This is a genomic window from Acinetobacter lactucae, from assembly GCF_013122135.1.
Taxonomy (GTDB): Bacteria; Pseudomonadota; Gammaproteobacteria; order Pseudomonadales; family Moraxellaceae; genus Acinetobacter; species Acinetobacter lactucae.
Genome location: NZ_CP053391.1, coordinates 1,210,757 through 1,326,099, shown reverse-complemented (window position 1 = coordinate 1,326,099; position 115,343 = coordinate 1,210,757). Strand labels below are relative to the sequence as shown.

Annotated in this window: 110 protein-coding genes and 1 tRNA gene (2 of these 111 running past the window's edge); 44 read left to right on the top strand and 67 right to left on the bottom strand. The window is 38.5% G+C overall.

The annotated features are described in order from the left end of the window. From HLV59_RS06140 to HLV59_RS06090, 11 genes are all read right to left on the bottom strand, one after another. Positions 1–871, bottom strand: partial view of a 2-hydroxyacid dehydrogenase gene (locus tag HLV59_RS06140; protein ID WP_151747631.1) — the 5' portion only. It extends 95 nt beyond the left edge of the window; the window shows 871 of its 966 coding nt (coding positions 1–871); its start codon is at positions 869–871; its stop codon lies beyond the left edge, outside the window. Positions 872–882: 11 nt separating this feature from the next. Then, positions 883–1,530 carry a hypothetical protein gene (locus tag HLV59_RS06135; RefSeq protein WP_016145873.1) on the bottom strand — a complete coding sequence of 216 codons (648 nt, stop codon included), beginning with the start codon at positions 1,528–1,530 and terminating at the stop codon, positions 883–885. Positions 1,531–1,630: 100 nt separating this feature from the next. Further along, positions 1,631–3,520, bottom strand: coding sequence for a M48 family metalloprotease (locus HLV59_RS06130; RefSeq protein WP_031946523.1), 1,890 nt, complete (start codon positions 3,518–3,520; stop codon positions 1,631–1,633). Between the two features lie 78 nt (positions 3,521–3,598). After that, entirely contained in the window at positions 3,599–5,140 is a 1,542-nt protein-coding gene (gene purF / locus HLV59_RS06125) for an amidophosphoribosyltransferase (protein ID WP_016145875.1), read from the bottom strand. Positions 5,141–5,165: 25 nt separating this feature from the next. Then, entirely contained in the window at positions 5,166–5,753 is a 588-nt protein-coding gene (locus tag HLV59_RS06120; RefSeq protein ID WP_016145876.1) for a CvpA family protein, read from the bottom strand. Positions 5,754–5,759: 6 nt separating this feature from the next. Beyond that, positions 5,760–6,764 carry a quinone-dependent dihydroorotate dehydrogenase gene (locus HLV59_RS06115; RefSeq protein ID WP_031948889.1) on the bottom strand — a complete coding sequence of 335 codons (1,005 nt, stop codon included), beginning with the start codon at positions 6,762–6,764 and terminating at the stop codon, positions 5,760–5,762. Between the two features lie 89 nt (positions 6,765–6,853). Next, a complete protein-coding gene (gene gspM, locus HLV59_RS06110; RefSeq protein WP_031948890.1) occupies positions 6,854–7,333 on the bottom strand; it encodes a type II secretion system protein GspM in 480 nt (159 codons plus the stop codon). Next, positions 7,333–8,472 (bottom strand): type II secretion system protein GspL, encoded by a 1,140-nt coding sequence (gene gspL, locus HLV59_RS06105; RefSeq protein WP_031948891.1) that lies wholly within the window; start codon positions 8,470–8,472, stop codon positions 7,333–7,335. Before gspL ends, gspM begins: the two co-directional genes overlap by 1 nt. 23 nt (positions 8,473–8,495) lie before the next feature. Then, on the bottom strand, positions 8,496–8,951 hold the full coding sequence (locus HLV59_RS06100) for a SixA phosphatase family protein (RefSeq protein ID WP_003650745.1): 456 nt from the start codon (positions 8,949–8,951) through the stop codon (positions 8,496–8,498). Between the two features lie 56 nt (positions 8,952–9,007). Next, positions 9,008–10,081 (bottom strand): NAD(P)H-dependent glycerol-3-phosphate dehydrogenase, encoded by a 1,074-nt coding sequence (locus HLV59_RS06095; RefSeq protein WP_002115297.1) that lies wholly within the window; start codon positions 10,079–10,081, stop codon positions 9,008–9,010. Between the two features lie 34 nt (positions 10,082–10,115). Beyond that, positions 10,116–10,691 carry a nitroreductase family protein gene (locus HLV59_RS06090; protein WP_031948892.1) on the bottom strand — a complete coding sequence of 192 codons (576 nt, stop codon included), beginning with the start codon at positions 10,689–10,691 and terminating at the stop codon, positions 10,116–10,118. A gap of 204 nt (positions 10,692–10,895) precedes the next feature. Between HLV59_RS06090 and HLV59_RS06085 the strand changes: the two genes are divergently transcribed. Next, positions 10,896–11,276, top strand: a complete 381-nt coding sequence (locus tag HLV59_RS06085) for a putative periplasmic lipoprotein (RefSeq protein WP_005073503.1) — start codon at positions 10,896–10,898, stop codon at positions 11,274–11,276. Positions 11,277–11,313: 37 nt separating this feature from the next. Here HLV59_RS06085 and rhlB read toward each other — a convergent pair whose 3' ends face one another. Next, positions 11,314–12,465 (bottom strand): ATP-dependent RNA helicase RhlB, encoded by a 1,152-nt coding sequence (rhlB, locus tag HLV59_RS06080; RefSeq protein WP_016140502.1) that lies wholly within the window; start codon positions 12,463–12,465, stop codon positions 11,314–11,316. A 109-nt stretch (positions 12,466–12,574) separates the two neighbouring features. Then, a complete protein-coding gene (locus tag HLV59_RS06075; protein WP_000126912.1) occupies positions 12,575–12,787 on the bottom strand; it encodes a cold-shock protein in 213 nt (70 codons plus the stop codon). A 373-nt stretch (positions 12,788–13,160) separates the two neighbouring features. On the opposite strand from HLV59_RS06075, the gene HLV59_RS06070 reads away from it, so the two are divergent. From HLV59_RS06070 to HLV59_RS06050, 5 genes are all read left to right on the top strand, one after another. Next, a complete protein-coding gene (locus HLV59_RS06070) occupies positions 13,161–13,406 on the top strand; it encodes a sulfurtransferase TusA family protein (RefSeq protein WP_031948893.1) in 246 nt (81 codons plus the stop codon). Positions 13,407–13,539: 133 nt separating this feature from the next. Further along, complete coding sequence (rpoH, locus tag HLV59_RS06065) at positions 13,540–14,406, top strand: RNA polymerase sigma factor RpoH (RefSeq protein WP_002115267.1); 867 nt, start codon at positions 13,540–13,542, stop codon at positions 14,404–14,406. A 109-nt stretch (positions 14,407–14,515) separates the two neighbouring features. Beyond that, a complete protein-coding gene (locus tag HLV59_RS06060) occupies positions 14,516–14,881 on the top strand; it encodes a DUF423 domain-containing protein (protein ID WP_171429545.1) in 366 nt (121 codons plus the stop codon). Positions 14,882–14,894: 13 nt separating this feature from the next. Then, positions 14,895–15,092, top strand: coding sequence for a sulfur carrier protein ThiS (gene thiS / locus HLV59_RS06055; RefSeq protein ID WP_171429544.1), 198 nt, complete (start codon positions 14,895–14,897; stop codon positions 15,090–15,092). A gap of 13 nt (positions 15,093–15,105) precedes the next feature. Continuing rightward, on the top strand, positions 15,106–15,891 hold the full coding sequence (locus HLV59_RS06050; RefSeq protein ID WP_001154366.1) for a thiazole synthase: 786 nt from the start codon (positions 15,106–15,108) through the stop codon (positions 15,889–15,891). 198 nt (positions 15,892–16,089) lie between these two features. Here the strand turns inward: HLV59_RS06050 and yaaA are convergent, their stop codons facing one another. Continuing rightward, positions 16,090–16,869: a peroxide stress protein YaaA gene (gene yaaA / locus HLV59_RS06045; RefSeq protein ID WP_171429543.1), complete on the bottom strand. Its 780-nt coding sequence runs from the start codon at positions 16,867–16,869 to the stop codon at positions 16,090–16,092. A 125-nt stretch (positions 16,870–16,994) separates the two neighbouring features. On the opposite strand from yaaA, the gene HLV59_RS06040 reads away from it, so the two are divergent. Then, complete coding sequence (locus tag HLV59_RS06040) at positions 16,995–17,627, top strand: alpha/beta hydrolase (RefSeq protein WP_171429542.1); 633 nt, start codon at positions 16,995–16,997, stop codon at positions 17,625–17,627. Positions 17,628–17,686: 59 nt separating this feature from the next. On the opposite strand, the gene rtcR is transcribed toward HLV59_RS06040, so the two are convergent. Then, on the bottom strand, positions 17,687–19,285 hold the full coding sequence (gene rtcR, locus HLV59_RS06035) for an RNA repair transcriptional activator RtcR (protein ID WP_171429541.1): 1,599 nt from the start codon (positions 19,283–19,285) through the stop codon (positions 17,687–17,689). A gap of 67 nt (positions 19,286–19,352) precedes the next feature. Here rtcR and HLV59_RS06030 point away from each other — a divergent pair, with 67 nt between their 5' ends. From HLV59_RS06030 to rtcA, 5 genes are all read left to right on the top strand, one after another. Beyond that, positions 19,353–20,327 carry a ribonuclease Z gene (locus tag HLV59_RS06030; protein WP_171429540.1) on the top strand — a complete coding sequence of 325 codons (975 nt, stop codon included), beginning with the start codon at positions 19,353–19,355 and terminating at the stop codon, positions 20,325–20,327. A 252-nt stretch (positions 20,328–20,579) separates the two neighbouring features. Then, on the top strand, positions 20,580–21,848 hold the full coding sequence (locus HLV59_RS06025; RefSeq protein ID WP_171429539.1) for an RtcB family protein: 1,269 nt from the start codon (positions 20,580–20,582) through the stop codon (positions 21,846–21,848). Between the two features lie 7 nt (positions 21,849–21,855). Continuing rightward, positions 21,856–22,506: a metal-sensitive transcriptional regulator gene (locus HLV59_RS06020; RefSeq protein WP_000468787.1), complete on the top strand. Its 651-nt coding sequence runs from the start codon at positions 21,856–21,858 to the stop codon at positions 22,504–22,506. Positions 22,507–22,516: 10 nt separating this feature from the next. Beyond that, entirely contained in the window at positions 22,517–22,975 is a 459-nt protein-coding gene (locus HLV59_RS06015; RefSeq protein WP_005073494.1) for a DIP1984 family protein, read from the top strand. Between the two features lie 259 nt (positions 22,976–23,234). Next, the gene (rtcA, locus tag HLV59_RS06010; RefSeq protein WP_171429538.1) at positions 23,235–24,281 is read left to right on the top strand and encodes an RNA 3'-terminal phosphate cyclase; all 1,047 of its coding nucleotides are present in this window, start codon (positions 23,235–23,237) and stop codon (positions 24,279–24,281) included. Between the two features lie 35 nt (positions 24,282–24,316). Here rtcA and HLV59_RS06005 read toward each other — a convergent pair whose 3' ends face one another. The 4 genes from HLV59_RS06005 to pheA form a co-directional block, all read right to left on the bottom strand. Next, positions 24,317–25,777 carry an aminoacyl-histidine dipeptidase gene (locus tag HLV59_RS06005; protein ID WP_171429537.1) on the bottom strand — a complete coding sequence of 487 codons (1,461 nt, stop codon included), beginning with the start codon at positions 25,775–25,777 and terminating at the stop codon, positions 24,317–24,319. 170 nt (positions 25,778–25,947) lie between these two features. Next, the gene (locus HLV59_RS06000) at positions 25,948–26,331 is read right to left on the bottom strand and encodes a hypothetical protein (protein ID WP_005068294.1); all 384 of its coding nucleotides are present in this window, start codon (positions 26,329–26,331) and stop codon (positions 25,948–25,950) included. Between the two features lie 127 nt (positions 26,332–26,458). After that, positions 26,459–28,705: a bifunctional prephenate dehydrogenase/3-phosphoshikimate 1-carboxyvinyltransferase gene (locus tag HLV59_RS05995; RefSeq protein ID WP_171429536.1), complete on the bottom strand. Its 2,247-nt coding sequence runs from the start codon at positions 28,703–28,705 to the stop codon at positions 26,459–26,461. A 107-nt stretch (positions 28,706–28,812) separates the two neighbouring features. Continuing rightward, entirely contained in the window at positions 28,813–29,922 is a 1,110-nt protein-coding gene (gene pheA, locus HLV59_RS05990) for a prephenate dehydratase (protein ID WP_002049199.1), read from the bottom strand. Positions 29,923–30,106: 184 nt separating this feature from the next. Here pheA and HLV59_RS05985 point away from each other — a divergent pair, with 184 nt between their 5' ends. Then, complete coding sequence (locus HLV59_RS05985) at positions 30,107–31,051, top strand: alpha/beta hydrolase (RefSeq protein ID WP_151747644.1); 945 nt, start codon at positions 30,107–30,109, stop codon at positions 31,049–31,051. Positions 31,052–31,139: 88 nt separating this feature from the next. Beyond that, entirely contained in the window at positions 31,140–31,766 is a 627-nt protein-coding gene (locus HLV59_RS05980; protein WP_151747645.1) for a hypothetical protein, read from the top strand. Positions 31,767–31,811: 45 nt separating this feature from the next. On the opposite strand, the gene HLV59_RS05975 is transcribed toward HLV59_RS05980, so the two are convergent. After that, positions 31,812–32,957: an acyl-CoA dehydrogenase family protein gene (locus tag HLV59_RS05975; RefSeq protein ID WP_057105903.1), complete on the bottom strand. Its 1,146-nt coding sequence runs from the start codon at positions 32,955–32,957 to the stop codon at positions 31,812–31,814. A 164-nt stretch (positions 32,958–33,121) separates the two neighbouring features. Next, complete coding sequence (locus HLV59_RS05970) at positions 33,122–34,480, bottom strand: dicarboxylate/amino acid:cation symporter (protein ID WP_016145891.1); 1,359 nt, start codon at positions 34,478–34,480, stop codon at positions 33,122–33,124. A gap of 504 nt (positions 34,481–34,984) precedes the next feature. Between HLV59_RS05970 and HLV59_RS05965 the strand changes: the two genes are divergently transcribed. Then, positions 34,985–35,998: a glycosyl transferase family protein gene (locus HLV59_RS05965; protein WP_081173207.1), complete on the top strand. Its 1,014-nt coding sequence runs from the start codon at positions 34,985–34,987 to the stop codon at positions 35,996–35,998. A gap of 200 nt (positions 35,999–36,198) precedes the next feature. Here HLV59_RS05965 and HLV59_RS05960 read toward each other — a convergent pair whose 3' ends face one another. Continuing rightward, complete coding sequence (locus HLV59_RS05960; protein ID WP_002118245.1) at positions 36,199–36,471, bottom strand: YeaC family protein; 273 nt, start codon at positions 36,469–36,471, stop codon at positions 36,199–36,201. Continuing rightward, positions 36,468–37,376 carry an NAD(+) kinase gene (locus tag HLV59_RS05955; protein ID WP_016145893.1) on the bottom strand — a complete coding sequence of 303 codons (909 nt, stop codon included), beginning with the start codon at positions 37,374–37,376 and terminating at the stop codon, positions 36,468–36,470. Before HLV59_RS05955 ends, HLV59_RS05960 begins: the two co-directional genes overlap by 4 nt. 185 nt (positions 37,377–37,561) lie before the next feature. Between HLV59_RS05955 and mrcB the strand changes: the two genes are divergently transcribed. Both mrcB and HLV59_RS05945 read left to right on the top strand, forming a co-directional pair. Continuing rightward, positions 37,562–39,958, top strand: a complete 2,397-nt coding sequence (gene mrcB / locus HLV59_RS05950; protein WP_016145894.1) for a penicillin-binding protein 1B — start codon at positions 37,562–37,564, stop codon at positions 39,956–39,958. A gap of 21 nt (positions 39,959–39,979) precedes the next feature. After that, positions 39,980–40,528 (top strand): tetratricopeptide repeat protein, encoded by a 549-nt coding sequence (locus HLV59_RS05945; protein WP_151747647.1) that lies wholly within the window; start codon positions 39,980–39,982, stop codon positions 40,526–40,528. Positions 40,529–40,553: 25 nt separating this feature from the next. Here HLV59_RS05945 and HLV59_RS05940 read toward each other — a convergent pair whose 3' ends face one another. Beyond that, a complete protein-coding gene (locus HLV59_RS05940; RefSeq protein WP_151747648.1) occupies positions 40,554–41,450 on the bottom strand; it encodes an NUDIX domain-containing protein in 897 nt (298 codons plus the stop codon). Between the two features lie 136 nt (positions 41,451–41,586). On the opposite strand from HLV59_RS05940, the gene hemP reads away from it, so the two are divergent. Then, entirely contained in the window at positions 41,587–41,757 is a 171-nt protein-coding gene (gene hemP, locus HLV59_RS05935) for a hemin uptake protein HemP (protein ID WP_002118129.1), read from the top strand. A 72-nt stretch (positions 41,758–41,829) separates the two neighbouring features. Here hemP and HLV59_RS05930 read toward each other — a convergent pair whose 3' ends face one another. The 4 genes from HLV59_RS05930 to HLV59_RS05915 form a co-directional block, all read right to left on the bottom strand. Continuing rightward, the gene (locus HLV59_RS05930) at positions 41,830–43,170 is read right to left on the bottom strand and encodes a sensor histidine kinase (protein WP_171429535.1); all 1,341 of its coding nucleotides are present in this window, start codon (positions 43,168–43,170) and stop codon (positions 41,830–41,832) included. Continuing rightward, positions 43,167–43,829, bottom strand: coding sequence for a response regulator transcription factor (locus HLV59_RS05925; protein WP_016145898.1), 663 nt, complete (start codon positions 43,827–43,829; stop codon positions 43,167–43,169). The genes HLV59_RS05930 and HLV59_RS05925 overlap by 4 nt, the downstream gene beginning before the upstream one ends. Positions 43,830–43,932: 103 nt before the next feature. Next, positions 43,933–44,292, bottom strand: a complete 360-nt coding sequence (locus HLV59_RS05920; RefSeq protein ID WP_016145899.1) for a NirD/YgiW/YdeI family stress tolerance protein — start codon at positions 44,290–44,292, stop codon at positions 43,933–43,935. A gap of 80 nt (positions 44,293–44,372) precedes the next feature. Beyond that, a complete protein-coding gene (locus tag HLV59_RS05915; RefSeq protein WP_171429534.1) occupies positions 44,373–46,130 on the bottom strand; it encodes a GspE/PulE family protein in 1,758 nt (585 codons plus the stop codon). A gap of 255 nt (positions 46,131–46,385) precedes the next feature. Between HLV59_RS05915 and HLV59_RS05910 the strand changes: the two genes are divergently transcribed. After that, entirely contained in the window at positions 46,386–47,657 is a 1,272-nt protein-coding gene (locus tag HLV59_RS05910) for an MgtC/SapB family protein (RefSeq protein WP_031948912.1), read from the top strand. A 5-nt stretch (positions 47,658–47,662) separates the two neighbouring features. On the opposite strand, the gene tsaA is transcribed toward HLV59_RS05910, so the two are convergent. Beyond that, on the bottom strand, positions 47,663–48,397 hold the full coding sequence (gene tsaA / locus HLV59_RS05905) for a tRNA (N6-threonylcarbamoyladenosine(37)-N6)-methyltransferase TrmO (protein ID WP_171429533.1): 735 nt from the start codon (positions 48,395–48,397) through the stop codon (positions 47,663–47,665). Between the two features lie 101 nt (positions 48,398–48,498). Between tsaA and HLV59_RS05900 the strand changes: the two genes are divergently transcribed. After that, on the top strand, positions 48,499–49,278 hold the full coding sequence (locus HLV59_RS05900) for a ferredoxin--NADP reductase (protein WP_016140480.1): 780 nt from the start codon (positions 48,499–48,501) through the stop codon (positions 49,276–49,278). Between the two features lie 55 nt (positions 49,279–49,333). Here HLV59_RS05900 and HLV59_RS05895 read toward each other — a convergent pair whose 3' ends face one another. Then, on the bottom strand, positions 49,334–50,203 hold the full coding sequence (locus HLV59_RS05895; protein WP_031948914.1) for a PhzF family phenazine biosynthesis protein: 870 nt from the start codon (positions 50,201–50,203) through the stop codon (positions 49,334–49,336). Between the two features lie 229 nt (positions 50,204–50,432). Here HLV59_RS05895 and HLV59_RS05890 point away from each other — a divergent pair, with 229 nt between their 5' ends. From HLV59_RS05890 to abeS, 4 genes are all read left to right on the top strand, one after another. Beyond that, positions 50,433–51,899, top strand: a complete 1,467-nt coding sequence (locus HLV59_RS05890; protein ID WP_171430584.1) for an aminotransferase-like domain-containing protein — start codon at positions 50,433–50,435, stop codon at positions 51,897–51,899. Between the two features lie 56 nt (positions 51,900–51,955). Next, positions 51,956–53,326, top strand: coding sequence for a prephenate-dependent tRNA uridine(34) hydroxylase TrhP (gene trhP, locus HLV59_RS05885; RefSeq protein WP_171429532.1), 1,371 nt, complete (start codon positions 51,956–51,958; stop codon positions 53,324–53,326). A gap of 2 nt (positions 53,327–53,328) precedes the next feature. Next, the gene (locus HLV59_RS05880; RefSeq protein WP_031948917.1) at positions 53,329–53,580 is read left to right on the top strand and encodes a YfhL family 4Fe-4S dicluster ferredoxin; all 252 of its coding nucleotides are present in this window, start codon (positions 53,329–53,331) and stop codon (positions 53,578–53,580) included. A gap of 245 nt (positions 53,581–53,825) precedes the next feature. Next, positions 53,826–54,155 (top strand): multidrug efflux SMR transporter AbeS, encoded by a 330-nt coding sequence (abeS, locus tag HLV59_RS05875; protein ID WP_004791191.1) that lies wholly within the window; start codon positions 53,826–53,828, stop codon positions 54,153–54,155. A 74-nt stretch (positions 54,156–54,229) separates the two neighbouring features. On the opposite strand, the gene HLV59_RS05870 is transcribed toward abeS, so the two are convergent. From HLV59_RS05870 to HLV59_RS05850, 5 genes are all read right to left on the bottom strand, one after another. Next, positions 54,230–55,006 (bottom strand): ABC transporter ATP-binding protein, encoded by a 777-nt coding sequence (locus HLV59_RS05870; RefSeq protein WP_081173190.1) that lies wholly within the window; start codon positions 55,004–55,006, stop codon positions 54,230–54,232. A 9-nt stretch (positions 55,007–55,015) separates the two neighbouring features. Then, entirely contained in the window at positions 55,016–55,729 is a 714-nt protein-coding gene (locus tag HLV59_RS05865) for an ABC transporter permease (RefSeq protein ID WP_016145906.1), read from the bottom strand. Continuing rightward, positions 55,726–56,415: an ABC transporter permease gene (locus HLV59_RS05860; protein WP_062849895.1), complete on the bottom strand. Its 690-nt coding sequence runs from the start codon at positions 56,413–56,415 to the stop codon at positions 55,726–55,728. Before HLV59_RS05860 ends, HLV59_RS05865 begins: the two co-directional genes overlap by 4 nt. 91 nt (positions 56,416–56,506) lie before the next feature. Beyond that, positions 56,507–57,292 (bottom strand): ABC transporter substrate-binding protein, encoded by a 786-nt coding sequence (locus HLV59_RS05855; RefSeq protein WP_031948919.1) that lies wholly within the window; start codon positions 57,290–57,292, stop codon positions 56,507–56,509. A 174-nt stretch (positions 57,293–57,466) separates the two neighbouring features. Further along, on the bottom strand, positions 57,467–58,495 hold the full coding sequence (locus HLV59_RS05850) for a LysR family transcriptional regulator (protein WP_031948920.1): 1,029 nt from the start codon (positions 58,493–58,495) through the stop codon (positions 57,467–57,469). A 199-nt stretch (positions 58,496–58,694) separates the two neighbouring features. Between HLV59_RS05850 and adeF the strand changes: the two genes are divergently transcribed. From adeF to HLV59_RS05835, 3 genes are read left to right on the top strand one after another with little or no spacing between them, the layout of a single operon-like run. Further along, a complete protein-coding gene (gene adeF, locus HLV59_RS05845; RefSeq protein ID WP_016145910.1) occupies positions 58,695–59,915 on the top strand; it encodes a multidrug efflux RND transporter periplasmic adaptor subunit AdeF in 1,221 nt (406 codons plus the stop codon). Between the two features lie 6 nt (positions 59,916–59,921). Continuing rightward, entirely contained in the window at positions 59,922–63,101 is a 3,180-nt protein-coding gene (gene adeG / locus HLV59_RS05840) for a multidrug efflux RND transporter permease subunit AdeG (RefSeq protein WP_171429531.1), read from the top strand. Between the two features lie 12 nt (positions 63,102–63,113). Then, positions 63,114–64,589, top strand: coding sequence for an efflux transporter outer membrane subunit (locus HLV59_RS05835; RefSeq protein ID WP_171429530.1), 1,476 nt, complete (start codon positions 63,114–63,116; stop codon positions 64,587–64,589). A 62-nt stretch (positions 64,590–64,651) separates the two neighbouring features. On the opposite strand, the gene glyA is transcribed toward HLV59_RS05835, so the two are convergent. Beyond that, entirely contained in the window at positions 64,652–65,905 is a 1,254-nt protein-coding gene (gene glyA / locus HLV59_RS05830) for a serine hydroxymethyltransferase (protein ID WP_061875729.1), read from the bottom strand. Between the two features lie 60 nt (positions 65,906–65,965). Here glyA and HLV59_RS05825 point away from each other — a divergent pair, with 60 nt between their 5' ends. Next, positions 65,966–66,121 (top strand): hypothetical protein, encoded by a 156-nt coding sequence (locus HLV59_RS05825; protein WP_171429529.1) that lies wholly within the window; start codon positions 65,966–65,968, stop codon positions 66,119–66,121. Between the two features lie 29 nt (positions 66,122–66,150). On the opposite strand, the gene HLV59_RS05820 is transcribed toward HLV59_RS05825, so the two are convergent. Beyond that, positions 66,151–67,380: an alpha/beta hydrolase gene (locus HLV59_RS05820; protein ID WP_171429528.1), complete on the bottom strand. Its 1,230-nt coding sequence runs from the start codon at positions 67,378–67,380 to the stop codon at positions 66,151–66,153. 249 nt (positions 67,381–67,629) lie between these two features. Between HLV59_RS05820 and HLV59_RS05815 the strand changes: the two genes are divergently transcribed. The 3 genes from HLV59_RS05815 (at position 67,630) to HLV59_RS05805 (ending at position 69,264) form a co-directional block, all read left to right on the top strand. After that, entirely contained in the window at positions 67,630–68,316 is a 687-nt protein-coding gene (locus HLV59_RS05815; protein WP_031948925.1) for a putative quorum-sensing-regulated virulence factor, read from the top strand. A gap of 144 nt (positions 68,317–68,460) precedes the next feature. After that, on the top strand, positions 68,461–69,084 hold the full coding sequence (locus HLV59_RS05810; RefSeq protein WP_171429527.1) for a hypothetical protein: 624 nt from the start codon (positions 68,461–68,463) through the stop codon (positions 69,082–69,084). Positions 69,085–69,187: 103 nt separating this feature from the next. Further along, positions 69,188–69,264 (top strand) — tRNA-Arg (locus HLV59_RS05805). A 91-nt stretch (positions 69,265–69,355) separates the two neighbouring features. On the opposite strand, the gene HLV59_RS05800 is transcribed toward HLV59_RS05805, so the two are convergent. The 12 genes from HLV59_RS05800 to HLV59_RS05745 all read right to left on the bottom strand — a co-directional run bounded on the left by HLV59_RS05800 (position 69,356) and on the right by HLV59_RS05745 (position 91,071). Beyond that, positions 69,356–69,904, bottom strand: coding sequence for a glycoside hydrolase family 108 protein (locus tag HLV59_RS05800; protein WP_171429526.1), 549 nt, complete (start codon positions 69,902–69,904; stop codon positions 69,356–69,358). Positions 69,905–69,959: 55 nt separating this feature from the next. After that, positions 69,960–70,133, bottom strand: coding sequence for a hypothetical protein (locus tag HLV59_RS05795; protein WP_228721992.1), 174 nt, complete (start codon positions 70,131–70,133; stop codon positions 69,960–69,962). Between the two features lie 37 nt (positions 70,134–70,170). Further along, positions 70,171–70,455, bottom strand: coding sequence for a phage holin (locus HLV59_RS05790; RefSeq protein ID WP_171429525.1), 285 nt, complete (start codon positions 70,453–70,455; stop codon positions 70,171–70,173). A 122-nt stretch (positions 70,456–70,577) separates the two neighbouring features. Next, positions 70,578–71,306, bottom strand: coding sequence for a hypothetical protein (locus HLV59_RS05785; RefSeq protein WP_171429524.1), 729 nt, complete (start codon positions 71,304–71,306; stop codon positions 70,578–70,580). A gap of 2 nt (positions 71,307–71,308) precedes the next feature. Continuing rightward, positions 71,309–71,773: a hypothetical protein gene (locus HLV59_RS05780; protein ID WP_171429523.1), complete on the bottom strand. Its 465-nt coding sequence runs from the start codon at positions 71,771–71,773 to the stop codon at positions 71,309–71,311. Continuing rightward, a complete protein-coding gene (gene gpJ / locus HLV59_RS05775) occupies positions 71,764–84,141 on the bottom strand; it encodes a TipJ family phage tail tip protein (protein ID WP_171429522.1) in 12,378 nt (4,125 codons plus the stop codon). Before gpJ ends, HLV59_RS05780 begins: the two co-directional genes overlap by 10 nt. Before the next feature lie 60 nt (positions 84,142–84,201). After that, positions 84,202–84,846, bottom strand: a complete 645-nt coding sequence (locus HLV59_RS05770) for a tail assembly protein (protein ID WP_171429521.1) — start codon at positions 84,844–84,846, stop codon at positions 84,202–84,204. A 59-nt stretch (positions 84,847–84,905) separates the two neighbouring features. Then, a complete protein-coding gene (locus HLV59_RS05765) occupies positions 84,906–85,094 on the bottom strand; it encodes a hypothetical protein (protein WP_133747016.1) in 189 nt (62 codons plus the stop codon). A gap of 68 nt (positions 85,095–85,162) precedes the next feature. Beyond that, positions 85,163–85,912 (bottom strand): C40 family peptidase, encoded by a 750-nt coding sequence (locus HLV59_RS05760; protein WP_171429520.1) that lies wholly within the window; start codon positions 85,910–85,912, stop codon positions 85,163–85,165. A 12-nt stretch (positions 85,913–85,924) separates the two neighbouring features. After that, positions 85,925–86,644, bottom strand: a complete 720-nt coding sequence (locus HLV59_RS05755; protein WP_171429519.1) for a phage minor tail protein L — start codon at positions 86,642–86,644, stop codon at positions 85,925–85,927. A 52-nt stretch (positions 86,645–86,696) separates the two neighbouring features. Next, entirely contained in the window at positions 86,697–87,038 is a 342-nt protein-coding gene (locus tag HLV59_RS05750; RefSeq protein ID WP_171429518.1) for a phage tail protein, read from the bottom strand. 403 nt (positions 87,039–87,441) lie between these two features. Continuing rightward, positions 87,442–91,071 carry a coiled-coil domain-containing protein gene (locus HLV59_RS05745; RefSeq protein WP_171429517.1) on the bottom strand — a complete coding sequence of 1,210 codons (3,630 nt, stop codon included), beginning with the start codon at positions 91,069–91,071 and terminating at the stop codon, positions 87,442–87,444. Positions 91,072–91,318: 247 nt separating this feature from the next. On the opposite strand from HLV59_RS05745, the gene HLV59_RS05740 reads away from it, so the two are divergent. Further along, the gene (locus HLV59_RS05740) at positions 91,319–91,948 is read left to right on the top strand and encodes a hypothetical protein (RefSeq protein ID WP_171429516.1); all 630 of its coding nucleotides are present in this window, start codon (positions 91,319–91,321) and stop codon (positions 91,946–91,948) included. A 175-nt stretch (positions 91,949–92,123) separates the two neighbouring features. Here the strand turns inward: HLV59_RS05740 and HLV59_RS05735 are convergent, their stop codons facing one another. From HLV59_RS05735 to HLV59_RS05680, 12 genes are all read right to left on the bottom strand, one after another. Further along, positions 92,124–92,264 carry a hypothetical protein gene (locus tag HLV59_RS05735; protein WP_171429515.1) on the bottom strand — a complete coding sequence of 47 codons (141 nt, stop codon included), beginning with the start codon at positions 92,262–92,264 and terminating at the stop codon, positions 92,124–92,126. A gap of 20 nt (positions 92,265–92,284) precedes the next feature. Then, positions 92,285–92,752, bottom strand: coding sequence for a phage tail assembly chaperone family protein, TAC (locus HLV59_RS05730; protein ID WP_171429514.1), 468 nt, complete (start codon positions 92,750–92,752; stop codon positions 92,285–92,287). Between the two features lie 62 nt (positions 92,753–92,814). Next, complete coding sequence (locus HLV59_RS05725) at positions 92,815–93,282, bottom strand: phage tail tube protein (RefSeq protein ID WP_133747023.1); 468 nt, start codon at positions 93,280–93,282, stop codon at positions 92,815–92,817. A 134-nt stretch (positions 93,283–93,416) separates the two neighbouring features. Continuing rightward, on the bottom strand, positions 93,417–93,590 hold the full coding sequence (locus tag HLV59_RS05720) for a hypothetical protein (RefSeq protein WP_171429513.1): 174 nt from the start codon (positions 93,588–93,590) through the stop codon (positions 93,417–93,419). A 69-nt stretch (positions 93,591–93,659) separates the two neighbouring features. Further along, positions 93,660–93,887: a hypothetical protein gene (locus HLV59_RS05715; protein WP_171429512.1), complete on the bottom strand. Its 228-nt coding sequence runs from the start codon at positions 93,885–93,887 to the stop codon at positions 93,660–93,662. Between the two features lie 90 nt (positions 93,888–93,977). Continuing rightward, positions 93,978–94,202 (bottom strand): hypothetical protein, encoded by a 225-nt coding sequence (locus tag HLV59_RS05710; RefSeq protein ID WP_171429511.1) that lies wholly within the window; start codon positions 94,200–94,202, stop codon positions 93,978–93,980. A 397-nt stretch (positions 94,203–94,599) separates the two neighbouring features. After that, positions 94,600–95,160 (bottom strand): hypothetical protein, encoded by a 561-nt coding sequence (locus tag HLV59_RS05705; protein ID WP_171429510.1) that lies wholly within the window; start codon positions 95,158–95,160, stop codon positions 94,600–94,602. Further along, the gene (locus HLV59_RS05700; RefSeq protein WP_171429509.1) at positions 95,150–95,365 is read right to left on the bottom strand and encodes a hypothetical protein; all 216 of its coding nucleotides are present in this window, start codon (positions 95,363–95,365) and stop codon (positions 95,150–95,152) included. The genes HLV59_RS05705 and HLV59_RS05700 overlap by 11 nt, the downstream gene beginning before the upstream one ends. A gap of 210 nt (positions 95,366–95,575) precedes the next feature. After that, the gene (locus HLV59_RS05695) at positions 95,576–96,067 is read right to left on the bottom strand and encodes a hypothetical protein (RefSeq protein WP_171429508.1); all 492 of its coding nucleotides are present in this window, start codon (positions 96,065–96,067) and stop codon (positions 95,576–95,578) included. Then, on the bottom strand, positions 96,064–96,840 hold the full coding sequence (locus tag HLV59_RS05690; RefSeq protein WP_057070206.1) for an ATP-binding protein: 777 nt from the start codon (positions 96,838–96,840) through the stop codon (positions 96,064–96,066). The genes HLV59_RS05695 and HLV59_RS05690 overlap by 4 nt, the downstream gene beginning before the upstream one ends. Next, positions 96,837–97,730: a hypothetical protein gene (locus HLV59_RS05685; protein WP_171429507.1), complete on the bottom strand. Its 894-nt coding sequence runs from the start codon at positions 97,728–97,730 to the stop codon at positions 96,837–96,839. The genes HLV59_RS05690 and HLV59_RS05685 overlap by 4 nt, the downstream gene beginning before the upstream one ends. A gap of 323 nt (positions 97,731–98,053) precedes the next feature. Beyond that, a complete protein-coding gene (locus HLV59_RS05680) occupies positions 98,054–98,287 on the bottom strand; it encodes a YdaS family helix-turn-helix protein (RefSeq protein ID WP_171429506.1) in 234 nt (77 codons plus the stop codon). Between the two features lie 125 nt (positions 98,288–98,412). Here HLV59_RS05680 and HLV59_RS05675 point away from each other — a divergent pair, with 125 nt between their 5' ends. The 9 genes from HLV59_RS05675 to HLV59_RS05635 all read left to right on the top strand — a co-directional run bounded on the left by HLV59_RS05675 (position 98,413) and on the right by HLV59_RS05635 (position 107,268). Continuing rightward, complete coding sequence (locus HLV59_RS05675) at positions 98,413–99,084, top strand: XRE family transcriptional regulator (protein WP_171429505.1); 672 nt, start codon at positions 98,413–98,415, stop codon at positions 99,082–99,084. 782 nt (positions 99,085–99,866) lie between these two features. Then, entirely contained in the window at positions 99,867–100,802 is a 936-nt protein-coding gene (locus HLV59_RS05670; protein ID WP_171429504.1) for an ABC transporter ATP-binding protein, read from the top strand. Further along, entirely contained in the window at positions 100,799–101,572 is a 774-nt protein-coding gene (locus tag HLV59_RS05665; RefSeq protein ID WP_016145917.1) for an ABC transporter permease, read from the top strand. The genes HLV59_RS05670 and HLV59_RS05665 overlap by 4 nt, the downstream gene beginning before the upstream one ends. Further along, positions 101,569–102,381: an NADPH-dependent 7-cyano-7-deazaguanine reductase QueF gene (queF, locus tag HLV59_RS05660; RefSeq protein WP_016145918.1), complete on the top strand. Its 813-nt coding sequence runs from the start codon at positions 101,569–101,571 to the stop codon at positions 102,379–102,381. Before HLV59_RS05665 ends, queF begins: the two co-directional genes overlap by 4 nt. A 23-nt stretch (positions 102,382–102,404) precedes the next feature. Then, positions 102,405–103,055, top strand: a complete 651-nt coding sequence (locus tag HLV59_RS05655) for a hypothetical protein (protein ID WP_171429503.1) — start codon at positions 102,405–102,407, stop codon at positions 103,053–103,055. Positions 103,056–103,181: 126 nt separating this feature from the next. Next, a complete protein-coding gene (rodA, locus tag HLV59_RS05650) occupies positions 103,182–104,324 on the top strand; it encodes a rod shape-determining protein RodA (protein ID WP_016145920.1) in 1,143 nt (380 codons plus the stop codon). Between the two features lie 19 nt (positions 104,325–104,343). Beyond that, entirely contained in the window at positions 104,344–105,345 is a 1,002-nt protein-coding gene (gene mltB, locus HLV59_RS05645; RefSeq protein WP_016145921.1) for a lytic murein transglycosylase B, read from the top strand. A gap of 289 nt (positions 105,346–105,634) precedes the next feature. After that, positions 105,635–106,246 (top strand): septal ring lytic transglycosylase RlpA family protein, encoded by a 612-nt coding sequence (locus HLV59_RS05640; RefSeq protein ID WP_002118141.1) that lies wholly within the window; start codon positions 105,635–105,637, stop codon positions 106,244–106,246. Between the two features lie 572 nt (positions 106,247–106,818). After that, positions 106,819–107,268, top strand: a complete 450-nt coding sequence (locus HLV59_RS05635) for an Mpo1 family 2-hydroxy fatty acid dioxygenase (protein WP_061875726.1) — start codon at positions 106,819–106,821, stop codon at positions 107,266–107,268. 43 nt (positions 107,269–107,311) lie between these two features. On the opposite strand, the gene HLV59_RS05630 is transcribed toward HLV59_RS05635, so the two are convergent. The 6 genes from HLV59_RS05630 to rpsB all read right to left on the bottom strand — a co-directional run bounded on the left by HLV59_RS05630 (position 107,312) and on the right by rpsB (position 111,684). Continuing rightward, positions 107,312–107,629, bottom strand: coding sequence for an AzlD domain-containing protein (locus tag HLV59_RS05630; RefSeq protein WP_171429502.1), 318 nt, complete (start codon positions 107,627–107,629; stop codon positions 107,312–107,314). Between the two features lies 1 nt (position 107,630). Continuing rightward, positions 107,631–108,347 carry an AzlC family ABC transporter permease gene (locus tag HLV59_RS05625; RefSeq protein WP_081173173.1) on the bottom strand — a complete coding sequence of 239 codons (717 nt, stop codon included), beginning with the start codon at positions 108,345–108,347 and terminating at the stop codon, positions 107,631–107,633. Positions 108,348–108,435: 88 nt separating this feature from the next. Continuing rightward, on the bottom strand, positions 108,436–109,260 hold the full coding sequence (locus tag HLV59_RS05620) for a helix-turn-helix transcriptional regulator (protein ID WP_057105879.1): 825 nt from the start codon (positions 109,258–109,260) through the stop codon (positions 108,436–108,438). 106 nt (positions 109,261–109,366) lie between these two features. Beyond that, positions 109,367–109,852: a DUF3465 domain-containing protein gene (locus HLV59_RS05615; protein ID WP_081173171.1), complete on the bottom strand. Its 486-nt coding sequence runs from the start codon at positions 109,850–109,852 to the stop codon at positions 109,367–109,369. Between the two features lie 66 nt (positions 109,853–109,918). Then, positions 109,919–110,794 carry a translation elongation factor Ts gene (gene tsf / locus HLV59_RS05610; protein WP_002118238.1) on the bottom strand — a complete coding sequence of 292 codons (876 nt, stop codon included), beginning with the start codon at positions 110,792–110,794 and terminating at the stop codon, positions 109,919–109,921. A gap of 137 nt (positions 110,795–110,931) precedes the next feature. Then, a complete protein-coding gene (gene rpsB / locus HLV59_RS05605; protein ID WP_002118204.1) occupies positions 110,932–111,684 on the bottom strand; it encodes a 30S ribosomal protein S2 in 753 nt (250 codons plus the stop codon). Between the two features lie 210 nt (positions 111,685–111,894). On the opposite strand from rpsB, the gene map reads away from it, so the two are divergent. From map to HLV59_RS05590, 3 genes are all read left to right on the top strand, one after another. Continuing rightward, a complete protein-coding gene (gene map / locus HLV59_RS05600; RefSeq protein ID WP_016145926.1) occupies positions 111,895–112,719 on the top strand; it encodes a type I methionyl aminopeptidase in 825 nt (274 codons plus the stop codon). A gap of 206 nt (positions 112,720–112,925) precedes the next feature. After that, complete coding sequence (locus tag HLV59_RS05595; RefSeq protein ID WP_031948937.1) at positions 112,926–114,044, top strand: OmpW/AlkL family protein; 1,119 nt, start codon at positions 112,926–112,928, stop codon at positions 114,042–114,044. A gap of 405 nt (positions 114,045–114,449) precedes the next feature. Next, positions 114,450–115,343 carry the 5' portion of an MFS transporter gene (locus tag HLV59_RS05590; RefSeq protein WP_171429501.1) on the top strand. It continues 453 nt past the right edge of the window, so the window shows 894 of its 1,347 coding nt (coding positions 1–894); its start codon is at positions 114,450–114,452; its stop codon lies beyond the right edge, outside the window.

The window sequence follows — 115,343 nt, the reverse complement described above, 5'->3', positions numbered from 1 at the left end:
TCTCTGCAGTAGCCGACCCTACGTGAGGCAAAGTAACAGCATTAGGCAATTTAAAAAGCTCTGAATCTTGTAAAGGTTCTTTTTCGTATACATCTAAACCGGCTGCAAAGATTTCCCCGCTTTGTAAGGCCTCAATCAATGCTTGCTCGTCAACTACTGAACCACGCGCAATATTTATAAAAATAGCGTGCTTTTGCATAAGCTCAAATTGAGCTTTCCCCATCAAAGCTTTCGATTCATTATTTAAATCAACTGCGGTTACTACAAAATCAGACTGTTGCAGCAATTCATCCAAACCAAGATATTGTGCTTTTAAAGGCTCTGCCAATTCGGGCTTTTCACGGCGATTATGGTAAACAATATTCATATTAAATCCATAAAAACCACGGCGAGCAATTGCAGCACCGATGTTACCAAGCCCAATAATTCCTAAGGTTTTTCCAAAAACATCTAAACCAAACTGCTGAGGCCCAACAGTTCTTTTCCATTCACCTTGTTTAGTCCACTGGTCAAGAAAAGGAACTTTTCTAGCGGCGCTTAGTAATAATGTAAAAGCAAGATCAGCAGTTGTTTCAGTTAAAACGTGAGGTGTGTTTGATAACCAGATTTTTCTTTGATTTAAATAAGCCACATCATAATTGTCATAGCCTACCGTTACAGATGAAATAATTTTTAGTTTTTGAGCAGGCGCAAGATTACTTTCATTAAGAAGTCGCCCAGCGCCAATCATTCCATCAGCATCTACAACGTGTTGGCGTATTTGCTCATTAATATCACCCAATTTTGGGTTAAGAAGCACAACCTGATAATCCTGGTGTAATCGAGACAAAATTTCTTCATCAATTTGACTAAAAACTACAACTTTTTTCATGTAAATCCCTACTACTCGTTGTTATCTTGCATCAATTGCCATAATCTTTTTTTAAGGAGCGGTTTCTCCAACATCTCTTTTAAACTTGCCAAGTGAATAATATTGGCATGTTGAATATAAGAACATTCACCCAAACACAAAATTTTCTTATCTGCTGCAACAGCATCTAAAAATCCTTGAATATATGAACCTGCACCACGTTGGTCTTGATAGCTAGCCAAAGGGAACGGCCATTTTAGTTCAGCATATTGCCCTATTTTTGCTTTTTGAATGTTACTCCAGAGCTGCTTTTCTTCATCAGCTAAATTGGTAACATCTAAAAAAATGACACATTTTTCAAGTGCAAATGCTTGCAACTCAAATGAAGCAATCGTAACCGCTGAAGCTTGTACCTCAATGCGAGGTGGTACAACAGGCGTAACTTCAACTGAAAGTTGGGCCACAATTTCAGGTTCAACTTTTGGAATTTCGTTGACTTGTGGTTTTGTTGGCTGTTCAAGAACCAGATCATTCTTAGAAGGCAATATAATTGGCTCGCCTTCTTCCGCAGCATGATCTCGCCAGAGGCTTTGAGCATTATTTTTTTGGCACACCTGTGTCTTAGGAATCCATACATCAATTCCCAAAGTTGCCAATATATTTCTTTGCTGCCCAATCATCTGTAAATCAATACCTCTATTCTGTCTACATTCTAACGGGCTTGAGTTTTTTTTTCAGTGTTTTATTTCATTCAGATGTTTTTATAATCGCATATGTCTTTTAAATAATCATTACGCTATTTCTCTTCTGCATTTGATCGACAATTTCTTCTGTCTCAAAGCCAAAACGCCAATAAAGCAATTCAAGCACATCTAGTTCATCTTGCGTGATAATACGGTCGCTCCACAAGCACATTTCTGCAATTGCCAGAATACTTAGACGGTCGCGCAATAGTAAACCAGCAATATCATTTAAAATTTCAGCCAGATCTAATGGCTCATCTGAAATTTCATCATAGATATACATTTCATCAGGGTTGAGCAGTGAACGTAAAATACGCTCACGTACTTCTAACTGATTTGGGCTATTAATTTGCTGAACATGAAGCAATGCATCAATCAAACGAACAATTTGAGGTTTTACTTCTTCAAATGCAGTCGGCAAATGTAGCGGCATCAAATTCAATTCATATTTAACCCGCTCTAATAAAAGTGCATCTAACAACCCAATCTCACCATCTTCTTGAATAATGAGTGCTAACTTAGTTAGAAATTGACGCGCAATACTTGCAGGTATATGTCCAATATTTTTACAAGCATCATGAAATATCTGAATATGAATACGTCCATCCAGATTCAATAATGCATCGATAATGGCATGACTAACAGGCGCATCTTTAGGAATAAATTCTCGATATTGGCGGATCATCAAAATAGCGACCATCACCTCACGTGAACCCGTAGCAGTTTGTAATGCACGTTGAATTAATTCAGGACGCTTTTTATTTCTACGTACATCACTACTCAACGGTTTAATAGCATCATTTAATGCAAAACTAATCGGTGATAGCCTTAATAACGGTAGAGGCTGCGGAGATGACCACGGTATATAAATTTCTTTCTCAGATTCTTCTAAGAAGTGAAATAAACTAAATAACGGACGATTGCGAAGTTTCTTTAAATTTTCTAATTGTAAATCTTGTAGCAAAGTCGGATTTAACTCATAAATACGCTCACGAATACTCGGGTGAATATTCATCCAGCTTTGCGGACTAAGTGAGTTAGCAAAACACATATGTGCGATTGATTCAGAATAAGCGCTATGAATTTGCGAGCCGGAATGGTGAACATAAATACGTAACAAGGTTTGGGTGTTCGCATTATTTTTTAATAGCCGTACTGTTTTTTGGTCATTACGGAATGTACGCCCACTCAAAGTCAAATATTTAATAAAACGAGTAATCAATACACCTAGGCTTCCAGCCAACCAAATGACCCCACCCACTGCAACAAAAACTGTTTCAAATTTATGTTTATAGCCTGGGCTATAACGCTTAAAACCTTGTTTGGCTAATTTACTACCCCATTGACTAAAAGTTGTTAAGCCACTATATAAAATCTTTAATTTAGTATTCTCAACAGCCTCACCCGATAAAATCTGATTAAACTCATGGCCCAATAAACCATATAACTCAAGTTTATCCAGATTTTGCAAAGCACCCCATGTCAGGATAATAACGATATCCTTAGGATGAAAACCTGCCGTAAGTGCATTCACACCGACTTCATCAGGTAAAACATATACAGTCGGTACTTTTAGAGAGAAAGTTTGTGCTAATTGTTCTGTAATTTTTAATGCCGCCAGTTCTTCAGGAGTACTTTCTTCTTTCACCAAACGACGTGCTTTAAGTTGTTTTGCTAAAGAATGCCCACCTTTACGCAAGATATAAAGTTCAGTAACAACCGACCAAACCATAATAAAAAGTAATAGCGCAACGAAGTAAGGACTTAAAGTATGCCACCAAATTGGCTGACTATAATCAAAAAAATGGACGAGTAAACCTAAAATTAAGTTTAAGATAAAAATAGTAAGCAACACGGCAACCAAACACATAGTGATGGACCATGCCATATTTTTATTTTCGATTAGATAGTGGCTTACTTCTTTCAATGTAAATATTCCCAATTACATTGTTAGGTTTCATCATAAAAGAAAAAAGCGGGAAACACCCGCTTTTTTCGGCTATTTCTATTCTTCTTTAATGCCTGTTAAATCTACAGAAGCAGCATCGACATTCACATCAATATAACCATCTTTTTTCTTTTTCGCAGAATCATTACGCTTCTGCTCCAAGTTGTTTAGATAGTTACCGTCAATATCACCTGTTACATAAATTCCATCAAATACTGAGCAATCAAACTCAGTTAAGTCAGGTACTTTGCTAGTACGTACAGCATTTTTCAAGTCTTCCAATTCTTGGAAAACTAAACGATCAGCACCAATAATTTCTTGGATCTCTTCTACACTGCGCTCTGAAGCAATAAGCTCAGCTTTAGCAGGCATATCGATACCGTAAACGTTTGGATACATTACTTTTGGTGCTGCTGACGCAAAGTATACTTTTTTTGCACCAGAATCACGTGCCATTTGAATAATCTCATTACACGTTGTACCACGTACAATAGAGTCATCAACCAATAGAACGTTCTTGCCTTTAAATTCTAGCTCAACAGGGTTTAATTTCTGACGTACAGATTTTTTACGTTGCTGTTGACCCGGCATAATAAAGGTACGGCCGATATAACGGTTTTTCATAAAACCTTCACGGAACTTCACACCTAGAATATTTGCAAGCTCTAAAGCTGAAGTACGGCTCGTATCTGGAATTGGAATAACCACATCAATATCATGGTCCTCACCCCAGTCACGTAAAATTTTATGAGCAAGCTTTTCACCCATTTTTAAACGTGCTTTATAAACTGAAATTCCGTCAATAATTGCATCAGGACGAGCAAAATAAACATATTCAAAAATACACGGGCGGTATTTTGGATTAGCCGCACACTGTTTAGAGAATAATTGACCATTTGCATCAATGAAAATTGCTTCACCTGGCTCAATATCACGCTCAATTTTAAAACCAAGCGCAGTAATAGCAACCGATTCAGAAGCAATGATATATTCCATCTCACCTTGTTCAGTTACACGTGAACCATAAATAAGTGGACGAATACCATTTGGATCACGGAAACCTACTAAACCATGACCAGTAATCATGGCCACGACACCGTATGCACCTTGGCAACGCTCATGCACACGAGAAACGGTGTGAAAAATATCATCAGCTGTAGGGTTTAAAGTGCCTTTTTTCTGCAATTCATGTGCGAATACGTTTAAAAGAACTTCTGAGTCAGAATCTGTATTCATATGACGTAAATCTGTTTTAAACAGGTCATCATGAATTTCTTCTGCATTGGTCAAGTTACCATTATGTGCAAGCGTAATACCGTAAGGTGAGTTCACATAAAATGGTTGTGCTTCAGCACTGCTCGCAGAACCAGCAGTTGGGTAACGTACATGGCCAATACCATAATTACCAAGTAGTGCTCTCATATGACGAGTATGAAAGACATCACGCACCATGCCGTTATCCTTACGCAGGAAAAGACGGCCTTCATGGCAGGTTACTATTCCAGCTGCATCTTGCCCACGATGTTGCAACATCGTTAAAGCATCAAACAACATTTGGTTCACTGGCGATTTACCGGCTATACCAACAACTCCACACATAGCAACCTCGCAGACAAGCTAGGAATTAATAAAAAGGATTCTTTGTCGAATGGTCGGATCGGTTCTCTATATCTTCCGATTCGTCCATTGTTTTTGAAGGAGCACCTGATGCACTGCCTCCAGATGTTATTTGATGAAGTGCCTCACTTGCTGCATCTTTAGATAACTCTGTAGCTAAAGGTGCATAAGGCAATAAATACTGTATAAACTTGGATTGCTTCCAGTGTGGTGAACTTTCAACCCAAGGCCCTACGCCCTGCATTGTAATCAGCACAACCAACAAGCCCTTTAAAGAACCAAAAGCACCACCTGCTAAACGATTTAATGGCCCCAATTTCAGACTTTTCAAGAGACCATTTAAAAATGCAGAGACGATCCATGTTAAAACAATGATCAAAAGTGCTATAAATGCAAAAGCTGCAATTTTTTGAACAACTGGATCATGGCTTAAACCTGACATAGACGGAGCAAGAAGGACAGCATATTTTGCACCCATAATTAATGCAATGATCCATCCTACCAAGTTCGCAAAGGCTTTAATAAATCCTTGTCGCAAACCGTTTAGCCCCCCAATGAGCAAAAGTATCAGAATAATGATATCAATTGTGTTCATATTCACTTAAGACATAGCTGCAACACATTGTTTCACTAAAATAGGACCGGTATAAATCAGCCCACTATAGATCTGTACTAATGTTGCTCCAGCTTGCTGTTTGACTGCTGCTTGTTCACCCGACAAAATTCCACCCACACCAATTAACGGGATTTGACCTTTTAATGTTTGGGCAAACAAACGTAAGCATTCGGTACTTTTTTCAAAAACAGGTGCGCCTGATAAGCCACCAGACTCGTTACCATGAGGAAGATTTTCTACACCTTCTCTTGATAGAGTCGTATTGGTAACAATTAAGCCATCAATTTTAAAATGCAATAATTGTGCTGCAATAAACTCAACATCTTCAGGTGTTAAATCAGGTGCAACTTTTAAAACCAAAGGAACATAATGGTTGTATTGTTCAGCAAGCTCAAGTTGTCTTTCTTTTAAGGTTTGCAATAATTCAGTTAATGCATCTCCACTTTGTAAACTTCTTAGGTTCTTGGTGTTGGGAGATGAAATATTAACAGTAATATAAGAAGCGTAGTTATACACTTTCTCAAGACAAATTAGGTAATCTTCGACAGCCTTTTCTACAGGCGTATCAGCATTCTTACCAATATTGATGCCTAAAATTCCTTTAAATTTTGAAGCTTTGACATTTTCAATTAGCTTATCAACGCCATCATTATTAAACCCCATACGGTTAATAATAGCTTGAGCTTCAGGAATACGAAATAAGCGGGGCTGTGGATTACCAGACTGAGGGCGAGGTGTAATGGTTCCAATTTCAATAAAACCAAAGCCTAGTCCTGCCAGTGCATCAATGTGTGCACCATTTTTATCAAGTCCAGCTGCTAAACCTACCGGATTTGGAAATTCAATTCCCATACAAGTCGTTGGTTTCGCTTCTACGCTCTGACGTAATAGGCCGAACTTATGTGCTTTATCAAGCATAGATAATGTTAATTCATGGGCACGCTCTGGTGCTAAACTAAACAACATCGGGCGAGCAAGTGAATATAACATACCAATCACAATCTACTGATTTTAGGTAGGCATATTATAGGCACAGGGAGCACAAAACACCATGCTTAAGACCAGCATATTTTAATATGTTATTGAACCGTCGCTGTTAATTTAATCTGCCCTTCAGTTGAAACCATTTCCATTTTTTCAATACTTAAGCCCATTTGTGCCAGTTGGGTTAAAAAGTTAGCTAAAATTGCGTAATTCTGATGCGTAACAATAATTTGTAACTGCTCACCATTTTGCTGAGAAGTAACAGTTAAGCCTTGTTGTTGAGCTACACGTTGTATTTTTTCTGCTTGACCCAACTCAAGCTCACTCGCAGGTTTCATAGTGACTGCATTACTTTGCATCCACACCATCAAATCTTTTAAATCATTTAAGCGTTGTTGCTGTTGTTCTGCTAAGGAATGCATTTTCCAAAGTGAAGCTCCAATAATAGCCAAGACTACAAAAATTGTAGTAAAGACCACCATGATACGTTCACGGACAGTTAAACGGTCTAAATATTGATTAACTTGTTCAACCCACTGATCAAAGCGGTTTTGCAATTGAGCTAACATTTTCATTATTGTATTTTCACCACCCCAATTGCCCCAGCACCATCGGCTTGAACATTACCTAACTCCGCCTTAAATCCTTGCTGATTAAGCTGCTGTGTTAAAGCTTGCAAATCATCTCCAGATTTCGCTTTTAAAGCCATAGTTAGTGTAGAAGCATCATAATTTAATTGCTGAGCTAAAATTTGTCTTTGCATTAAAATAGGTCCAACACGACTCAACAGAGAAATTGCTTGTGTATCGCCCTGCTTACTCATTCTTAAATGACTTTCAAATTGGCTTTTTATATTTTGTTCATTTACACGACTAGATGGACCAAACCAGTATTTATATTGCTCAATCGTTTGCTCAGCTGTTTGATTTGCTACATTTCTTAATTTCACCCAACGTAACAAATCATAGCTAAACTGAACCACAATTATTGCTAAAAGAAGAACAGCACATGCTTTCCAGTAACCAGAAACAGCTTGTTCTTGACCTTTGGCTTTTGGTAAAACATTAAAAGGATGCTGTTTAGGTTTATCTAAGCCCTGAAACTGATAAAAAAATTCTGAACGCTGCTCTACACTAGAAGCCGCTTCTAAGCTTTCTAACTGCTCTACAGTCAGCCCACTATATTGATAATGTGTTTCAACTGTCTGGAACTCCAAAAATAATCCCAAATCATCTAGTGAATTACCCACCCATTTACTTTCACGTGCTAGTAATTTTTGATCAATATTACACAAAATCACTTGTTGATCTTGGGGTTCCGGCAAAATCAAAAAGTCTGGTAACAAAGCAACCAGCTTGATTGGCAACAAATTCATCGCATGTTGCCATGTTTCCACAGTAGTTTTCGCAACGCCCAATACTGTTAATTGATCAGCATGAAAATGATGGACTACTTTCATGTGATCAATAGGCAAAGTTACAAACTCTTCAAGCAGATATTTAACACCTTCTGCCCCTAGTTGCTTGTAATGAGACTTTGCTATTTGTTGCTGGAGTACCTGAGCATGACGACTAGGAAAAAAGACAACAGCCTCTTTTCCTTGATGCAATTGTAGGTCTTGTATTAATTGATCGAGGCTTTCAGCCTGCAACCAGTTTTCTCCGTTAGACCAATGCCATATTCCATTGGTTTCAGGCATCCATAAATACAGCATAATGGGCTAAATAACCTTTTTAATTATATTGTGGGTATAAAACTATTTTTTTGTGTTGATAAACCAGTTGCAATCACAGCCTGATCATAAATTCGAGCTTCAGCCAACGCAAATGGATTAAAGTTTTCATGAGTCAGTAGCTCAGCAATATGCCCTACTACATTCATATGACAAACTACTACAATTGACTCATAAGGAACCTGAGACAACCACTCAACTGCTTCTTTAGCATTATCATCTGGCTTAATTTTATCGCATAACAACACAGGCACATCTTTAAAATACGCTTGAATATGAGCTAATGTCTCTTGAGCACGTAGCAAAGGACTGACCACAAAAATATCAGGCTTAACAATATCTTTTAAAAATGTTGCTGTCTGTTCAGCTTGAGCATGTCCACGAGCAGTAAGAGGACGTTTAGTATCATTACCATTTACTGGTGGAGCAGCTTCCCCGTGGCGAACCAATGTTAGTTGCATAAATTTTCCTTGTTAATAATTCTTGCATTATAACCACAATTTATGACATTTCTTCTTCAGACTTCATGATGAGGTAAAACAAATTCTACATCACTACGGTGTCCGTTTTTCATAAGAGATAATGCAATATTTAAAGGAGGTGCCCCTTCAAAAATAACTTCATATAAAGCATTAGTAATTGGCATATAAACATCTAGTTCTTCTGCTTTACCACGCACCTGAACAATGGTATTGATGCCTTCTGCTGTTTGCCCCAACTCTTTACTTGCCTGATCTAGCGTTTTACCCGAACCTAAAGCATAACCAATCTGATAATTACGACTTAAAGGACTATTACAGGTCGCGAATAAATCACCCACACCTGACAACCCCAAGAATGTAAGCGGATTTGCACCTTGTTTTACTGCAAAACGGCTCATCTCAGCCAAAGCACGGGTTAAAATCATACTCTTGGTATTTTCACCAATCTTGTAAGCTGCCCCAATTCCCATTGCAACCGCATAAATATTTTTAAGCGCACCACCCAACTCCACACCGTGCACATCATCACTACCGAAAACACGGAATAAAGCACTATGCAGAGCATGTTGCACAGCATAACGAACTAATTCCGAATCACTAGCAATAACGGTACCCGACGGCATACCCGCCATAATTTCTTTTGCAAGATTTGGACCTGATAGTACGCCATAGGGAACTTCAGGCAATTCTTCACGAATAATATCGCTCATAAAGCTAAAAGTCTTAGCTTCAACGCCTTTAGTTAAAGAGACAACCGCTTGTGCAGTAATATATGGAGCAATTTGTTTTAAGACATCACGGAATGAGTGACTTGGAATTGCGACTAAAATAATATCTCGATCACATACGGCTTGCTCAAGATCAGATACGGCACGTAATGATGACTCTAAAATAAAGTCCGGCAAATAACGTTTATTAATGTGAGTTTTATTAATTTCCTCAGCTGTTTCGGCATCACGAATCCAGATCATGGTATCGCAACCATTACGTGCAGCTAAATTTGCCATAGCCGTTCCAAAGCTTCCTCCCCCTAGAACGGTAATACGTAAAGCGGTTTTTTTATCAACCGCAACAGGTTCTACCAAATCTGTAAACTTAAATTCAGCCATCTTTTATTATCCTATTTCTTACTTTTACAGACTTTTAAGCCTGCCAAACTTTTACGAATTCTTTACTTTCAATATCAGCACGCGGTGCAATTACTTTAGCTGCCGTGCCGACGTAAATAATACCTGAAATTAAATCACGGGCTTGCAGGCCTAAATGCTGTTTTAACCAATTTGATTCGACAACTGCACCACTACGCCACATGGTCGAAAAACCTTGAGCTTGCAAAGATAACAAAAGATTTTGTACTGCGGCCCCTGTACTTAAGATTTGTTCAAAATGCGGTACTTTTGGATGATCTTGTAATTGTGTAAGCGCCAAAATGAGTAGCGGGGCGCGAAAAGGATGTTGTTTAACTCGTTCAAGTTGAGCGGGATCAGTTTCACCCAAATCTGCCAAAGCCTTTGCTAGCACTTCTCCAAAAGCAGCACGTTGTTCGCCTGAAACAACGACAAAACGTGTTGGCTTAAGTCTATGATGATCTGGAGCTGTCAAAGCTGCTTGGAAAGCTAACTCTAATTGCTCTGTATTTGGAGCTGGCTCAACTAATTGGCCAATAGACTGACGCTGATGAATATTTTGGTGAATTATTTGTATTGCTGAATCCGTCATTAATATTGATCTAACTCAAAAATTCAAAATAGATTAGCATAATCTACCGTTAATCCACCATTGAATCTAGCTTATAAAATTAACGAACTCTCACTTTGACATTTTTTAATACAAAACATCAAAACTCATACAACGTATTCAAAATCAATTAGAAAACCTGTGTTCAAATGGCAATATCTTTTAGCGATTAACTTTAGGTGAATTATGAAAAAAATAATTTTAGCGAGCGCAATGAGCGGTGTTGTTTTATTACTTGGTGCTTGTGCAACTACTCCTAAAAACACTCTAGCAGTTCAGAAAGAAAATAATCAGTTTGAAGTTACGGGTATTGGCAAAACCAATTTAATTGCGAAAAACAATGCGATTACAGCAGCTCAAAAAACTTGTTCAAAAAACACCACACCAGTCGTTGTAGATGAAAAAACAACATATAACGGTGTATTAAAAGATGTTGTAAGTGAAAAAACTGGTCAAATGGTTGAAGCTGCTGCAGGTGTCATTGGCACATTAACTGGTAAAAATGCGTCTTTAGCAAAAGATGATGACTATCAAACAACGCTTACTTTCTATTGTAAAATTAATTAATCAAAAAAATCCCAATCATTTGATTGGGATTTTTTTATTAGCAGTAACCATCTAATCTGGTCAGTGGTAATTTCTTACCAATTGCTTTTTCAATTTCGGGTAAATAAAAGGCATCGTCTTCCGAAAGAAAACTAATACTTACCCCTTGTGACCCAGCGCGACCTGTACGTCCAATACGGTGCACATAATCATCAGACTGTTCAGGCAAGGTAAAGTTAATGACATGCGATACGCCATCTACATGAATACCGCGGCCAGCAACATCCGTCGCAATCATAATATTATGTTTACCTTGCTTAAATTGCTCTAACATTTTTAAACGTTTATCTTGAGCAATCTCACCCGAAAGCATACCGACTCTGTATCCATCTTTCTTTAAATGATCATAGAGACGGCGTACCTGATCACGTCGATTAGCAAAAATCATGACCTTATCAATCGGCTCTTCACGCAAGATATCTTGTAGTAAACGATATTTATCTTGTTTAGCCACAACATATACTCGTTGCTCTACATCGTTATTGGTTTTTTGCTCAGGCTCAATTTCAACAGTGATGGGTTCGAACAACCATTGTCTTGCCAAATTCAAAACGTCATAACTAAACGTCGCAGAGAACATCAGCGTTTGACGTTGTTCCTTACGCGGAGAGTAACGGACAATACGTTTTACAGAAGGAATAAAACCCATGTCCAGTAAACGGTCAGCTTCATCAATCACTAAAAATTCAATTTGATCGAGCCAAACTTCTTTTTGTTCTACAAAATCAATTAAACGCCCAGGGGTAGCGACCATGATATCGACAAAATTAGCATCTAACTGTTTCTTTTGCTTATCAAAATCTACACCACCTAATAATGTTACAAGGTGCAAATCTGAAAATTTCGTGAGTAGCTTTGCATCACTTTCAATTTGCAACGCCAATTCACGAGTGGGTGCCAAAATTAAGGCACGAGGCTCGCCACGGAAACGCTGCTCTTGAACCGGATTATTGAGCAAATCATTAATTACACTAATCAGAAAGGCAGCTGTTTTACCAGTTCCTGTCTGTGCTCGCCCAATTGCATCATGCCCGGCTAATGTATATTTTAAAACCTTTTGCTGAATTGGGGTCATTTGAGTAAACCCTAAAGCATCAATCGCCTTTTTAAGTTGCGGATGTAAATTCAAGGTTTCAAAACCAGATGTCATAAATACGTGCTCTAACAAACAATCTCTCGAATGAGAAGATCATTATAAACAAAAACGCCCCAATTCAAAAATTGGAGCGTCCATCATTCATCAAAAAGATGAATTAGTCTTAGTCTAAAGGCTGAACGTTTTCAGCTTGAAAACCTTTTTGACCTTGTACAACGCTAAACTCTACACGTTGACCATCACGTAGAGAACGGTGACCGTCACCTACGATTGCACGGAAGTGAACGAATACATCGTCGCCGCCGTTACGTTGAATAAAACCAAAGCCTTTAGTGTCATTAAACCACTTTACTACGCCTTGTTCACGAGCTGTCATAAGTCAATCCTCAGATGTTGAAAAAAGGACCTTCCGGTGTTGCAAACAGCAGAGCAAACAAGGTTTTAAAATATTTATAATCTTAAAGCTTGTAATCATTCTGTAAAACTATCAACAATTTCCGGTTACATCCATTTGTTATAGGGTTGTTAAATCAATTTGATTGTGTGGTAAATCCTAAAACGGTTCGAGCTTAACACGGGTTTATGACAATTAATAGAATTTTTTTCAATTATTTCCCCTATTTTTAGTTCTTTTTTTAAACAGCTTATTACAATATTTTTTATAGAAATTATCCGTATCCAGTTCTATAAAATATGCTGTATTTACTAAAAATTTGTTAGAATATTTTTTTTAGTTGTTTTGATGATGAATGAGCAATACTTCTTCTAATACAGCACCCATTGAAATTAATGCTCTTGGGCAGCCCTGCCCAATGCCGCTGTTAATGCTAAAGCGTGAACTTAAAAAAGCGTCAGGCAAACAACAATTTTTATTAAAATCGTCAGATCCACATAGCGAAATTGATGTAACTCGTTACTGTGGTTTACATCATTTTATGTGTCAAACTACATACGTATCAGAGAGAGAATTTCACTATTTAATTGAAACTCAATAATTCTTTGCTAAACTAAAAGATTAGAAATTGCATAAAATTTTACATTTCTATACCCAATTTTCCTTAATTATGAAGCTGATTCAAATTAAGATGAATTTATTGGTTATTCCATTCGATCCTATAAGGAGAACTCATGAGTGACAGCAGCAATCAATTGATGCCCCTGTCATTGTCTGCGCCCGGTGTAAACCTTGGTGCATATATCAGTACTGTCAATCAGATTCCTATTTTAACGGCCGAGCAAGAAAAAGAACTTGCTGAGCGTTATTATTATGACCAAGATCTTGATGCCGCAAAAATGCTGGTAATGTCGCATTTACGCTTTGTCGTTCATATTGCGCGCAGCTATGCAGGTTATGGCCTACCACAAGGCGACCTTATTCAAGAAGGTAATTTAGGCTTAATGAAAGCCGTGAAACGTTTCGACCCAAATATGGGCGTACGTTTAGTATCTTTTGCCGTCCATTGGATTAAGGCAGAAATTCATGAATATGTTATTCGCAACTGGCGTATTGTCAAAATTGCAACGACGAAAGCTCAGCGTAAATTATTTTTCAATTTACGTAGTCTAAAAAAATCGAGTAAAAAACTTACCCTCGAAGAAGCTCAATCGATTGCTAATGACTTAAATGTAACGCCAGAACAAGTCTTGGAAATGGAAGGTCGTTTAACTGCCTATGATGCTGCTTTTGAAGCGCAAGGCGATGACGACGACGACACACCACATACTGCCCCTGCATTGTATCTTGAAGATAACCGCTACGACCCTGCTCGTTTAGTCGAAAATGAAGACTGGGAAGAGCAAAGTACTTCTGCCTTGCATGATGCAATGGACCAGTTAGATGACCGTTCACGTAATATTTTACAACGCCGCTGGTTAGATGATGATAAATCTACTCTTCACGAGTTAGCGGCTGAATACAATGTTTCGGCAGAGCGTATTCGTCAGCTTGAAAAAAATGCGATGGAAAAGATTAAAACCGCGATGTCAGCAAGCTAGAAAAATTAAAAAATAAAAGGGCGATTCGCCCTTTTGTTTTATCTGGCTATGTTTAGCCAACCCAATCTATGTTAACGTTGCCTTTCATTATTCAGTTGCGTTTTTTGTTATGTGGATCGCCATTTCAGCCCTTAATCTTGCCTTTGCAGTCATGTTGGGTGCTTTTGGAGCACATGGTCTTAAAGCTCACGCAGGTCCCGAGCAACTTGCTTGGTGGCAGACTGCAACCGACTACTTTTTTTATCATGCATTAGGTCTATTAGCGCTTGGTATTTTAAGTAAGGTTCTTCCTCATTTCCCAATCAAGTTATCTTTTCTACTTCTCCAGATTGGTATTCTATTTTTTTGTGGTTCGCTTTACATCATGGCGCTAGGTTTACCACGAATATTAGGTGCTATTACGCCAATCGGTGGAGCTTTAATGATTGTGGGATGGCTAGTCTTGGCTTGGAATGCTTTCAAATACGCAAAATAATCGGAATGTGATCATGCAAATTTATTTAAATGGCGAATTAACGGACACGCCTAGCCAAAACCTGTTGCAACTCATTCAGGAGTTGGCACTTGAAGGAAAACGTTTTGCTGTTGAGTACAATCAGCAAATCGTTTCTAAAAGCAAATTAGAGCAAATTTCTATTGCTCAACATGACCGTATCGAAATTATTCACGCTGTTGGCGGCGGCTAAGTCGGAGTTATCCATGCAAGACACCCCTCTCATTATTGGTTCACGTTCTTTCCAATCTCGTTTATTGGTTGGAACTGGCAAATATAAAGACTTAAATGAAACGGATTTAGCTATTCAAGCCAGTGGTGCAGAAATCGTAACCGTCGCAATCCGCCGTGTGAATATTGGACAAAATCCGGATCAACCAAACTTACTCTCAGTTATTCCGCCAGAAAAATATACAATCTTGCCAAATACCGCAGGGTGTTTTGATGCTGACAGCGCAGTACGTACTTGTATGTTAGCGCGTGAGCTACTTGATGGTCATAACCTAGTAAAACTTGAAGTTTTGGGCGATGAGAAAACCTTATATCCAAATGTGACCGAAACTTTAAAAGCAGCACGTACTTTAATTGATGACGGTTTTGAAATCATGGTCTACACCTCTGATGATCCGATCATCGCTCAAGAACTTGAAAGTATGGGCTGTGTTGCGATTATGCCATTAGGCAGTCTGATTGGTTCAGGTTTAGGCATTTTGAACCCACATACTATTTCAATTATTAAAGAAAATGCGAAAGTTCCGGTGTTAGTAGATGCAGGTGTTGGTACAGCAAGTGATGCCGCTATTGCAATGGAACTTGGATGTGACGGCGTACTCATGAATACTGCTATTGCAGCTGCTCAAAATCCTATTTTGATGGCTTCTGCAATGAAAAAAGCTGTTGAAGCTGGACGTGAAGCATTTTTAGCTGGTCGTATGCCACGTAAGCGCATGGCAAATGCAAGCTCACCTGAAACAGGTTATTTTTTTAAGTAATTTATTTCTTGTGATAACACAACCTTTAATTGCCGTTATAACGCTCATGCGACTTGTATAGGCATTTTACTTTTCAAAGATGAAAAGTAACAAAAATCTTCTGTTTCGCTGATATTACACCCATGTAATACAGCGAAACGGTGGCATCCCTGCCACCTCACGATAGTCATCGTTTACGAGAATTTACGTTGAGTAAGACTAAGCCACTTGCTCATCACGCTTAAACACTAACTCTTTTGCTGATGAATTCTCAGCATCAAAGTAGTAACCTTCGGTATTAAATGCTTTGATGTCTTCAGCTTTATTTAGTTGGTTTTCAACAATAAAACGAGCCATTAAACCGCGTGCTTTTTTCGCATAGAAACTAATGACTTTATATTTGCCATTTTTCTGGTCAAGAAAAACTGGCTTCACAATTTCAGCCTTAATTTTCTTTTCATTGACAGATTTGTAATATTCATCTGAAGCTAGATTTACCAGCAATTCAGATTTAATTTCTGCTAAGTCTTCATTAATTTGGTTAGTGATGATGTCACCCCAAAACTCATACAAACTATGACCGCGTGTATTCTTTAATTTAGTACCCATCTCTAAACGATATGGCATCATTAAATCTAAAGGACGTAATAAGCCGTATAGCCCAGACAACATACGTAAATGCTGTTGTGCAAAATCAATATCTTTGTCTTTTAAGTGATAAGCATCTAATCCAGTATAAACATCACCCTTAAATGCATAAATCGCCTGACGAGCATTTGAAAAATCAAACTCGGCCTTCCAATCTCTAAATCGGTCTGCATTTAGTGTGGCAATTTTTTCACTTACACTCATTAAATTGGCAATTTCCGAAGCAGAAAGCTTACGGCAAACATCAATTAATTGTGCTGAATGTTCTAACAAGCGAGGCTGAGTAAACTCATCTGTAGGTAACGCTGTTTCATAATCTAAAGTTTTTGCAGGAGAAATTAAAGCAAGCATAGACAACCTGAAAAAATTATTATTAATGCCAACTATAACAGTAGATATTTTTTAATGCTAACTCGTGTTTTCAATGACGACTATCGGTAAAATAGCATCACGTATTGTTATTTAGCGGTTCTTATATGTCTGAGCAAACTTTCATCCAGGGTCCAGTAGGTAAAATTGAACTTTTCGTTGACCGCCCTGAAGGTGAAATCAAAGGCTTTGCGGTGGTTTGTCATCCGCACCCATTGCAAGGTGGAACCCCTCAACATAAAGTCCCTGCCCTTTTAACCCAAATCTTTAATGAATATGGTTGCATTGTTTACCGCCCGAGCTTCCGTGGCCTAGGTGGCAGTGAAGGTATTCATGATGAAGGTCATGGTGAAACTGAAGATATTTTAGCTGTAATTAAACATGTCCGTAAGCTTCATGAAGGCTTGCCGTTTTATGCAGGTGGTTTTAGTTTCGGTTCACATGTTTTGGCAAAATGCTTTGCACAGCTTACCCCTGAATTAAGACCTGTACAGTTAATTCTATGTGGTTTACCAACGGCCACTGTAGTAGGTTTACGTCACTATAAAACTCCTGAAATTCAAGGTGATATTCTACTCATTCATGGTGAGCAAGATGACATTACCTTGCTTTCAGATGCGATTGAATGGGCAAAACCGCAGAAGCATCCAATTACAATATTACCGGGCGCCAACCACTTTTTTACAGGTTATTTAAAACAGCTTCGCCAAATCATTACACGTTTTATTATCATGAAATGAAATGTATTTGATGGGCATAGATTGTGTCTATGTCCATCATCTTATGAGCACTGTAACTACTAAAAATTATTCCAACTTAACCCAAAACGGGCTAAATATTTTTTCACTCGGTCGCTATCATTTGTTGTATTACGTTGTTGGCGAGATATCGAAAAGAGTTGTCTTCCAGCCTCTGCCATTGATTTTGAATTTTCACAAACCTTCAGCACACCTCGCAATTGAATCTGATCAAATTCATCTATTTGTTCTAGCTGCTCAGGCCTTAAATAGCTCAACAGAATATCTGCATCTTTATCTTTGTGAGATTCATCCTGAATAAGCCAAATTTGCTTTAGGCGTTGAATTTCTTTTTCTACAGCATCACGACGAATTAACTCACCTTGCGATAAAGTTGCCAAACGAGTTACGCTAGCTGCTAAATCTCTAAAATTCCCTTGCCACGATGCTTCTGCCGATTTAGCAAACTTTAAATATATTTCTAAGGCATCACGTTGAAAACGTAATTGTCTTTGATGAATTGCAGCAAAACGTTGTAGCTCAAAATCAATATTGGGTGCAATATCTTCTACACGGTCTTTTAAATTTGGTAAGAAGAATGTCCACGTATTCAAACGAGCCCACAAATCTTCACGAAAACGCCCAGCTTGAACTTCATTACGCAAATCACGGTTAGTACCCGCTATTAGCTGAAAATCGGCCTGAATTTCCTTATCACTTCCAACAGGAAAAAAGCTTTTATCTTCGAGCGCTTTTAGCAGCATAGCTTGTTCATCAAGTCCCAATTCACCAATTTCATCTAAAAATAAAATGCCTTGGTCAGCACTTTTTAATAAACCAGCACGAGAAGCTGCTGCTCCTGTGAATGCACCTTTTATATGACCAAATAAGGTCGACATCGCGCTATCACCACGTAAGGTTGCACAATTAACATCAATAAAACGGCCGCTTAATTGAAATTTATCTTTCTTTAATTGAAAAATTTGTTTAGCCAAATGAGACTTACCAACACCTGTTGCCCCCATAATTAAAATAGGTGCACTAGAGCGGGTTGCAACTAATTCAACTTCCTCAATAAGTTGATTAAACGCTTTATTATGAGTAGAAATATTGGCTTTAAGTTGTTGCCAATTTTGCTTTTGCTCATCATCGAAGCGCTGTTTTAAAACATCGTATCGAGATAAGTCCAAATCAATAATTCTGTATTCACCTTCTGATGTCTTGTGTTGGTTAGGTGAACTTTGAATGAGTTGAGCTGGCAAATAATGCGCATCTACCAATAAGTACCAACAAATTTGAGCAACATGCGTTCCTGTCGTGATATGCAGTAAATAGTTATTTTTTTCGACATCAAACGGATAGGTTTTTACAAAGTCATAGAGTGCACCATAAACTTCAGCAAAATCCCAAGGATCTTTAATACTGACCCTATGTCCAGAAACCTCAGTTTGTGGAGAAATCTCTTTAGCATCTGCTGCTATAGATTTAACTAAATTATGATGCTGCCTGTCATGTAAAAGTACCAATTTATCTACAAGCAAATCTTCATGCATTAACAGGCTAATTGTAGGACGCCAACGCTGCCAGCGATCTGGCTTTCCCCCCTGATCAAGTGTAGAACCGACAAAGCCAATAACGACTGTTTTCTTTGCATCTGCCATAATTTCTATAAAATTTTATAAGTGTCTATAATATACAATACGCATTTGACCAAAAAATTCAAAGAATATGCTTCATTTTACTTTTTTAGGTACATCTTCGGGTGTACCTACCCTGACACGTAATGTTTCAGGATTAGCAGTTCGTAACAGCAAAAATAAGGACTGGATTTTAATTGATGCCGGCGAAGGGACACAGCACCGCATTCAACAAGCTAAACTTTCACTACAAAACCTAGTTGCCATTTGTATTACACATGTTCACGGTGACCATTGTTATGGTTTAATTGGTTTATTGGCAAGTGCAGGTATGAATTCCCGTAGCAAACCCTTAATCGTGATTGCACCGAAAGAAATTCAGCAATGGTTTGAAATCACTACCCAACTTACAGATTTATATTTGCCCTATTCCCTTCAATTTATTGATGTGAATGAAGCAATGCAGCCACAACAGATCACTAATGAATTCATTGTTCAGGCACACCCTCTAAGCCATCGTGTTCCAAGTTTTGCTTTTAGCATTTATATCAAATCTATTCAGAAGAAGTTAGATACCCAAGCTCTAACTCAGCTTGGCGTACCTCAAGGTGATATATGGGGCCATTTGAAACGAGGCTACAATATTGAATTTGAGGGACAAACTTTAAAAGCTCAAGACTTTATCAAAATTCAAAATCAACAGGTTCATGCAATTATAGGTGGTGATAATGATCAACCTGAACTATTAGCAGATGCTTGCAAAGATGCTCAATTACTTATTCATGAATCGACTTATTTACAAACGGTTTTGGATAAAGTTGGTAAAGGACCAATGCATAGCTCAGCAAAAATGGTCGCTGAGTTTGCGGAACAGCAATCTTTAAGTAATTTAATTCTGACACATTTTAGTCCTAGGCATCAGGATAAAATTGGGCAGCAAGCTATTACCGAAGAAGTTCGCCAATTTTATAAAGGTCATTTTTATTTAGCGAATGATTTTGATGAATTTACTTTAAGTGAAGCTGGACAGCTTTTAAAAGTCGATAAAAACGGTAAGGCCTATTAAATATATATCCAAAAAGATATTTAAATATATTTTTAGATATCTTGTAAATATTAAAATTTTCAATAGAAATTATTCAAGCTGAAAAGATAATTATTTTTATACATTATTTTCAATAACTTATATTTTAATTATATTCTTTTTAAAAAGTTGGCACACTCAGTGCAATAGTACAAAGCACACAACATCATTCGGATATTGTGACTAACACCTGCCTGCAAACGCTTGGCAGGCAGGCTTTGAAAGGAAAAGAAAATGTCTGTCATTGAAGAAATTAATCAACAAGCTCAGTTTGAACAAAAGCAGCAACAACGTACTTATGAAGTTCTGCAAAATGAAAAAAGTATGCCAGTCAAAATGTGGACTAAAGGCGTGCTTGTTGATGACAACTCAAAACAACAATTATTACAAACAGCTCAAATGCCTTTTATTTATAAATGGATGGCTGTTATGCCAGATGTACACTTCGGTTTAGGAGCAACTATTGGTAGCGTAATTCCAACTAAAGGGGCAATTATTCCTGCAGCTGTGGGTGTAGATATTGGTTGTGGAATGATGGCAACCCGTACAAGCTTAACTGCTTCAGATTTACCAGATCACTTACATGCACTACGTACTGAACTTGAACGATTAATTCCCCATGGAATGACTAAGCGCGGACGTGATCGTGGGTCATGGGAAACTCCACCAGAAATGGTAGATCAAGCTTGGACCGATCTGGTTGCAGATTTTGAATACATTTGCGCAAAACACCCACGTTTGAAAAATACTAACAACCGTAAGCATTTGGGAACTTTAGGTACTGGAAACCATTTTGTCGAAATCTGTTTAGATGAGCATGATCATGTTTGGATTATGTTGCACTCAGGTTCTCGTGGTGTAGGAAATGCTATCGGTAATCATTTTATTGAACTTGCACGTAAAGACATGCAGAAACATTTCATTAATTTGCCAAATAAAGATTTAGCATACCTAGTAGAAGGAACTGAACACTTTGATGATTACTGGTTTGCGGTAGGTTGGGCTCAACGCTTTGCGATGAAGAACCGAGAAATCATGATGCAATCTGCGATTAAAGCCTTGGCTACTATTGTACCAAAGCCTTTTCAAGCACGTTTGGAAGCAGTGAACTGTCACCATAACTATGTGGAAAAGGAAGAACACTACGGTGAAGAAGTGATGGTCACCCGTAAAGGTGCAGTCCGTGCGCGCTTAGGTGAATATGGAATTATTCCAGGCTCAATGGGTGCGAAATCGTTTATTGTCCGCGGGCTTGGAAATCAGGAGGCTTTTTGTTCATGTTCGCATGGTGCAGGCCGTGTTATGAGCCGTACTGAAGCAAAACGACGCTTTACTGTTGAAGATCAAATTGCCCAAACTGAAGGTGTGGAATGCCGTAAAGATGCAGCAGTTATTGATGAAATTCCATCGGCATATAAACCGATTGAAGATGTAATGAAAGCACAAGGTGATTTGGTTGAAGTGGTTTATACATTAAGACAAGTGGTGTGTGTTAAAGGGTAAGAAAAAAATGTTTCACAAAATACTTAAACCTGAATATTTAAAATATTATGAAGGAGTTACTACTTGTACGACTCATAAACTTGAAGATACTCCGCATTGCGCAACTTTTATAGAGTTTGCAAGAAATGACTTAAGCACCTCACAGAACTTACATGCTATTTATAATGCTGTATCAAATGCTAAACGTGCCCTTCATAGAAGAGTAGATATTTTATGTTCATTAGCAGGATATGAAACTTATATTGCTAAAAGAAATAATTTTCCTAGTAAGTTAGATTTCTTAGAGAAATGTGGATTCTTCACCCCTCAAATAATTAGGCGTTTAAATTACATCAGAAATAAACTAGAACATGATTATGAAGCACCCAACTATACTGAAGCAGAAAATTATGTAGATATAATTGAACTTTTTCTAGTTGCGACTAGTGTTTTTATCAAAAACTATCCGACCATTTATGAGTTTTTTATAGTTGAAAGTGTTGATAATACTGAACTTTATAAAACTCTTCCAAGATGGATTTCTATAGAGGTAGAACTTGAAAAGGGGAACTTGGATATGCGTTTTCCCGGCCAAGATGAACATTTAATTAAATCAATAAAAGATACAGATTACTTTGATTGGCTTAAACCTATTATGCATGGGTATTTCTGGTACTAAAGGAATAAAAATGAAACTCGCAGAAGCACTTTTACTTCGAAGCGATCAACAAAAAAAGCTCGCTTCGTTAAAACAACGAATTAATGCCAATGTATTGGTACAAGAAGGTGATGAACCTAGTGAAGATCCAAATGAGCTCATCAAACAAGTATTCGCTTTAACTCAGGAAAGCAATCAATTGATTTGTCGTATTCATTTGACCAATGCACAAGCAAAACTGGAAGATGGCAAAGTATTGTTGTCCCTATTAAGCTTGCGCGATAGTTATGCTGAACAGCATAAAATTTTAATAGATGCGATTGCCAATACACATCGAGAACCTGATCGTTATAGCTCACGTGAAATTAAGTGGAAGAAAGTCATTCCGGTTTCTAGCTTACAAAAGCAGGCGGACGATATCAGTGCGAAACTCCGTGACTTAAACGTTAAAATTCAGGCTGCTAATTGGCAAATTGATCTAATCGATTAAACAATAGATTTTGTGAAATCATTTTCACAATCAAAGTTTGGACATACCGGGCGAGTACAAGATCCTGCATTACTCCGATCTGAGGGATTGAAAATAATTCAGGCGACTATGGCAGCATGTGAGCCGTGCATCGATATTCACTTATCAGGCTCAGCAATATGCACCTAGCAAACCTTTGTCGAAAACAAAGTCACACGTTACTTCGCATTACCATGTACTGACAGTATGTTCATTAAATTAGAAAATAAGGAAAACAGAAGTGAATAAAGTTTTGGCAAATATGCCAAAAGCCATTCAAATTGATGGCTCACAAGGTGAAGGTGGTGGACAGATTTTAAGAACCGCCCTTGCCCTTTCAATGATTACAGGCCAGCCGTTTGAATTAATTAATATACGTGCAGGACGTAAAAAACCAGGGTTAATGCGTCAACATTTAGTTTGTGTACAAGCATCTCAACAAATTAGCCAAGCTTATGTAGAGGGTGCTGAATTACATAGCCAACGTCTATATTTCGTACCTCAGCATGTTCAAAGTGGTAAATATCAATTTCAAATCGGTTCTGCGGGTAGTACCACACTGGTTTTACAAACGCTTCTACCTGTTTTGTTATTACAAAATGAAGCCACCGAACTCACCATTTCGGGGGGTACACACAACCCATTTGCACCAACAGCAGATTTTATTGAACACTGTTTTTTACCTGTTTTAGCGAAGATTGGGATTAACGTCGATTTTAGACTAAATAAAGCTGGCTTCTTTCCAATTGGTGCAGGTGAAATTCAGTTTACCGTTCAGCCATGGCAAGATCGAAACAGCTTAAATTTATTAGATCGTGGTGCTTTGCAAGGCAATGAAGCTTTTGCAGCTGTATTAAATCTTTCAGAAGAAGCACAGATAGTACAACGTGAATTAACCACATTAAGTAAAAAACTAAACTTAAGCTCTCAGCAGCAATTTCATTTAAATGGAATTAGCCAAGGCAATACAATGTATGTGAAAGTTGCTCATCAATATCACACTCAACTGTTTACAGCTTTAGGTGAGATGCGCAAAAGTGCAGAGCAAATAGCTGATCATTTAGCAAAAGATGTAAATCTATATTTATCTTCGCAGGCTGTTGTAGATGAGTATTTGGCAGATCAATTGCTTCTACCTTTAGCTTTAGGTCAAGGTGGTGAATTCACCGCACAATGTATTAGCGAACACACTCGTACTCAAGCAGCCATGATTGAAAAATTTATTAATTGTGAAATCGAGTTTGCCGAGTTAAGTCCAAATCATTTTCATGTAAAGGTCGAAGTTTAAGAAGCTCATGACTGAGCTTCTTATTTATAAAAAAATTACTCTACAGATGCTAAAGCTGTTACCAACAACTTCCAGCATTTCTCTACAGTATCAACTTTGACTCGTTCACCTGGTGCATGTGCACCTTGAATATCTGGTCCAAAAGAAACCATCTGTAAATGTGGATAATGCTCAGCAATAATCCCACATTCCAAGCCTGCATGAATCACTTTGAGATTTGGTTCAATATTAAAAGCATGTTGATATGCTTGCTGTAAGCACTTTAGAGCAGCCGAATCTGGATTTGGTGTCCAACCCGATACTAACGGAGTAAGTGTAGAGCCGATATTAAATTGACTAAAATGGGTCTGAATTTTTTCTGCAAAATCTTGAGCTTCATGATTCACCATTGAGCGGACCATTAAGACAGCTTTTCCACCCTCTCGATTTAGTTTTACGACCCCAATATTGTTTGAGGTTTCAACTACGTCCGGTAAAGCTTGACTCATACTTGCAACGCCGTATGGGCTTGTTGCCAAAGCTTGCAACCATTCGTTTTGCTGTTGTTGAGTAATCACTTCAGTTACTTCAGCACTATTAGGCTGAATAGTTAATTGAAGGTTGTCATCAATACCCTGTAATTGGTTGTTCCATGTCGTTTGATATTCAGAGAGTAATTGTTCTAATTCAGGTAATTGGTTAGACGAAATTGCAATAGTTGCTAGTGCTTCTCGCGGTAAAGCATTACGAGCGGTACCACCTGTAAATTCAACAAGGTGTCCACCAAGCTTTGCTAAATGCTGATTTAAAAAACGAGCCAAAATAACGTTGGCATTACCACGTCCTAAATGAATATCTACACCAGAATGGCCCCCTTTAAGACCAGCAACCTGAATATTCACTACCGTCAAATTTTCAGGAATTAGTTCATAAGTAAGTGCTTGTTCGACTTCAACATCAATACTGCCAGCACAACCCAGATATAATTCACCCCACTCTTCCGTATCAATATTAAATAACCATTTTCCTTTTAGCACACCTGCCTGTAAAAGCCGCGCCCCACTCATCCCTGCTTCTTCGTCAACTGTTAATAGAACTTCAATTGGCCCATGAGAAATATCATTTGAGTCTAAAACTGCCAAAGCTAAAGCGACCCCAATGCCATTATCAGCACCTAATGTAGTGTCTTTGGCAACTAACCAGCCATCTTCAAGAACTGGACGAATCGGGTCTTCAAAGAAGTCATGTACCGTGCTAGTGTTAGCTTGCGTGACCATATCTAAATGGCCTTGGAGAATGACCCCAACTACATGTTCTTTACCAGCAGTCGCATCCTTACGGATAATTAAATTACCGACCTCATCTACATAGGTTTCTAAATTCCGACTTTGTGCCCAGTTCTGTAAAAATTGGCGAAGTTGCTGCTCATGCTTTGAAGGACGCGGAATAGTGCAAAGTGTTTGAAAATGCTGCCAAACCACTTGAGGAGATAACGCTGCAATATCAACTTGTGTCATGAAAACCACACTCTAATTATGTAAATATCGTAATAATTTCAATATACACAATGCATTAAAGATAGGTAGCGATTTCGGGAAAGATTTTGTATTTTTATCTTTAATCTAAAGAGATAGTACGACTTTTCTAAAAAGCCGTACTTCATGAATAAGTCTTAACAATCGTGTGCTTAGTTTTTCCATTCAAATGCTGAAAAGCTGTGATCGGCCTTTAAACTATTTTCAACGGCCTGTGCAAGCTGACGAATAATGCTTTGTGTTTCGATTTTCTCAAACCAGTCTTGTTCTTCATCAGGATTGGCAGAGATTTCACACATCAAATGCCCTTCATGATCTGTTTTTTGGCAAGTAATAGATAAGGGTAAAAGATGATTATCAATACTGACTTCTACTTTTTCATGTTCATGCACAATATGTTGTGCATCAAAGCCATAATGTCCCAATTGTTTAAACAATAAAGCCGCTACATATTCTTGTGTGATATGGCATTCATTTGGTGGATGATCAAGCACCCCATGTTGTGGGCAACTGGCAATAAATTGTAATTTTTTCATCCTTTGTCCTAACACTTTTATCATTATCTGCGCTTAGCATAAGCAATAAACAAACAGCAGCCAAGCCTTTAGCCCGCTGCTGCCGTTGCTATTGTGTTAGCAATTATAAAATGTGTTAGGTAAAAAGTTATTGGCTAACTTCGATTGTTAAGCCTGCACGATTCGCCAACTCAGTGAAAGTTGGGAAGCTTGTAGCAACAGTTTCAGTACCGTGAATTGTAATCGGACCAGAAGTACGAAGCCCCGCCATACTAAAACTCATAGCAATACGGTGGTCATGATGTGATTCGATTTCACCGCCAGCAAAGATTGGTGACCAATCGCCAGATTTGCCTTTACCTTCGATAATGATGCCGTCATCAGTTGGCGTACAGTCAATACCCATGATTTTTAAGCCGTCTGCCATAACTTGAATACGGTCAGATTCTTTCACCCGAAGCTCTGCTGCACCAGTGAGTACAGTTTGACCTTCGGCACAAGCTGCTGCAATAAATAGAGCGGGGAATTCATCGATTGCTAAAGGTACTTGGTCTTCAGGCATATGAATGCCTTTAAGTGTGCGTGAACCTTTAATATGGATATCAGCAATAGGTTCACCACCAGCAATACGTTCATTTTCAACAGTGAGGTCGGCACCCATCTGTTTTAAAATTTCAATTACACCAGTACGTGTAGGGTTAATACCTACAGCTTCCAAAACAACATCGGAGCCTTCGGTAATTGCAGCACCCACCATAAAGAAAGCAGCAGATGAAATATCAGATGGAACCTGAATATCAGTACCTACTAGTTTGCCTCCACCAACAAGAGAAATCTTGTTGCCTTCGGTTTTAACATCATAACCAAATGCACGAAGCATGCGCTCTGTGTGGTCACGTGTTGGTTCTGGCTCAGTTACCGAAGTTTCACCTTCAGCCCATAAACCAGCAAGTAAAATACCCGACTTCACTTGAGCAGACGCCATCGGCAAGTCGTATTGAATGCCTTTTAATTGCTGGCTACCCGTAATGCTGACAGGTGGTGTACCTTTCTCACCTGTCGTTTGAATTTGCGCACCCATTAAACGTAATGGTTTAGCAATACGCTCCATTGGGCGTTTAGAAAGTGAAGCATCACCTGTCATCACTGAATCAAATTTTTGTGCTGACAACATGCCTGAAAGCAAACGCATGCTCGTTCCAGAGTTCCCCATATACAAGGCACTTGCTGGCGCTTTTAAACCATGCATGCCCACGCCATGAATGGTCACTTCCCCATTTTTAGGGCCTTCAATGCTTACACCCATATCACGGAAAGCTTGCAAAGTTGCCAAAGCATCTTCACCTTCAAGGAAGCCAGTGACATGAGTCGTGCCTTCGGCAATAGCACCAAACATAATGGAGCGATGTGACACAGATTTGTCACCCGGTACGGTAAATTTACCTTTAAAGGTCTTATTTCCCGGTAAGATACTGAATTGCTGTGTCACCTTATTTTTCTCCATTAAAGGTTTTTTGGCTAACATATGATTGAAATGCTGACGTGCTGCCTGAGCATGACCGAGTAAACCCATTAATGCATGAGAATCTTCGTTTTCAATCAATTTTCTAAGTACGGTAAGTTGTTTTTCGAAGCCATCTACAGCATTTAATATCGCTGTTTTATTGGCAAAGAAAATGTCATGCCACATTTGAGGATCACTGGCAGCAATACGCGAAAAATCACGAAAACCACCGGCTGCATAACGGAAAATATCAAGATTATCTTCACGGTTTGCAAGTTGCTCGACCAAATTAAATGCCATTAAGTGCGGTAAATGACTGGTATGCGCCAAAACCTCATCGTGCTTGGCAACATCCATACAAATAACTTCAGCTTTCGCTGCTGACCAAAGTTGAATGAGTTTCTCAACTGCCCATTCTGCACTTGTTGGTAACGGCGTTAAAATCACTTTGTGATTTGCAAATAGATCAACTTTACCTGCATGAACACCAGTATGTTCACTACCTGCAATAGGATGTCCCGGTACAAAACCTGCTGGTAAGTCCTCACCAAATACAGCTTTCGCTGCATCAACCACATTGCCTTTTGTACTTCCCACATCGGTTAAGATCGTGGTTTCTGACAAATAAGGTTTAATTTGCTCAAGTACTTTTTGTGTCGCACGCACTGGCAAGGCTAAAACAACTAAATCTGCCCCTTTCACGGCTTCAATAGGATCGGAAAGTCCTTCTTGTATTAAGCCAAGTGATTTTGCATCTTCTAAAGTTTTCTGTGAGCGTGTAGATGCAACAACAGTTGTTGCCAACTTTTCTGCAACAATAACGCGAGCTAAACTCGACCCGATGAGTCCTAAACCAATAAATGCAACTTTTTTAAATAGGGGTTGTGACATAACTTCAACTTTGCTTTTGCTCAAAGTTATTTAGACCTTTGAGCAATTTGTTTTTAAGCATAATGACATGTTTTATTTGATACATGTCATTATTCCAACATGAGTAATTAGAGAACAGCAGCAGGATAAGAACCTAAAATACGCAGCTCTTTTACCATTGGACGAATATCATTGATTGCCGCAGCAACATTCTCTTGATCGATATGGCCTTCTAAATCGATAAAGAATACATAGGCCCATTTTTCAGGTAATGCTGGACGCGTCTCAATACTTGTTAAGCTAATATTATGTTTTGCAAAAGGCGCTAAAATTTCTAATAAAGCACCTGCGCGGTCATGCGCTGAAATTAATAATGAAGTTTTATCATTACCACTTTGTGGAATCTTTTCACGACCAATCACTAAGAAACGAGTGGTATTTTCGGGATTATCTTCAATATTGCTATGTAAGATTTCAAGGTTATACATGCCTGCTGCAATATCAGATGCAATCGCTGCTGAGTGCCATTCGTTGCGAATACGACGTGCAGCTTCTGCATTTGAATTTAAAGCAACACGTTCAACACCCGGATAATGCGCGTCTAACCATTGACGACATTGAGCCAAAGTTTGCTGGTGTGCATAAATCTGTTTAATACTATCTTTACGTGTATTTTCAGAGACTAGGAATTGATGATGAATACGTAATTCAACTTCACCAATCACATTTAAATTCGATGTTTTAAAACAATCTAAAGTATGGTTCACAATACCTTCAGATGAGTTTTCGACTGGAACCACGCCGTAATGTGCACTTCCCGCTTCTACTTCACGAAACACTTCATCAATTGTGGGTAATGGACGAACAACTGCATCTTTACCAAAGTGTTTAAGTACAGCAGATTGAGTAAAAGTACCTTCTGGCCCTAAAAACGCAATGCTTTGCGGCGCTTCTAAAGCGAGACAAGCAGACATAATTTCACGGAATAAACGCGCCATGGTTACATCAGACAAAGGACCTTGATTGCGTTCCATAACTTTACGTAAGACTTGTGCTTCACGTTCAGGACGATAAAACAAAGGATTCTCTTCGGAAGCAAATTTAGCTTTTGCAACAGCTTCAGCAAGGCTTGCGCGGCGATTTAATAATTCTTGAATCTGTTGATCTACACTATCAATATCTTCGCGAATTTGTTCCAAACTAAGAGAAGTCGTTTTGTTTTGATCATCGTTGATCATTAGAATGCAGCCTCAGTAAAATCATCTTTTGAACGAGAGTATAACAATAGTCTGCTTTGATTTGTTAGGCAATATAGCTGTAAGAGCTTTTTTCATTAACCTTTTTTACTCCCATTTCTTGATTACTTTATTTGATAATGATTTTCATTTATCATTTGTATAATAAATTTTATTATCGCCCATTATGCAAAGATCATTTTTCCTTTTATCTACTAGTTTTTTATTGAGTACTTTAATAAGCTGTTCTGTTTTGGCTCAAACGTCTGTACAAAATCAATCAAAAATCGTTTTTCAAAATAATCAGGCACAATTTCAAATTAAATCTAAAAATACAGGCCATGATTATCTTATTCAAATTTATAAACCACCTGTCACCCCGCCCCAACATGGTTATCCAGTACTTTATATTTTAGATGGCAATGCCACATTTCCAAATGCTGCCAATATTGCTCAATCGATTGGCGCTGGTTCTGCAAAATTAGGCCTAGACCCACTCATGATCGTCGCGGTTGGTTACCCTCAGCAAAAAACTTTTGATGTGCAAAAACGTGCTTATGATTACACTCCAAAATCTTCTGCTGAATTTCAAGCACAAGGTAAATATAAATATGGTGGTGCTGATCAGTTTATTGCTTTTTTAAATAGCGAACTCAAACCTGCTATTGCAAAACAATTTCCAATTAATAGCCAGCAACAAAGCCTCTATGGGCACTCTTTTGGTGGCTTGTTTGTGCTTTATCATTTTTTTCAAAAGCCAGATGCATTTCAGCGTTACTTTGCTGCAAGCCCTTCTCTCTGGTTTGACCAAGGCATGTTATTTCAGCAGTTAAATCATTGGCAAAGTCAGAAGCCAAATCATTTCCCTTTGCTCATGACTACAGTCGGTACACATGAGCAAGGCGGCCCTCGCACTCAACTCAACAATAAATTTAATGAAACAGATTTCTTTAAAGCTTTAGAAGAAAAGCGTTCAGATCAATTTAGTTATTGGCATTTTTATAACCCGGCTGAACAACACATTACAAATTTGTATGCGAGTTTACCCAAAGCGCTTATGTTTGCTTCATGTCAAAATTTAGAAAGCTGTAAATCTTTATTTGATGAGCAGAAGCAGAAGACAGCCCAATAAAAACTTACTCGATTCTTAAAAGCTCAGTTCGTCTCAATGTCTAGATTAGCTATACTACCTAAAGACGTCATAACAATAGTAAAATAGAATGAATAAAATTATTGTTTTAGGCCTACTGGGTCTTACAAGTTTTAGTTTAACGGGTTGTGGCGGTTGTCCCTTAATCGCAGGATGCAATGGTACTGATAATTCTCCGTACTATAGGACGACTGTCAGTAATCAAGTTCGTGGTATTCCAGTCCCACCCCAAACCAAGCTGACTTATCAGTCCCAAAATTTCAGACAGAAATTTGAGCAAACACATGCTTTAAAAGAGAAAAATTTATCAGGCATTACTTTACCAGAAGATACAGCAATCATTTGGGGCGGTATGCCAGTAGACATGTTTATACAGTTTTCTAATCCCGAAATGAAAGGCTTCTCAGTCTATCCAGCACGAGGATTTAAAGCAGAATTATCAAATGAGTTTTTACGTTTATGGAAAAGCTGTGAAAGTGATTTAAACATTAACTTAAAGAATCCAAATGACTGGTCATTTAATCCTGAAAATATGAAAATAACTGGTTGTGGTGTCGTCTTTCAAGAACGTAGTGCATACACTGAAGATTCATTTCATCAAGATGAAGCAGATGAGTTTTTAAGAAAGATAAATCATGCATTACAGCAATTACCAAAACAACAAGACTATCCTATCATTCAACAGAAGACTAAATAGTTAAAAACAACCTGTTCTAAGACAGGCTGTTTTTAATCTGCTTAATTAGGCTTTGCCAATTAATCCACGTGCTACGATTTCTTTCATAATTTCATTTGTACCACCGTAAATACGTTGGATACGGGCATCTACAAAGAAACGTGAAATTGGATATTCAGTCATATAACCATAACCACCAAAGAGTTGCAGCAAGTTATCGGCGACTTTCATTTGCATGTCAGTGCTGAAACTTTTAAGTGCTGCAGCTGTCTCAACATCTAGCTTACCTTCTTGATATAGAGCAACATTTCTCTCATAAAAAGCCGCTGTAGCAAGCTCATCAATTTTTGCTTGTGCTAAAACAAAACGAGTATTTTGGAACTGTGAAATGGGTTGGCCAAATGCATGACGTTCTTTTACATAAGCAGTTGCCAAATCAATTGCACCACGAATAGCACCAATTGCAGTAGATGCAATGGCTGTACGTTCACGAGGTAACTCTTGCATTAAGTAAGCAAAACCTTGCCCAGCTTGACCGAGTAACTGGTCTTTAGGCACTTTTACATTGTCAAAAAATAGTTCAGAAGTATCTTGAGAATGCAGACCGATTTTGTCGAGATTTGTGCCTTTTTTAAAGCCTTCCAGATGAGTATCTGCCAATAATAATGACACGCCTTTTGCACGCGCTTGAGGATCAGTTTTCACTGCAAGCACAACAAGATCAGCATGCTGTCCATTTGAAATAAAGGTTTTTGAACCATTTAATAAATAATGGTCGTCTTGCAAAATGGCGCTAGTACGCATTGATTGTAAATCCGAACCCGCTCCTGGTTCCGTCATACCTATTGCACCAACCACCTCACCTGTTACCATTTTTGGTAACCAATATTGTTTTTGCTCTTCTGTACCGATGTGCAAAATATACGGTGCTGCAATTTCAGAGTGACAAGAAATCGCTGTTGATAATGCACAGAATCCAGCACGTGCCGATTCTTCAACTAACATCAATGAATAATAGGTTGGCACACCATAACCACCGTATTCTTCTGGAACATCCACACATAAAAAGCCATTTTCGCCCAGTTGATTCCAGACAGAGCGAGGCATAATTCCTTCGCGTTCCCATTGGTCGTATTGCGGTGCAATATGCTCATTCATAAAACGTTTAAAATTATCCCGGAATAATTCTAAATCTGCATCGTATGCCAACATAATATTTTCCTTCAGCTTTATTGTTTTATCGAATCTCAGTGCTGTGCATGCTAATCATTTTTTAAGCTACTGTCATGACATAGCCGCTCATTAAAACTGTACTTTTCAGTCAGCCAATAAAAAAAGGAAGCCAAAGCTTCCTTTTTTATATAGGTTTATTTGAATTAATCTAAACCTTCAGCGACTTGAGGAGTTTTTTGTTCCATCATTTTTCTGTCGACTTCATCTGGATTATTTAAAGCCTCATTTAGCTTATCTTTATCTAAAGCCCCGACCCATTTTGCAACAACAATCGTTGCTAATGAGTTACCAACAAGATTGGTTAATGCACGTGCTTCTGACATGAAACGGTCAATACCTAAAATTAATGCCAAGCCTGCAACAGGAATATGTCCTACAGCAGATAAAGTTGCTGCCATAACAATAAAACCAGAACCAGTTACACCCGCAGCACCCTTAGATGAAATTAAGAGTACCAACAATAAAGTAATCTGATGCTGAACATCAAGCTGCGTATTTGTTGCTTGAGCAATAAAGATTGCGGCCATAGTCAAATAAATTGATGTACCATCAAGGTTAAACGAATAACCTGTTGGAATAACCAAACCAACTACAGACTTTTCACAACCTGCAATTTCAAGTTTACGTAACATGCGAGGCAAAACAGATTCAGAAGAAGATGTACCAAGTACAATTAACAACTCTTCACGAATCAGGCGAATCATCTTAAGGATACTGAATCCACTAATACGGCTGATTGTACCCAAAATTAAGAAGATAAAGAGTAAGCACGTGATATAGAAGCAGATAATGAGCTGCCCTAATTGTACAAGTGAACCAACGCCATATTTACCGATAGTGAATGCCATCGCACCGAATGCACCAATCGGAGCCAATTTCATGACCATATTCACAATGTTAAAGAAAACATGTGCAACTTGATCAATAAATTTTAAAACTGGGCGTCCTGCATCACCTAACTTATGTAAAGCAAAACCAAACAGAATTGCAAAAAGAAGGACTTGTAAGATTTCACCATTTGCAAATGCACCAACCACCGTATCAGGGATAATGTGCATTAAGAAATCAATGGTAGATTGTGACTCACCAGAACTGACGTATTTTTGAATGCCCGAAGTATCAAGAGTAGTAGGGTCAACATTCATCCCTACACCCGGTTTAGCAATGTTAATTACAACAAGGCCAATTAGAAGTGCAATTGTTGAAACGATTTCAAAGTATAACAATGCAACGCCACCAGTTTTTCCGACTGACTTCATGCTTTCCATGCCAGCAATACCGCTTACAACGGTACAGAAAATAACTGGAGCGATGATCATCTTGATCAAACGGATAAAGGCATCACCTAATGGCTTGAGTTTCTCACCTAAACCTGGGATATGTTGTTCAACACCATTGACAATTTGCGTGGAGCTTGGAGAAAAATGTCCTACCAAGATACCCGCAATAATCGCAATAATCACCTGAAAATAAAGTGATTTATAAATCGGTTTTTTAGCCATAACTTTACTTCAATCTATATTTCCAAGTCCGTTGGAAATACCAAAATGAAACGTCTATTCTTTACGAATACACAGCCCTAACCTTTCACATTAACACCGCAAAAGGGAAATGGTTTTTTGTGAACAAAAAACCTTCCTACTACCTCAATGAAAACAAAATAGATGCTTTCTAAAACAGGAGAATACCTGAAGTTTCTAACCACTTTGAGTAGCTAGAAATAACCTCTTACTTTTTCAATAAAAAGCTGAAGATATAGGAGAATCACATAAAATTATGATATGAATGCTCAAAAAAGCACGGGAAAGTTTACTCGAATTAAATAACGATTCGGTTAATTTTTTGGCTAATATGCATAAAAAACACTCAGGCAGCCCTAAGACTTTAGTATAAGAAACACTTTTGATATTTTTTCAGCAGCTTTTTATGTCATATTGATTAAATACTTGTGGACATTTCATTTTGAGCTGCCTACATCCCATCATTTTTATTGTTTTTGAACTACGATGAATACTAAACGTAATATCTATAAAGATGCTGAACACCCCTTTGCTCAATATGTCCGCATTTTAGGTAAGGGGAAAACCGGATCGCGCTCTTTAAGTTATGAAGAAGCCTATCAAGCATTCACTATGATTTTAAAAGGTGAAGTATTAGACGTTCAACTGGGCGCATTTTTAATGCTACTTCGGGTTAAAGAGGAATCTATCGAAGAACTCGCAGGTTTCGTTCAAGCGACTAAAGACCAGCTTCATTTTGGACCTTTAGACGTTGACTTAGATTGGTCATCTTATGCAGGTAAACGAAAACACTATCCATGGTTTTTGTTAGCCGCTCTTACACTTGCCCAGCATGGTCATAAGATTGTTATGCATGGCGCGTCAGGTCATACGCTTAACCGTGTTTATACCGAGCAAGTTTTAGAATATCTTGATTATCAAATTTGCCATTCTGAACAAGAAGTTCGTACACAGTTAGCAGAGCAAAATTTTGCTTACTTACCGCTAGACGTGATTTCACCAGTTTTAAGCGAATTGATATCTCTAAGAAATGTCATGGGATTGCGTTCGCCTATTCATACTTTGGCCCGTTTAATTAATCCTTTTAATGCTAAAGCCACTTTACAGGCGATATTCCATCCAGCTTATAGAACCTCTCATCAACATAGTGCATTGCGCTTAGGCTATCAAAATAGTGCCGTCATTAAAGGTGAAGGTGGTGAATTTGAGCGAAACCCAGATGCCAAAACACTCATTTGTGGTATTAAAAATGGTGAGCTCTATGAACATGAGTTGCCAAAGCTCACACCTGAGCGAAGCCCAATTGAAGAAGAGCTAGATTTAGCTACTTTTAAGGCAGTATGGCTTGGTCAACAGCACCATGAATATGGAGAAATGGCCGTAACAGAAACCATCGGAATCGCGCTATATACCATGGGAGTTGTTGCTAATTTTGAAGAAGCGATGCAAAAAGCAAAAGTGTTATGGGATACACGAAATTTAAGCAATCTTAATTCGTAGTTAACAAATGCTATCGTGAAGGTCGACATGGATGTCGACCGTATCACTGCGATACAGGAAGTATCGTCAGTGATACAGAGGATTTTTGGTTACTTTTGATCCTTCAAAAGTAATAAAAGCCTATATGCTATAACTTATGAAAAACATCCTATATAAGGCTGTATGGAATAACCAAAAATAATTTTTCTGTCTTATAAGTTTTAAACAAAACGAATCGGTTTAAACTCTGGTTCATGCTTGTGATGATCATCATCACATTCTTCACCTTCTTCTTTTGTTCCACGGTCAATATAACCGCTACGCTGATCTTCTGGTAAGTTCTTTAACTCCCAAGCAATCACAGCTTGCATACAAGTCTCACGCTGCTCTTTTGTTAAAACAACGCCATTTGGCCATTTACCAATTTCTACTGCTGTTTTTAAACGCTCTACAATTTCAGGGTTTAAAACAGATAGCATTTGTTCAATATTCATGATTCATCTCTTTGAAAAGATTCAAAATCTTGGTTCCAACCAAGTTTGGTACGGCAGGCCATATAGAAATCATAACCTGGTGGATGCAATAAACTTAGTTTAAATGGGTGTTTACGAATGTGTAAACTGTCTCCAACATTGAGCGAGACACTATGTTGACCATCTGCACTCACCATTGGTAACACCCTATTTTCGCGAATAACGATTTTAATTTCGCTTTGACCACCGACTACGATAGGACGTGATGACAATGTATGGGGATGCATTGGAACTAATGCAATCGCATCCATACTTGGATGTAAAATTGGTCCACCACCTGACAATGCATAAGCCGTTGATCCAGTTGGAGTAGAAACAATTAAACCGTCACTATGTTGGCGATAAACATATTGACCATCAATGTTAAGCTCGAAATCAATCATGTGTACCGATTTGCCCGAGTGTAAAACGACATCGTTTAATGCAATCGCATCATAAATGACTTCACCATTTGTTCTTACTTCCATTTCCAGTAAGAAACGACGATCAAGTTGAAAATGCCCTTGAAGTACTTGGTCAAGTTTGAAAATAGCTTCTGAAGGTTTGATATCAGTTAAAAAACCTAATCGCCCACGGTTAATGCCAATAACAGGCGTATTATAGCGAACTAAAGCTCTAGCAGCATGGAGTAAAGAACCATCCCCCCCTACAACTATTACTAAATCCGCAACTTCCCCCAGTAAATGACGGCTTACTACCTGTGCATGATCATAAGGCACTAATTCAGCAGTTTCCTGATCAAAAATGGGGTTTAAGCCTAGGTTCAACAAATGATCATGAATTAAACATAGTGTTTCTACTACTGATGATTTATCTGGTCGACCGATTAACCCGACGTTTCTGAAGGACTTATGTGAAATTTGCACGAATGAGTAAGCTCCGCTGCGATACTGGGCTATAATAACATTAACCTGATTAATTTAAAAAAACATAACAACAAGATGCTGTAAAATTCAATCTAAGTTTTCCAATTATTCACAGTTTTATCATTGCAAATTGATGACAAGCTATCGCATCATTACAGGCATTGTTAGGGTTTTATCTCATCTTTATGAAGTTTGAACGTGGTATCGGTTTCTTTGCACTAATCTTTTCCATTTTGGTCATTGGTGCTTTTATTGCTCTTAGTATCTATCTGATTCGTTTAGATAATATTATCCGTGAAAAATTTGAAGGACAACGGTGGGATATCCCCGCCAAAGTGTTTGCACGTCCTTTAGAAATTTATAATAACGCGCCTATTACCCAAGCAAATTTCACTCAAGAATTAAAACTCTTGGGTTACAAAACTTCAAGTAATTATGACAAGTCTGGAACTTATGTTGCTCAGGGTAGCAATATGTATATCCATACGCGTGGTTTTGATTACGGCGACAGTGTTGAGCCCGAACAAGTACTAGAGTTAAGTTTTGCGAACGATCAGGTGGTTGAAGTTCGAAGTACAAAGCCATCCTCAACAGGTGTTGCACGATTAGAGCCCCTTCTCATTGGAGGAATCTATCCTCAACACAATGAAGACCGTGTGCTTATTAAATTAAATAACGTTCCTAAACCACTTATTGAAGCCTTAATTTCAACAGAAGATCGTAATTTCTATCATCATCATGGGGTTTCGATTCGTGGTACTGCCCGCGCATTAGTGAGTAATGTTACAGGCGGAAAGCGCCAAGGTGGCTCAACCCTGACTCAACAATTAGTTAAAAACTTCTACCTCACACCTGAACGCACGTTAAAACGTAAAGTTAATGAAGCATTAATGGCTTTACTCATCGAGCTGCATTACAGCAAAGATGAAATTTTAGAAGCCTATTTAAATGAAGTGAATCTAGGCCAAAATGGTAGCTACTCAATTAATGGCTATGGTTTGGCTTCTCAATTTTATTTTGGCTTACCACTACGTGAGCTTAGCGTTGCACAACAAGCTTATTTAGTCGGTTTAGTACAAGGTCCTTCTTTGTATAATCCTTGGAAAAATCCAGAAGGTGCAAAAAAACGCCGCGATACCGTGTTAAATAATATGCGTGTTATGGGTTATTTAACTCAGGCTGAATATGAAGATGAAATTGCGCGTCCTTTAAATGTGTTAAGTAAGCCAAGTTTAGGTCCTGCAAAATTCCCTGACTTTTTAGATATTGTGCGTCGTCAATTACGTACAGAATATCAAGAAAGTGATTTAACCAATCAGGGCTTACGTATTTTTACGACTTTAGATCCGATTACTCAAACACAAGTTCAAAATGCTTTTAAAGCTTCAGTAGACCGCCTAGCAAACAGCAACCCAGCACGTTTGAAAAATTTACAAGGTGCTGTACTGATTGCCCATCCAGAAAACGGCGAGCTAGTTGCTGCAGTTGGTTCTACTCAAGACTTTACTGGTTTTAACCGTGCTGTGGATGCAAAACGCCAAGTCGGTTCTTTACTGAAACCTGTGATTTATTTAAGCGCTATTGAATCTGGACGCTACAACTGGGCAAGTCAAATTGAAGACGCACCAATTAGTATTCCTGTAGATGGTGGCAAAAGTTGGACACCTAAAAACTATAGTGGTGGTGGACATGGTGTAGTCAGCTTGAGTGAAGCATTAGCAAACTCATATAACCTATCTGCTGTACGCATGGGTCAAGAATTTGGTTTATCAACTTTTACTAATAATTTAAGAAAGTTTGGTGTTGAATCAACGATTCCTGCCTACCCTTCTATTTTCCTTGGGGCAGTCAATATGTCACCAATGGAAGTATTAGGAATTTATGAGAACTTTGCTACGGGTGGTTTTAAATATCCAACACGTGCGATCCGATCTGTCGTAGATGCCAATGGTCGCCTCCTTGACCGTTATGGCCTGAATGTTCAACAAACGATTGATCCGTCTGTCGGCTACATCATGAATTATGGTCTACAACAGGTCATGTCTTCAGGTACTGGTCGTGCAGCTTACAACAGCTTATCTCCAGCTTTAAAGTTGGCAGGTAAATCAGGTACAACTAACGATACACGTGACTCATGGTTTGCGGGTTACTCTGGTAATCACGTTGCTGTAGTGTGGTTAGGTTTAGATGATAACAAAGTGACTGGCTTAACGGGTTCATCTGGTGCATTGCCAGTATGGATTAATGTGATGAAACAATTACGTCAAACGCCTGTAAATCTACGTCAACCAGACACTGTACAGTGGCAATGGATTGACCGTGCAACGGGTGATTTATCTGCACAAGCTTGTGATGGTGCAATGTATATCCCGATGCTAACACATACGGTTCCGCATCGTGCTACGCCATGTGGAGCGCCTTATTATCAAGTTGATCCAACATATACGCCACAAAGTGATAACACAATTCCTGACTCTCAGGATGATAATACCGACAGCTATATTCGTGAAAGTGAAAACCAGATGGAACAAGATCTGGCAAATAACTCACGTGTAATTTCAAGTGGTAGTTATAACAACTAAGCGTTAACAGGAAATTAGGATATGTTGAAGAAAGGTGTTTTTTATATTGGTGCTATTCTTATGGTCGGCTGTACAACTTTGCCAGATCGTTCTGACTCCAAAGAGAAAACACCTACTCCTCCAGCCAAAAAGACAGAAAATTCATCAGGCGTAAAAATTACGCCTTATGACCATCCGGAAATTCAACGCAAAAATTTACAGGTCATTGTTCCTCAGCAAAAAAAGCCTCAACATTTTAGTGATGATGGCAGTCAGTTACCTGCATTTAAAATTTTAATGCAGAAAACACAGCAGGCTTATAAAAATCAACAATGGTCAGAGGCTGAGCGCTATGCACTTCAAGCCCAGCGTTTAGCACCACAAGCGGCGGAGACCTATTTGTTTCTTGCACTTACGGCAAATCATAAACAGCAATATTCTAATGCTGAGTCTTTAGCACGACGTGGTTTAAGTTTTGCTCAAAGTCAGGCTATGAAAAAACAGCTTTGGTTGGTCATCTTAAAAGCTGGGCAACAACGCAATAATCAAAAAACTGTTCAAGAAGCCCAGCAAGCATTAAAAGCTCTCTAGCTTTTAATGCTTATTTATTTTCTTATTAGAAATTACGAATACCGGCTAAACCATATGCACCATGCTGCTGTGCAATAGTTAAATCGTCAGGATGTACTCCACCCAAAGCAAAAACCGGAATCTGGCTATTTTGAGCAAGATCACTAAAACGTTCCCAACCCAATGCTATAGCCTCTGAATGAGTTGTAGTTGGCTTTACAGGGCTAATAAAAACAGCATCACAACCAATCTGCTGAGCCTGTTTTAAAGAAACAGCATCATGACAAGCGGCAATAAAACGTACTCCCACTTCCAAGTCACCTTTATGCAAATTCATGAGCTGAGATTGTTTTAAATGAACAGTCTTAATCTGTTTTTGTAATTCAGAGCTTAATTGCTGCCACATATCTACATTAATAATTAAATTTGATCGTTGCTCTTCATCTAAAGCAGTTAATTGCTCTATATATTGCTGCTCAAATTCTTCGATACGCCAGTACAATAAAGCATCACTGCTTTCTACCGTTGAAAGCGTATTGCTAATTTTGATGAGATGAGGCCAATAGAGTCGTTTTATAATGTCTTTATTCGCTTTTGGAAAGTTTAAGTGAAGTAATTGTTCACGTGTGTACCATGCCCATGGTTGATGAATAAGATTTAATAGTTCATCAGGCACATAACTATGGAATAAATGTAAATTGACGATAATATCGTCATACTCATGATGAATATAATCAAACTGATACCAATCTTTTAAACCAATGCCCACTTCTTCATAGATTTCACGGCGGCAGGCATCTTCTGGTGTTTCACCCTGCTCAACTTTCCCCCCTGGAAACTCATGCTTTCCACCTTGATGCTGCTCTTCTTGGCGCCATCCTACTAATATTTTTCCACGATGAATTAAGATGGCTATTGCGACATCAACAATCGGTTTGGGCATTTTTTTACTCTCTAAAACTTTTCTCAAGTGTAAGCAAATTTTATCAATTTATAAAATCTTAAAAATTCCATTGACAGATCTATTCGATAATGATTATCATTTAAATCGTTCAAGAACATACCACGGAGCACAACAAATGAACGCACCTTTTAGCTTATTTACTCGTAACAATGACACAGCTCACGCCTTACCAATGTTACATTCTAACAACCTCTTTGCATTAGGCCGTGAAATCCGCATTATGCATGCTGGCGAGGAATATCGTTTACGCCTCACTCGCAACAATCGTCTAATTTTAACTAAATAAAAAATATACTCGCGTTTCAATAATATTCGTGGGAAAACAAAAAATGGATAGCATGGGTAACCATGCTATTTTTTATGAAGGAAGAATAATCTCTACTCTCAAACCACCTTGTTCAGCATGCATAAAACGTAACTTGCCATTATGTAATTCAATAATTTTTCGCGTAATTGAAATGCCTAATCCAGAACCTTGCTGCTGAGTACCGAGTACCCGAAAAAAACGCTGCCCTAAACGTTGCAATACCTCATCATCTACCCCATTCCCCGTATCTTCAATAGAGACCTTAATTTGCTGTTCATGACGACTAATCTCAACATGAATAGAGCCTAAAGTCGGGCTATAACGAATGGCGTTATCAAATAAATTTCTAAAAGCAATAAACAGTAATTCTTCATTCGCATATGTTTTTGTTTCTGTCGATAAGGTATTTACCTCTATCAACATCTGTTTAGCTTTCGCATCTAAATCTATAGTTTCAATGACTCTTGCCAGTAAGTAATTTAAATCGATAACCGTCTTAGGAAGTTCTGGCTGCTCAGCTTCATTAGGTTCCAAGCGTGCAAGAAGTAATAAATTTTCAAGTATTTTTGTACTTCTAGAAACGTCTTCTTGTATACGTTCAAAATCTTGATGAAGTTCTGGAAGATGTTGATATTTACGCTGCAAAACCTGAAGACGCATTTGTATGGCAGATAATGGAGAACGTAACTCATGCGAAGCATCTGCAGTAAAACGCTGTTCAGCTACAAGAGCCCTTTGCAACCTTGCAAGTAATTGATTTAAAGCATCTATAACAGGCTGAATTTCTGTAATGACATCCGGTTCTTGAATTGGTTCTAAATTTGATGCAGTTTTTTGAGCAATCCGTCTAGAAAGCAAATTTAGCGCAGCCAATTGATGCTCGGTACGCCAACTTACAATGACCCATTGCAATAGCCAGAACAACACCATAAGACCGCTATATCCAGCAAGTGCTTTGAGTACTTCTTCAACACGTGTACTCATTGGCTGAAAAACTTCAACTTGTAGTTGAGAGTCTTCTTGTTGTGCAGCCAGACTACGCCACAATTGACCATCAAACCAAAAATACGAAAAACCTTCTGACAAGTTACCTTGTTCAAAAAGTTCATGCTGATAACTATGAGAATGAGTTAGCACTTGGCCTGTATCTAATAACTCATACTGAATATCAAATTCATCGCTCAGCTCATCAAACTGTTTCATAGAGTGTCCAGAAAGATCGGAAACCAGCAAAGTATCTGAAATTTCATCCATGATTTCGTCTTGCACTGACATGTTGTGATAGATCGAAAATATGGTGAGTAAACTTAATGCCAACAGCCCCACCACAACGCTGCTCCACATCGTGGTTTTAACCAATTGCGACTGCAAGGATGAGGGGTTCGATTTCATTTTAAATCTCCCATACGGTAGCCTAGCCCCCGTATGGTTTTAATACTGCTACTTCCGATTTTTTTTCGAAGCTGATAAATAAATACTTCGATCGCGTTACTTTCAATTTCCTCACCCCATGAATAAAGTGCTTCTTCTAATTGATCACGAGTAATAATGTGCTCAGGATGCACCATCAGCTTACGCAATATTTGGAATTCTTTTGCCGTTAAATCGATAGATTTTCCCGCGCTTAATACGACTTTCGCTTGTGTGTCGAGTTGTAGGTCACCCCACGTTAAGATGGATTGCTGACTCAAAGTTTGTTTGCGTAATTGAGCACGGATGCGGGCCGATAACTCTTCTAAACTAAAAGGCTTAACCAAATAATCATTTGCGCCTAAATCTAGCCCCTCTACCCGATCATGAATGCTGTCACGTGCAGTAATAAAAATAACAGGAACATTTTTTTGTTTATGGCGGATCGTTGTTAGAACCTTTTCACCAGCCAGTTGCGGTAAGCCCCGATCAAGTAAAATACAGTCATAGTCGTGCTGTTCGATTGCCGTAAGTGCATAATCACCTCTTTCGACCCAATCGACCTGATAACCATCTAACTCTAACCATGATTGAATGCTTTCAGCTTGAGAGCGATCATCTTCTGCAAGCAAAATTCTCATCTCTTTTTCCTGTTATATCCTGATTTGATCTTGCCAAGCCTTTATAAAAAAAGCAAAGCCGCATTATTTAAATGCGGCTAAAAGTAGTAAATCTAGAGATTCATTAGAACTGAACTTGATCTACATCAATTTCTACGCGTTTTAAAGGTTTATAATCAATATCTACTTCACCAATTAAAGTTACATTTGTATTGGCTGAAATAGGACGACCTTGCCAAAGTTCATCATCTACATCAACTGTAATACTACCTGTCTTGTCACGAAATTGATATTTTTCATCGCCTAAAGACTTTACAACCTGACCATGTAATTTGATCGGTGTATTGTCTTTTGAGGTTAATGCCTGTTTTACTGTGGTGACAGTTGCCGGAGCAATTGCAGCTTGATTCACTGGTGTATTTGCCACAACTACGCCAGCAGCAGTCATACCAGCAGTCATCAACATTACTTTAAGCATATTCATATTCTTACCCTCTGTTTATGGTTCCCTCTTGGGATAAAGCAATTAAATCAAGCATAAATGAGGTGAATCTTAAGAAAAACTTAATTTAATGGCACAACCCGCAATACCTCTTCTAATGTCGTAAGCCCCTCAATCACTTTACGAGCACCAGCAATTCTTAAAGGTTCTATACCTTCTTTTTTAGTTTGAGTTCTCAAATCATTTAACATCCCATGACTACTAATAAGATGCTTAAGCTCAAGACTGACTGGCATAAATTCATAAATACCAATTCGCCCTTTATAGCCTGTATGACGACATTCTTCGCAGCCTACTGCCTGAAAAACTGTTTCAGGCATTTCCATAATATAGTCAAATGTGAGGTGCTCCCATTCATCCTCATTAATGTGAGTTTGTTGTTTACAATGTGGACAAAGCTGGCGGACTAAGCGCTGCGCGAGAACACCCAAAATTGTTGCAGCTGTCAGAAATGGCTGCACACCTAAATCATGCAATCGAGTCAAACTAGACGGTGCATCATTGGTATGTAAAGTTGATAATACTAAATGCCCTGTTAATGCTGCCTGAATCGCCATATTCGCCGTGTCTTGGTCACGGATTTCCCCAATCATAATAATGTCAGGGTCTTGTCTCATCAGCGCACGCACACCGTCTGCAAAGCCTAATTCAATTGCATTATTCACCTGCATTTGGTTAAAACTAGGCTCTAGCATTTCAATTGGATCTTCAATGGTGCATACATTGACTTGCTCGGTTGCAAGCTGCTTTAAAGAAGAATATAGCGTGGTTGTTTTACCGGAACCTGTAGGGCCAGTGACTAAAATAATGCCGTGGCTATTTTTTGTTAATTGCTGCCACTGTTGTAATAAACGCTCCTCAAAACCTAATTGCTGAAAAGAACGCACCAGCACATCAGGATCGAAAATACGCATAACTAGTTTTTCACCAAATGCTGTTGGTAAGGTCGATAAACGTAATTCGGTTTCTTGACCTTTCGGTGTACGAGTTTTTAATCGCCCATCTTGCGGTTTACGCTTTTCCGCTACATTCAAACGGCCTAAAATTTTAATTCGAGAAATCACTGCGGTCAGCGTATTTGAAGGCATGTTATAAATGGTGTGCAGCACGCCATCTATGCGGAATCTAACTTTACCGTTATCTTTGCGCGGTTCCATGTGAATATCACTGGCACTCTGCTCAAATGCAAACTGCAAAATCCAGTCGACCAATTTCACGATATGCTGATCATTGGCATCTGGGTTTTGACTATCACCAAGCTGCAAAAGCGCTTCAACATTTTTAGTGTCGCGGTCATGCGCTGCATCTTTTTGAGCTGAGTTTACCGCACGACTCACCTGATAATATTCTCGCAAATAACGCTGTAACTGTTCAGGATTGAGTATTACCCGCTCAATTTTCTTAGGTGCCAGACTCCGCTCCAGATTGTTTAACCAATCTGTTTGAAATGGCTGATCTGTTCCAATCACAATTCGGTCAGCATGAATTTCAACAGCTAAAATATGGTTGCGAATGGCAAACTCTTGTGACATGACCTGTGTTAAGGCGCTGACATCTGCCTTTAAAGGATCTATCACAAATAGAGGGAGCTGCACTCGATCTGCAAACCATAAACATAAGCGGTTTAAACTCAAATGGGCATGTGTGTGTTGCTGATCTTTTAAATTAAAATGGGCAATCCACTGTAATGGATGCCACTTTAACTGGTCTTTTTGGCGGTGGCTTGACTGTACCAGTAATTTATCTCTTTCTGTTATACGGCCTTCTTGTAATAGTTGTTCTAGACACCAATAGGTATCTATTTCGACATGTGCATTCATGCGTTATCCCCAATATATTTTTATAATATAACAGAGATGGTTTAGATTTAAATATCCTTCAACTTCAATTAATTAAACCAATTCTCAACTTAATATTTTTTTGTGTCACAGATCATATTTATAAAGATATTTTGCATATTTTTTGTCTAAAAAAGACACTATTCTCACTGTAATAAAAAGCATAAACTGAACATGAACACATGCTTTTAGAATGATTCAAATCTACATATAACAATAAGCCAAAGAGGAAGTAATATGGAACTTCCAATGACAATGTCATTACAAACAGCATCCTTTGAAGAATTCATTACAGTGATTGCTGCGGCGCTCGGTTGTGGCTTATTAATTGGTTTAGAACGTGAACGAAGCAAGCTTAAGCATGAATATAAAACTTTTGCCGGTTTTCGATCTTTTGCGATTAGTGCGTTATTAGGAGCAATCTGTTTTTTATTCGGTATTGAAATTGGAATTGTCGGTGCTTTAATTATTGGCGCTATTAGTATTGTTTCCCTCAAAAATCAGCCCAATGACCCAGGTGTGACCACCGAACTTGCCTTTATTATGACTTATTTCATTGGGGCACTTTGTATCTGGAATATTTCGCTCGCTGCTGGCCTAGCCGTGATCATGACCATTATTTTATTTGCAAAACAGTCTATGCATGGCATTGCCAGTCAATGGATTACCGAATCGGAATTGCGTGATGGCATTTTTCTACTTGCCTTACTTTTAATTGCTCTGCCTTTAGTGCCTAACAAACCCTTTTGGGGCCCTGTTTTAAATCCGCATGTGATTTTAAAACTACTGACTTTAATCTTATTTGTACAAGCCCTCGCCCATATAGCAAAGCGACTTTTGTCCTCTAAAAATGCCCTATTACTTTCTTCTCTAGCTTCAGGATTTGTTTCTAGTACAGCGACGATTGCCAGTTTAGGTTTAGAAGTACGCTCTGGCAAAGCCAATGCAACGACAAATGCAGGTGCTGCGTTAATGTCATGCGTCTCCACACTGATTCAAACCTTAATTATTGTGATTGGTATTAGCTTTGCTTGGTTTAAGCTAATTATCTTTCCGACACTTATTGCATTAGCAGTTTTATCAGTATGGGCCTTTATTTTATTGCGTAAAGCAGAACCTAGTACGGCTTCGCCCGAGCTTGACTCAAGAATGTTCAGCTTAAAAGAAGCCATTATTATTGCAGGTACACTTACGCTTATTCAGGCAGGTGTTTATGGTTTAAGTCTATCTTTAGGCGATGCTGGATTAATCGCGGGGACCTTACTCGCCTCTTTGTTTGAAATACATGCAGCAATTGCGGCAGTTATTGTGCAAGGTGAACCTGATAGCGCACATATGACACCTTTACTCATTGCCTTTTTAGGAGGTTTTGCAGTTCACGCTCTTGCTAAAAGTGTGAACTCTGCAATTTCGGGCGGGCTACGCTATGCTGTTGCTTTTGTTCCCGCCCAACTCATTCATATGGCTATATTTATTAGTTTACTTTGGCTCAACATCCACTGGTTTTAAAATACCTATTCGGCAACCAAAGAAGTCTTCACCACATCAATGATGGTAACTACAAACTGATCAACCCTAAAATGAATATCAAAGTTTGAAAATTTCATTTTATAGATTCTTTCAGGGTCTTCTTGATAGGCAGGTCGAGGGTCTAAAGCTAATACTTGCTCAAGCTCATCAATGTACTGTGAATCTATTTCTTTATTTTGCAGAAAATATTTTTGCGCTGTTAAAGCAGTTTCATTCCAAATGACTGCCTTTCGTTCAGGTTCAGCATGTGCATAACCACTTTGAGCCTCCGCAATTGCATCAGAATATTGAATATAGGGTTTGATGTCTAAAATTGGAGTGCCATTTAATAAATCACTTCCTGTGACATAGACACGGACGGACTTCCCCACCTTTTCCACTTTATGAAGTTTTACAACTGAAAGACCTATTGGAGAAGGTCGATACATGCTACGTGTAGCAAATACGCCAATTTTTTCATTACCACCTAAACGTGGCGGACGAACTTGTGGACGGAACTTATCTGCACTGCCTTGATTTTTATTGTCATGAAACTGCCAAACTAACCAGAGATGACTGAACTGCTCAATTCCCTCAAATGCTAACAAGTCATTATATGGTTCTACCATATCAATATAAGACTCGATATTGACCAAATTAGGCTGGCGTGGAATACCAAATTTTTCACGATAGGGAGAACACATATGGCCAATGATGGGGAAGGTGATAGAATTGATCATCACTTTTTCTTATAAACACAATTAAATATATTCAGTTTATCGGGAATGAAATTAGATTAGAATAGCAATCTGTTTTCTTTTAATCGTGATCGAGACCTTTAATGGCTGCTTTTAACGTTGAACGCATTACTCATGTTCACCACTGGAATGACACTCTTTTCAGTTTTAAAACTACACGCGACACTAGCTTACGTTTTAAAAATGGTCAGTTCGTAATGATCGGACTTGAAGTGAATGGCAAACCGTTAATGCGTGCGTATTCGATTGCAAGTGCAAACTACGAAGAAGAATTAGAGTTCTTCTCAATTAAAGTACAAGACGGTCCTTTAACTTCGATTTTGCAAAAAGTACAAGTTGGCGATGAAATTTTAGTTTCTAGAAAACCAACAGGTACTTTGGTTCATGATGATCTTTTACCAGGTAAAAACTTATACCTTTTATCTTCTGGTACTGGTCTTGCACCATTCTTATCAATTATTCGTGACCCAGAAACTTACGAACGCTTTGAAAAAGTCATCGTTGTTCATGGTACACGCTATATTTCTGAATTAGCTTATCAAGACCTTATCTTAAACGAATTACCAAACCACGAATTCTTTGAAGAGTTAGGTATTAAAGACAAGCTTGTTTACTACCCTACTGTTACTCGTGAACCTTTCCACACTCAAGGCCGTGTAACAACTGCAATTGAAACTGGCGCTTTATTCGAAAAAATCGGTTTACCACGCTTCAACCGTGAAACTGACCGTGCAATGCTTTGCGGCAGCCCTGCATTCCTAAAAGACGTGGCTGCATTACTTGACCAACACGGTTTAGTTGAATCACCTCGTATGGGTGAAATGGGCGACTACGTCATTGAACGTGCGTTCGTAGAAAAATAATTTTTTCTAGACATAAAAAAACCGAGGCAAAGTCCTCGGTTTTTTTATGTCTGTTTTACAACTTAATTGTGCCATCGATACAGGTGACAGCGGTTCCACCCACTAAAATTTTATCTTGATATAATTCAAGTTGAAGTTGTCCATCTCGACCTACCGCCCCACCTTGTGAAGAAACTACGACATCATTTTGTGCAGGAAGAATCCCATAATAACGAATAAATGAAGCTACGCTACCATTACCACTACCACAAACCGGATCTTCATTTATTCCACATGAAGGGGCAAATGAACGAACTTCTATGTGTTTTTGTTCATCATTATTTTCATGAAAACCAAAAACTGTCGCACCCGTAACTTTCATTTCTAAATCATGTTCTTTTAAAGCGGCAAAGTCTGGTTGGCTATCTAGAACAGCCTCAGCATTAACAGCTTGCAATACAATCCAGCGCGCCCCTACATCAACCAATGCAGCGTTCCATTGAGTATTAATTTCACATTTTAAAATTTCTGCTAATTTCTCAGTATGCATAGCATCTAGTGGAGTAATTTTAGGCTTAGGTAGTTCAAATGAAATATGACTTGATTCACTCACGGTCAGAGTCACCAAACCAGCACCGCACTGCTGTACCAGCTTACCTTCTTTCGCTTTAATTAGACCCGCCTCAAGTAAAGCATAGGCAGTACCAATTGTAGGATGGCCTGCAAATGGCAATTCATTTTGCGGAGTAAAGATTCGAACCTGATAGTCAGCTTGTGAATCATTCGCAGGGAGTACAAATGTGGTTTCAGAAAGATTGGTCCAGTTCGCAATGGCTTGCATCTGCTCAGACGTTAAGGTGCTGGCGTCCATAATGACCGCAACAGGATTTCCTTTAAATGCTTGTGAAGTAAAAACATCAACTTGTTTAAATGCAACAACAGACATAGACCTCTCCTACTGATTTTAATATTAAAAAATATGGCTTTAAATCCTCACCATTTCTTGATCTTACTGATTTATTTTTAATGGTCACAGTATCAGTTAATATTAAAAATAATAGACACAGTTATTAAAAATAGATTCAGATTAAATGGATAAATCTATAAAACTAACAATATTTGAGATAATTAAGAGATCACTATAAAGTGTATCCATTGCTTTGGCTTTTTAATGAATTGATATGTACAAATATAAAAAAGTAAGTGATGACCTCACCCTGCAAATTCAAAATGGCAGGCAACCTATTGGTTCTCGCTTACCCTCAATTCGAGATTGTGCCCAACATTATCAAGTCAGCATTAACACCGTAAAAGAAGCTTATCGCCAGCTTGAAGATCAAGGTTTAATTTCAGTTCGCCCACAGTCTGGCTATTATGTTTGTCATGCACCTTCGAACTTATTAGAACTCGAAGAGCGTTATGTCAGTGAAGAAAAAGTATCCCTTTCAGGAATTAGTTGTTTTCTCGCACAAATTGTAAAAAAGCAGATGGATCCCGACTATGTCAATTTAGCTTTAGCTTGCCCTTCTGGTGAAAATTTCTATCCAGTTGAACGCTTAAAACGCTTAACTGCTCAGGTACTGCGCTCTCAATCAGGTATTTTTAAAAGCTATACTTTACCGCCCGGCTCTATACGTTTACGTACTCAAATTGCTAGGCGAAGCTTACAGCTTGGTATGTTTCTTTCAGCAGATGATATTGTGCTCACTCATGGCACCATGGAGGCTTTAAGTCTCGCGATCATGGCAACCACTCAAGCAGGTGATAGCATTGCGCTTGAAATTCCTACCTTTCACAACCTGTACCCGCTTCTTCATAATTTAGGTCGAAAAATTTTAGAAGTGCCTACTTCGCCGCATACAGGGATGTGTCTAGATGCACTTGAAGAACTCTTAAAATCTAAAAGTGTACAAGCCATATTAACCATTCCAACAGGACATAATCCACTTGGTTTTAGCATGCCTGAAAGTAACCGTCGTCGCTTGGCAGAGTTAGCTAATCAGTTCCAAGTTCCTGTCATTGAAGATGCGATGTATGCCGAATTGCAACTGACTGAACCGCTCTTACCCAACATTAAAGCGTTTGATCAAAATGGATGGGTACTCGTATGTGGTAGCTATACTAAAACTGTAGCACCCGACTATCGAATTGGTTGGTTAGAAGCTGGGCGCTTCCGTAATATTGTGCAGCAGCTTAAATTTACAACCACTGTTGCGGAACCAGCTTTACTCACAGAAACTTTAGGTCTTTTCTTAGAGAATGGCGGTTATGACCTGCATTTACGTCAACTCAAAAAACGCTATCAACAACAAATTGACACCATTAAGTCTTATATTTGTCGTTATTTTCCACTCGGTACCCGAGTGAGTCGTCCGCAAGCGGGATTTATTTTATGGTTAGAGCTGCCCGAATCTATCGATACGCTAGAACTGTTTCATCAGGCAATGGATGAAAAAATCTTATGTATGCCGGGAATTTTGTGTTCAGCTGATAAACGTTTTAGTCATTGTTTACGTATAGCAGCTTGTTTTGAGTTAAATCCCAAAATGTTAAATGCTTTGATGCGCTTAGGAGAGTTGGCAAAAAATATACTGCCTGTACAAAAGGATAATGATCAAATCCCTACTAATTCAGTAGGTTGAATCCCAAATACGGAGTTAATAAAATAAAACCATATATTTTTTATGCCTTTTATTTTATGAAAACTGAGCTTCTCTCTCCCGCAGGTTCACTTAAAAACATGCGCTATGCTTTTGCCTATGGTGCAGATGCTGTATATGCCGGCCAACCACGTTATAGCTTACGTGTACGTAATAATGCTTTTGATCATGACAACTTAAAAATTGGGATTGATGAAGCTCATGCTTTGGGTAAAAAGTTTTATGTTGTAGTGAATATTCAGCCACATAACAGCAAATTAAAAAACTTTATTCGTGATCTTGAACCGATTGTAGCGATGAAACCGGACGCTCTGATTATGTCTGATCCGGGCTTAATTATGATGGTGAGAGAGCATTTTCCTGATGTACAAATTCATTTATCGGTTCAAGCCAACGCAATTAACTGGGCAACTGTTAAATTTTGGAAAGATTACGGTCTAAGCCGTGTGATTTTATCGCGTGAGTTGTCTTTAGAAGAGATAGAAGAAATCCAACAATACGTACCAGATATTGAACTCGAAGTTTTTGTACATGGCGCTCTATGCATGGCCTACTCAGGCCGCTGTTTACTTTCTGGATATATGAACAAGCGAGATGCCAATCAAGGTGCTTGTACCAATGCTTGCCGTTGGGACTATAAGTTGCATGAAGCCCAAGAAGATGCAAACGGCGATGTGATTCCAGTTACTCAGCTGAATACACCAGAAAAGTCTTGCTGTTCATCTACACAATCAGAACCAACTTCAGCTCAAACTTTGCTCGTACAACGCAATGATGAAGAAATGTTTGCTGCCGAAGAAGATGAACACGGCACCTATTTTATGAACTCCAAAGATTTACGTGCTGTCCAACATGTAGATCGTTTAATAAAAATGGGCATCGCCTCTCTGAAAATTGAAGGGCGTACTAAATCGTATTTTTATTGTGCCCGTACCGCCCAAATTTATCGAAAAGCTATTGATGATGCTTTAGCAGGTAAACCATTTGACTCAAGTTTATTGACCCAACTTGAAGGTTTAGCAAACCGTGGTTATACCGAAGGCTTTTTAAGACGTCATGTGCATAGTGAATATCAAAACTATGCTGATGGTTCATCGCATTTCGACTATCAACAATTTTGTGGAGAGATTTTAGAACGCCACGGCAATTATATTCGCATTGAGGTTAAAAACCGTTTTGTAGTTGGCGACTCACTTGAGCTGATGACGCCTCAAGGCAATATCACTTTTACTTTAACCGAAATGCGCGATTTAAAAGGTAACCCGATTACAGATGCTAAAGGTTCGGGGCATTTTGTTGAAATACTACTCTCACAAGATATTGATATCAGTTATGCCCTACTCGTACGCAATTTACCGCATGCGAAAGAAAGTATTACTGCTTCAACACTAGCTTATTCAGCGAGTTGAAAATGGCCCTTTTGATTACAAATGACTGTATCAATTGTGATATGTGCTTACCAGAATGCCCCAATATTGCTATTTTTGAAGGAAGCAAAGTTTATAAGATTGATCCACTTCGTTGTACCGAGTGTGTCGGCTTTTATGATGTGCCAACTTGTAAAGCTGTTTGCCCTATCGATTGCATTAAACCAGACCCTGCGCATATTGAAGACAAAGAACAACTATTAGAGAAATTTAAGGGATTAAATTTGCTCAGCTAATATAATTCTTAAAAGGTCTATAGAGGATCAAGCTAAAGTCACTGATCCTCTTTATAACAATATTGATCAGTAATAAAATAAACGAATAAATAGCTGAAACTACCTAGCTAATGATAAAATCAAATGATCAATTTAGTTTGATTTACTGGTAATTTTGTACCCAAAAAATTGCACAATCGTTAAAACTGCTAAACCATTTCAACATTTCATATAGATTGATTAAAACCCTTTCTGGCGTAACTTCCATGTCTTATCTTTATTTAGCAATTGCGATTGCTTGTGAAGTCATTGCAACTTCAGCTTTAAAAGCATCTCAAGGTTTCACTGTTCCTATTCCGTCCATCATTACAGTTGTGGGCTATGCAATTGCTTTTTATTTATTGTCCCTGACGCTAAAAACAATTCCAATCGGGATTGCATACGCCATTTGGTCGGGCGCGGGTATTATTTTAATTTCTGCAATTGGCTGGATATTTTACAAACAGCATTTAGACTTAGCAGCGTGCATTGGTCTTACTTTAATGATCGCTGGTATTGTGATTATTAATGTGTTTTCTAAAAATACCCATCTATAAAATATAACCAAAAAGAAACCGAGTACGATGAAAATCTTTTTATAAAAAATTTCATCTTACTCGGTATCAATGGCTTATTTTAAACTGCCTATTAAAAATTGCTTTAAACGCTCACTTTTCGGGTTATTGAGTACTTCATCAGGATGACCTTGCTCTTCAATTTTCCCTTGATGCAAAAAAATCACTTGATTAGACACATGACGTGCAAAGCCCATCTCATGTGTCACCACAATCATGGTACGCCCTTCTTCAGCCAAGCCTTGCATTACCTTTAGTACTTCACCCACCAACTCAGGGTCAAGCGCGCTAGTGGGTTCGTCAAACAACATCACTTCCGGCTCCATAGCCAAAGCACGGGCAATTGCTACGCGTTGCTGCTGACCACCCGATAAAAATGCCGGATATTTACTTTCAACACTTTCAGGTAATCCAACTTTGCGTAGATATTTCCGCGCGCGCTCTTCAGCTTCAGCACGTTTTACCCCGAGTACGTGAATCGGCCCTTCAATGACATTTTCAAGTACTGTCATGTGAGACCACAAATTAAAATGCTGAAACACCATCATGAGCTGGGTACGCATTTTTTGTAGTTGCTTTGGTTCAACGACTTTTAAATTGCCTTTTTTATCAAAGACAGTGCGCAGTTTTTCACCATTGAGTTTAATGGTGCCATTACTTGGTTGTTCCAAAAAGTTAATACAACGCAGCAAGGTACTTTTACCTGAACCAGATGAACCGATGATACTAATGACATCACCGGCATTTGCATCAAGTGATATTCCTTTAAGTACTTCATGATCGCCAAATGTTTTATGTAAATCGCGAATCACTAGTTTTGCAACGTGTTCCATTTATGTCTCCTAATGATTCGATGGTTTTAAAAATGCCAACCAACGTTTTTCAAGCTGGCGAAATATCCAAATTAAAATAAATGCTAATACTGCATATAACACCGCGGCAATTCCAAAAGCATTGAAGGTTTCATAGGTTGCTGCATTCACATCACGCGCAATTTTTAAAATGTCAGGAACAGTGGCTGTAAATGCAATGGTTGTCGCATGCAACATTAAAATGACTTCATTGCCGTAAAATGGTAAAGCACGGCGCAACATCGACGGAATGATAATACGAGTATAGCGTTTCCACTTCGACATACCGAAAGCTTGTGCAGCCTCTATCTCGCCATGTGGAATAGAACGGATCGCCCCAGCGAAGATTTCAGTGGTATATGCACTAGTATTGAGCGCGAATGCCAAAATGGTGCAATTTAAGCCCTCTCGAAAAAATGCATCAAGCGTCTGATGTTCATGAACATAATCAAAGCTATAAATACCTGAGTAAATAATCAGCAATTGAATGTAAAGTGGAGTACCACGAAAAACATAGGTAAATAACCAGACTGGACCACGTAACCAAAGATTCTCTGATACTCGTGCAAGTGATAAAGGCACAGCAAGCACAAAACCAATAGCAATAGAAAGTACCAATAACCACGTCGTCATCGCTACGCCAGTCATTTGAAAACCATCTGTCCAAAGGTATGCCTGCCAATATTGTTGAAGGATTTCAATCATAATTGTCCCTTCCTCACACCAGCAGAATAACGACGTTCAAGCCACATTAAAATCAGGTTCGACACGGTGGTAATTGCCAAATAGATCGCAGCAGCCACGATGCTGAAAAAGAACAGTTGCATGGTACTTCTACCCGCATCTTGCGTAATTTTTACAATATCAGTCAGGCCAATAATTGAAACCAGTGCAGTTGCCTTAATCAAAACTTGCCAGTTATTACCAATGCCAGGTAAAGCAAAACGCATCATTTGAGGGAATAATACACGGTGAAAAACCTGCCAAGGGGTCATACCATAAGCCATTGCTGCTTCAATTTGGCCTTTTGGAACCGATTGAAATGCACCACGAAAGGTCTCGGTAAAATATGCACCATAAATGAACGCTAAAGTAATCACACCCGCCACAAATGGGTTGATATCAATTTGGTCCATTTGCAGTGCTTCAGTAATCTGGTTGAGACCCAACTGCAAGCTATAAAATAACAACAGCATAATGACCAAGTCAGGCACACTACGAATGAGCGTGGTGTAAGCCGTCGCTATATAACGTAAAATTTTAATATTAGAGAGTTTTGAGCTCGCACCAATTAAGCCGATAATCACAGAAAGGAAAAGTGACAACAGCGCGAGCTGTAGGGTCATCCATGTCCCGCTGAGAAGGAGTGGCCCATAGCCAGATAAAAACATGACTCATCTTCTCCTTAAAAACAATATCTAATATTGATGAGATGAGAATAGATCTAAAAATGTCGGCTTAAAGCCGACATTTTTCACATCATTAGTAAATGCTAAAGGAGAAATATTTTTTCTCGAGTTTCTTGTATGTACCATCTGCAATGATTGCAGCGAGTGCTTTATTAATATTGGCTTTCAAATCTGCATCTTCTTTGCGTAAACCAATCGCTGCGCCTACACCCAGCGTTTTTGCATCAACCACATTGCCACCAGCAAAAGCGAAGTTTTTGCCTTTTGGTTGTTTTAAGAAAGCACCATCAACCATAATTGCATCTTGTAAAGTTGCATCCAAACGTCCTGACATCATGTCTTGATAAATCAAATCTTGGACTGGATAAGGTACAACCGTTACACCTTTTGGTGCCCAATAGGTTTTAGCATAAGTTTCTTGAATTGTGCCCTGTTGTACACCCACACGTTTACCTTTCAATGAGGCAGCGGTAGGCAATAACGGCGAACCTTTTTTTGCAACCATACGCGTTGGCGTATTGTAGATTTTGCTAGTAAAAGCAATTTGTTTTGCACGTTCATCAGTGACTGTCATTGATGAAAGAATGCCATCAAACTTTTTCGCTTTAAGTGCCGGAATCATCCCGTCAAAAGAGTTCTCAACCCAAACACATTTAGCTTTGAGTTTTGCGCAAATTGCATTACCTAAATCAACATCAAAACCAGTTAACTTACCATCCGGTGTTTTATATTCAAACGGCGCATAAGAGGACTCAGTCCCAAAACGAATCACCTTCCAATCCTTTGCTTGTACATTCGTTGCAACAGCAGCCAAAACTAAGGTTGTTGAAACGAACATTTTTTTCATAAAGCTTGCCATCTTGAAGCTTCTCCTTAAAATCCAAATAAGGTGATAAAAATTTGAGTATTTCTAAATTACTCTTCTGCCGAAATAATTGCAATTTCTATACCATAAATTAAGGATTTATGAAGATGACTAAACAGTGGATTGTATTAACTGATTAATTATTGAAAAATCACTCAAAATATGAAGCTAATTTTTGAGTGCATAGGCTTCTGCCATATTCTCATTTTCGACCAATGTCCGAATGGTATATTCGTGGTTATGCTCTTTTGCACTGGCAAATTCACATTTTTGATCCAATGACATTGAACAACCACTTAATAGATGGCAACCCGCAAATAATTCAGCTACCCAATCTACAAACACACGAACTTTGGGTGACAAATGTCGATTCTGTAAATAAACAACAGAAATTGGCATTGGTGCTGGACGCCACTCTGTAAGAACCTCTTTCAAAGCTCCCGACTCCAGATGGTCGGCAACCATGAAACGTGGACACTGAATTAAACCAAAACCTTGAACTGCAAGACCCACATATGAATCACCATCATTGACAGAAACACGTCCTTTCACGCCGACGCTATGAATCTCACCATCCACCATAAAATCCCAGTCGATATTACGTCCGGTACGACTGTTAAAGTAATGCACAACCTGATGTTTTTTTAGGTCATCAATAATTTTGGGTTCGCCATGCTCTGCTAAATAACGTGGTGCGGCAACCGTCACACACTGAATTGTTCCAATACGACGTGCAACCAAACTTGAATCTTTCAACTGGCCAATACGGATGACACAGTCCACCGCATCTTGTACCAAATCGACTGGGCGATCACTCATTCCAATCACCAAATCAATATCTGGATAACGTGTATGGAAATCACAGAGCATTGGAATTAAGATCATGCGCCCAATCGAAGCTTTAACATCAATACGCAGTCGGCCTCTTGGCCCACGCTCCGAATCATGAAAAGTAGACTCTACATCTTCAACATCAGCTAAAATTCGCGAAGAACGTTCATAATAAACAGCGCCATCTGGTGTCAAACTAAGTTTACGAGTCGTTCGGTTAAGCAACCTAACTTGTAAATGTTTCTCTAAACCCTGAATGGTTGTGGTCACAGAAGCCCGCGGTAAACCTAAACTATCAGCTGCTAAACTGAAACTATTTGTTTCGACAACTTTATTAAAGACTCTCATGGCATGAAATAGATCCACACGCACACTCCTATCAATCAATGCATTTTTTAATCAAACACATCAATTGTTATAAAAATACGAATAGTGTTATCAAATTTAATATATTTATTCGTGATTGACAAACTTTTATGCTCCGTCCATCCCATAAACCCTGTTCTCCCATACGGACCAAAACTAAAAGTCTGAAAACAGGTATCCAAATAACTAGGAGCACCTCATGTCATTTTCTCGCAAACAGTTCACACTGTCTGCCATCTTTGTCGCCATTTTGGCAACAGGAGGCAGCTTTATGTTTTTACACGAAAATGCCGATGCAAAAGCTGCACCGACCACTGCCCAACAAGCTGCAACTGTTGATATCTCGAATGTCATTAGCAAAACCATTACCGATTGGCAAGAATACTCCGGTCGTTTAGAAGCAATTGATCAAGTCGATATTCGTCCTCAAGTTTCCGGTAAACTCATTGCCGTTCACTTCAAAGATGGAAGTCTGGTTAGAAAAGGCGACTTACTTTTTACTATTGACCCGCGCCCTTTCGAAGCAGAACTCAATCGTGCCCAAGCACAACTCGCTTCGGCTGAGGCACAAGTGACTTATACGAGTTCTAATCTTTCTCGTATTCAACGTTTAATTCAAAGTAATGCTGTATCACGTCAAGAGCTAGATTTAGCTGAAAATGATGCGCGTTCAGCCAGTGCTAACCTGCAAGCCGCTAGAGCAGCCGTTCAATCTGCCCGCTTAAATCTTGAATACACTCGTATTACTGCACCAGTCAGCGGCAGAATTTCACGAGCTGAAGTCACCGTCGGCAATGTAGTTTCTGCAGGTAACGGCGCACAGGTCTTAACAAGTCTAGTATCTGTCTCTCGTCTCTATGCATCTTTCGATGTTGATGAGCAAACTTACCTGAAATACATCAGTAACCAGCGTAATTCAGCACAAGTTCCTGTCTATATGGGACTTGCCAATGAAACAGGCTTTACTCGTGAAGGTACTATTAATTCAATCGACAATAACCTAGATGCAACCTCAGGTACGATTCGTGTCCGCGCGACGTTTGATAATCCAAACGGAGTTTTATTACCGGGTTTATATGCACGAATTCGTTTAGGCGGTGGTCAACCTCGCTCAGCAATTCTGATTAGCCCAACCGCGATTGGGGTCGATCAAGATAAACGCTTTGTTGTGGTCGTCGATGCTAAAAACCAAACGGCTTACCGTGAAGTAAAAATCGGAGCACAACAAGATGGCTTGCAAATCGTAAATAGTGGATTACAAGCGGGTGATCGTATTGTGGTGAATGGTTTACAACGGATTCGTCCAGGTGACCCTGTTACACCACACCTCGTTCCTATGCCGAATGCACAAATCACAGCTAACAGCACTACTCCTCAACCTCAGCCAACAGATAAAACATCAACTCCGGCAAAAGGTTAATCACATATGAATATCTCTAAATTTTTTATTGATCGGCCGATCTTTGCTGGTGTGTTATCAGTATTGATTTTACTCGCCGGTCTGCTTTCGGTATTCCAGTTACCGATTTCTGAATATCCGGAAGTTGTTCCTCCGTCTGTGGTGGTTCGTGCTCAATATCCGGGTGCAAACCCGAAAGTGATTGCTGAAACCGTTGCCTCTCCGCTTGAAGAATCAATCAACGGCGTCGAAGACATGCTGTATATGCAATCTCAAGCAAACAGCGACGGTAACCTCACCATTACGGTGAACTTTAAGCTCGGCATTGACCCAGACAAAGCGCAACAATTGGTTCAAAACCGTGTGTCTCAGGCCTTACCTCGTTTGCCTGAAGATGTGCAACGTTTAGGTGTCACCACATTAAAAAGCTCACCGACTTTAACCATGGTTGTGCATCTGACCTCACCAGATAGTCGCTATGACATGACCTACTTACGTAACTATGCAGTATTGAACGTGAAAGACCGTTTAGCACGTTTACAAGGGGTTGGTGAAGTTGGTTTATTTGGTTCTGGTGACTACGCGATGCGTGTGTGGCTCGACCCACAAAAAGTGGCACAGCGTAACCTTACAGCAACTGAAATTGTGACAGCAATCCGTGAACAAAACATTCAAGTAGCAGCGGGTACCATTGGTGCATCACCAAGTAATTCACCTTTACAGCTTTCGGTCAATGCTCAAGGTCGTTTAACCACCGAGCAAGAATTTGCCGATATTATTTTAAAAACTGCACCAGATGGCGCGGTCACACGATTGGGTGATGTGGCTCGTGTTGAACTTGCAGCCTCACAATATGGTTTGCGTTCATTGCTTGATAATAAACAAGCAGTCGCGATTCCAATTTTCCAAGCACCGGGTGCTAATGCTTTGCAAGTTTCCGATCAAGTGCGTAGCACGATGAAGGAGCTTTCAAAAGATTTTCCATCTTCAATTAAATACGACATTGTGTATGACCCGACTCAGTTCGTACGTGCCAGTATTAAAGCGGTCGTTCATACCTTACTTGAAGCAATTGCACTGGTTGTTGTGGTTGTTATTTTATTCTTACAAACATGGCGTGCCTCAATCATTCCATTGCTTGCCGTACCGGTTTCAATTATTGGTACATTTGCACTCATGCTTGCTTTTGGTTATTCCATCAATGCACTGTCACTGTTCGGGATGGTACTTGCCATCGGAATTGTGGTCGATGACGCCATTGTCGTCGTCGAAAATGTCGAGAGGAATATTGAAGCTGGCTTAAGCCCAAGAGATGCAACTTATCGTGCCATGCGAGAAGTGAGTGGGCCGATTATTGCGATTGCTTTAACGCTCGTTGCCGTGTTCGTTCCACTTGCTTTTATGACAGGCTTAACAGGGCAATTTTATAAACAATTTGCCATGACCATTGCCATTTCAACAGTCATTTCGGCATTTAACTCGCTTACTCTATCTCCTGCTCTAGCAGCCATGTTACTTAAAGGACATGACGCTAAACCTGATGCATTAACACGCATTATGAACCGTGTATTCGGACGTTTCTTTGCTCTGTTTAACCGTGTATTTACCCGTGCGTCAGATAACTATGGTAAAGGTGTGAGTCGTGTTATTTCCCATAAAGCATCAGCAATGGGTGTCTATGCAGCACTTTTAGGCTTAACCGTTGGTATTTCTTATATTGTTCCGGGTGGTTTCGTTCCTGCACAGGACAAGCAATATTTGATTAGCTTTGCTCAACTACCAAACGGCGCTTCATTAGATCGTACCGAAGCTGTCATTCGTAAAATGAGTGATACAGCTCTTAAACAACCTGGTGTAGAAAGTGCTGTTGCCTTCCCTGGCCTCTCAATTAACGGTTTTACCAACAGCTCAAGCGCCGGTATTGTCTTTGTAACCTTAAAGCCATTCGATGAACGCAAGGCGAAAGACCTATCTGCCAATGTAATTGCAGGTGCACTCAATCAGAAATATTCAGCCATTCAAGATGCCTATATTGCAGTTTTCCCACCGCCACCCGTGATGGGCTTAGGTACGATGGGCGGCTTTAAACTCCAACTTGAAGACCGAGGTGCCTTAGGCTATTCAGCGTTGAATGATGCTGCACAAAACTTTATGAAAGCAGCTCAATCAGCTCCTGAGCTTGGTCCAATGTTCTCAAGTTATCAAATTAACGTACCTCAACTGAACGTGGATCTGGACCGTGTAAAAGCTAAACAGCAAGGTGTTGCTGTGACAGATGTTTTCAACACTATGCAGATTTATTTAGGTTCTCAGTACGTCAACGACTTTAACCGCTTTGGTCGTGTTTATCAGGTTCGTGCTCAAGCCGATGCTCCTTTCCGTGCAAACCCTGAAGATATTTTGCAACTAAAAACCCGCAACAGTGCCGGACAAATGGTGCCGTTATCTTCACTGGTAAATGTAACTCAAACTTATGGTCCAGAAATGGTCGTGCGTTATAACGGCTATACCTCAGCAGATATTAACGGCGGCCCTGCACCGGGTTATTCATCTAGCCAAGCAGAAGCTGCGGTTGAACGTATTGCCACACAGACTTTACCGCGTGGCATCAAGTTTGAATGGACAGATTTAACTTACCAAAAAATCTTGGCCGGTAATGCAGGGCTCTGGGTATTTCCAATTAGTGTATTGCTCGTGTTCTTAGTTTTAGCCGCTCAATATGAAAGTCTAACTTTGCCTTTAGCTGTAATTTTAATTGTACCAATGGGAATCTTGGCGGCTCTGACGGGTGTTTGGCTGACAGGTGGAGATAACAACATCTTTACTCAAATTGGTCTGATGGTACTGGTCGGACTGGCCTGTAAAAATGCCATTTTGATTGTTGAATTTGCGCGGGAACTTGAAATGCAAGGTGCAACTGCCTTTAAAGCAGCTGTTGAAGCAAGTCGACTACGTTTACGTCCAATTCTAATGACTTCTATTGCATTCATTATGGGGGTCGTACCACTGGTTACCTCAACAGGTGCAGGTTCTGAAATGCGTCATGCCATGGGTATTGCCGTGTTCTTCGGCATGATTGGTGTAACACTGTTTGGTTTATTCCTGACTCCTGCCTTTTATGTGCTGATTCGTACCCTGAACAGTAAACATAAATTGCATTCGGCAGCCGTTCATGAAGCACCTTTATCTACCCCACATGATCATTAAGGAGGATATTTGATGGCTACAGCAAAACAAAGCTTATTATTGTCCTCACTCATGGGAAGCCTGCTCCTTGCAGGCTGCTCTTTGGCTCCGGAATATCAACCTGCAAAGGTGATTGTTCCAGTCAAATTTAAAGAGTCCGATCCTCAACTTGAGGACAATAACTGGAAAATTGCCCAACCTGCTGATCAGCAGGTTCGAGGTGAATGGTGGCGTGTTTTTAATGATGCTCAATTGAATGAGCTTGAACAACAAGCCATTTCCGGAAACCAGTCCCTTAAAGCGGCGGCAGCTAATATTCAGGCTTCACGTGCAATACGTTCAGCAGCACAAGCTGAACGCTTGCCTAGTATTGGTGCTGGCTTTGGCCCAACTCGTCAAAAGCCATCCCCAGCTTCACTCGGTTTAGATGAAAATGCTCATACATCTGCACAAACCTTATGGCGTGCTCAAGCGAATGTTTCATATGAGCTCGATTTATTTGGCCGTATCGCCAGTAGTGTCAATGCAGCAACAGCTAATGTACAACAACAAGAAGCCCTATATCAGTCAGCACTTTTAGCCTTACAAGCAGATGTTGCGCAAGGTTACTTTCTCATTCGTCAGCTTGATGCTGAACAAGCAATTTATAATCGCACCATTAAGCTACTTGGTGAAACACGAGATCTCGTTCAAACACGGTTTAGAAATGGTTTAGTCAGTGAATTAGATGTTTCTCGTGCCCAGACCGAACTTGCTACAGCACAAACGAGCGCATTGAATATTGCTCGTAACAGAGCCAATGCTGAACACGCACTTGCAGTATTATTGGGCAAAACACCTGCTGATTTTAGCTTGGCAGTTCAGCCTTTAACTGCAAACAGCCTCCGTCTCCCAGCGGGTTTACCGTCGGCTTTACTTGAAAGACGACCGGACATTGCTGCGGCTGAACGTGCTATGGCAGCAGATAATGCGCGTATTGGAATTGCGCGTGCTGCCTTCTTCCCTAAACTGGACCTAACAGGTGCACTCGGTTATGAATCATCAACTTTAGGTGATTTAGGTAAATGGTCGAGCCGTACATTTTTACTTGGTCCGGTCGCAGGCACTATTTTATCTTTGCCATTATTTGATGGCGGACAACGGAAGGCTGGCGTTGCGCAAGCACGAGCTGCCTATGAAGAAAGCGTCGCAAACTATCGCCAAACTGTACTGAATGCATTTCGCGAAGTTGAAAATGGTTTATCTGATCAAAGAATTCTCGATCAGCAAATTCAGGCTCAAAATCAAGCGCTCTCCTCTTCTCGTCATGCAAACCAGCTTTCTCATCTACGCTATAAAGAAGGTGCGATTAGCTATCTTGATGTGATTGACTCTGACCGGACAATTTTGCAACAAGAGCAACTTTCCGCACAGCTTAACGGCAGTAGAATGATGGCGAGTGTAGATTTAATCCGCGCATTAGGTGGTGGATGGCATGGTGCCGAGTCATCGGTAAAATCTAAAAGTTAATTGTCATATAATTAACCTAATATAAAAAAAGCGCCATACGGCGCTTTTTTTATATCTACAACTTATTGTGCATATACAGGGAATTTTGCACAAACAGCTTCAACTTTTGCTTTTACGTCAGCAATAACTTTTTCGTCACCTTTGCTGTCAATCACGTCAGCGATCCAACCAGCAAGTTCACGAACTTCAGCTTCACCAAAACCACGAGTTGTTACTGCTGGAGTACCGATACGGATACCAGAAGTCACGAATGGAGAACGCGGGTCATTTGGAACTGAGTTTTTGTTCACAGTAATGTGAGCAGCACCTAACCAAGCATCTGCATCTTTACCAGTTACATCTTGCTTGATTAAAGATAATAAGAATAAGTGGTTTTCTGTACCACCAGAAACAACATCATAACCACGAGCGATGAATACTTCAGCCATTGCTTGAGCATTTTTCACAACTTGTTGTTGGTAAGCTTTGAACTCATCAGACATTGCTTCTTTGAAGCAGATTGCTTTAGCAGCAATCGCATGCATTAATGGACCGCCTTGGTTACCAGGGAATACAGCTGATTGAAGTTTTTTCTCGATTTCTTCATTCGCTTTCGCAAGGATTAAACCAGAACGTGGACCACGAAGTGTTTTATGAGTCGTAGTTGTCGTTACGTCAGCAATTTGAACTGGGTTTGGATATACGCCAGCAGCAACAAGACCTGCAACGTGAGCCATATCAACAAAAAGGTAAGCGCCAACTTTGTCCGCGATGTCACGGAAACGTTGCCAATCTACAACACGGCTGTAAGCAGAGAAACCAGCAACGATCATACGTGGCTTGTGCTCTAACGCTAAACGTTCAACTTCTTCGTAATCGATCTCGCCAGTTTCAGCGTTTAGACCGTATTGAACCGCATTATAAGTTTTACCAGAGAAGCTTACTTTTGCACCGTGAGTCAAGTGACCACCGTGAGCCAAGCTCATACCTAAAACGGTATCGCCTGGGTTAAGAAGTGCTAAATAAACAGCAGAGTTAGCTTGTGAACCAGCGTGTGGTTGAACGTTTGCGTAATCTGCACCAAAAAGTTCTTTAGCACGATCAATCGCCATTTGCTCGATGATATCCACATACTCGCAACCGCCATAATAGCGTTTGCCTGGATAACCTTCTGCATATTTGTTCGTAAGTTTTGATCCTTGCGCTTCCATCACAGCAGGAGAGCAATAGTTTTCAGATGCAATTAACTCGATATGTGCTTCTTGACGCTCACCTTCAGAAGCAATTGCTTGAGCTAATTCTGGATCAAATTCAGAAATGGAAATATTGGCAAACATTAGCGGGGGTCCTATAAATTAGGGCTTTTAAGCCGTGCTAAGATTGCGGCATATTGTAGCATGAACTTTATAATTAAACAGAATGAAGTTAGCTCAGTTTTAAATAAAAATGGCTCAAGTTTTATAAAAAATGAGCCATTGTTTATAAATCAAATAAAAAGCTTGTTTAAAGCTTATATTTTAAATTTCTCTACCATTAATTTTAGCTCTCTCTAATATTAAAAAAGTATTAGATATCAATAACTCTATTGAGCTGACAGCAAAGTCTGAACATTTCCAACGATGTTATCCACATTACTGCTCATCACCGTGCCATGATCCCAGTTACCCGTCACATAGCTATTAATTTTAGTGCCTACGACAGTGGCATTAGATATCAATAGATCAGTTGCCAATTTAGGTACTGTCGAATCTGCTATCCCTTGATAAATAATGATTGGTGTAGTGACTTTGGTCTGTAAAGGTTGAGAATCTTTTTCCAAAAACGTCTTAACTAGCGGCACAGCCATAAAATTAGGTTGTGTACGCATATAACCATCTAATGTTTCCCCATGAGTTGCAATATAAACTTGCATAGTAGAGCTAAAATCCGCGAGTAAAGGTTCATAACAAAAACCTTCAGCATCTTGTGCAATCCTTGCAGTAGATTCAGTAAATACTTGAAGATAATTAAAGTCTGGATGGGTATTACGAATTCCTGCTACAACAAGGGCTGTAAATGCATCAAGCTGCGCATAGATTGCCTTTTTTTCATATACTGATGCACTTGCAGCTTTTAATTCTCCATTTAAAAGAATACTTCCTAAATTAGAAGCAGGTGCTACCGCTACTGTACCTTTATAGTCTAGTTGTGCACGGCTCGCATATTGTGCAGCACCTAATGCAGCATGCCCACCTTGCGAATGCCCTACAGTGACCCATTTTTTCGAAGTTAATAAGTTACGCTGTAATAAATAATTGCGTGTTGCAACGACCGCATCTGTAATTGAAAAAGCCTCACTTTTAACATTTAAAAAAGGATGTATACCTGATGTACCTAAACCCTCATAGTCAGGTGCTACAACTACATAACCTGCTGCTAGTAATTTACTCATTAAATCTTTTGTACTATCTGCTAAAGCTGCTTTACTTGGTGCACAAGCATCTGCCACACCAGTAGTGCCATGCGCCCAGACTACAATTGGCCAACCGCCTGCTGGTGGCGGTGTATTTGGCGTAAATACCAAACTGGTTGCCTGTACTTCTTGGCCACTTTGACCCAACATTTTATAAGTCAAAATACTACTTTCTGCTGCCACACTTCCCAAGTTGGTACTTGTGTAAGCCTCAACTTTAACAACCGGGTTTTGAATATTATTGGTTGGAGTACCTGATGGGTCGACAATGGCTGAACTGTCATCACTACTCCCTCCTCCACAAGCGACTAAAAATAAACTCGTACTGAGAACGCTCGTCATTAATAGGTTCATTTTCATTGGTATATCTTCCCTTAAATTCCATTTTTGTTTTGCTTTAGTTTTTTAATCAACATTTCCTAATGTCTTAAAAAGATTTACGCCTAATCTTTATTTTCCGCAAGTTCTATTGGATGAAATTAATCTCTGAAAACTCTATTTTTAATATAAATTGACGTTATCGCTACTTTATAGCTTCACTTCATGTTTTAAAGTAGGTAGTCAACTGTTAACATTCACAATTACTCGTGATTGTTTAAAGGGCCAGTTATGCAAACCATTATTTTAGATACAGAAACACATACACTAAATGGTTTGCCAATTGAAATTGCGTATGCCCCGATTGAGATTAATGCAGGTAAACTCACCTTAGATAAAAGCAAATTGTTTGATCAATTGTATCAAGTCGGAACCCCTATCTCTTACGCTGCTATGGCAGTACACCATATATTAGAGTCAGATTTAGAAAACCAGCCCCACTATAAAACCTTTAAATTACCAGAAACTACAACTTATATTATTGGTCACAATATTGATTATGATATTGCCGCGATTGCGCGTTGTGGTGTGGATGTATCGAATATCAAACCGATTTGTACTCTAGCTTTAGCGCGTAAAACTTGGCCTGATGCAGAAGCACATAATATTTCTGCACTCATCTATATGATTTCTCAAGGCAGCGGTAAAGCTAGAGAATTACTCAAAGGTGCACACCGTGCCGACGCGGATATTATTTTGACTGCTAATATTTTGATGCATATTGTCTATCATTTAAATATTCAAGACATTGAAGAGCTTTACCGAGTTTCTGAAGAAGCACGTATCCCCACAACTATTAACTTTGGAAAGCACAAAGGTACGGCAATTGCTGAACTTCCTAAAGACTATATTCAATGGCTTCTACGTCAAGACGAACTAGATGTCTATTTACGTAAAGCGTTAGAAGGCGCATTTTAAAGACTTAAATAAATGATATTCATAAATTCTTCATCATATTGTCATTTTTGAGTTTTATCGTTAACCCCATTTATATTTTATTAAAAACAGTACTGTTCAACTGAGAAGATTGAACAGTCTGATTTATTTTTTATTTGGGGAAAAATGATGGCTGGTTTTTATCGAACCAATTTGGGAAGAGTCGCGCTTCAACAACGTAACATTGCGTTAAATGCAAAACAAAGACGTTTACTACTATTAATAGACCATGAAGATTTTCAAAATTTAAATAGCGAATTTAAAAAACGTATTGCGTCTCCAGAACTTATTCAACAGCTTATCGACTTAAAACTTATTGCTCCTTCAAACGTAAACCATTCAGAATTAAATGAACAAATATCTTTTCCAGAAAGACCTATAACTACTGTAGAAGCACATCAGAAAAAACCTACAGATGATCATAAAAACGACGATATAGTTGGTGAAATTCAGGTTCCCCAATCTTTGCAATCTACAAATATTGAAAATAGTCAGCCACAAATTCCTGTTCAACAACTTTCTTTTGAAGAAATACAACAGCTGATGAAGCAAAATTTGAATCAGTACTGTGGACTTATGGCAAAACCACTTATTCAAAAAATAGAGCAAATAAAAACGCTTCAAGAGCTTAAGATGTGCCAAATGCAATGGATTACCCACTTACAGGAGTCACGTATTCCACCTCATGAGCTAGCACATACGCTTCATTCTATTAATTATTCAATTCAACTTATCCAACAGCGCATCTAAAAAAAACAACAAGCTGCTGTTTAATTAAGCATTAAACTCACTTGTTACCTATTTCCTGCTTTACCTATTGGTGTTTTTTTCCTATGATGTGGCCCACACATGTGCGCTCGTAGCTCAGTTGGATAGAGTACAGGTTTCCGAAGCCTGGGGTCGTGGGTTCGATCCCCGCCGAGCGCGCCAAATTATTTTATACAATTAATAACTTAAATGAATAAAATCAAAATTTAAGAATAAAAATCTTTATTTGTACCGTATTTAGTTAAATTTTTTGTTAGTTAAATGAGATTCTATGAGCAATCCAGCCATAAAAAAATTGTTCTTGGCTTGGATTACGCTCACAGATTTCGATGTACCGTTGGCCTTGCATGATATTTAGTACACGCACTAGAACTTTTTCACCATCTTTCCCACGTTTAGCCAAATAGATTTTTAAAGCACCCAACGTAGCTAAACCATAAATTCCATCCAATACAAGATCTGACCAACCTGCCTTGCCTTGGTTATTCAGCAAATTTAAGGCACGCTGTAAAAGAGGTTTTGCAAATCCTATGCCGCAATTAACACCTGTATCTAAAAGTTCTTCAGCTACTATAGGAGAAATTAAATTTACTTGATCAAAGCGTGGAGCTGTCCAGTATTGTTTTTTATAAATAGACTTTGCAATTTCAATAGGCAAATCTCGCATATTACCTTTGAATCCGTTTGCTCGAGCAACTGCTTCAGTAATTCCGTACTTTGTTGCCCCTCCCCGATCCGCTGGATTATTTACATAGCCGCCTTCGCGCTTAATTAACTCATCTAGATATTTTTCAATATTCATTCCACTTTCCTTTAGAGTTGAAAACTACTCAGAGGTAGCACGTAAATTTGAATCATTACTGTTGATTTGAATCTTCAGCTTCCTTTTTTTGTTTATTGTTAGATCCAAAATAGAAGGCAATCACAGCACTAGATAAACCAAGTAACGTCCCTAGTGATACGTTTAATAGATCACGGTTTTTGTCTGGATATTCAATAAAGAACAACCCAAGAACACAGAGGAATGACATTGCAATAACCATGTACGCTAAATATGTCCGAGTATTTTCACTTTTCATCTTTATCCTCTTTGATGCCTAATTTGGCTTGCTCATACTGTTTTTTACGCAATTCATGAATCTCTTCTGAACGTTTTTCATCACGGCGCTTAAAGTAGAGATTTGTTAAGTAGGTTGCTACCCCAAGCAGAATTGAAAAGGCTACAGCCCAGTCAATTTTTCCGACTACTCCGACCAAGCTACCCCCTAGTGCATAACCGTAAGTGAATTTCGTTGTTGTAGCTGCAGCAGTACTTGCTGCTGCCTCAAACACATTATTTGTGTGACCGTTCATGCATGCCTTCCTCCAGATCATGGGCATAAAAAAACACCCTGAAGGGTGCTGTAATAAAAAACTGTAAATTAGGAGTTGCTTAATATTTCCAATTAAGGTGTCTTACTTTTATCTCACCAATGCTAAAAATTAGTAACATCAATAGCCATACCTGCAGAGAAAGGATCACCAACTGATGCTGTTTGGGTAGTGCCTGATGTACTAGCAACACTAATCCATCTGTAATCTAAATTTAATGTACCTGCAACTTCATCTATATAAAAACCTGCAATAGCATAGTTTAAAGACTGCCGACCGTTGTACCATTCTTTAGCTTGGTAACCAAGTTGATTAACTACAATAGCTAATTTCTTACCTGTAGCACCACCCCTTAAAGGCGCAGAATACGTTTCTGCTGGATGACGTAAAGGTAAGTTATGCGGAGACCCGTTAGCCCTTTGAATATAGGCTACTGGTTTAATTGTAGGGTAGTTAGAATTAAAAATAACTTTACTATTAGCATCGTAAATTTCTAAACCGTATTTAAATAGATCTACATCTGCAGGGAATTCACCTACAGACATGAACTCATAAACAGTGAATGTACCAATTGTAGGCCAATGGTTTGTAGACATACATTCAATAGAATATTTACGAATATCACCTATAGGTAAGTTATCAACTAAATCGAATCTTAATCGGTTATTTTTATAGTCATCTAGACGTACAGCAATTAAAGATTTAGAAGAACCACATACATACTCTAATTTATCTGTAGTATATGAAGTCTTCTTATATAAGGTAATTGCAGAGGATTCCCCATCAATCTGTAAATCACCATTAAGTGTTTTAACTAATATTCCGGCAGGCATAATTAATAAATCCCATAATAAACACGAATCTTAGAATCATCCCAACCATACCCTGTAACAGAGATGGTTATCGTATCCCCTTCAATTTTACTGATCCAAATAAAATATTTATTCCATCTGAAAGTGGCCCTACCCCCACTGTCAGTATACCCGTTATTGTATTCACGAGTTGTCCATGTCTGAAAACCACAGAAAGAATTTTCATTACTAAAAATAAAAGGAGTACCCCCTAAAAATTTAGGGTCCTGAATTACGTATTCGTCTGTCACCCTTTCCTTTCTATCTACATCGATATACCCCATAATTTTTCCTAGGGTATCTGTAACATCTAAAATCAGTTCAGCGTTTTCATTAAATACCTGTAAACCCTGCGCCACTTTTGCCTCCTTTGACTTGCGCTTCATACGAAGCACAAACCAACTTACAAATAGTATTCCAACTATAATTAAACCAATAATTAATCCCATAGTCCTAACCTAACTCGCATAACGTTATTGTCGTCGTACACTTCTAATAAACTACCTGTAAGAACCATTCGAGCACCATTAGGATTTGCAGGGTCCCTATAGGTAGTAAGGGTTCCAAGCGTTGCACTAATTGCACTCAAGCTATCCGCATTGATCTTATTTGCATTGATATAGCCAATGGATGCGTTGTCTAAATACAAACCGGCAGGAATAACTGTGCCATTTGGTAATGTCATCGGAGTAGACTGATAACTAAACGCATATTTAGGGGTTACGGTCCCAGTGACAGTAGACGGCGCGCCGATTGCAAATCTGTTTGCTTGAATAATGAAATCGACAGTCTTACTGTCATTCTCAATGCCAACGCCACCGACTAAGTTACCTGACTGCAATTTCAAAGTTGCTCTTGCTTTCAAGCCATCAATTGATTCCTGTTGAGATTGAATTGAGGCTGTGTGTCCACCTACAGTGGTTGTTAGGTTTGTGATGCTTGTGGCTTGAGTTGAAACCTTTCCATCGATCGTAGTTACTTTGGCATCCAAAGTTGATAAGGCTGACGCTTCTGCTTTGTTGGCAAGTCCGTCACTCAAAGTTTTGATGTCTTGTGACCATGTGCCCCAAGTTGAAGCACTAGCACTACGGCGTTCCGCGGTAAGCTTAGAATCAGTACCACGTGCAATTTGAATGATTGGGCCGCCAGTAGCGTCGCCGTAATAAACGTAAGTCTCTAATGAGACATAAGTGCCCATTCCAGTTAGACCGATTGTTGAAGCCTGTTTGAACTCACGAACGATACGTTTAGGGTAATTTGTCCAATACCATGATGGCGGTTGGTTAGTTGAGCGAGTGTCGGTTACTTCAACATCTTTCAATAAGCCGCTCACAGATGCATTGAGCGAGGTAATGCTAGAACCCTGAGTGGTAATTGAGTTCTCGGTTACAGTTACTCGGTTGGCTAAGTTTGTAAGCGCCGAACTATCCGCCTTCGTTGATAAAGTGCCATTAATGGTTGTAATGCTGTTGTTAAGGGAAGTAATTGAGCTACCTTGTGAAGTAATCTTTCCTTCTGCTGTAGTTACTCGCGTATCAAGTGACGATAAAGCATTAGCTGTGGCATCGTTGGCGGCAATCGCATCGGCATCTTCAATGATGATGTAATCAAGCTCTGTCATGCCTGCTGCGTTCGAGTAGTTAGCAAGGAATTGGACGCTCAAAAATGCAGTTGCATTTGGCATCTGGCGAGGAGCTGCTAATGTCCAACTTCCTGTCGCCGCTCCTGTTGAACGCCCTTTGACGTATACTGTCACTTCTTGCCATACGTTGTTTGTAGGGCTTTGATTGATCACAAAGTAGTTTGAAGAACCAAAGTCCGTAGACACAGTATTGCTTGAGTTTACGTGTGAAATGCCGTCAAGCGCCAAACAACAAACTGCACAATAAACTGTTCCAGTTCCACTAAGACGACGATAACGCGCGCGGATACGATAAGTTTTAGTTTGATCAAATGGTAGTTTTGCTTTTGATCTCGCGTTTACGTGATCGTTACCTGCGTTGTTACCGAAACGGTAAACCTTGCCTCCAAGTGCAGAAGTATCGTCAGCTCTCGCAACTTCACCATTCTTTGTCCAGTAAATCCACTCGCTATCAGGATCTACATCAAGCGATGCAGACATGGTGATGCCATTGGCTACATTTTTTAGATTCGCAGTTAAGCTAGTGATTGATGATGTATTTGCCGTGATTTTGCCTTCAGCAGTTGTTACACGACTATCAAGATCAGTAACGGCAGAAGTGCTCGCTTTGGTGTTTAAAGCCCCGTTGATACTTGTAATACTGTTGTTTAGCGAAGTAATACTATTGCTATGCGAAGTAATAGTGCCGCCTTGCTGCGTAACTGTATTTGTCAGATTAGAGATAGCCGAAGCATTGGCAGTAATCTCTGTAGAAACATCTAACAATGACGGCTCTACAATTGCTGAAATACCACTAGATGCAAGGTCGGCTTCTGCAACTAAACTTGCTGACCAACCATTAATCCAATCATCTGGCGGAGTTGTATAACCGATTTCCGCATCAATATTAAAATTAGGATACTGCCAGTAAGCGTTTGGCGCTTGAGAAGTTAAGATGACTACTACTGTACCGTTACGAACACCTAAACGCACACGAGTTGGTAGCGTACCTGAGTTCACTACCCCGTGTTGAATAATGGAAGTGCCGGTATAAGCATAACCTCCGATATTCAAATTAATATCGGTCTTGCCAGCCAAATAGTTGTAACCAGTAAGCGCCAATCTAAACATCTTACTTGTAAAGGTAATTGGCGTCTGAATTACGATGTTACCGACGACATTTGCGCCGTTTTGCTGGAAAACCAACACTCCTCTAAATAACTTAGCTGCACCAGTGCCGCCCTGAATTTTAGGCAATGCAGCGTTCGCTGTATTAGTAGTCACCGCTAGGTTATTAGTCAAAGAAGTGATCGAGCTACCTTGAGAGCTAATATTACCTTCTGCTGTTGTCACTCGATTTGATAATGAGCTTATAGCCGATGCATCTGCTTTCTGTGAAAGCGCGGTATTAATGTTGGTAACGCTATTGTTTAAAGTAACAATATTGTTAGATGAAGAAGTAACACGACCATCAATATTGGTAACTTTAGAATCAAGCGTACTTAATGCAGATGAAGTTGCTTGCAAATCACTAGCTAATTTTTTATTGCCTGTGATGTTACGAACTTGGATATTAGTTACGTGCCACAATTGAGCCGCTGCATCTGCTGCTGCAATGCTTACTTGTAACCAAGGGCGCACTTCTACTGCGCCAGCAGGAATAGTGAAATAACCTTCAACCATCGTCCAAGTGGTTTTGTCTGTAGATTTCGCTGCAACCGTATACCAACCATTTACTGCCGAAGCATTACGAGTATTTAACCCAATAACTGCTGTAGCAGTTGCAGACGTATTAGGAGTAGCAAACCAACCTGAGACATAGAACATGTCACCAACATTACATTTTACGAATGGTCCGTAGTAACTGTCGCGATTGGTAAGCTTCAATGCCTTTGGAGATGGTGGATTAGGTGCTGCATCTGTTGCATCAACAATTACACCTGCGGTCCAACCACTTTTCGGGTCGATAAAGTCTGGATTAAGAATAAGATTCGACAAATCATTATTCGCAAGTGTGTTATTCAAGCTTGTAATGGAGTTGCCTTGGCTTGTGATGTTTCCTTCTGCTGCCGTTACTCGGTTAGAAAGAGTATTGACTGCGGATGCATCCGCTTTGTTAGTAAGCGTTCCGTTGATTGAGGTAACACTGTTTTTCAAGTTGGTAATGTCAGTACTTTGACTTGTAATAGTGCTGCCTTGTTGGCTGACTGTAGATGTTAAAGAGCTAAGTGCCGCAGAGGTTGCAAAACTACTATCAGCATCCGCAGTCGTTAAAACTGGTGAAACTTTATAGCCTTGAACTTCCCACCATCCGGCAGTGCCTGTATGCCCCGGTGCAATACCAAAACGCATTTGCTGAATAGTTGTATTGGACGTTAAATTGCAAATAACAGATACGAAATACCAATTACCATCCTTTGTAGGCATCATAGCCGCAGGAATGCCTAAAGCCGTATATCGCGAAGTAGTCCATAAACCATCTGCATATCCATACATTACAGGAATGCTAAGTGAGCCATTCGAGTCAGAAGAACAACGTACCCAGAATGAAATGCGGTAGGTGCGATCATTTGGAACTGCACTTAAACTGTAGTTAAAGCAGTTCACTGGAACCGATGTATCTTTACGGAATACAGTATTCCCAACTTTCCCCGTTGTGGTGGTTTTGAAGTATTGCTTCATGTCATAGCCATAATGGCTAATCCACTTTTCAGGGTTCGCTAAGTTGTAATCCGGAATTAACGAATCACTGTCAAATGAGTTAATCGAGTTGGTTAGCGAAGTGATTGAGTTACTTTGATTGGTCAACCCACCTTCAGCCGCCGTCATTCTGGTTGAAAGACCGCTTAACGCAGTATTCGCTGCTGAAATATTTCCTTCGGCCGTACTCATGCGCGAGCCAAGCGATGTAATTGAATTTGTCGCTGTAGCCAAACGCCCATCTACTTCTGTCACTTTGGTATCCAAAGTATTTAAAGCAGTTGCATTCGCTTGGTTACCAGCAATGGCTTCCGCATCTTCAAGAATTAAATAATCAAGCTCAACGATACCCGCTTGATTTTGATAGTTAGCAATAAACAAAGGCGAAATAAAGCCTGTCATTTGCGATGCCGTGCGAGGGCTTGCTAATGAACCTGAACCAGTCGCAGCGCCTGCTGAACGCCCTTTGTAGTACCCGACAATCTCTTGCCATTCATCAATCACAGGCGCATGGGCATTTACAACATAGTTGGATGAAGCCATGTTGGCCGCTTGGGTATTGCCAGTAGTTACATACCAAGCCTTATCAGAGGTTTTTTGTGCAATGCCTAGGTAAATTGTGCCACTGCCAGCACGACGGCGATAACGAGCACGGATACGGTAGGTTTTGGTTTGATCAAACGGGATCAAATTATTTGCATGCAACCAAATAGTATCGTTGCCAGCATTGTTACCGAGCTGAATTACTTTACCGCTTTGTCCTGTTGCTTCCGCAATAACATTGAACTCGCCTGTAGCTGCATAAGTTGTCCAATCAGCGAGTGGACTTCCAGCATTCATGCTAATTGTGGATGTTGCATTCGTTAAAGCAGAGTTAAGTGACGTGATGGCATTGGTATTTGATGTTACTTTGCCATCCACATTCGTAACTTTGGTATCAAGGGTTTGAAGTGCTGACGCATCAGCTTTAGTTGATAAAGCTCCTTCTGTTGAAGTCATTCGACTTTCAAGACTTGTTACACGTCCCGCAGTAGCGCTGTTTTGGTTAGTGGCTGTGTTGAATAAATCCGTCGCTTTGGCTTGCGTCGAAATAATCATTCCACTTGGGTCAGAACCCGCAATCCAAGTTGAAGGTGTTGTGTTGCTGCCAACTTGTCTCTCAAGCATCATTCTTTCAATAACGACAACTTGACCAGCAGCCTTCGCAGTAGGGTTGCCGATTAACAACATACAAGCAGCAGCACCGCCAGCAGGCACCGTAAAGACTCCGCTATAGCGGGTTAGTGTTGCTGTAATGTTGAAACGTAGACGAGTGGCGCTTACGTTGTACATCAACCAGTCAATCGGGTGAGGTGGCGTACCATCAACTGTTTTAGCAACAAAACTAAAGATGTATTTGCCTTCAGTTAACCATTGGCGAGGCACTTGCCCACCGCCAATATTGAAGTACATTCCACTGCCGCTTGCTGCGGGCATTGTGAACTGGAATACTCGAACGTTAACTGTATCAGTTGACGAAACAACCTCATAAGGCAAACCTGATACCCAATTAGTTGGCTTTTCGACAGGGTTTGAAATTTCAGGACCAAGAAGGTTTACACCTTGGTTTGGCAATCCATCAAAGCTGCTTTGTAAAGCTGTAAGCGCCGATGTGTTAGATGTAACTTTTCCATCAATCGTCGTAACTTTAGAATCTAGTGACTGTAGAGCGCTAGATTCAGCTTTATTGGCAAGAGAGCCGTTAATACTTGTGATGCTGTTATTTAGCGAAGTAATAGAATTACTATGAGAAGTAATCGTATTGCCCTGTTGCGTAACAGTATTCGTTAAATTCGAGATAGCAGAAGCATTGGCGGTAACATCCGGCAAGTAATCGTAAGAGCTTGGAATCCATGCATCCGTAGTGATTACATCGCCTTTGACCAAAACAGCCCAATAGATTGTACCTACTGTATTTTTATCGGCAGTTGGACGGTTGATCATGTAGAAGTTGATTACTTTGCCAACGCCAGAACTACTTTTTGTAAAAGTAATTTTGCGTACCACTTTGCCGTTTGAATTAGCGACCTCTTGTACGTACTGATTACCTCCACCCGCGTACACCGCTAGGTAAGAGCTATTGTCGCCAGCCCCACGGGTATGATCCGCGCACCACAATAAAGTATATTTGGCACCCACTTCCCAGTCTTCGCCTAGCTGATATACATGGTGCGGATAAGCCACGCCATTGTAAGTGCCAACTACATTGGATTTGATGAGAAGGTTCGTTCCGCCCTTTCCGCTCACAGCCAATGAGTTATTCAACGAAGTAATTGAATTACCCTGACTTGTGATATTCCCTTCAGCAGTCGAAACACGACTGGTTAAATTCGTAACCGCACTGGAATCAGCTTTGTTCGCAAGCGTTCCGTTAATTGAGTTAACGCTATTTTGAAGCGATGTAATTGAATCACTCTGATTTGTGATTTTGCCTTCCGCAGTTGCCATGCGTGTTGAAAGACCACTAACAGCTCCATTTGTGCTTGTAATATTTCCTTCGGCAGTAGCCATGCGAGAACTTAAAGAAGTAATCGATTCTGTGGCTGTTGTTAAACGCCCATCAATATTGTCAACTTTCGTTTGAGTGGTTTGAATTGCAGAAGCGTTTGCATCAAGCGCAGCCTGAGTGTCACGCGGACTTGGACTCCAAGCCGTCGCCTTATTGCCCGCCTCGATTTGCAATTTACGAATCGTTGGAATACGGCCAGTGCCATATGTGCCGTAAAATTCAATAGTGGAAACAGTCGTGCTTGCTGTGTTTGTTCGAGGGTTGACAGTTACCGAATACTTAATGAATTGATTCGGAATTACAGCAACAACCGAAGTTACGAAGTGGTGAGCTGAGCCGTTGGAAGAGTAAACTTGAACTGCCCCTGCAATAGGCACGCTCATTTCAAACGAAATCGTTACTGGCTTATCAAGGTTCTCATCGTAGAACGCTTTTAGTTCCGCACTACGTTCGTATAGCAAGTATTCCTTATTCGATGCTGCCGTTGATGTACGTGGTGCTTCTGAATTTGCAACGGCGTTTACGCCACCAATGGTCAATTGGCTATTGAAAGCGTCGATAGCGCCAGAAGTTGCTGAATCCGCTTCTGTTTTTGTGTAGAAGTTGTTTAATGCAGATGCATCTGCTTTGGTTGAAAGCCCGCCTTCTACAGTTGTAACGCGCCCTTGAAGAGCAGTAACAACATTGGTGTTGGTTGTAACGCGACCATCAATGCTAGTTACTTTTGTATCAAGAGACGTTAGTGCGGATGCATCAGCTTTTTTAGAAACGTTGCTGTTTGTGGTGGTTAGATCATTACGCAATGAGGTAATTGAATTACCTTGGCTTGTAAGGGTGCCTTCTGCATTGGTAACGCGTGTAGTTAGGTTGCTAACTGCTGTTGCGCTTGCATCTAATGATGCGTAAATGCCATTAAGGTCGGCCGAACCCGCTACCCATGGTGATCCATCCTTATTGTCTCCCACGTACTCTTCGATCATTAACTTATCCATAGTTAAGATCGCGCCAGCAGGCGTCAACGCGGCAGATGAAGCGCCGCCCGTATACAGCAGAATCGAAGCAGTTACCCCATCCGCATGAATTGGGGAAGATAGGTATAAAGTATATTTAACTAAGTCAGTCGTGAATGAAACGTTCTGCGTTTGAGTTGACGTCCATAACAAAGTGACAACTTGAACACTTGCACCACTTTGGTTAAATACGCGCAATGCAAAACGACCAATAAACCCAGCCACATCTGCTTTTGCGTAGAAGCTAAATAACAATTTAGTTCCACCGCGTACCGCTACAGGGGCTTGTCTCCCATCGCTATAGTTACCGATGTAAACGTAGTTGCTGATATTGGCAGTTAGGTTTTTAAAGTTATAAGCTTTTCCTGTTCTTAACGTCGAGTCAGCTAAGCTAACTTCAACACCTGACTTAGTTGCTGTATATGGCACAACTTGAGGGTCAGAGAAAGGAGCAATAAGAAGGTTAGACCCTTTGCCTGCACTAAGTTCCGACTTAAGCGAAGTAATCGCGCCCGCATTACTTGTTACTCTTCCATCAATGCTAGTGACTTTTGAATCAAGAGTATTTAAAGCGCTTGAATCGGCTTTTGTAGAAAGGGCGTTATTTGTTGCGACCAAATCATTTTTAATCGAGACAATGGCCGAGCCTTGAGCTGTGATTTGTCCTTCCGCCGTCGTAACACGGTTCGTTAAGGAATTTAAAGCTGTAGCGTCTGCTTTGTCTGAAAGCGTTCCATTAATTGAGTTAACGCTGTTATTCAATTGTGTAATCGAATTGCCTTGGCTAGTGATTACTCCCTCTGCATTGGATACGCGATTTGTCAACGCGTTTAAAGCAGTGCCATCGGCTTTATTAGTCAGGGTGCCATTGATTGTAGTGATGCTGTTATTTAGCTGAGTAATTGAATTACCCTGACTTGTAATAACTCCTTCATCGTTTGTTACGCGTGTTGTTAAGGTACTGATGGCAGAAGCATTAGCATCAAGGGCTGATTTAATAGCGCCTAAATCTGCTGGTCCTGCTGTCCAAGTTGAAGCGGGTTTGTCATCGCCGATGTACTCTTCTAGCATCAACATATCAATGAGAATACGTGAGCCTACAACGTTGTACGTACCGTTTCCTGTACAAATAAAACTAAATGCAAAAGCGTCAGCAGGCGCAGTTACCGCTTTAAAAGAAATCGTTCCGCCGTCATTTGTTGGCGTAACTCTTAAATTGCCAGTTGCTTGATTTTGCAGAGTAGCCTGAGCCGTTGAGACAGTACCGTCCGCCGCGCGTCTAAACCAAAGCAAAGAAATGTAAACGTCCGCTTGCTTTGCCACATCAAGATTTTTGAAATAAGCGCTAAGCATATAGCCCTTACCGCCAGTAATTGATCCTGCTGCCGTTGTATTTACAGTGCTCGTTGAAGCGGAGCCAAAATAGATATTTCCCGCTGCTGCCGTAAATGTGACATCGTAAGCTTTGCCTTTTACGCGCATTAATGAATTCACTAATGCGACTGTTCTGGAAGCACCAAGAATATTTGCAGATAGCTCTTGTGGATCAGAATAAGGCGCAACGATATTGTTAATACCTTTGCCAGTGCTCAATTCTGATTTTAGGGAAGTTACAGCCGAAGCCGCTGCTGCTGCATTTGTAACTGCTGTATTAGCAGTTTGTTGAGCCGTTGCAGCCGAAGTGATGGCATCTGCCGTTTTGCCTTCATTGGTCGTTAAACGAGAATCAAGCGAACTAATTTTTGAGGTATTTGCGCTTGTATTAGTGGCGTTAGTGGTAATTTGCGTTTGCAAACTAGCTAACGAGTTATTGGTGCTTGATTTATAAGTCTCGATATTACTTAACAGCGCCGCATCTTCTGACTTACGTTGTGTCGTTTCAGTAGTGAGGCCGTCTTTCATTTGAGAAATTGCAGTTGTACGAGTACTTGTTTCGTCTGCAATCTTTTGATTTAACTGATTTGTAGAGGTAGTTAAATCGGAAGCCACTTTTGATGCAGCCGTTGCTGCATCGGTTGCCGTTTTTTGCGCGTTGGTAGCGGTTGTTTGTGCATTAGTTGCAGCAGTATTTGCATTGGCAGCAGCCGTTGTTGCGCTTTCAGCCATAGATTTTGCTGTATCAGCAGCATTTTTGGCATTTGTCGCTACATTGCTGGCGGTTAAAGCTGTGCTTGCTGCTTGCTCGGCAGCATTCTTGGCATTGGCCGCTGTTGCGCTTGCTTCATTAGCAACCTGTTGAGCATTTGTCGCTTGTGTTTGTGCAGTGCTTGCTGCTGTTTGAGCATTGGTAGCTGCTGTTTTTGCCTCTGTGGCTGCTGTCTGAGCGTTACTTGCTGCCGTTTGAGCGCTATTTGCCGCAGTTTGTGCATTAGTAGCCGCTTGCTCTGCTGCTTCTGCTACATTGACCGTATTTTCGATTTTACCTTGAAGCTCTTGGGCAAGATCACTTTCAGCAATATGTCCAGAGATAAGATCTAATACAGCTTCAGGGTTAGCAATAGTTGTTCCATTAACCCATTCCGACCATGCTCCAACATTACCAATTTTATCTACAATTCGACCACTATAATATTGAATTAGATTTGGCTGTAAGCCTTGAACTTTATGAGTATTAGTTGGATAAGCGAACTGACCTAATGGCGCGATATTACTTACACCATCCGGAGAAACGCGAATTTCAACATATGCTGCATCTTGAGCCCCTACATTAGGAAAACTCCAATCCAACTGCATACCAAACAAAATACCAGTAGCACGGATAAATTCCAGTTTAGGAGGTAAACCCTTTTTACCTATTAATTCAGTAATTGATGAGTAAACCGGTAATGAAGAAACTTCAAATGCTGAAATTGCAGTAACTCGTGCTTGATAATTTCCTGAATAAACCCCCTGCACTTCTAAAGAGTTATTTCCTGTGAGCGGTAAACGAAGCCAAGAACCATTGTCTTTACGCCATTCAACAAAATATTTAACAGCACCTTTTGCCTGTTTCCAAGACAAAATCATTGTTGTAATATTAATACCTTGATTAACTTTATTTTCACTTGTAATTAAAATATCACTTACGGGATCCTGAATAGTTGGATTAATAACTGAAATTGGTACTTCTTCAAAATAGGCCCCACTATCTATTTCATCAAATTTCTTAGAGTTATATTGAATAGCATTAATCGTAAATTTGTTTTTCTCTTCCTGACGAATTGAAATAACCCTAAATTTCATTGTTGCTAAATCTTGAGCATCGATTACCCAAATATTTTCCGCAGCAATTGAACCTAAATCGAATGGTAAAGTGACTGTAATTACACGACCATTTATAGATTGAATAATTCTAGTTTGAGCTTTTCCGTTTTCACCATTAACAACCAAACGATCGCCTGGCTTAGCTACAACGTCATCGCGATCAATTGTTAGATTAACTCTATCTTCAGAAATTGTAGATACACGTCCGCCATTAGCACGTCCTGCAAACAATTCATCTGCAATTTCAATAACTCGACCAGGTTGTGGAATCCATCCATCTAGACCAACTTTAAAAGTTACAGTTCTTGTTTCAGACTGTTCAGACTTTAAAGCCCACAAACCAGCACGTTGTGCTTGTCCACGTGAAGTACACCCCCACGCATTTAAATCTAAAATGCGTACTTGACCAGAGTCTGAAATTGCCTGCTCATCTCGAACATATTCATATTCAGTTTTATAATGATTTGCTGGATTATCAAATGCGACTTTTACAACATTGTGGCGATCACGAGCACGTGTACCTGAATATTCAAATTCTCCAATCACGTTCGCGCGGGTATACGTAAAATATGTATCTTGTGGAATATCTGCATCACAGATAATACTGTTTCCATCCCAATAAGAAATTGCTCTAAAAACTCCAGCTAATTTTTTTAGAATTTCATAAGCTTCTTCTGCTCTTTGCAAATATACATTACAAGTAAAACGTGGCTCTTGTCCTCCTTGGCCATCATTTACAGATTCATCACAATATTGACCAAGACGGTATAAAGACCATTTATCAATCATAAATGGTGTAAGTCGATCACCTAAACCATATCGATCTGAGGTACAAATATCGTAATAAACCCAAGCTGGGTTATTTGAATATGCACTAATAAATGTACCATCCCACATTCCAGCATATGTTCTAGAAACCGGATTATAGTTGGAAGGGAGTTTAATTTTTGTACCCTTACATTCAACTGCAATTTTAGCAACATTGTTAAAGGTCTCTGCATCATATTGCAGACCTAATAGTGCTGTATTCGGATAGCGTAATTTTGCATCAATAATTTCAGTAACAGCCTCAATATACATTTTGTCACTGACATACTCAGAGGTTGAGTTTGGTGTAATACGGCGCACACGAATAAGCCAATCTGAATCAGCTTTTGGTAAATTAATCCGATGAGCACGTTCATAATTTGCGGAAGTTTTATCAGAGATTTTTGTTTTTAAAACTTCAGTCCAAGGCCCACCATCAGTTTGTAACTCTACTGCGTACTCAATGGTTACTCCTGAAACATCTCCACTCGTAGCATCTTGAGTTCGTAAAGGCCCCCATTTAAGTCGAATACGTAAAGCATCTAAATCTAAATTTTTAAAGGACTTAACCCATGGAGTGCCTGCTTTTAATTCAACATCAACTGCAGTTTCGCTCTCAACAGCAGGAAAACCTTCAATATAGTCTTGGTCATTTGTTCCTGAACGAAAATCAACTTTTACACTTTCAAAATTTAATTTGCCATTGTTATCTTCAAGGGGAGTATTTTCAAGCAAGATAGACTTATTACCGTTTGCTAATCCTTCAATCTCCCCCTCAGCAAGGCCATATAGAATATTTATGCGAGTTTTTGACTGTGCAGAATCAGGAGCGATATTTGGTTGTCGCGCTTGTCCGCTTCCTTTTTTTGAACCTTTTACAATTGACATAATAAATCTCACGCATAAAAAAGGCGCTGATAAGCGCCTATAACAAAATCTATTTTTTGATTAAAGTTGGTCTTCAGGGTACTGTCCTGCACTGATAATAAATCCACCAATTTCACGCTGACCATAAAGAACAGGTACAGGATTTCCTTGAGCTACTGTTGTTACAGCACTACCAAAACCTTTATTTGCTCGGTTACCATCTTGGTTTTGGTCCTGAGTAGTTGACACCGCGGGCATTAACATGCTTGAAATCCCACCTATTGCCATGCCTGCACCAGCGCCAATTAAAGCGATCCCCATATTTGTTGTCGCCCCACCTGTCCAAAAACCTGCAACAATAAGAGCTACACCTAAAATAGTTTGAACAACTCCACCACCAGCACCTACCACACGAGGCACAATATGAATGGTGTCGGCTTGGGTATTCATATCTAACTGATCTTCAGAGATATTATCTCCTGTAATCTGCTGTTTTGAATCTGCATCATAAATTGAGGAATGATTCTTTTTATATCTAGAATTTTTATTATTTAAAAATACGGCAAATTTAAGTCCAGACTCATGAGCACGTAACATAAAACTTTCAAAACCCGGAACTTGAACTGATAATGCACGCATAGCTTCACGAGTATTCACAATATCTAATTGAAATTGCTTTCCAAATTTTTCTGCTAATACACCATATAGTTTGATTGTTTTTAACATGAGATTATCCTGGATTTAATAAAGGAGATATTCAATCGAATATCTCCTTAAATTTAAAATTAGAGAGCTTCTGTTGGAGCTTGAGCTTCTTCAATTAAAATAGAGAACCCTGTTTCTCGATTATAAGTTAGGACTAAATTTTCAAGCGTCATACCTTTATTGAATTGAATAGCATTCACCTGATTACTAAATTGAGTTACGAGTTCTGCTTCCAGTACTGAAACTTGTTTTGCTGCTTGAGTTGCCATTGAAATTACCTCTTTAGAAAATAAAAAACCTGCGAATGCAGGTTTTAGGGATTTTGCCTTGCGGCGGTTTAATTCATTTTTTTGTGTCTTAAAATCTTCACGGTTCGATCTAACCATTGTGGCCCATAAATCTCTCTTACAGACTTACGCCCATAAGGATGATGAAGAATTAGAGATGAACCAATACATGATTCTGTTTGTTCAGATTTAAATCGTCCTTGGTCACCCAGCCAGATTAATGCATGATTAGGATGCTCTGTGCGCCCTACTCTACAAATAAGCATGTCACCATATTTAGGTTGTGATACTTCATAAAAACCAGCTTGTTCATAATTTTCTAAATAGAGTGAAGGGTGATCTTTTTGTTCCCACCAAGCATCATCGCGATCAAAATCAATTAATGAAATATCGAGTTCACGGCTATAAAAATCACGGATTAGTGAATAACAATCTTGCCAGCCATGGTAATAATTGCGTCCTACAAGCGGTGCTTTATAGCCAGATGGTTCATATATTTGAAAATCGATATTTGGATATGAACAAATCACCCAAGGTTTTTTATGTAATTCAATTTGTGTTAAGTCTAATTCCGAAGCACGTGTAGTCCCATCTGGATGACTATGAACATACGCCTGAATTTCACCTTGATCTTCAATCATAGATAAATCTTCAGGATGAATTTCAAATTGATCATTTTGAGTAGAAATATTACGACAAGGAATATATTGGCGATCTACAATCACGCCACAGCATTCAAGTGGATAGCATTCATCAGCATGCACCATAATTGCTTTTTTAATTTTTGCTGAAAGTTTCATAATGGACCTGCTTTACATCAAGTTTGAAGCTGGAAAGCCGCCGTAAGATAAAGGCTGATTTTCACCAAAATGCAACCGACAATCTCGTAAACGACCTCCACACTTATCTTGGGCTGGGTCATCAGTGAGTTCACCTTTTTCTGTATACATTGCCGTGCCTGTATAGCCACACTCTTCACCTCGATAACGTCCTTTACAAGCCCATTCGCAAAGTGAAGTAATCTGCCTAACAGGGATTTCTCGCCCTTCATTATCTATCGGATTAGAAAGTTCAAATGTGACTTGCTGAGCATTTTCAGACGTTTTCTGTTCTATGTACCAAATCTGTTCTTTTGATTCATTTGCTGCATTTGTATTACCAGAAGAAAAGTTTGAAGCATCTAAATATTTAGCCATTGTGGTAATGACTTTTAATTTAGCATCAGCGAAATCTTTAAATTGTAAACAATAAGCTGAAACAGCTCCTTGAATACCATTAATATTATTTGCAATTGCTAAAGTTGGACTAGATGCTTTTCCATCTGAACGCAATTCTAATTCAGATACTTTAATTGCTAATGGTTCATAAGTTTCACCTTGCCAAATAATATTTGGCTTCCATTCACCATTATCTTTAAAACTAGCATGGCCATGAAATCGCAAAATACCCGCTCCAAGATTCCTTGCATCTAATTCATAAAGAGTAATTAGTCCATCTACTTCAAGTTTTTGAAAATCACTGACGAGAGACATTTTAATTTCCATAAAAAAGCCCCTTTTAAGGGGCTCATAAGTGAATAAATATTTAAGGATAATAAACTTGGGTAAACGTTGTAGTAATACGCCACCAACCACCACCTAAATGGACAGGTTGATATTCACCCACTTTTACACGTACTTCACCATCTAATGGCGAATCCCAAAGGAATGATTTTGAACCCTTATGTAGGTCAAAAAAGTTTTTGATCTCTATAATATTTTTTTCGACATCAGTTTTAGTGTATTGCCACTGCCGAGAACAATTATTAATACCAATACTTACGGTTTGTTCATAACCATCCCCAAAATTCGTATTTAAGACATTAAATGTATTTTTTTGGGAGTTACCATCTAAATCTTGAGTCCAAATAAACTTAAGTGTACTCATAAAATATTCCTAAAATATACAGAGCAGCTATATAAATACTTATTCACACAATATTTAAATGATAAATAATTTATTATTTGCTCTATTAAAATACAAATTAAAAATAAAAGACTAAATGAGATTTATTAAAATAATTCAAACCAAATATTAAGCTTACATTTCATAAAAAGCTGAAAATTTCAAAATAAGAGTATTAGAAATAAAAAAGCTAACTTTAATTCTAAAGTTAGCTTTTAATCTTTGCATCGAAATCACATTTCGACCATCTTAGTTACACTATACTTTAGTTTTCAGAAGAAAGAAACTATAAATTAATAAATTTTATTTAAAATATTTAGTTCAAATTATGTCAAATTTAATAATCTCATTAAGCTATTATTTTTTAGCACTAAGTTGATACTTTTTAACCACGAATCGCATTATATAAAATCCGACCTTGGCGTAATTCCTGAAGTAATACTTGTCGAATTGTATTCCCAAGCACTTCTCCAACTAATTTATATTGCCCAGATGAGTCGACCTGACTACTACCATCTGAGTTTACTGTCACATTTACTGAAACAGGAGCATTAATTGCATTTCCCGTTGGAGGTAGTTCAGCAAGTTGAGGCACGATAATTTGACTTGATTCTGTTTGAGGCAACTCACCTGTCTGGTTCATATAATGAAGATTATCCAAGCCAATCTTTTTAGCTGAAGATTGCTTAATCATGAACTCTTCATTGGAAGCCCAAATAGGAATACTATCACTTAAACCATTTCCCAAGCCTCTAATTTGTCCACCAGTTGCAAAGCCTTGCGGGGTAACAGCAGACACAGCCGCTTTCAATACACCTGTTTGAGCTACAGCCATAGCCACTGCGGGTATGTTATAAGGAAAAGCTGCTGATGCCCATGCTTTACCAATTGCTTCAGAACTAGATAAAATTACACTTGCCAATGAAAAACCTTTTTGCATGGCAAACAGCGTTCTATATGTATTAGATTGCTCTCCACCGAAAGCTTTAGCTAACCCAGCCATATCTCCAAACATGGTTGCATAATTATTTAAATTTTCTACATTTAAACTATTTTGTAACTCTCGAGACTTTGTATCATATTCAACATCCATTGCGAATTTTGCATCGACATATGCTTGATGTGCATCTTCAAGCATTTGATATTTATCAGTCTCTGATAAGTTTTCATTACTATTAATTGATTCATTTATATTTTGGTATCCATCCCACAAATTAGTCTGTTTAGTTTCAAATTCATTTTGAAAATTCCAATTTTTTAACTCATCTGGAGTAAGAGTTGTTCTCGCCCAAGTTTCAGTACTAGATTGATTCATTTGATCAATTCTATCTTTAGTACTTTGAATCGCCTGATTTTGAATCTTTATTTTTTCATCTTCTGCAGCTATATAACTCTCTATTGCTTTGTCATATTCCTTCTGACGAAGATCTAATAATCTTGTTCGTTCAGGTCCTTCTGGAATAGTTTTAATAATCTCAGCCTTGTCATCGTCACTATCTGCTAAGATTCTCTCCAGCTCAGTATAATATTTTCTTTTTAAAGCTTTTTCATTCGCAGCTTGAGTAAGGGATGCTTGATACTGCTCATCATCAGAATTTTGTACATTTTTTAAAGCCTCTAATGCATAACTTTCATCTCCATTTTTCCCAAGCAATAAGTTAATTTTATTGTAATAATTATCTCGTTTCTTGTGATGAGGTCGGGCGTTGATTTTATTACCGTCATAATCCCAACGAATAAAGTTATTACCCACCGTATTCTCTAATTCTTTATAATCAGCATTTTTCATTAATGCCTTTTTAGATTTAGCAAATCGCTTATTTCCTAATATCTCACTGATAGCATATTTTGCCTGAGCATTTAGAGCTTCTTGTGTTTGTTTAATATTACCAGAGCTATCAAGGAGTCCTTTTTTTGATAAAAGACTTATTAGGTCTGTCGCTCTATCCTTTTGCCAAGAAAAAATTCCTACGTTAGTAAAACCATTATTGTGATCTTTATGACTACCAAACATTTTCGAACTACGGAAATCATTTTCCCTTCCAACCTCCGCAGTAAAATATTTAGCCTGTTTCTCATTCAACACACCTGTGCTCATAAAGGCTTGATAAACGCTCAGCATATTTTTATTTACAGGATCCATAACAGCACTAGTCATAGCTTGCTTTTTTGCTAACTCTGCTTGTTTTTTCGCTTCTTCAGTTGATCTTTGTTCTAGTTTTAATTTGTCTTCTTGCTGGCTTTTAAATTGTTTATTTAAATTTAATAAGTCTAAAGAGGCTTTCAAATCTTTTTGGGCTGTTGGGGTTGCCATCTGCGCAAAGTCATAATTATATCGTTTCCCCCACTCATAAACTTTTTCCATTTGTTCTGAAGAAAACTTTTTGCCATACTTGTCGAAAAGTGCTTGCTGACCTTTAACATCCTTATATTCAGTATTAAAAGTTTTTTGATATTGTTCATAACCGACTTTAGCTCTATTTGAAGCTAGTTCAGCAGCATAAAACTCTTTATTTAAATTCCCTTGTTTTTTTGTTGCTTCATCGGTTGACTTTAATAAAGAGTTGATTACTTCTTTTTGTTTTGTAAATTCTTGACCGACTTTAATTGAAGCTGCTGCTTGCTCATCAATTCTTGCTTTTGATTTTTCAGATACGCCAGATAATTTATTAATTTCAAAAGCAAATTGACTAGTTGTCATTTGCCCTTCTTTAAACTTCATAGCTAATTCACTAGCAGTTCGAGATGCCTCAGTAGTAGAACCATCCAGACGTCCAATAGCAATAGCCATACTAATTAACGTACCCTTCGATTTTTCATACTCTTGATTTAATTCTTCTAATGATTTTTTTTCAGCACGCATCTGAGTTCTTTGCGAGGCCGTATCTAACTCTTGATATTTTTTAATTATTTCAGCAATTGAAACGCCCTGTTCATTTAAAGATTTAGCAGCCTCATCATTACTATTTTTCATAAAGAGAAAAGCTGCACCGGCAGCAAGAGCTTGTACAGCCAGAAGACCTAAACCGACAGGTCCTCCAAGAAATGCCATAGCCCCTCTTAATACACCCATTGCAGTTGTAGTCTCTAATGAAGCTACTGTAACACTTGCAAAAGTTGCAACAGTGCGTACACCTTCAATTGCCCACATAGCAAACTCTTTGGCTACCATAGCAGCTTGTACTGCAAGTTTAACGCTTAGAGCAGCCCCCAAACCAACTGCTGCTGCAGTAATGGTGTCCATATGAGAAGTGACAGCAATAAATACAGGCATAATTCCATTGACCATCGTGGCTTGAAGACCCTGCCATTTCAAATCCATGATTTGTAAGTTTTCTTTGGCTTGTGTTAGTTTTTTTATCATCGCATCATCCATAATGATGCCAGCTTTTTGTGCTGTATCTCCCCATTTTTTAAATCCAGCCCCACCATTTTCCAGTAAAGGAATTAACGCAGTCGAGTCTGAAATAAGGGCTTCCATATAAAACCGCATGCTTTCCTGACTAACATTTGCTTTAACAAGAGAATCATAATAAAGCTGTAACGCATCTGGGCCTGAAAGTTTTTGGAATTGAGAAATTGTTACCCCAACTTGAGGTGCAATATTTTTAAAGAAATTAGCTAATGGACCACCTCCTGTCTGTTGGAAATTGCCGATATTTTGTTGCATGCCTTTCAAGTGGTTTGCAAACTTATCCATGCTAATTCCTACAGTTTCAGCACCCTTTGCGTAGTACTGAAAAGACGAAGTACTTGTGTTGGCTAGCTGAGCCAATTTTTTGATTTCACTACCTGTATCAATTACGCGTGTTACGGTTGACGTGAGTCCGGCAACAATCTGGTTATTCATGAAATCACTGACAGATTTCATGGTAGAACCTATAGTTTTGAAACTTTGAGCAATAGTTTCACTAGCTGATTTCGCTTTACGTTCTGCCTGGTTAATAGGCTCAACAAAATTACCAATATTAACAACTAGGTCTATGCTTAGACTTCCTAAGTTAGTTGTAGCCATACTTATCTCCAGGCAAAAAAAACGACCTTTCGGTCGTCAATGATTAAATTATGATTTAACTAGATTTCAAGTTACTGCTTTACTAAATTGGGTATACTTTACAAATACTAGAGTTAATCAAGGCAATGAAACAAAAATTATTACTGCTATCTTCTTTTTTTTAATTAACCATTCTTTTGCAATAACAGTAGATGATTTGGAAACAAAATCGATATTCCGTACATTTTACCCATCTATGTTTCATGCTATGTTTGAAAGTAAAGATGAAGAGGAAATTAAATTTCCCCATATTGGAATCGAAGAAAATAACCAAGAATATTTAGCCATACTCCATCCCGCGGAAGTCTTTAAAAATAACTCTGGTGAAAATAGATATTTAATTTTTGTTGAAAAACATGAAATTGGTAAAGCAGTAAGTGAAATTAAAAACGGAAAGCTTGTCGAAAAAAGTTCAAATTTCTATGAGTTTAGTGAAGGTTGTCATGCCTGTGAAGGTAATGCTGACCTCATGATTTTTAAGAAAAATAATCAAGATAATTTTGATTTAGTCTCTAAAAATAGAGATTCATACACTCCACCAAGTCAATATGGAATTAATAATTTAAATATTGAAAATCTAGCATCAAGAATTGTCAAAATAGGTAAAAATGATGTCGGTTTCTTCGACGAATCATATACCTATTCAAATTATGGCGGATCAGATACTTTACTGCATCTTATTAAATTAGGGAATGATGCTATTCAAGGATACAATATTGATATTATTGAAGGAAGTAATGAAGGCACTTACGACCAAAACTCACCTTTAAATTATAGCTTCAAGAGTGAATATAAAATTAAAACGGATCAACCTGATTTAAACAATTACCCTATTTAAATTAAATTCAAAAGAGATATTTTAGATGAAAAAACAGATAAATTTATTAAATATAATAAAATCAAAACATATCAATTTAATAATTCTAAAAATACATACAGTATTACATCAGAAAAAATTTATTAATTTATTTTAAAAAAGCACTTTTCTCAAAGTGCTTTTTTATGTTTTATAATTAAAGTAAATTTTTCATTTTTTTCATACGTTCTTGCTCAAAAGTAAGCGCGGGTGGTTTATCAAAGTGTGGTAAATAATCATAAATTTGAAGCCCTTTTACACCCTTAGATGATGCAAACATGAGTTTCATTTCTGCCATTACTTCTTCTAAACGTAAACCTATGTTGAGGCTACCTCTTTTTTGTCGGTAAGCGGCCCAGGTTCTAATTTCTTTGTGGGTGAAGGTGGTTTTGACTTCTTCAATTGATCTTGAGGTTGCGATTGCGATTTCGATGAGGAGTTCTTCTCTGTCGTCGATTTCAATGTCTGCTTTCCCATGACATTAATTTCAACAATTTTAACCCAAATGATATCAACTAATGCTTGGCTAAAGTGTAATCGTACTTCATCCTCAGTGAAAGTAGGAACACCATGCTCATCTGTAATACAACTTGCTAAAATACCTGCTAAAGCCTCTTTATTTTCTCCGTATGCTTTCATATTTGCTACAGCAGATTGATAGTTAAAAGGTTTAATATAGGTTGTAAACTCTGATTCTTCACCATTTACCAGAACTTGAACTGTTACTTGTTCTGGCTTACCAAGCAAAATGCCTGATTTGATTTGATCCGCACTTAGTTTCTTCATTTTTAATTTTCCAAAAGAAAATAAGCCTGCTAAGCAGGCTTATTAATAATGCTAAAAAAACCTTAAACGGTTTTCAATGTATCGAAAGCTGGGGTTTGGCGCTTCATTGGAATAGTATGGTTTACCAATGAATCTTTATCGAAAATTGGTGGGCCTTTTCGTAATTGGGCTTGAAATTGTGTCCAAGAACGACCTTGTGGCACTGTAACAACATCGCCCTGTAAAGTAGGTGCAACCGTACCATCCGCCCATCCCACGAAAACATCAACTTTTGCTTTGTTTTGTGCCAAATTCAAAATCGTAACATGGGTTTCATTTTCAGGATCAGTATTGATTTTCAAACTACCTTCACCTGGTTTAACCAAACCATATTCTGAAGTTGAAGATTCACGTTCTTCCATACATGTTGTTTCAATTTCAGTAACACTATCATCGCCTACCGACAATTCAGTAATACATTCAATTTTAGTTAATACAGCTGGTGAACCATGTTTCACCCATGTTTCAGTACCTTGTGTTAATACGCCCATGATTGGACTCCTTTTTTAACGACGAAAAAAACCTCGCGTTTGCGAGGCAATAAAATTTTAGAATTTGTGAAATACTATATAGCTCTAATATATAAATTCTGTCTTAATTACCAACAGCTCTCTAATAAACTGTATTACAATTTATTTATTAATTCACTTTTAAGCATTTTAATCATTAATTCTTTAGCATTTTTTTGAGAAGTTGCTTTCTTTTCAACATCCTCTACAATTTGATTAATTCTCTTATCATCTGATAATTTCTTTAATTTGTTTTGTAGATTAGTCAAACCACTCATATTTGCAGACATAAAATTACCTAAACAAGTAAAAATCACTACATTATCTATTGATAAAAAATAAAATCATTAAAAAACACGTTATTTAAAAATATTATTTTGATGAGATTTACTACGTGTACGCCTTGGCTTATCTTGATTGGTTAATTTATTAGATTTTCTCAGCACATCTGAATTAATAACCTTAACTAAATTGAGCTTGAGTAAATCATCTACATCTCTTTTTTCAAGCTCAATAATCTCATTGGCTATATAAACAATTCGATTATGCATACATGTAGTTAAAAACTGGACTTTTACGTTTGACATATTTTTTCCAATAAAAAAAGAGCTAGACTTTAAATCTTGCTCTTCTAATGACTAAGATAATATAAAATACTTTTACCAGTTGATATAAAATTATTTTTCTTTTGGCTTTGAATCTAAGTAAGAAATAATATTTTGATCAACTGTTTGATCTTCAAAATACTTTTGAAGTAATTTATTATTTTGCTCGATAGCAGAATAAATAAGAGTATCTTTATTTTCAACCTTTTGAATCAATGTGTTGTTCTGCTTTACCAACTCTTCCATCACTTCGAGTAACTTTGAGCAACAGTAATTTTGTTCTTCGTTCAAGTTCATTATATTTACTCTCTAACCATTTACGTCTTTTAGCACAACCTATACAACTCATAATAAATACCCTTCCAGATTTATTACTAATAAAAAATAAAGCCATATCAACTTAATTTGATATGGCTTTATATGCTGCATTTTTACAGCAAAACTCAAATAACGCTTTAAAAATTTAAATTCATATAAAATAATTAAAGAACGTTGATTTTTAGATTTTCCATAAATAAAGAACAATTTCTCTAAAAATTATTATCTATGTAAAAATTTAATATATGAATTATTCTTATAGATACGACAATAAAAATTAAAAAACAATTTAAACAAAAAAGTCGCACCACAAACAAAATTTGCAATACGACCATCTTATAAAAACTATACACTTTTTTTCACAATAATGAAAACCCTATAATTGTAACTCTTTGTAAGTATCTTTCCGATATTCACGGATAGTATCCTCAGCTTCTGCAATAGCAGATTCAAGCGCAAGCTGCATCAACTTCTCATATGGCTTCCAACTCATTCTATAAACATCTGCGGACATCTTATAAGCCGTAATACCTGCATAATAAAGTCTACCTTGAGCAGTAAAGTTTTTTTCAAGATCAGGATTTAGAGAAAAATCGATAACCATGCGAGCAATAAGCCATGCTAAATGGTGAATAGCAATATATTCAGGTTCTCTTTTTTTATCTTTTTCAGCCTCTTTTAACATAATTAAAGCTAAATGATTTCTTATAAACTTATAGTCCTCTTCTGATTTTCCATTATAAATAATTAATGAAGATACTGATTTAGCTAATTGAGTCTCCATTTTAGCAATTGCCCCTAACCTATCTTGATAATTAATAGCGTCCTTACTAGGGGTATGTCCAACTCTTGAAAAGTCCAATGATTGTGCTGTTAAGCCTCGGGATAACCATTGAAACTGAGTAAACTGATTCATAATACTAATATCAATATTCATTCATTAACCCTCTCAAAATATACACAATCACGATCATTACTAATATCGAAAAAATAAAACCCAATCCAAAGGCGAAGCCTCTTCGCATCCATTCAATCACTGCCCCATGGTTATATTCACCGACCAACCATTGCATCAAAAACTTAACAGCAAAATAGAAGGCAAATGAGGTAACTATTACTAAAATAATTTGATCAGTTTTCATTACATTAAGCCCTCAGTACATTTAGTTATTAATAAGCGCCTATAAAGTTCTGTACTAAATAAGCATTTAAAGTGCTTTTTCTGTAATTTCCGTTCATGAGCAAAATCTTTATTACTCTGGATAGGCAATTCCACATTCTTCAAATCGCTCAAATTACTTAGAATTTTTTTCTGAATAATTCCAACACTTCGAGTTTGACAATAACGCTGTTCAACAAGATGATTCATTATTCACCCCTAAAGCTTCTAGTGACTGTTTTAAAATATTCCAATCAAGTAATGAGGCTTCTGATCGTCCATAATAAATCCGACGAAGCTGATGGTCTGTTAATGCATAGCCAGAATTAGCTGCCAAGAAATCCCAAGATTGTCCGAACTTGTTAACAAATATTTTTAATAAAGCTTGTTGGTAATTTGGATACGCCGTCGTTTCTTTAATTAGTGAATGAGTCAATAAGATTTTTGATGTTACGCCATGTTCCATATAACTTCTGCTGTTATACTCATCTTTAGTAAACTTCCCCATGCCCTGTTTAATATAGGCTTGATTCTCAATATTGTTTTCAACTAAGGTAATCTGATTACCTTGAGCTACCCATTCTGCTAATTGGATAGCGAGCTCATTACGCTGTTTAGACTTAAGAAAAACATTTGAATAACTCATTGAATAATCATGCTTAGTAAGTTCCAATTTAGCATTCATAGTTTTGCTCCTAAACGAGTATCTGCCCATACACATTCAATTTGAGTTAATCCCCCATGTTGAAATCGAGACCAAAGGCGATCACCTAAATCAGAAATCAAGCCATGAATAATTGTGCCTATCCGATCCTTAGTATCATTAAGCGCAAAATTTGAAATAAGCATTGTTGCTTTATCTGCGTCATAACGCGCATATAAGACCTTATGAACCACTTCTTTACGTTTTTCACGATCATGCAATCCATACTCATCAATAATGAGTAAGTCATATTCTGTATAACGATAAATAGTATTTTTTTCACTATCACCCTGACGATACCAAGCTCCCATGATGTCATTTGCCAACTCTTCACTGGTGATATAACGAGCTGTTTTGCCATTCTTAAGTAATGTTCTAGCCGTCGCACATGCAAGATGTGTTTTACCTGTCCCAGTTTTCCCCACCATAACCAGATTCGTTACCTGTCCTTTCATAATTCGTTCGGCGTAAGCTGCACAACTATTAAAAGCAATAATTTGTCCTGGTAATTCACAGCGATAATTATGAAACCCAGAGTTTTTATGACGTATAGGTAACATTCCACCTGCTAAATGATTTTCATAAACCATTTTTCTAACGGTTTTACTATGCTTGAGATTAGACTCCGTTACTTTATTGACAGCACACGTTGGACAGATTTCTAAACCAGCAATCTTGACCTTTTTCTCCAAATGAATAGAGCAAATATTTAACCCTGGTTCGAAAGAGTGATTAATTTTTGTCATTACATTCATACAAATTTTCCTCCCAACTCCAATGGCTTAATACTTTCGTCATATTCTGGCTGTTGGTATTCAAAAGCTTGATTTACATTTCCATGTATTCTTGAATTTAAATAAATTGACTTCGTTGATTTAGTTTTTGAAGCTTTTAACTTTTCAAACTTTTCAAATATCCATTGAGCAAACTTGCTGTGTCTTTGACTATCAGTTAGATATCGTGAAGTTTCATGGTGAGCATTGAAATTACTCAAATGAAATTCAAAATCATCCATAGATAAGATTTCTTGCACTTGCTGAGAATATTTAGTCTTTTTCAAATAAGTAGCGAGATGGTTTAAATCAGGTCTCCAATCTTCTGATTTCATAACGTTCGTTAAAATTACTTGAGAGAGAATTTTTTCCTGTTCCTGTTCTTGCTTCTGTTCTTGGCTTAAAAGAACCTTGTTAGGGGCTTCTTTCTCAAGATAACTATTATTCTTTCCTTCACGTCGATGCGTCATACAAAAAGCTTCAAAGTATTTATTATAAAAATCTTCTAGAAATGGATTTGACGGTAATGAGTCATAATCCTTTTGAATACCTTTACAACGGTTATCACTTTCCTTCAAAGATTCAGCAACCTGAAAACGAGCCATTTCATGTACCCAGATCATTTCTGAAACGTTGTCATAACTACAGAAACCTACTTTACATGCCCATTCAAGCCCCTTCTCTGCTCCTTCTAGCCCCAAACCAGTTTCATGAGCTATATATAAAAGAGGCATATAATAAAGACCAAGCATATTTGCATGTGGACTGGTGATTAAATACATAGCCACGATAATTGACTCGGGACACTCTCGTAATTGTTTACCAGTTATACCTGTCCAGAAGTGTGGAGAAACCTTCCCATAATCACGCATTGGAATTTAACTCCTTTAAAAGAGCTTTAAAGGAATTTGAATGGTAAAAGATTTTATTTTCCTTACCCTTACAATTAATCGATTTGTTTTCGCCACAACATTGTGATAAATTTATTTTCAAATTCATTGTGATTTCCTAATTAAATGAATTAACTAAAAAGTCTGATTTGCCGATCAGGCTTTTTGCTTTATAAACCAAGTATCCAAATTTTCTTTTCACATTTTTGATAAAACTTATTTAAAAAATCTCTCCTTAAAACTAATCTCAACCATTTATAAATCCTTAAAAAAATTAGTCTCTACCTACACCTTTACTGTGAAGTTTAACTCGCAACTTTCTTCTCGAACTCTTTTAGTGTTGGGCAAAGTTGATATGCTTTAAATCTCTCATTAGTTACATACTCAGCCCGTAAAGCAATTTTTTCAGACATTTGACTTTTACCCGTTAACCAAGCATTAACCGAAGGCTGCTTAATTGAAAGAGCTTGTGCCGTTTTTGTTTGACTCCCAAAAAAGCTCACCAGTTGGATGTAGATTGGAATGTTACCTATACTCATAACTATCAAACTCCTATCTTAATAGTTAATTTATAGTTTTAACTATCACAAGTCAATAGTTAAGGTTATTTGATTTTAATAGTTTTAACTATAAACTTAGGCTCAACGATTTTAAGGTTAATATCATGTCTGATTTAGCAACTCGTTTAAAAGCGGCTCGCTTAAAAGCAGGAAAGAGCCAGTATGAAGTGGCTGAAGCGGTTGGTATTAAACAACCGACATATCAAGCCTTAGAAACAGGAAAAAGTTTAAAGTCAGCCTTTCTTCCTTTGATTGCAAAATACTTAGGAGTAGATGCCTATTGGCTAACAACTGGGGAAACTGAAGACTCATTTAGTGAAGATGATTTAGTTAAACCAGTTGTAATAGATAAAGAAAATAATCAATACGTATGGATAGAAGTAGTTGAAGCTAATTTTTCATGCGGCACAGGTGAATCAATTGAATTTCATTTTGATGCGATTAATGGAAAAATTCCTTTTCCATCTTCTTTTTTTAAGGAAAAACATGTAGCTCAAGATTGTATGCGCATTATCAAGGCTAAAGGCGATAGCATGATGGACTATATAAAAGATGGCGATCTTGTAGGTATAGATATATCTCAAACACAAATTATCGATGGTGAAATATATGCTGTATATTTTGCTGGTGAAGGCATGCTCAAACAGATATTCAAAGAAGAAGATGGCTCTTTAATTCTTCATAGTCTTAACGAAAAATTTAGAGATCGGCGCGTAACAGAAGAAAATGGTAAAAACTTTAGAGTTATGGGTCGACAGTTCTGGAGAGCTGGATAAACCTCTATACACATCAAGTTTAATAAAAAAGCCACAATTAATGTGGCTTTTTTATTAGTAGTAAGAAATTAAAAGTTAAAACTATTATTTTAATAGTTTTAACTATTGACTTAATTAATAGATAAAACTATATTTAGCTATATATTCTTTGAAGCATATTCACAACAAGTCCAACCGCAACTTAACAAGAGGTAATTATGAAAGAAAATATAACACATGAACACAACTTGAACTCTCCTCACAGGTCTAGCCACGAACACAATTTATGGTCCTTAAATTTTAAAACTAATATTTTGATTACAATAAAAATGTTAGGCTTCTTATCAATAGGATTTATTGTTTGGTTTATTGCAGCTGTTATTACAGTGAAATTTATTACCATCATCTAACAATTGATTGACTTTCTTCTAAAAAAACTGATATTCCCCCCCCCTGAGATTACAACCCTACTATCTCTTTTTGTTCTGTATCAATGTATAATTCCTCTCTATTTAAAAGGTGCTGAAATCTTTTCAGTTCCTTTTCTATTTTCTAGATTTCAAATTTACTTGTTGATTTAAACATCACTGGTGTAATTTTAGGCATTTTAAGTTTTATAATATGTATAGACTTTATGGAAAATTAATTCATATAAATCAATATTTTTATATCAAAAATAGCGAACTTATCCCACTTAGCTATCTCACACATTTATTCTAATTTTATAAAATTCCGACTATTTTACTTGGTTTATTAATCATTATCGCTCAAAATATACCCCTCTTTCATAATGTGAGAATTTCATGACTGATGCTTTGGTTTTAAGAGATTTGTCCAAAACATATCGTAATGGTTTTCAGGCGTTAAAAGGTATTAACCTCACTGTGCCTGAAGGTGAATTTTATGCGTTGTTAGGCCCAAATGGTGCCGGCAAATCAACAACCATTGGTATTATCAGTTCCCTCACGAAAAAAACCGAAGGAACAGTTGAGATTTTTGGGCATAATCTCGACACTCATCCATCCTTGGCAAAACAGCAGCTTGGCGTCGTCCCTCAAGAATTTAACTTTGGACAGTTTGAAAAAGCGTTCGATATCTTAGTTACCCAAGCGGGTTATTACGGCATTCATAAAAAGATTGCAGAAAAACGTGCCGAACATTATTTAGAAAAACTAGGCCTTTGGGAAAAGCGCAATATACAAGCACGCATGCTGTCTGGTGGTATGAAACGCCGCCTCATGATTGCACGTGCCATGATGCATGAGCCTAAACTTCTTATTCTAGATGAGCCTACCGCGGGTGTAGATATTGAATTACGCCGTTCTATGTGGGATTTTCTCACCGAAATGAACGAAAGCGGGACTTCTATTATTTTGACTACACATTATCTCGAAGAAGCAGAAATGTTGTGCCGTCAAATTGCCATTATTGACCGCGGTGTCATTAAAGAAGACACCAGCATGAAAAGTTTCTTAAACCAGCTGAGTGAAGAATCTTTTATTTTCGATTTGGCAGAACCCATTGCCCCACTCCAGTTAAATATTATTGGTGTGAAGTTCAACTTAATTGATAGCAGCACTTTAGAAGTGACAATGGATAAGGCCCATGCATTAAATGACCTATTCCAACTTTTAGAATCACAAGGTATTCGTGTTCGTAGTATGCGAAACAAATCGAACCGTCTAGAAGAGCTATTCGTCAAAATGGTTGAGAAAAATCTTGAAGGAGAGGCAAAATGAATTTTAGCCAACTGCAAATTGCCCTCTGGACTCTAGTTCGTAAAGAAGTACGCCGATTTCTACGTATTTGGCCACAAACCTTATTACCCCCTGCGATCACGATGAGTTTGTACTTTGTCATTTTTGGTAATTTGGTTGGTTCGCGCATTGGACAAATGGGCGGCGTGAGCTATATGCAGTTTATTGTCCCCGGCCTCATCATGATGGCGGTTATTACCAACAGTTATGCGAACGTATCTTCAAGTTTCTTTAGTGTGAAATTCCAAAAGAGCATTGAAGAACTGATTATGAGTCCTGTGCCACTACATATTATTTTGTGGGGCTATGTGATTGGTGGAATTTGCCGTGGTGTATTGGTCGGAGCAATTGTGACGACAATGAGCATGTTCTTTACAGACCTCTTTATACATAACTGGTTTGTGACTATATATACAGTCTTAATTACCTCAGTTCTTTTCTCATTAGGTGGTTTTATTAATGCAGTTTATGCAAAATCATTTGATGATATTTCTATTATTCCAACCTTTGTCCTTACACCTTTAACCTATTTAGGTGGTGTGTTCTATGCCATTAGTGCGCTTGGCCCTTTTTGGCAAAAACTTTCTTTAATTAATCCTATTGTGTATATGGTCAATGCTTTCCGTTTCGGCATTTTAGGTCATAGTGACGTGAACGTTACGTTCTCTTTAATCATTGTGACATTATGCTGTGTTGTACTTTACGGAATTGCTTACTATTTACTTGCTCGTGGTTCAGGAATGCGTGAATGAGTGTCGAACAGTCTTTATTGGGTAAAGAAACTCAATATCCAACTAACTATCAACCTGATGTTTTATTTCCAATTGCTCGTGCTCAGTCTCGTGAAGCCTACTCGCATATTGAAGGTATTACGCAAGGTAAAGATTGGTGGCATGTTTTTGAAATTTCATGGTTAAATGCTCATGCCATCCCGCAAGTTGCTATTGGCAGAATTACACTGCCAGCTTCTTCACCAAATTTGATTGAATCAAAGTCATTAAAACTTTACTTCAATAGCCTTAACTTCACTCAGTTTGACTCTAAACAGTCGTTTATTGAAACGGTTGAAAAAGATCTATCTGCTGCGGCAGGTGCAAAAGTTGAGTTAACGTTATTTCAAGTAGATGATTTAGAGATTTCTAGGCCTCAAGGCATTTGTATTGATGACTTAGATCCAGAGCGTTTAGAGCAACATCCTGATGCGACTCTTTTAAAACGAGATGCGTCTGAAGAAGAAGTCGAAATTGAACTGTATTCTCATCTTTTAAGAAGTAACTGCCCAGTCACGGGACAACCGGATTGGGGTACAGTTTTTATCCGTTTTAAGGGCAAAAAACCTTGTTATCGTAGTGTTTTAGCTTATATTATCTCGTACCGTCAGCATAACGGCTTTCACGAACAGTGTGTTGAGCAGATTTTTGCTGATATTTGGCAAAATTTGCAGCCTGAAAAGTTGATGGTTTATGCAACTTATACTCGTCGCGGCGGACTTGATATTAACCCTTGCCGAGTATCGGATCTTTCATGGATGCCAAAACCGATTCGATTGGCACGACAATAAAACGAATAATTTGAGGATACACCATGCCGTTTTTTGGTTTTACCCCTTCTGAAGGCTTATTGAACGATATACAAACTGGAATTGCGAACAAAAATTCTAGTGAGCATTTATATCCACTTCGCGATAAAATTGCTTTACAACTCAATGAAGAGATTATTGATAATGTCTTAATTCAGTTAGTTCAGCACTTCCCTGCAAGTGAAAAGCGCGATACTGCCGAAAAACTAGCAGGCTATGTCAAATCAACAGTTGCTGTTCTTTTAAAACAATTGTTAAGCAAAGCGCCAAACGATGTTGTTAAACAGTCTGTAGAGTTCTCTGAAAAAAGCTTATTTAAAGATCCACAAGGTCAATATAAAGTAGGTGTAACTTTAGATCCTAGTTTAGTCACTAACCTTAAGCATAACTTCACTGAGCTTAAAGCTGGCAACGATATAAATAAAGCTGCATTAGCTGAACTATATAAACAGTTTGGTGATGCTATGGTTAAACATTTTATGTCTGATTTTAACAAGACATTAGATCTTGGCATGATCAAACGTAAAGCAGCTGATATCGGCGCAGCAGCTGTAACAAAAGCAGTTCATATTGCGATCGATAAACTCATTCCTAGCTTAAATCGTACTGAATTAAAAGCGATGGCTGAATATCATGAAAGTCTATTCTTTAATTAATAAAAAATAGCCTATCGGAAACCTAGCGAGAGCTAGGTTTTTTTATTGCAAAATATTGATATACATTGCCATTAATCAGGTTTATGTTAGCATGCGCCAAGCACTGATTGACCTAGTTAACGCCGCATGTCTCCTAGCCCACAATATAAGTTTTTACGCCAAGCTCCTCGAGATGGTCTTAGCACCGCTATGCAACCATCAAGGTGGCAACAACTCCACATTGACCCGTGGTTATGTCTATTTTTGCTGTTAAATGCGCTACTAGGTTTAACTGTACTATATAGTGCTTCGGCACAGGATGTAGGGTTGGTGAGTAAACAGGCCATGAGTTTTGGTATTGGCTTTTTAGTAATGTTTGGCCTAGCCCAAATTCCGCCTAAGGTCTATCAAGCGTTTTCCCCCTACTTTTATTTGTTTGGCCTATTTTCGCTTGTGGCAGTTATGGTATTCGGTGAAGTCCGAATGGGTGCTCAGCGCTGGATTGATATTCCCGGTTTCGGAAGTGTCCAACCCAGTGAGTTCATGAAAATCGGCATGCCAATGATGATTGCATGGTTTTTAGCACGCAAACCTCTCCCCCCTAGCTTTTCACAGGTTGTTTTATCATTAATGTTAATTGGTATTCCTTTTTTACTGATTGCAGAACAACCTGATTTAGGCACATCACTTTTAGTACTAGCAAGCGGTATATTTGTCTTATTTTTAAGTGGACTATCATGGCGGATGATTGGTGCAGCTGCTGCATGTGCAGCGGTCATAATTCCGATTGCGTGGGAATTTCTTTTGCACGACTATCAGCGTCAAAGGGTTTTAACTTTACTTGATCCAGAAGCAGATGCACTTGGTACAGGTTGGAATATTATTCAATCTAAAACTGCAATTGGTTCCGGTGGTTTTTCAGGTAAAGGTTTCCTTGAAGGTACTCAATCACACTTACACTTTTTACCCGAAGGACATACTGACTTTATTATTGCTGCTTACTCCGAAGAATTTGGACTCATCGGTGTACTTATTTTAGTAATCCTTTATTTTGCTATTATTTTTAGAACATTCCAGATCGGTTTACAAAGCTTCCATAACTATGGACGTTTAGTTGCTGGCGCCTTTGGTTTGTCTTTTTTTGTTTATGTATTTGTAAATGCGGGAATGGTCAGTGGTATTTTACCTGTAGTAGGTGTTCCTTTACCTTTTATGAGCTATGGCGGAACAGCTATTATTACTTTAATGGCCACCTTTGGTTTAGTCATGTCCATTCATACACATCGATAATCTGGAATTTTAAAACGATATGTTGTCTCAACACTTAAATAAAACTTTAAAAATGCTTGCTTTGTGTACTGGCTTAATCAGTACAAGTCATTTCGCTCAGGCCAACGATTTTGCCACACATCCTGATTATTTGAATTTTAAACAAAAAACTATGAATGCTTATGGCTTAAGTAGCGCCCAAGTCGACGCAGCCATGAGTGGCGCAAAAAATTTACCAAACATTCTAAATATTATGACTCGTCCAGGTGAAAGTAAGCCTTGGTATGATTATCGGTCTATGTTTTTGGTTGAAGGGACAATTCAGCGCGGCGTCCGTTTTAAAAACCAATATGCAGATGCTTTAAATCGTGCTGAACAGCAATATGGCGTACCTCAATCTGTCATTTTAGGTATTTTGGGCGTTGAAACAGGTTATGGCGCAAATAAAGGTTCTTTTATTACACGTGATGCTTTAGCTACCCTTGCTTTTGGCTACCCTCGCCGTGCTGAATATTTTGGTGATGAGTTAGCTGCTCTTATCGCATGGACGTATAAAGAAGGTTACCCAACAAATAGTATTGTAGGTTCCTATGCTGGTGCGATTGGCTATCCGCAATTTATGCCAAGCAATATTAGTAAATTTGGAGTGGATTATGATGGTAATGGCCATATCGACTTAAGAAACTCAGCAGAAGATGCAATCGGTTCAATTGCCAACTACCTAGCAAAGCAAGGATGGCAACGAGATCAGCCTATCGGGTTTATGGCACGTTACACTGGGTCAAATCCAGAAAGTATTATTGCTAAAGATTTAACGCAACCTTTCCCATATGGTGCATTAAAGACACTCGGTATTTCTCCATTGAATCCTTTAGTTAAAATTGATGATCTCGATATGGTGAATGTTATTCAATTACAAGACTATAACGGTCCAATTTACTATTTAACTTACCCGAATTTTCAAGTGATTACGACTTATAACAAGAGCCGCATGTACGCTACTGCTGTATGGTTATTAGGCACCGAAGTAGCTAGCCGATAGGCTAGCTTTTTTATACTTTATGTAGAAGTCAATAAATATTTTTGTTAAATAGATCACAATACATACATCTTTAATAACTTGTTACATTATTGATTATTTTTTAACCCAAAACTGTAAGTTTTTGCCCTTTTTGTAAAGATTTCTCGTTAAAGACTAGACACTCTCCGTAACCGATGAATATTATCCACCCCAATATAGCAATTGCAAAAGTGAATAATAAGGCATGTTCACTTTAAATTTCAGCCAATGGCTGAAAGAAAAAAGTACATGTTCTCAGGAGTTTATACAAATGCAGTTATCGCTGAAATACGTTCTTGCACTGACGGCTAGTTTAAGTATGGCCCCACTGCACGCTGAAATGGTGCAGTCATCATCATTAAACAGTGATGTAGATGGTCCTAATCTAGCAGCACGTGTATTGAGTAAAGATACTCAAAACTTTAATTCTCGTTTTTCTAACATTAACAGTCTTTCAATCACTGAACGTTCTGGCGATCAAATCCGTCGTCAAGCGATCGCAGCAAAAATTGAAATCCCTGAAGATGAGCCTTCAGTGATTGAAAAACTTAACACAGTAGCTTCAAATACTGTTCGTAAGTTTAGCCAAACTGGTATGGCATCTTGGTATGGCCGCCAATTCCATGGTCGAAAAACTGCAAGTGGTGAAACATTCGACATGAATGCGTTAACTGCTGCCCACCGTAGCCTACCGTTGAACTGTTACATTCGAGTAACGAATAAAGACAATGGTAAAAGTGTGGTTGTAAAAGTAAATGACCGTGGTCCTTTCCATGGCAACCGTGTACTTGACCTATCATACGGTGCAGCTAAACGACTTGGTATTACCAATGCTGGAACTGCTAAGGTAAATATTGAGCGTGTTGATGGCCCAACTTCATAAGTTATAGCCTCTCGAGTTCATGTAAAAAGCCGCAATTTTTTCTGCGGCTTTTTTATATTTTAAGTTATCAAAATAATTCCTAACTTAAAGTTAAAAAATCCTCTTTTTTTGCCCTTTATCCAGCTCTGAATTTGAATATTTTTTAAACAAAAAACCATGTTTATTTAGTACAAGTCAATTTTACCCCTAATTTGCGTTTAGAGCGACTTTATTAAATTTGCGCTACCCTAGTACCATTTTTCCAAAATAAAGGCTATTTATGGCGTTTTTAGAGTAGATGAGTAGAGCTTTTTCATACAATTTTCCCATCAATCTCAAAATCACACTTTTTTAGATGATTTCATCATTGAGCAACACAGAAAAAATATTATGAAAAATTGCCCCATTTTTGAGGTCAAATTGACGTCTTTTTCAATTACAGTCACATTATTTTTTCGTTTGCCCTTTCTTAGGTTTTTTAATACAACGCTCCCTATAGTTGAATAGTGTTAGTTTCTTGTCGAGATCATGAAGAACAAGCTAAAATATACTCACAAAAATAAATCAAAGTTAAAACAAGGAGTGTGCTACTAATGAAATCCATTACTGAGTGGTTTGATGAATATAGCGAAAGTCATCAAAATCCAACCAATAAACAAATTCACTGGCTTTGCGTTCCCGCAATTTTATTTTCTATTATTGGAATCATTGCGCATTTCAGCATATTGCTAACTGCCTTATTACTTGTGTTGACCCTAGTATTTTATGCACGTTTAGATCTTGTACTTGCTGTTGCGATGGCTGCTTTACTTGTTGTTATGGCATGGCTCATTTACACCCTCCCTGTAGGAGTCGGATTTTATATCGCTATTTTTGTGATTGCTTGGGTTGGTCAATTTTACGGACATAAAGTCGAAGGCAAAAAACCGTCTTTCTTTAAAGATTTACAATTCCTACTGATTGGACCAGTTTGGTGTATGGATGCTTATCTCTCAAAAATCTTGCCTAAATGGAAAAGCAGACAAAAACAAGTTCTTGCTTAAAGATTAAGTTAAAGCTGAATCCTTTCGATTCAGCTTTTGCATATTAGTAATTTATTAGAAAATTTATAAAATAAAAAAATCCTAAACTTGCTATCACACTTAAAAGAATTTTTTTTAGGTAAATAGCGATTACAATACAAAATATTGCTGCATAAATATAAGGGTTATTTATCACACCTCTTAAATGATCACCATCGAAAAAAATAACTGGAATGCAGATTGCAGTTAACAAACAGGGTACAGAATAGTTAAGCATCTTATTCAAAATAAGCGGCAGTTTAATTTTTACTTTAGGCTCTAAAAAATAATATCGATTAAAAAAGACGATTGCTGCCAAGCCTAGAATCATAAACCAAGACATGCTATTTCTCCTTACCTATTTTTTCAGTTAACACAGCAAGCAACATCCCTATTAATCCTGAAAGTAAAATCGCGCCCTCGATTTGATAAAATTTAAATAAAAACCCACTTATACAAGTTGTTAGCACACCAGCTATGACTGGAAATCCTTTACATAAAGGCACAATCATGGCAATAAAAATAGCAACGATCGAAAAATCCAAATGATAATTTAAAAGATCAGGTATCACGGTTGCCAGTAGTATCCCCACCAAACTAAAAGCAACCCAAAATAAATAAAAACACAGGCCAGCTCCCAACAGATATTCTGAACTTCTCTTTTCAGAGGGAGCACTCACCGCAAATAATTCATCTGTTAATAAAAAGCCTAAACTCAATCGTTTCGGTAGGGACAAAATAGAAATATCATTTCTTAAAGTTAATGCATAAATAAAATGCTGAGCGGTTAAAAAGAAAATAGTCGAATAAATTGTAAAAACAGATGCACCTTCCATAGCCATGCTTAAACTGACTAATTGCGCAGCGCCAGCAAAGACAAGCCCAGACATTGCAAGTGCTTTATAGAAAGATAATCCTGCATGAATTGCCATAGACCCAGCTAAGATTGCCCATGGAATAACAGAAATTGACAAGGGCAAAATGTCCATTGCACCACGTAAAAACAAATAAGATGGCTTATTTTTTGAAAACCCAACTGGCTGATTAAGCTGAATATTCATATATAAAATCCAATATAAGAAACATCTCTATACCATGCTTGATGAGTGCCGACTTATATTGGATAAAATTGCTTTAAAACTAATTTATTTATATATTCAAACTTGCTACATATTGAGTGGGTGTGACGCCCATTGCTTTTTTAAAGTGACGGTTAAAATGGCTTTGGTCAGAAAAACCACATTGTTGTGCCACCATCGCAATTTGGTCCCCCTGTTTTAATAACTGTCTTGCTTTTTGTAAGCGCGCTTGAACAAGCCAAGCATGGGGTGGCAAACCCACATATTTTTTAAATTGTCTTAAAAAATGCCAAGCACTCAAGCCGACCATGTCTGCTAAATCCTGTAAAGAAAAATTCGTTTCAGGCATTTCTATTAGTAATTCTTTAACTCTTAATATTTTTGAATATGCTTCTGGCAACTCACAAAAAGTATGATTTGATTTACCATGTCTCTTCATAAGACAAGCTAACGTTGTTAAATACATCGTTTCTTTGAGTAGAAAATTATCTTTTTGTTCTAATAAATCAAAAAGTAAGCAAAGCTGTTGAGCCAAACCTAGATCGCGAATCACAGCTTGAGGAAACCATGGTGCTCCATGTGGATTTTCAAAAAAATCCTGGCTAACTTCTGCTAACATTTCAGGTGTTGGATAGATCGCTCGATAACGCCACCCTGATTCAACAGCAGATGAACCAGTATGAATCTCGTCAGCATTGACTAAAATAATATCGCCTTTAGGAGCTACATGTAGCTGTCCGGTCCTAAAAAAAGACTGTGCCCCTTCTTCAATTACACCAATACAATACCCTTCATGAGTATGCTTTGAAAATTGTGTTTGGTGATAATGTGCTTTTAATAACTCTAAACCGCCCAACTCTCGCACATGCAGATAATCGGCTTGCTCCCGCTGCATAAATACGTCTCATCTATTCAATAAAAAAACCATAGCATGTTTTAACAAACTGAATAGAACAAAATTGCTCTATAAAAAATAATCTGATTAAACGTCCACTTAGGTTTTATTGATAGATCTGTCCATCATGTTTAAGCCAACCAGCTTCATGACGACCTTGTGGATCATGGTGAGTCCAATGTAATACCCCACCTTTTTGGTTGTATTCATATTCACCGTAAAACTCAACAATATCACCTTTGTTTAAATTAGAAATTTTAGGCGCCAAATCAATATTATGTGCGACCAAAATTGAAACACCACTTTTTAATACAAGAATGAATTTCTGATGTCTTGCCCCATCATTATCATCTCTTAAAATTGCTTTGACTCGACCACTTCCCTGCACCTGAACATTACTTTTTTTCTGCTCATAAGCAGCTTTTACAGTGTCCACCCCATTATTTAAAAGTGTAGTTTCATTACGCTGAGCTGCGGGTATAGTTGATGATGTTGATTGACTTTGCTTATGTCCAGATAAATCCAGACCAAAATATGCAGCCATCAATAAAATAATGACACCACCAATACTGAGATTTTTTTTATTTGTCATTGTATACCCCTATTTTAACCGAGATAAAAAAAGCCCCAATGGGGCTTTTTTTTATTGTGATACGAATTACTTCGCAGCAGCTTGAGCAGCAGCAACTTCTTCAGCGAAGCTAAGTTCTGCTTTCTTCTCAATACCTTCACCGACTTCGAAACGTACGAATTCAGCAACAGTAGTACCAGTTGCTTTTAATACATCAGCAACTTTTTTGTCGTTGTCGATTACATACATTTGACGATCAAGAGCAACTTCGTTCAAGTATTTATCAACTGAACCAGTTACCATTTTCTCAACGATGTTAGCTGGCTTACCAGATTCTAACGCTTTCGCTTCAGCAATTTCTTTTTCTTTAGCGATAAGGTCAGCAGGAACTGCTTCAGCATTTACAGCTACTGGGTTGAATGCAGCAACGTGCATTGCAATACCTTTACCAGTATCAGCATCACCAGTATAAGAAACTACAACACCGATTTTTAAACCGTGTTTGTAGATAGCCAAGTTTTCGCCTTCAACGATTTTCGCGCGACGAACTTGGATGTTTTCACCGATTTTTTGAACAAGTGCAATACGAGCTTCTTCAACTGATTGACCATCTGCTAATTTTAATTCAGCGATTTTAGCAGCATCAGTTTCACCAGCAGCTAAAGCAGCAGTAGCAACAGCTTTAGAGAAGTTAGAGAAGTTTTCGTCTTTAGCAACGAAGTCAGTTTGACAGTTAACTTCAACTAAAATTGCTTTGTTGCCTTCTTGAACGATTGTGATTGCACCGTCAGCAGCAATGTTACCAGCTTTTTTAGCAGCTTTAGCTTGACCAGATTTACGAAGGTTATCAATAGCAAGCTCGATGTCACCGTTCGCTTCTGTTAATGCTTTTTTGCATTCCATCATTGCAAGACCAGTACGGTCACGTAATTCTTTTACCATGCTTGCAGTAATTGCAGTCATGTTGATCTCCTAAAATCGGTAGAAAATAAATCTTTTCAACAAAAACGGCCCAAAGAAACTCTGGGCCGTTTGCACTCTCGACGCTTAATTTGCCACCATTACATGTCGCAAAAATGACAAGCCTGCGTCAAAACGCATTAAGCCTCAGAAGCGTCTTTCGCAGCGTCATCGCCTTTTGCTTGAGCGTTCGCTTGAGATTGAGCGTATTCTTTACCAGCAAGAATTGCGTCAGCCATAGCTGAAGCATATAGAGTTACTGCACGGATCGCATCGTCGTTACCAGGAATAACGTAATCAACGTTATCCGGGTTAGAGTTTGTATCAACGATACCGATAACAGGAATACCTAAGTTCTTCGCTTCTTTGATTGCAATCGCTTCGTGATCAACGTCGATTACAAATAATGCGTCAGGTAAACCACCCATGTTTTTAACGCCGCCTAAAGAGCGCTCAAGTTTTTCCATCTCACGAGCACGTTCTAAAGCTTCACGTTTAGTAAGCTTAGCAAAAGTACCATCTTGAGATTGAGTTTGAAGATCTTTTAAACGGTTGATAGATTGGCGAAGTGTTTTCCAGTTCGTCAACATACCACCTAACCAACGGTGATCTACATATGGTTGACCAGCGCGTTGAGCTTGTTCACGGATGATGTTAGAAGCAGCACGTTTTGTACCAACGAACAAAACTTTGTTCTTTTTGCTTGCTAATTGGTTAGCGAAGTTCAAAGCATCATTTAACGCAGGAACAGTGTGCTCAAGGTTGATGATGTGAATTTTGTTGCGCGCGCCAAAAATGTATTGACGCATTTTTGGGTTCCAGAAACGAGTTTGGTGACCAAAGTGCGCACCTGCTTGAAGAAGGTCGCGCATGCTTACGTTGTAATCTGCCATTTTCTTTACCTTAAAAGTTGGGTTAGGCCTCCATATATCCGCATTCTCCACCCTTTTACAGGCACCCAGAGTAATGTGACGATATATGTGCGGATTTTTTACTCCATCTATCAAAATTGTTCGTAAAAGATATTCACGAAAAGCATTTGATAAAATGGGCGGCTATTTATACCATAGACACTTGTAAATTACCAAAAGTTTTTAGAGATCATGAACAGTACTTATACAGCTCCACGTCGATTAATCAAAACTCCAGATGAAATTGAAAAAATGCGCATTGCAGGACGACTGGCGGCTGAAGTTCTAGAGATGATCAAGCCCCATATCAAGGCAGGTGTAAGTACACTTGAACTTGATACCATTTGTCGTAATCACATTGAAAATGTGCAGCATGCTATACCTGCATGTGTCGGCTATGGTGGAGCTCCTGGCCGCCCTGCTTTTCAGCACTCTATTTGTACTTCGGTTAACCATGTTGTCTGCCATGGTATTCCCTCTGAAAATAAAATTTTAAAAAATGGTGACATCCTTAATATTGATGTCACTGTCATTAAAGATGGTTATCACGGCGACACCAACATGATGTATATCGTTGGTGGTGAAACTTCTATTTTAGCCAACCGCCTATGCAAAGTTGCTCAAGAAGCGATGTATCGTGGGATGGCAACTGTTAGAGATGGTTCATATTTAGGTGATATCGGCCACGCAATCCAGAAGTATGTCGAATCAGAACGTTTTAGTGTAGTACGTGAATATTGTGGCCACGGTATTGGAACCGTTTTTCATGATGAACCTCAAGTACTCCATTATGGTCAAGCTGGTACAGGCATGCGCTTAGAAGCAGGTATGACTTTTACGATTGAACCTATGGTAAATGCTGGCGTATGGCAAACCAAATTGTTAGGTGACAAATGGACTGTCGTAACGAAAGACCATAAACTTTCAGCTCAATATGAACATACTATTTTAGTTACCCAAACAGGCATTGAAGTCTTAACTGCTCGTCCTGAAGAAGACCTATCTCGCTTCAACTAATATTTTAACAATCTTAAATAAAAGGCTACTTTGTGTAGTCTTTTATTATTTATTATGTACTTTTTATTAATAAATCTTTCTAAATATAAACAAATATTTCAAAAAAATTACAATTATTAATTTTTAATACACAATCTATTCAATAAAACACGGTATGGTGGGCTCAATAAAAATCAGTAAACAAATGCCGGACATGGAGTCCTTTTATGATGAAAAAGTCATTATTTTGTATGACAGCTGCCCTTTTTGCTCTACCAACAGTCACTTCCGCCGCTTCTCCATACTTTAGTTTAAAAGATGGCGATGGCTTCAAACGTTTTTCTGTCTCTGCTGGTTGGCTGCATGCCATGCCTCAAGGCTCAGGAAACCCTGTCAATATCAATACTAGTGTTGCAGAAGGTACAACATCTAAAGTTGGAGATGTATCTACAAAAGCCGTTTTAGATGCAATCGACCAAAGTAAAGATTCAGGAAAATTCTGGTATAGCACTATTAGCCTTCTTGATAAGTTTACAGACACTCTTCCCTCAACCCTTGCAGGTACAGCAGAAATCAATGGCCTTTCTCAATGGGAACAACAAGGTTCTGGCTTAGAAGCCGCTGATGTTGATACTGTTGGTCTTATGTTTAACTACAACTTTACGGACAATTTATCTTTAGAAATTAAAGGTGGTATTCCCCCTAAAGTAGATATTAATGGAAAAGGTAATATTTACGCCCCCCTTTCAGGGAAAGCAACTCCCCTAAAAGATGGTTCTTTGATTGGAGGAATCATAGGAGATGGTATTAGCAAGGCTGGTGGAGATATTCCTTTAAAACAAGACCTGCATATTACTGATCTTTCTCAGGGGGGGAAGGCTGCGACCGCACGTGCATGGTTACCAGCCGTTGAACTACATTATCAATTTGGTAAATCAGGGGTAAATAAGTTCCGTCCTTATATCGGAGCTGGCGTAATGTATGCATACTTTAATGATTTAGAAATGAATTCCAGTATTGAAGCCGATTTAATTCAAGCGGGTCACATGATCCAGAATATACATGATGGTAAAGCTGGGGCAGCATTAGATCGCAAAACATCATCAGCAAATCCTATCGTGAAACTAGAAGCGACCGATACTTTTGCACCTATTGTGACTTTAGGTGCAACTTATGACTTTAACCCGAACTGGTTTGCTGTTGGTTCAGTTTCCTACGCCAAAATGAATAATGAAGCAAAAATCTATGTAACTGATCAAAATACAGGCAAAGAACTAATTAAAGCGAATACCAAAATTGATATTGACCCACTCATTACATATGTTGGTGTTGGTTACCGCTTTTAACTTTTGTTTCATGCAAAGCTATAAAAACTTATGCACGTTTTTATAGCTTTCTTTAATCTAAGCTCATCTACACTTTGCTTCTTTTTAAATCAAAATGCTAAAAAAATGAGCATTTTTTAATAACAATATTGATAAATTTAACTTTCGCCCTTTCTTATTCTCCAATTTTATTTTTGTATCCATTTTTTAGATAGAGAAACTAAATTAGGAAAATTAAACACTAATTTTTTCTTTTTAGTAAAATTATTTTTTTGGCACAAGCTTTGCTTTATTCATAGCAAGATGAGTCAACGTTGATTCAATGAATAAACCAAGACGGCCAATGATGTCCGCTCTGATCGGTATGCAGATAGGCAATAACTTGCCATGCAAATTAAAATTTCGTTCAGTTCAGGGGGACGGCGTATGTCTTCAAATATCAATCTAGATGCAAAAAAAGCAACTGAGATTAAATTATTCAGTTTTTCTACTCCAGCGATGCGTGCCTTCCATATGACTTGGCTCGCATTCTTTGTGTGCTTCTTCGCATGGTTTGCCTGCGCTCCACTCATGCCAGTGATTAAAGGTGAGTTCGGCTTAACCAAAGATCAAATTGCTAATATTAATATTGCTGCCGTTGCGATTACGATTTTAGTACGACTCGCCGTCGGTCCACTTTGTGATAAATATGGTCCACGCATCACCTACACTGCACTATTACTATTAGGTAGTATTCCAGTATTTGGTGTAGCAGCTGCAAACAGTTATGAGTCTTTCCTTTTTTTCCGCTTACTTATTGGTGCAATTGGTGCAAGCTTTGTAATTACGCAATATCACACAAGCATTATGTTCGCGCCTAATGTTGTAGGCACAGCAAATGCAGCTGCTGCTGGTTGGGGTAACGCTGGTGGAGGTGCAACCCAAGCTCTCATGCCTTTATTACTCGGTGCAATTGTCATGTTCGGTGTCGAGCAAACTATGGGCTGGCGTGTTGCATTAATCGTACCGGGCATCATGATGGTCATTGTGGGTATTCTTTACTGGAAACTCACCCAAGACTGCCCTCAAGGAAACTTTAAAGAAGTTCGCGCACAAGGCATTGAAGTTGGTAGTGGTAAAAAAGGTGGCATGGCAATTTTAATGCAAGCTGCTCGTAACTACCGTGTCTGGATTTTATTTGTGGCTTACGGAGCATGTTTCGGAATCGAAATTTTTATCCATAACGTTGCAGCTATGTATTATGTTGATCATTTCAAAATGGATTTAAAAACTGCTGGTCTAACTGCAGGAATATTTGGTCTTCTTGCATTATTTGCTCGT

Excerpts from the sequence above, each read along its gene's own strand:
- HLV59_RS05900 (WP_016140480.1), top strand. The coding sequence starts at position 48,499 with ATGGCTGCTTTTAACGTTGAACGCATTACTCATGTTCACCACTGGAAT.
- HLV59_RS06070 (WP_031948893.1), top strand. The coding sequence starts at position 13,161 with ATGAGCAATACTTCTTCTAATACAGCACCCATTGAAATTAATGCTCTT.
- HLV59_RS06030 (WP_171429540.1), top strand. The coding sequence starts at position 19,353 with ATGCTTCATTTTACTTTTTTAGGTACATCTTCGGGTGTACCTACCCTG.
- HLV59_RS06085 (WP_005073503.1), top strand. The coding sequence starts at position 10,896 with ATGAAAAAAATAATTTTAGCGAGCGCAATGAGCGGTGTTGTTTTATTA.
- HLV59_RS05625 (WP_081173173.1), bottom strand. The coding sequence starts at position 108,347 with ATGAATATTCAGCTTAATCAGCCAGTTGGGTTTTCAAAAAATAAGCCA.
- HLV59_RS05995 (WP_171429536.1), bottom strand. The coding sequence starts at position 28,705 with ATGTCACAACCCCTATTTAAAAAAGTTGCATTTATTGGTTTAGGACTC.
- HLV59_RS05750 (WP_171429518.1), bottom strand. The coding sequence starts at position 87,038 with ATGAGTACACTTAAGTTTATTTGGACTCAAGATTTAGATGGTAACTCC.
- HLV59_RS05785 (WP_171429524.1), bottom strand. The coding sequence starts at position 71,306 with ATGCCTGCCGGAATATTAGTTAAAACACTTAATGGTGATTTACAGATT.
- HLV59_RS05810 (WP_171429527.1), top strand. The coding sequence starts at position 68,461 with ATGATGGCTGGTTTTTATCGAACCAATTTGGGAAGAGTCGCGCTTCAA.
- rhlB (WP_016140502.1), bottom strand. The coding sequence starts at position 12,465 with ATGACATCTGGTTTTGAAACCTTGAATTTACATCCGCAACTTAAAAAG.
- rodA (WP_016145920.1), top strand. The coding sequence starts at position 103,182 with ATGTCTCCTAGCCCACAATATAAGTTTTTACGCCAAGCTCCTCGAGAT.
- HLV59_RS05670 (WP_171429504.1), top strand. The coding sequence starts at position 99,867 with ATGACTGATGCTTTGGTTTTAAGAGATTTGTCCAAAACATATCGTAAT.
- HLV59_RS05980 (WP_151747645.1), top strand. The coding sequence starts at position 31,140 with ATGAATAAAATTATTGTTTTAGGCCTACTGGGTCTTACAAGTTTTAGT.
- HLV59_RS05630 (WP_171429502.1), bottom strand. The coding sequence starts at position 107,629 with ATGTCTTGGTTTATGATTCTAGGCTTGGCAGCAATCGTCTTTTTTAAT.
- HLV59_RS05735 (WP_171429515.1), bottom strand. The coding sequence starts at position 92,264 with ATGGCAGAAATGAAACTCATGTTTGCATCATCTAAGGGTGTAAAAGGG.
- rtcR (WP_171429541.1), bottom strand. The coding sequence starts at position 19,285 with ATGGCAGATGCAAAGAAAACAGTCGTTATTGGCTTTGTCGGTTCTACA.
- HLV59_RS06115 (WP_031948889.1), bottom strand. The coding sequence starts at position 6,764 with ATGTTATATTCACTTGCTCGCCCGATGTTGTTTAGTTTAGCACCAGAG.
- yaaA (WP_171429543.1), bottom strand. The coding sequence starts at position 16,869 with ATGCTTGCTTTAATTTCTCCTGCAAAAACTTTAGATTATGAAACAGCG.
- HLV59_RS05855 (WP_031948919.1), bottom strand. The coding sequence starts at position 57,292 with ATGGCAAGCTTTATGAAAAAAATGTTCGTTTCAACAACCTTAGTTTTG.
- HLV59_RS05705 (WP_171429510.1), bottom strand. The coding sequence starts at position 95,160 with ATGAATATTGATATTAGTATTATGAATCAGTTTACTCAGTTTCAATGG.
- HLV59_RS05975 (WP_057105903.1), bottom strand. The coding sequence starts at position 32,957 with ATGTTGGCATACGATGCAGATTTAGAATTATTCCGGGATAATTTTAAA.
- adeF (WP_016145910.1), top strand. The coding sequence starts at position 58,695 with ATGTCATTTTCTCGCAAACAGTTCACACTGTCTGCCATCTTTGTCGCC.
- HLV59_RS05720 (WP_171429513.1), bottom strand. The coding sequence starts at position 93,590 with ATGTCTGCAAATATGAGTGGTTTGACTAATCTACAAAACAAATTAAAG.
- HLV59_RS06060 (WP_171429545.1), top strand. The coding sequence starts at position 14,516 with ATGTGGATCGCCATTTCAGCCCTTAATCTTGCCTTTGCAGTCATGTTG.
- HLV59_RS05780 (WP_171429523.1), bottom strand. The coding sequence starts at position 71,773 with ATGGGATTAATTATTGGTTTAATTATAGTTGGAATACTATTTGTAAGT.
- queF (WP_016145918.1), top strand. The coding sequence starts at position 101,569 with ATGAGTGTCGAACAGTCTTTATTGGGTAAAGAAACTCAATATCCAACT.
- HLV59_RS06000 (WP_005068294.1), bottom strand. The coding sequence starts at position 26,331 with ATGAAAAAATTACAATTTATTGCCAGTTGCCCACAACATGGGGTGCTT.
- HLV59_RS05970 (WP_016145891.1), bottom strand. The coding sequence starts at position 34,480 with ATGGCTAAAAAACCGATTTATAAATCACTTTATTTTCAGGTGATTATT.
- HLV59_RS05725 (WP_133747023.1), bottom strand. The coding sequence starts at position 93,282 with ATGGGCGTATTAACACAAGGTACTGAAACATGGGTGAAACATGGTTCA.
- HLV59_RS06120 (WP_016145876.1), bottom strand. The coding sequence starts at position 5,753 with ATGAACACAATTGATATCATTATTCTGATACTTTTGCTCATTGGGGGG.
- HLV59_RS05765 (WP_133747016.1), bottom strand. The coding sequence starts at position 85,094 with ATGGCAACTCAAGCAGCAAAACAAGTTTCAGTACTGGAAGCAGAACTC.
- pheA (WP_002049199.1), bottom strand. The coding sequence starts at position 29,922 with ATGATCAACGATGATCAAAACAAAACGACTTCTCTTAGTTTGGAACAA.
- HLV59_RS05860 (WP_062849895.1), bottom strand. The coding sequence starts at position 56,415 with ATGTTTTTATCTGGCTATGGGCCACTCCTTCTCAGCGGGACATGGATG.
- HLV59_RS05685 (WP_171429507.1), bottom strand. The coding sequence starts at position 97,730 with ATGCGTGATTATGGGAAGGTTTCTCCACACTTCTGGACAGGTATAACT.
- HLV59_RS05985 (WP_151747644.1), top strand. The coding sequence starts at position 30,107 with ATGCAAAGATCATTTTTCCTTTTATCTACTAGTTTTTTATTGAGTACT.
- HLV59_RS05745 (WP_171429517.1), bottom strand. The coding sequence starts at position 91,071 with ATGGCTACAACTAACTTAGGAAGTCTAAGCATAGACCTAGTTGTTAAT.
- gpJ (WP_171429522.1), bottom strand. The coding sequence starts at position 84,141 with ATGTCAATTGTAAAAGGTTCAAAAAAAGGAAGCGGACAAGCGCGACAA.
- HLV59_RS05740 (WP_171429516.1), top strand. The coding sequence starts at position 91,319 with ATGTTTGAAAGTAAAGATGAAGAGGAAATTAAATTTCCCCATATTGGA.
- HLV59_RS05595 (WP_031948937.1), top strand. The coding sequence starts at position 112,926 with ATGATGAAAAAGTCATTATTTTGTATGACAGCTGCCCTTTTTGCTCTA.
- HLV59_RS05790 (WP_171429525.1), bottom strand. The coding sequence starts at position 70,455 with ATGAACGGTCACACAAATAATGTGTTTGAGGCAGCAGCAAGTACTGCT.
- HLV59_RS05760 (WP_171429520.1), bottom strand. The coding sequence starts at position 85,912 with ATGAAACTTTCAGCAAAAATTAAAAAAGCAATTATGGTGCATGCTGAT.
- rpoH (WP_002115267.1), top strand. The coding sequence starts at position 13,540 with ATGAGTGACAGCAGCAATCAATTGATGCCCCTGTCATTGTCTGCGCCC.
- HLV59_RS05715 (WP_171429512.1), bottom strand. The coding sequence starts at position 93,887 with ATGTCAAACGTAAAAGTCCAGTTTTTAACTACATGTATGCATAATCGA.
- glyA (WP_061875729.1), bottom strand. The coding sequence starts at position 65,905 with ATGTTTGCCAATATTTCCATTTCTGAATTTGATCCAGAATTAGCTCAA.
- HLV59_RS05960 (WP_002118245.1), bottom strand. The coding sequence starts at position 36,471 with ATGAATATTGAACAAATGCTATCTGTTTTAAACCCTGAAATTGTAGAG.
- HLV59_RS05655 (WP_171429503.1), top strand. The coding sequence starts at position 102,405 with ATGCCGTTTTTTGGTTTTACCCCTTCTGAAGGCTTATTGAACGATATA.
- HLV59_RS05755 (WP_171429519.1), bottom strand. The coding sequence starts at position 86,644 with ATGTCTCTCGTCAGTGATTTTCAAAAACTTGAAGTAGATGGACTAATT.
- HLV59_RS06090 (WP_031948892.1), bottom strand. The coding sequence starts at position 10,691 with ATGACGGATTCAGCAATACAAATAATTCACCAAAATATTCATCAGCGT.
- HLV59_RS06135 (WP_016145873.1), bottom strand. The coding sequence starts at position 1,530 with ATGATTGGGCAGCAAAGAAATATATTGGCAACTTTGGGAATTGATGTA.
- HLV59_RS05915 (WP_171429534.1), bottom strand. The coding sequence starts at position 46,130 with ATGAATGCACATGTCGAAATAGATACCTATTGGTGTCTAGAACAACTA.
- tsf (WP_002118238.1), bottom strand. The coding sequence starts at position 110,794 with ATGACTGCAATTACTGCAAGCATGGTAAAAGAATTACGTGACCGTACT.
- mrcB (WP_016145894.1), top strand. The coding sequence starts at position 37,562 with ATGAAGTTTGAACGTGGTATCGGTTTCTTTGCACTAATCTTTTCCATT.
- HLV59_RS05940 (WP_151747648.1), bottom strand. The coding sequence starts at position 41,450 with ATGCCCAAACCGATTGTTGATGTCGCAATAGCCATCTTAATTCATCGT.
- HLV59_RS05895 (WP_031948914.1), bottom strand. The coding sequence starts at position 50,203 with ATGTCTGTTGTTGCATTTAAACAAGTTGATGTTTTTACTTCACAAGCA.
- HLV59_RS05795 (WP_228721992.1), bottom strand. The coding sequence starts at position 70,133 with ATGTCATTCCTCTGTGTTCTTGGGTTGTTCTTTATTGAATATCCAGAC.
- HLV59_RS05815 (WP_031948925.1), top strand. The coding sequence starts at position 67,630 with ATGCAAACCATTATTTTAGATACAGAAACACATACACTAAATGGTTTG.
- gspL (WP_031948891.1), bottom strand. The coding sequence starts at position 8,472 with ATGCTGTATTTATGGATGCCTGAAACCAATGGAATATGGCATTGGTCT.
- HLV59_RS05865 (WP_016145906.1), bottom strand. The coding sequence starts at position 55,729 with ATGATTGAAATCCTTCAACAATATTGGCAGGCATACCTTTGGACAGAT.
- HLV59_RS05615 (WP_081173171.1), bottom strand. The coding sequence starts at position 109,852 with ATGACAAATAAAAAAAATCTCAGTATTGGTGGTGTCATTATTTTATTG.
- HLV59_RS05770 (WP_171429521.1), bottom strand. The coding sequence starts at position 84,846 with ATGTTAAAAACAATCAAACTATATGGTGTATTAGCAGAAAAATTTGGA.
- hemP (WP_002118129.1), top strand. The coding sequence starts at position 41,587 with ATGAACGCACCTTTTAGCTTATTTACTCGTAACAATGACACAGCTCAC.
- HLV59_RS05695 (WP_171429508.1), bottom strand. The coding sequence starts at position 96,067 with ATGAATGCTAAATTGGAACTTACTAAGCATGATTATTCAATGAGTTAT.
- HLV59_RS05920 (WP_016145899.1), bottom strand. The coding sequence starts at position 44,292 with ATGAATATGCTTAAAGTAATGTTGATGACTGCTGGTATGACTGCTGCT.
- HLV59_RS06015 (WP_005073494.1), top strand. The coding sequence starts at position 22,517 with ATGAAACTCGCAGAAGCACTTTTACTTCGAAGCGATCAACAAAAAAAG.
- tsaA (WP_171429533.1), bottom strand. The coding sequence starts at position 48,397 with ATGATCAATTCTATCACCTTCCCCATCATTGGCCATATGTGTTCTCCC.
- HLV59_RS06050 (WP_001154366.1), top strand. The coding sequence starts at position 15,106 with ATGCAAGACACCCCTCTCATTATTGGTTCACGTTCTTTCCAATCTCGT.
- HLV59_RS05635 (WP_061875726.1), top strand. The coding sequence starts at position 106,819 with ATGAAATCCATTACTGAGTGGTTTGATGAATATAGCGAAAGTCATCAA.
- HLV59_RS05820 (WP_171429528.1), bottom strand. The coding sequence starts at position 67,380 with ATGAAAATGAACCTATTAATGACGAGCGTTCTCAGTACGAGTTTATTT.
- HLV59_RS05690 (WP_057070206.1), bottom strand. The coding sequence starts at position 96,840 with ATGAATGTAATGACAAAAATTAATCACTCTTTCGAACCAGGGTTAAAT.
- HLV59_RS05965 (WP_081173207.1), top strand. The coding sequence starts at position 34,985 with ATGAATACTAAACGTAATATCTATAAAGATGCTGAACACCCCTTTGCT.
- mltB (WP_016145921.1), top strand. The coding sequence starts at position 104,344 with ATGTTGTCTCAACACTTAAATAAAACTTTAAAAATGCTTGCTTTGTGT.
- HLV59_RS05710 (WP_171429511.1), bottom strand. The coding sequence starts at position 94,202 with ATGAACTTGAACGAAGAACAAAATTACTGTTGCTCAAAGTTACTCGAA.
- HLV59_RS05680 (WP_171429506.1), bottom strand. The coding sequence starts at position 98,287 with ATGAGTATAGGTAACATTCCAATCTACATCCAACTGGTGAGCTTTTTT.
- HLV59_RS05825 (WP_171429529.1), top strand. The coding sequence starts at position 65,966 with ATGAACTTTATAATTAAACAGAATGAAGTTAGCTCAGTTTTAAATAAA.
- HLV59_RS05910 (WP_031948912.1), top strand. The coding sequence starts at position 46,386 with ATGGAACTTCCAATGACAATGTCATTACAAACAGCATCCTTTGAAGAA.
- HLV59_RS05640 (WP_002118141.1), top strand. The coding sequence starts at position 105,635 with ATGCAGTTATCGCTGAAATACGTTCTTGCACTGACGGCTAGTTTAAGT.
- HLV59_RS06005 (WP_171429537.1), bottom strand. The coding sequence starts at position 25,777 with ATGACACAAGTTGATATTGCAGCGTTATCTCCTCAAGTGGTTTGGCAG.
- trhP (WP_171429532.1), top strand. The coding sequence starts at position 51,956 with ATGAAAACTGAGCTTCTCTCTCCCGCAGGTTCACTTAAAAACATGCGC.
- HLV59_RS05700 (WP_171429509.1), bottom strand. The coding sequence starts at position 95,365 with ATGAAAACTGATCAAATTATTTTAGTAATAGTTACCTCATTTGCCTTC.
- thiS (WP_171429544.1), top strand. The coding sequence starts at position 14,895 with ATGCAAATTTATTTAAATGGCGAATTAACGGACACGCCTAGCCAAAAC.
- rpsB (WP_002118204.1), bottom strand. The coding sequence starts at position 111,684 with ATGGCAGATTACAACGTAAGCATGCGCGACCTTCTTCAAGCAGGTGCG.
- HLV59_RS06095 (WP_002115297.1), bottom strand. The coding sequence starts at position 10,081 with ATGGCTGAATTTAAGTTTACAGATTTGGTAGAACCTGTTGCGGTTGAT.
- gspM (WP_031948890.1), bottom strand. The coding sequence starts at position 7,333 with ATGAAAATGTTAGCTCAATTGCAAAACCGCTTTGATCAGTGGGTTGAA.
- HLV59_RS05730 (WP_171429514.1), bottom strand. The coding sequence starts at position 92,752 with ATGAAGAAACTAAGTGCGGATCAAATCAAATCAGGCATTTTGCTTGGT.
- HLV59_RS06020 (WP_000468787.1), top strand. The coding sequence starts at position 21,856 with ATGTTTCACAAAATACTTAAACCTGAATATTTAAAATATTATGAAGGA.
- HLV59_RS05870 (WP_081173190.1), bottom strand. The coding sequence starts at position 55,006 with ATGGAACACGTTGCAAAACTAGTGATTCGCGATTTACATAAAACATTT.
- HLV59_RS05930 (WP_171429535.1), bottom strand. The coding sequence starts at position 43,170 with ATGAAATCGAACCCCTCATCCTTGCAGTCGCAATTGGTTAAAACCACG.
- HLV59_RS05665 (WP_016145917.1), top strand. The coding sequence starts at position 100,799 with ATGAATTTTAGCCAACTGCAAATTGCCCTCTGGACTCTAGTTCGTAAA.
- HLV59_RS05675 (WP_171429505.1), top strand. The coding sequence starts at position 98,413 with ATGTCTGATTTAGCAACTCGTTTAAAAGCGGCTCGCTTAAAAGCAGGA.
- HLV59_RS06025 (WP_171429539.1), top strand. The coding sequence starts at position 20,580 with ATGTCTGTCATTGAAGAAATTAATCAACAAGCTCAGTTTGAACAAAAG.
- HLV59_RS05925 (WP_016145898.1), bottom strand. The coding sequence starts at position 43,829 with ATGAGAATTTTGCTTGCAGAAGATGATCGCTCTCAAGCTGAAAGCATT.
- HLV59_RS06075 (WP_000126912.1), bottom strand. The coding sequence starts at position 12,787 with ATGACAGCTCGTGAACAAGGCGTAGTAAAGTGGTTTAATGACACTAAA.
- HLV59_RS06040 (WP_171429542.1), top strand. The coding sequence starts at position 16,995 with ATGTCTGAGCAAACTTTCATCCAGGGTCCAGTAGGTAAAATTGAACTT.
- purF (WP_016145875.1), bottom strand. The coding sequence starts at position 5,140 with ATGTGTGGAGTTGTTGGTATAGCCGGTAAATCGCCAGTGAACCAAATG.
- HLV59_RS05835 (WP_171429530.1), top strand. The coding sequence starts at position 63,114 with ATGGCTACAGCAAAACAAAGCTTATTATTGTCCTCACTCATGGGAAGC.
- HLV59_RS05880 (WP_031948917.1), top strand. The coding sequence starts at position 53,329 with ATGGCCCTTTTGATTACAAATGACTGTATCAATTGTGATATGTGCTTA.
- HLV59_RS05620 (WP_057105879.1), bottom strand. The coding sequence starts at position 109,260 with ATGCAGCGGGAGCAAGCCGATTATCTGCATGTGCGAGAGTTGGGCGGT.
- HLV59_RS05800 (WP_171429526.1), bottom strand. The coding sequence starts at position 69,904 with ATGAATATTGAAAAATATCTAGATGAGTTAATTAAGCGCGAAGGCGGC.
- HLV59_RS06100 (WP_003650745.1), bottom strand. The coding sequence starts at position 8,951 with ATGCAACTAACATTGGTTCGCCACGGGGAAGCTGCTCCACCAGTAAAT.
- HLV59_RS05945 (WP_151747647.1), top strand. The coding sequence starts at position 39,980 with ATGTTGAAGAAAGGTGTTTTTTATATTGGTGCTATTCTTATGGTCGGC.
- map (WP_016145926.1), top strand. The coding sequence starts at position 111,895 with ATGAACAGTACTTATACAGCTCCACGTCGATTAATCAAAACTCCAGAT.
- abeS (WP_004791191.1), top strand. The coding sequence starts at position 53,826 with ATGTCTTATCTTTATTTAGCAATTGCGATTGCTTGTGAAGTCATTGCA.
- adeG (WP_171429531.1), top strand. The coding sequence starts at position 59,922 with ATGAATATCTCTAAATTTTTTATTGATCGGCCGATCTTTGCTGGTGTG.